This window comes from Shinella sp. (assembly GCF_035998705.1).
Taxonomy (GTDB): domain Bacteria; phylum Pseudomonadota; class Alphaproteobacteria; order Rhizobiales; family Rhizobiaceae; genus Shinella.
This window is the reverse complement of the sequence record NZ_DASYHH010000025.1, coordinates 1-114101: the sequence shown is the minus strand read 5'-3', so window position 1 is coordinate 114101 and position 114101 is coordinate 1. Positions and strand designations below refer to the sequence as shown.

Here is a 114101-nt window from a genome sequence, read left to right as displayed (position 1 = left end):
CGAAGAATTTCAGGTTTGCCAGATCCTTTTCGTCGAAAGCGGCCCGCACGGCGGCCTTCTTGTCGTCCGGAAGCAGGTCGATGCCGTTGCTGACGGCGGCAATCGCACCGGTCGAATCCGACATCAGCTTGACGATATCCGGGTTCATGACGAAGTTGATCCACTTGTAGGCGGCATCGTCAGCCTCGCCCTTGCGCGGGATGACGAAGGTATCGATCCAGGCGAGCGCACCGGTTTCCGGCGGCACGTAGACCAGGTTCTTGTTCTGGCCGTAGAGCTTGAAGGCCGTCGAATCCCAGGCTTCCGAGACGACGACTTCGCCGGAGAGCAAGAGCGTCGACAGGTCGTCGCCGCCGTTCCAGTAGGTCTTGACGTTGTCCTTGCAGGAAATCAGCTTTTCCGTCACCTCGTCGAGCATCGTCTGGTAGGCCGCCTTGTCGCCATAGAGCGCAAACGGATCCTTGCCGAGTGCGAAGGCCGTGCCGAGCAGGATGGTACGGCGCAGGCGCATGGAGGTGCGGCCCTTGTATTCCGGATTGCAGAGGTCGCCCCAGCCCTTGACGTCCGGCGCCTTGGATACGTCTGCGACGATGCCCGAGGTGCCCCACTGGTGCGGCACGGCATAGAGCGCGCCGTCGATGGTGGCATTGGCCTTCACGCCTTCGAGAAGGTTCGGCGCGAGCGCGGCCGTGTCGATCTTCGACAGGTCGAGCGGCTTGTAGATGTTGTATTCCTGCTGGGCCGCGAAGATGCGGTCGTGGCTCGGCTGGGCGAGGTCATAGCCGGCGCCGCCGGTGGCGCGCAGCTTCGCGACCATTTCCTCGTTGTTGGAGAGCGTCACTTCGACGGTGATGTCGGGGTTCGCGTCCTCGAAGAGCTTGATGACGTTGTCGGGTGCGTAACCGCCCCAGGTGAGCAGGCGCAGGGTTTCGGCCTGGGCTGCGGTGCTTGCGACGAGCAGGGCAAGCGCCGTCGTCGCGGCGAGCGCGAATTTGGTTTTCATGCTGTTCTCCTCTTCCATTTGGCTGTTGAAAGCCGCCGTTTTTCCGGCGTTCTTTTTTCGCTGAGGACCATCTCACTCCCGACGATGGCACTCGATTCCCGATTTTTAGCCATTGCCATCAAAGGGTGAGATTGGCTTCCCCGAAAGGTCCATTATCTGCTTGCCGTAAGACCATTATGACGTTCAGCTGATCTTCGCCGCCAGGCTCTTGGTCCGCGTGTAGCTCTTGAGCGCCGCAAAGCCCTTTTCGCGGCCGAAACCCGACAGCTTGGTGCCGCCGAAAGGCACCTCGATGCCGCCGGCAAAATATTCGTTGATGAAGATCTGGCCAGCGTCGATATCGCGCGCCATGCGGTGGGCGCGACCGAAATCGCTTGTGTAGATGCCGGCGACGAGGCCGAAATCGGTGCCGTTGGCGATGGCGACCGCTTCCTCTTCGCCGTCCACGACCTGCACGGAGAGCACCGGCCCGAAAATCTCCTCCTGGATGACCGGATCCTCCGCCTTGACGGCATCGAGAATGGTTGGCTCGAAGAACCAGCCCGTGCCGCTCTCCTGATCCACCGCGGGACGGCCACCGGCGGCGACCGTTATGCCGCGCTCGCGCGCGCCGTCGACATAACCGGCGACCTTCTCGAGATGGGCGGCGGAACTCAGCGCGCCGACCTGCGGTCGGCGCAGGCCGTGGCCGATTTTCAGGGCGCCGGCGCGCGCCGCGATGCGCTCCACCAGGTCCGCATGCACCCCGCGCTCGACGACGAGGCGGGAGCCGGCCGAGCAAATCTGCCCGGCATTCTCGTAGATCGCGCCGAGCACGCCTTCGACGGCGGCATCGAGGTCTGCATCGGCCATGACGATGACCGGCGACTTGCCGCCGAGTTCGAGCACGACGCTGGTGACGTTGACGGCCGCCGATTGCATGACCCGGATGCCCGTCGGCACGGAACCGGTGAAGGTAACGTGCCGGACATCCGGGTGCGACACCAGCGGTCCGCCAGCTTCAGCGCCGGTGCCGGTAACGACGTTGCACACGCCGGCGGGAAGGCCGGCGCGGTGGAGGATGTCTGCCAGCATCAGTGCCGTCAGCGGCGTCTGTTCCGCCGGCTTGGCGACCACGGTGCAGCCTGCTGCCAGCGCCGGCGCGATGCTGCGCGCGGCGGTCGAGAGCGGATAGTTCCACGGGATGATATGGCCGGTGACGCCGACCGGTTCCTCGATCGAATAGCCGATATAGTCCGCGCCGAGCGGGAAGGTGTCGCCCTGGATCTTGTCGGCGGCACCGGCATAATATTCGAAGCAGCGGACCGCACCCGCGACGTCGCCTTCCGCTTCCTGCAAGGCCTTGCCGCTGTCGAGGCTTTCCACCACGGCAAGCCGCGCCGCTTCCGCCCGGATGATCTGCGCGGCGCGGAACAGGATTGCGCCGCGGTCGCCCGCCTTGGTGCGTCCCCAGTCGCGTTGGGCCCTGCGGGCGGCAGCGACGGCGCGGTCCACGTCGCTTTCGTCACCGGCGGCGAAAGCATGGAAGGCGCGGGCGGAGCCGGGGTCGAAGGTTTCCATCGTGCGGTTGCCCGCGGCAGCCGTGAAGGTGCCGTCGATGAAATGGCCGGCGGGCAGGCCGGTGAGCGTGCCGGTCGAGAAATACGCGCTGACGAGGGCTTCGGTGCTCATGTCAGTTCGCCTCGCTGGCCTGGTAGCTCGACTTGGCGAGCCATTCCGGGTCGATTTCCACGCCCCAGCCGGGTTCGTCCGTCACGGTCGCCTTGCCGTCGACGATGTCATAGGGCGACTTGCGGAACAGGCCGTCCTGCCAGGGGTAATAGTCCTCGCCCTCGATCGAGAATTCGAGATATTTGCCGGCATTCGGAATGGCGCGCAGCAGGTGCATGGTGAAGAGCGTCACCATGGAGAGGTTGGCGGCATGCGGCGTCACCGGAATTCCGGCTGCTTCCGCCATGCGGGCCACGCGCAAGGTGCGGCTGATGCCGCCGAGATAGCAGATGTCGGGCTGCACGATATCGACAGCCTTCATTTCGATCATGCGGCGCCAGGTCGGCAGATCGCAATCCTGCTCGCCGCCCGTCACGTCCATGTCGAGCGCGTCGGCCACTTCCCTGGTCTGTTCGAGCTCCCAATAGGGGCAGGGCTCCTCGTAATGCACGAGGCCGTTGTCCTGCATGATCTTCCCGACCTCGATGGCACGGGCCGGCGAGTAGCAGGAATTGGCATCGGCCAGCAGGTCGGCACCGTCGCCGACGGCCCTGGCGATCGTCGGGATGATCTCTTCCGTGCGGCCCGGCCATTCGTCCTGGTTGCGCCCGCATTCCGCGCCGACGCGGAACTTGAAGGCATCAAACCCGAATTCGCCGCGCAGCCGCCTGAAGCGCTCGGCCTCGTCTGCCGGCGTGATGTCGCGCTTCATCGAGGAGGCATAGGCGCGCAGCGGGCCGGCGGAACCGCCGAGCAGCGCGGCCACCGGCTTGCCGGCCTGTTTGCCGCGCAGGTCCCAGATCGCGGTGTCGAGGCCGCACATGGCGCGGTAGAGATAGGAGCCCGGAAACTTGTGCTCGCGCTCGAAGATGCGGTCGAGATGGTCGTCCAGGTCGACGATCTCGGCGCCGATCGTATAGGGCGCGACCTGGCGGTGCAGCACTTCGGAGGTGATGTCGGAATTGTAGGTCGAAACCTGGCCCCAGCCGGTCGCACCGGTCTCGTCGGTCATCCGGACGAAGCCGACATACCGGTTGCAGAAGGTCTCGATGCGCTTGATCTTCATGACGCTCTAACGTGTCCTTGGGCCAATCTGGCTGGCGGATGGCGTAATGTGGAATGGCCACTTGACGCCGCGAATTGGTATGACAATCATCGCAAAGTCTTTGAGTGGTAAGGTCCACTTTGCTTTATGTAGCGGACCATTATTGCGGGCGGACGACAGGGCGGGAGTGGGACATGGTGAAGTATCCGGGCGGGGCGCTGCTGCCGTCGTTGCATTTCGACCGCACGTCCCGCACGCCGATCAGCACGCAGCTCTGCTCGGCGCTCCGGGAAATGATCCTGTCGGGCGAACTGCCGCCCGGCGAGCGCCTGCCTTCCAGCCGGACGCTCGCGAAGGATCACGCGGTGTCGCGCACCACGGCGATCAGCGTTTACGAGCAGCTCGCCGCCGAGGGGCTGATCCGCTCCAGCATCGGCGCCGGGGCCTATGTCGCCGATACGCTTCGCGACGGCCGACCCGTCGCCCCGCCGAAGAGCAGCCTGGACGAGATCCGCAGCCCGCCGCGCCTCGCGCAACTCAGCGCCGATGCGTCGGAACACTACTTTCCCCGCCTGGCGCATCCGGAAAACCCACGGCCCTTCATCACCGGCATTCCGGCTTTCGACGAATTCCCGATGGCGCTGTGGGCCAGCATGGTGACGCGCTATTGGCGCCAGCCGCGCAACCTGCTGCTCGGCTATCCCGCGCCCGAAGGGCTGATGGAGCTGCGCCGGGCGGTGGCGATGCATCTGCGCGCCAACCGCGGCATCACCTGCGAGCCCGAGCAGGTTTTCATCTTCAACGGCGCGCAGGATGCCTTCAACCGCATCGGCAACACGCTGCTCGACCCCGGCGATACGGTGTGGATCGAGAATCCCGGCGCGATCGGTGCACGCAACAGCCTCATCTCCTCGGGCGCCAAACTCGTGCCGCTCGGCATCGACGAGGAGGGCATCAATGTTGCCGAGGGGCTGGAGGTCGCGCCGGATTTCCGCCTCGCCTTCGTCACCCCCGCCCACCAGCACCCGCTCGGCGTGACGATGAGCCTCCAGCGCCGCTTCGAGCTGTTGCGCGCGGCGGAGCGGGCGGGGGCCTGGATCATCGAGGACGATTATGTCGGCGAGTTCCACTATGCCGGCCATCCGCCGCCGACGCTGAAAAGCGTCGATGCGTCGGGCCGCGTCATCTATGTCGGCAGTTTTTCCAAAACCCTGTTCGCCGCCCTTCGCCTCGGCTACGTGGTGGCGCCGCCCGAGCTGGTCGATATCTTCTACCGGATCGCCGGGGCGACGTTGCAGGGCTCCGCCGCCAGCCTGCAATCGGTCGTCGCGAATTTCATCGAGTGCGGGCACTTTTCCAGCCACATCCGCCGCATGCGCCGGGTCTATGCCGAACGACTCCAGGCGCTGCTCGACGTTGCTGAAAAACACCTCGGCGGCATGCTGGAAGTGGCCCCGACGGAAACGGGGTTTCATACGGTCGGACGCCTCGCCCCGGATTTCGACGAGCTCGCCGTCGCCCGCCGTGCCGCTGAGCGCAACGTGCTCGTCTCGCCGATCAGCCGGTTTGCAATCACCCCGGTCAGCCAGCGCGGTCTGATTCTCGGCTTCAGCTCCGCCCCGCCACGCATGATCGCGAACGCTGCGGAGACGCTCGCGCTGACCCTGAAAGAGATGCGCAAGGAACAGGCGAAGGGCCGTCTGACCGCTTAGCGGGCGTCGGCCAGGATGAGGTCGGCGCCCTTTTCGCCCACCATGATCGTCGGTGCGTTGATATTGCCGGCGGTGATGCGCGGAAAGATCGAGGCGTCGACGACGCGCAGCCCATCTATGCCATGCACCCGCAGGCGCGGATCGACCACCGACGTCGCCGGCTCCGGCCCCATGGCGCAGGTGCCGCAGGGGTGGAACACCGAGCCGGAGCGCTGGCGGATATCCGCGACCAGGTCCTCGTCGCGGGTGATGTCGGCGCCGGGCTTGATCTCGTGCTTGATGATCTCGCGCATCGGTCCGGTTCCGGCCAGCCGCCGCAGGAAATGCGCGGCTTCCAAGAGTTCCTGCACATCCTCCTCCGTCGAGAGATAATTCGGCCGGATTTCCGGTGCGGCGAAAGGATCGGCGGAGCGGATGCCCAATTCTCCGCGGCTGGTCGGGTGGCAATTGGAGACGCCGACGAGGAAGCCGGAGAACGGGTCCGGGCTCATCAGCGCACGCCGGCCGGGGATCGCCCGCGTATAGCTGACGGGCGAGAAATAGAGCTGCATGTTCGGCCGCGTGCGCTCCGGGCCGGTGCGGAAGAAACCGCCGCCCTGATTGACGCTGAGCGATAGGGGGCCGCTCCTCGTCAGCACGTAACGCAGGCCGACGGCCAACCGGCCCCACCACGGGCGCAGGACGTCGTTCAGCGTCGGCCGCTGGCTCGCGTAGAGATGGTCGAAGCCGATATGGTCCTGCAGGTTGCGGCCAACCTGATCGGCCGCGTGCACGACCTCGAGGCCGTGGCGCTTGAGAAGGGCAGGGTCACCGATGCCGGAAAGTTGCAGGATCTGCGGCGTGTTCACCGCACCGGCGGAGAGGATCACCTCGCGGCGCGCGCGGATCTGGCGGATTTCGTTGCCCCGCCGGTATTCGACGCCCTTCGCGCGGCGCCCCTCGAACAGCACGTTCGTAACATGTGCAGCCTTGATCACATGCAGGTTCGCCCGCTTGCGGGCATGCGCCAGATAGGCCGTCGCAGTCGAACAACGAAAACCGTTGCGCGTGGTAATCTGGTAGATGCCGATGCCTTCCTGCATCGCGCCGTTGAAATCTCCGTTGCGCGTCAGCCCGGCCTCGATGCCGCCGGCGAGGTAGTTTTCGCAAAGCGGATGCACGACCTTCTCGATGTTGGTGACCGTCACCGGCCCGCCCGCACCGCGCCAGGGATCGGCGCCCGCGACATTGTCTTCCATGCGCTTGAAGACGGGCAGCACGTCGTCATAGCCCCAGCCAGGATTGCCGAGCGCGCGCCATCCATCGAAATCCTGCGCCTGGCCGCGGATGAAGACCATGGCGTTGATCGAGCTCGACCCGCCGAGCACTTTTCCGCGCGGCCAGTAGCTTTGGCGGTCGGCGAAGCCGGGGACCGGTTCGGTCAGGTACTTCCAGTTCAATGTGTCGTGGTAGAAGGCCTTGCCGTAGCCGATCGGCATGCGCACCCAGAAATTCAGATCGCCACCGCCGGCCTCCAGCAGCGCCACGCGGTATGTGCTGTTTTCCGAAAGCCGGTTCGCCAGCACGCAGCCCGCCGAGCCCGCGCCGACGATCACGTAGTCGAAGTCTTCCATATCCCTGCCAGGTCTCCCGCCATGCGATGTCCAGGCCTATTGCTATATCGCAATTGGCCTTCGCGTCAGCGTCCATTGCGAAAGGTTCAGGATACCAGTCCGTCGTGGCAGCAAGGTCTGGAGGTCGTCTTCACCGGCACGGACAGCCGGCTCACGGCACGAGCGGGGCGGCGTGCAGGTAGCGGGCGACCTTGCGTTTCGCGGCGATATCCGCCCAGACCAGCTCGACTTCGCCTTCCTTGAGGCCCGTCGCCGCCGCGATCGTTGACGGCGGCAGGGCGTGCTCCAGCCCGTAGAGGCAGATGTCCATCTTGTCGTAGGGCAGGGCGAAGTAGAATTCCTCCTGCGTTTGCGGCAGCGAATAGGTGTCGGTTGTCGGCGGGCGGGCGAGGATTTCGGCCGGTACGCCGAGATGGGCGGCGAGCTGGTAGACCTGTGACTTGTAGAGGTGGGCGATCGGCTTGATATCGGCGGCACCGTCGCCATTCTTGACGAAGAAACCCTGGTCGTATTCCAGCCGGTTCGGCGTGCCGAGCACGGCGAAGTTCAGCCGGTCGGCATGGTAATATTCGAGCTGCTTGCGGGTGCGCTGCTTCATGTTGGTTGCCGCCACGATGCCGAGATAGGCGCTCGCCGGGAGCCGTACCTTGCGCATCTCGCCCTCCGGCGAGCGCACGACGAGCGAGGAGATGTTGTAGCCGCCCGTCGTCATCGGATTGTCGAAGACGATCTTGGAGGCCCAGCCGTCCCGGTATTCCGGCACCGCCTCGCGGATGAAGGCGTCGCGGCGCGTATAGCAGCCCATGGCGGCAAGCGACGGCCCGATATCCTCCAGAATGCTGTCGATGCCGAATGTCTCGGCCACGCTGCGCCCGAGCCGCAGGCTTTCCGGGTCGGAGTCATTTTCCGGCATGAAGAGGGCAAAGACGTTTTTCGCGCCGAGCGCGCGCACGGCAAGCGCCGCGCAGAGGCTGGAATCGATGCCGCCGGAAAGGCCGAGCACCAGCCCGCGCTTGCGCAGGTCGAGCCGCAGCCGCTCGCGCATCCAGCCGGTGATGCGCTCAATCTCGGCGGCGGGGTCGAGCACGAGCGGGGCGAAGGAGGGGGTGTTCATGTGGTCGATCCTGTCGTGGTGGCGGCAAGCCGGCGGCTTGCCTTTCCGGAATCGGTTCGGGGCAGTGAGGTGCGGAACTCGACGCTCTTCGGAACCATGTGGTCTTCGAGATTCTGCGCGCAGAAGCGCAGGATGTCCCGCTCGGTCAGCGCCGGGTCGGAGGCGACAATGATCGCCTTCACGGCCTGTCCAAGCACCTCGTGCGGAACGCCGACAACCAATGCTTCAGCGATGCCGGGCATGCGGCACAGCACCTCCTCCACCGCCTGCGGTGCGACCTTCTCGCCGCGCGACTTGATGATGTCGTCCGTACGCGCGACGAAGGTGAGGTAGCCGTCCGCATCGGCGGTGAAGAGATCACCGGTGTGCAGGCGCAGCGCACCGGTCTTCGGATCGGGCCGCAGCGCACGGCGGGTCGCGGCCGCGTTCCGCCAGTAGCCGCGCATGACATGCGGCCCGCCGACCACCAGTTCGCCGACCGTCCCGGGAGGCACCGGCGCGCCTGCCTCGTCCACCACCTCGGCGCGCGTGCCCGGTATGGCGATGCCGACCGATCCGCGCCGGGCATCGATCTCGTCCGGCGGCAGAAAGGTGGCGCGGGTGCATTCGGTCTGGCCGTACATGCAATAGAAGCGGACATGCGGCAGGCGCGCGCGCAGCCCGTCGAGATGGGCGAGCGGCAGGGGGGCCGCGGCACTCGTCACGTAGCGCAGGCTGGCGAAGAGCGCAGGATCGAGGTCGCGGGCCTGCATCATCATCGCGGCCATTGCCGGCACGAGCGGAAAGCCGGTGACACCTTCCTCGCGGATCCGTTCGAAGATCGCTTGCGGAAACGCGAAGGATTTTTCGATGACCAGCGTCGCGCCGGTGAGCATCGCGGTAACGAGCTGGTTGAGCCCGTAGCCGAAGGACATCGGCAGCACGACGAGGATGGTGTCGGCGGCCCGGTTTTCGAGATAGGTGGTGATCGAGCGGGCCGCGGCGTCGATATTGTCGTGGGCGAGCATCACGCCTTTCGGTTCGCCGGTCGAGCCGGACGTATAAATCAGCGCCGCGAGATCCGTATCCGGCAATGGCTCGGAAACCAACGGCAAGGATCCGAGCCCGGCATCGAAACTCCCCCCGTCACCGATCACCAGGCGGGGCAAGGAGACGACGTCCTCGACGCGTTTTTCGAGCCGGCCTTCCACGATCGCCATTGCGGGGGTGCAATCCCGCACGATCTGCGACAGCCGAGCACTCCTGGTCGCCGGATTGACCGGGCAGATCACCGCACCGGCGATCCAGGTGGCAAAAACCGCGACGGCGGCCTGCCAGCCATTGTCGAGCAGAATGAGAACGCGGTCGCCCCGTCCGACGCCGTGGCTGCGCAGCGTCGTCGCCAGGCGGGCGGCGCGGTCGAGGAACTGGTCGTAGCTCAGGCGCACATCGCCCGAGACGATCGCCGTCCTGGCGCCGTCGCGGCTGGCACTGTCCTGAAGATACCGCTCGATCCGCATGGCCGGCTCTGCCGTCAGGCTGCCTGCTTGCGGGCGATGAAACCGGCTATCCTCTCGATCGTGTCGAGATTGGCCGGCACGATATCGGCGTCGGCGACCGTGATGGCGAAATGCTCCTCGAGGAAACCGACGAGTTCGAGAATGCCGGTCGAATCGACGAGGTCGTTGTCGATCAGCGACAGGTCGGCGGGCAGCGGGTGGCCGGTGTCGCCGAACAGGAAATTATCCACGATGAAGGTGCGGATGGCGGCTCTGGTGTCGTCGGACATTTTTAGTGTTTCCCGATCTCTGATGAAGCGAGGTGTGGTCGCGCGGCGCTGGGGCCGCGCAGAAGTTCCGTCGACAGGATGCCGATGAAGGCCGCATTGTCGCGGAACCCGGTGACTTGGCCTTTGAGGACTTTTTCCTTGAGCTTGCCCACCGCCTGGACGTTGAACAGCCCGCTTTCCTCAAGCCGTTCCGGCGACAGGACGGCGTCGAGATAGGTGGGTGTCGCAGGCCCGGCGAAGACTTCGCTGTCCGGCGCCCGGTAGGGCTGTTTCGGGCGGTCGATGATGGCGGCGGGCACGAGGCCGCGCGCGACTTGCTTGAGGATGTGTTTTTCCCGAAGGCCGTTGAGCTTGGCATCCGGCGAAAGACTTGTCGCGAAGGCGACGACGCGGTGGTCGAGGTAGGGAAAGCGGCCTTCCACCGCATTCGCCATCATCACCCTGTCGCCCTGGCTGGAGAGGATATAGCCGGGCAAAAGGAAGGCCGTTTCGAGATATTGCGCCTGGTGCAGCGGATGCCAGCGGCGGAAATCGGCCGGCAGTTGTGCAGCGAGGTCGGCCGCGGCGTCGTAGTCGCCGATGACCTGCCGGAGATCGGCGGAGAAGAACAGCTTTGCCGCGGCCGTGGAGCGGAAGCGCGGGCGGTGGGAGTAAAGCGGATCGTCGAGCGCCTCGGCGCCGAAGGCGAAGAAGCGTGCGAGATATTCGGGCGATTGCTGCTTGAGGCCCGGCAGGTAGGGGTATAGCCGCTGGAAGAGCCGGGGTCGCCGAGGCGATTCCGGTTGCCGGCCGCAGAAACGCCGGATCCGGGCCTCGCGAAAAAGATCGTAGCCGGCGAAAATCTCGTCCGCACCCTCGCCGGTGAGCACCACCTTCATGCCCTGTTCGCGCACCCGCGCCGAGAGAAGAGCGAGCGGCACGGGGGCGGTGCGCAGGATCGGACATTCGATGTGGCGCATGACGTCCGGCAGATGCTCGGCGATTGCCGTTGTGGTGCATTCGACGCTGTCGGATAGCACGCCGAGCGAGGCTGCCATCTGGCGCTGCCAGGCGCTTTCGTCGTGCTCCGCGCTGCGGAAGGTCAGCGAGAAGGTTTTGAGGCCGTGCGTCACCGTTTTCGCAGCAAGCGCCGCGATCAGCGAGGAATCGAGGCCGCCGGAGAGATAGGCGCCGACCGGCACGTCGGCGCGTAGGCGGATGCGGGTCGCGTCGTCGAGCAGCGCGCGCAACGCCTCGGTCTGGTCGTCCATCGAACCTGCCGGCGGCGCGTCGTTGCGGTCGGGATAGGAGAGTTGCCACCATGGCCGGATCGTGCGCCCGCCATCCGCGACGATCATCACATGGCCGGGCGGCAGCGCGTGGATGTTGCGATAGGCGGTGCGCGGCGGGATCGGGCACCAGAGCGTAAAGATCTGGTCGAGCGCCAGCGGATCGATCTCGGCCGTCATGCCGGGAAGCGCCAGCAGCGCCTTGATCTCGGAAGCGAAGAACAGGGCGCCGTCATGCTGCGTGTAGAAAAGCGGGCGCACGCCCATGCGGTCGCGGGCGAGAACAAGCGTGCGGGTCCGCTCGTCATGGAGGGCGAATGCGAAGTCGCCGTTGAAATCGGCGAGGCAATCGAGACCCTTCTCGGCATAGGCGGCGAGCAGCACCTCGGTGTCGGAGGTCGTGCGGAAGCGATGGCCGCGGGCCTTCAGGTCGTCGCGCAGCTCGACATAGTTGAAGATCTCACCGTTGAAGGAGACGGCGAGCGTTTCGTCCTCGCTCGCCATCGGCTGGGCGCCATCGGCAAGCCCGACGATGGAAAGCCGGCTATGGGCAAGGCCGGTGTCACCGCGGATCACGATGCCTTCCGCGTCCGGCCCGCGGTGCCGCAGTGCTGCGACCATGCGGCGGAGGTAGTCCGCCGCCCGCTCGGGCGCGATGTTTCCTCCATGATATCCGGCGATCCCGCACATGGCCGTTATCCGAAACGATCGCCGATGAGGCGCGTCCAGCCTTCCCCGGCAAGGCCGTTGAGGAAGACCTGGCCGCTCGTCATGGCAGCGAGGAGATCGGGGTGGCGGCTATGCACGATGGTCGAGGACGTGTGCAGGAAGGCGCATTTCTTGCCGATCATCGCCTGCAGCAGCATAGGCTGCGTGCGGCCGCGGATGGCGGAAAGGCCGCGCGCATGGGCGTTGCGCATCAGGCAGTCGATGACGATCGATTCCTGCCCCGGCTCGGCCAGAACCTGCACCGTGCGGCCGATGCCGCCGGCATTGCCGTAATAGAGATAGAGGCCGATCGCCTTGCCGGACCTGGTTTTCACGACATGCTGGACCCGCTCGCCGTGCAGCGCCTTGCGTGCGGCGTGGCCAAGCATGGCTTCCACGATCGGCCGGTCCCAGACGGGGCGAAGCGCATACTGGCGCACGAACTCCTGGCACAGGCCGGCAAATTCCGCGTCCGTCGCCGGCGTGTCGACAAGCGCATCCGCCTTGCCGGCGAGCGGAATGTAGTGGGACCAGGCCTGTTTCTCGCCGCGCCGGAAGAGCGTGGCATCGATGCCCCTCGCCACCGGGCCGAACAGTTTCAGGGCGGACAGGCGCCCGGCGGCGGCTTCCAGCGCGAAGGCGGCGGGGCGCAGGATGCGCAGCCATTCGAGGCTGTAGGGGGCGAGAACGGTGGCGCGCATGCTGCGCCACATGTCGGTGGAAACGTCGTTCGAGGTTTCGGTGAAGGAGAGGTCCTGCGGGCCGGAGAGCACGTCGCGCAGCAGGCGGGCGCCGGCGAAGGGGTCGTTGTCGCGGTCGTCGCAGGCGAAGGTGCCGCAATTGGCGGCGCGAAGCCGGCGGCCCTCGAATTCCATCTCGACCGGCAGCACGCCGATGAAACCGGAGACGCTGCCGTCGGCGCGCAGATGGACGCGCGAGCGGATATCCGGCTCGCCTGCGGCGAAATCGAGGAAGAGTTTGCTAAGATAGGCCTTCAGGTCGTCGCTTGCCGGCTCGCCGCTCTTGCGCAGCAGGCGCTGGAACAGATCCGCGACTGCACCGACATCCCCGACCTCAAATGAACGTACGCTCGACATCGCGACCCACGCAGAACCTGTTCCCATAGCGGTGTCGGCGGAAAAAGCCGCCTCGATCTGTTTACGCGAGGAGCGTGAACAAAGGGTCAAGGCGCAAACCTGCGGCTGCGGCATAACGTCAGGGCGGATCGGTTGCTTGATTGCACATCTAAAATTTGTAACGATACTTGACGGTAAATTCACATCTATATACGTTACAAATAGCGCTGGACGAAGAGAGCGCATTCGGAGAAGAATTATGAAAGACAGGACGTTGCCGACAGCTCTGTCAGCGATGACGCCTGCCCTTTCGCTGTCGACTGCGGCTATCGCCAAGGACAATCCAGGCATCAAGATCGAAACCCATGAAGCGGGCTGCGACGGCTCGGCAGAAAATCATGAGCGTTCTGTGGGCAGCCGCGCCGCTCGGCTGCATGGTGCTCGGCCTGTTCCTGGTGCTGCTCATCGCCATCTATCTTGCCAGCCTGCAGGACCGTTTCGCCCTGCGTGCAAACCGGACCTGACGGAGAAACGAACATGGCGCTGCTTCTGGGCATCGATAACGGCCTGACGGTCACCAAGGCCGTCCTTTTCGAAGAGGACGGCACGCCGATCGCGGTGGCGCGCCGGCGCGTCCCGCAATCCTTCCCGGCACCGCGCCATGTCGAGCGCGACATGGCCGGCCTGTGGACGGCAACCGCCGAGGCGATCCGCGAGGCGATCGAAAAAAGTGGTCGCCCGGCCGCCGACATCAAGGCGATCGCGGCAACCGCCCATGGCGACGGCCTCTACCTGCTCGATCGTGAAAAACGGCCGCTCGGCCCGGGCATTCTCTCGCTCGACAGCCGCGCCGGCGCGATCATCGAAGGATGGGAGAAGGACGGCGTTGCCCGCAAGGCGCTGGAATTGACCGGCCAGACCGCGCATGCCTCGGCACCTTCGGCGCTGCTTGCGCATATCAAACAGCACGAGCCGGAGCGTTACCGCGCCATCGGCCACGTCTTCACCTGCAAGGACTGGCTGCGCTTCTGCTTGACGGGCGTCGTCGGCACGGACCTGACCGAGGCGAGCACGAGTTTTACCGATGTGCGCACGCAGGCCTATGACCCGGCGGCGCTGGAGGTTTTCGGGCTCGGCGATCTCTGGCCGGCCTTGGCGCCCGTCTCGCGGCCGGACGAGATTGTCGGCACGGTGACGCGGGCGGCGGCGGAGGCGACAGGCCTTGTCGAGGGCACGTCGGTCGCCGCCGGCCTGCATGACGTGACGGCCTCGGCGCTTGGCATCGGCGGCCATGCGCCGGGTGCGCTTGCGGTGGTTGCCGGCACCTATTCCATCAACGAACTGGTCACCGAAACGCCGATGGTCGATCCGCGCTGGTTCTGCCGCAACGGCATTCGCAAGGGCTGGTGGAATTCCATGGCGATCTCGCCGGCCTCCACCGCCAACTACGACTGGTTCCTCGACAATTTCTGCCGCGACCTTCTGGAAAAGGCCGAGCGTGAAGGCACCGACATCCACACCCTGCTGCGGCCGGAACTCGACCGCGCCCTGGAAAAGCCGTCGGACATCCTCTTTCACCCCTTCCTCTTCGGCTCGCCCTTCGGCAGTGGGGCGAGCGCCGGCTTCTTCGGCGTGCACGGCTGGCACGAGCGCGGCGACCTCTTGAAGGCCGTGCTGGAAGGCATCGTCTTCAACCACAAGCTCCATATCGACGACCTGCTCTCCGCGGTTCCGGTGAAGCGTCTGCGCATCAGCGGTGGCGGTGCCCGCAGCGCTGTTCTGGCGCAGATGTTTGCCGATGCGACAGGGCTTGTTGTGGATGTTTCCTCCGCGGATGAAGCGGCCGCCTGGGGTGCGGCGCTTGTCGCGGGTGCCGCGGTCGGCCTCTATCCGAGCGCGGAGGAGGGGGCGGCCACCACCACCCGCATCCTGCGTTCGCACGAGCCCGATCCGGTGCGCGGCGCTGAACTTGCCGAGCGCTACAATCTCTATAGACAGCTTGCGGATGCGATGTCGCCCCAGTGGCGGGCCATCGAGGACCTCGCAAAACGGTCAGGGGAGGCCCGGGGATGAAGGCGGAAGCACGGCGCGAGGAGATTGCCGATTATATCATGCGGGCCGGCCAGGCCCGTATGGAGGACCTCGTCGAGCATTTTGGCGTGTCGCGCATGACCATCCACCGCCATATCGATGCGCTCGCCCAGCAGGGCGTGCTGCGCAAGCTGCATGGCATGGTCACGGTCCAGCCCTCCGGCCTCTACGAAAGCACGTTCCGCTACCGCGAGACGATCGGCAAGGCCGAGAAGGAAGCGCTCGCACGCGCCGCCATGGCCTATGTCGAGGCGGGGCAGGCAGTGATGCTCGACGATTCGTCGACGGCCTGCGCGCTCGCCGACCTGCTGCCGGAGGCCCATCCGCTCACCGTCATCACCAACAGCTATGTCTCGGCCGGCAAGCTGATCGATGCCGACGAGGTGGAACTGATCAGCCTCGGCGGCAAATATCACCGCAATTACAATGCCTATATCGGTATCACCTGTGAAAAGGCCGTGGCGAGCCTGCGGGCCAACGTCCTCTTCTGTTCGGCCTCCGCCATCGACGGCGTGACGGCCTTCATCCAGGACGCGCAGGTCACCAAGGTCAAGCAGGCGATGATGGCGTCGTCCAGCCGCACGATCCTGCTCGTCGATTCCTCGAAATTCGGCAAGGTCGCGCTCAATGTGCTGGGTGATCTCACGGCCTTCGACGTCGTGCTGACGACGGACCGCGTCCCCGAAGCCGACCGGGCGCGGCTGAAACAGGCCGGGGTCAAACTTGAAATCGTGAAAGTGGGCAAGAGTACATGAATGCGATTGCAACAACCGCCTTTCCCGGCGGCATGGACGAACGAATGGCGGCGATGGAAGCGCGCGGCGAGATCGATGTGCTGATCGTCGGCGCGGGCGTGAACGGGGCCGGTCTCTTCCGCGACCTGACGGCCCAGGGGCTCGATTGCCTGCTCGTCGAGAAGAACGACTATGCCGCCGGCACGAGTGCGGCGCCCTCGCGTCTCATCCATGGCGGGCTCAAATATCTCGAAACCGGCGAGTTCCGCCTCGTCGCGCAGTCCACGCTGGAGCGCAACCTGCTGCTCGCCAATGCGCCGCACTACGTCAAGCCGCTGCCGACGCTGATCCCGATCTTCTCCTGGACGAGGGGCATCGGTGCCGCCTTGCGCACCCTTTTCGGCTCGAAGAGCGCGCCGCGCAGCCGTGGCGCCCTGCTGATCAAGATCGGCCTGATGCTGTACGATTTTTACGGCGCCCGCCATCGCGTCATGCCCAAACACTCGACCGCCGGCCGGGCAGCGTCGCTACGCGACCTGCCGGCGCTGACGCCCGATATCGTGGCGACCGGCACCTATTACGACGCCACCGTCACCCATCCCGAGCGCCTGATCCTCGAACTCGTGCGCGACGGCCTTGCCGATAGCCCACGCTCCGCGGCGCTCAACCATGTCCGGCTGGAGCGCGCGGCAGATGGCGCGCTGACCGTGCACAGCCTCACCGGCGAGGCGGCCGCGACCGTGCGGCCGAAAATCGTCGTCAACGCGGCAGGCCCCTGGATCGACGAGGTCAACGCCATCCTCGGCGAGCCATCGCGCATGATCGGCGGCACCAAGGGCTCGCATATCCTGCTCGACCACCCCGATCTCCTGAAGGAACTGAAGGGGCGGATGATCTATTTCGAGGCGGATGACGGGCGTATTTGTCTGGTGTTCGAATATCTCGGCCGCGCGCTGGCTGGCTCGACCGACATCAAGGCCGCCAATCCGGATACGGTGCGCTGCGAGGCCGACGAGGTGGACTATCTGCTCGAAAGCCTGCGCAAGCTGCTGCCGAAGCTGCGTTTTAGCCGCGACCAACTCGTCTATGTCTATAGCGGCATCCGCCCGCTGCCGGCGTCGGACGCCAAGGACCCCGGCCTCATCACGCGCGACCACGCGACGCCGATCCTCGAACCCGTCGCGGGGCGTCCCTATCCGGTCTATTCGCTGGTCGGCGGCAAATGGACGACCTTTCGCGGCTATGCGGAGGAGGTTGCCGACATGCTGCTCACGCGCCTCTCCAAAACGCGCAAGGTTTCCACCCGAGACCTCGCCATCGGCGGCGGACGGGCTTATCCGAAGACCGATGGAGATCGCAAAGCCTGGATTGCGAAGCTCGCGCGTGAAAGCGGCCTGCCCGAAGCCCGCATCGGCGAGTTGCTCGCGCACTACGGCACGGGTGCAAGCGCGGTCGCCGCCCATATCGCCGCCTTCCCGGGCGATGCATCGCTTCCCGACGCGGCGGACTACAGCACGGGCGAGGTGGACTACGTGCTGCGCAACGAACAGGTCGGCTCGCTTTCCGACCTCGTTTTCCGCCGCACCACACTCGCCGTGACCGGGCGGCTGACGGCCCGGCTGGTTGCGGCCTTGGCCCAACAGACAGCGGAGACGTTCGGCTGGGACGCCACCCGTCAAAACGATGAAATTGCGGCCGTTCGCGAGCGGCTGAAGACGTTCCATGGCGTTGATTTGAAATGACGCCCGAGAGTTAAGACGAGAAGATGGCGCGCGCCAGCGCCTGGGGTCTCCGGCCGGACCGCGAACTCGGTGTCGACAATACGATCACCGATGCGGCCCTGCGGGAAGACGGAAACGTTTAAGCGGAGGCTGTCGGCGTTCCGGCCGCTTTGCCGGCCGTCGTTATCGGCGGCGGGGCTATGCCGGCTGCCTGTTCGCAGACGTCGACATGCCGCGCGAGCGCCTGGTTGGATAGCACTGCGCTGATGGTGGTGATATCGCGCCCCTGATATTTGGGCATCTGCTGGACTGCTTTCAGTCTCTCCAGAAGTGCGAAACGGCTCATGATATCTCCTGCTCTGAATGGTGTGTGGTGGTCGGTGGAAGCCCTTTGAAGTGCTGGATCGGTCAGGATGGCCAGAAGAATGAGGCGGCCGTCAGGCCGCCTTCTTGCCCGCGTCGAACGGGATTTCGATGTCGACGGCCAGCGTCGAGACCTGGGCGCCGCGTTCCATCTTGACGGTGACCTTCTCGTCGTCGACCTGCATGTGCTTCGAAATCGCCTTCAGGATTTCGTCGCGCAGCTTGTTGATGAGGTCCACGTCGCCGGTCGAGGCGCGCTCGTGGGCGAGCAGCACCTGCAGCCGCTCGCGCGCGGCGGGCGCCGATTGGGGGCGGGAAAAGAAACGGAACAGGTTCATGCCGCTTTCCTTCCGAAGATCTTGCCGAGGAAGCTGCGCTTGTCGCCCGGAATGGTGACCGGCAGGTCTTCGCCCTTCAGCCGGCGAACCGCCTCGAAATAGGCAAGTGAGGGTGCGCAGCGGTTGTCTGCGAGCGTGACCGGCGCGCCGACATTGGAGGCGCGCAGCACGTCCGTGCTTTCCGGAATGATGCCGAGCAGCGGGATCGACAGGATTTCCAGCACGTCGTCCACCTTCAGCATGTCGCCGCGCTCGGCGCGGGCGGCATCGTAGCGGGTGAGGAGCAGGTGCTTTTCCATGCGTTCGCCGTTTTCGGCCTTCAGCGTCTTGGAATCGAGCAAGCCGATGATGCGGTCGGAGTCGCGTACCGACGAGACTTCCGGATTGGTGACGACGATGGCGACATCCGCATGGCGCATGGCGAGCGTGGCGCCGCGTTCGATGCCGGCGGGGCTGTCGCAGATGACCCAGTCGAAGGCGTTCCTCAGGGCGGCGATGACCTTCTCGACACCTTCCGGCGTCAGGTTATCCTTGTCGCGGGTCTGTGAGGCGGGCAGCAGGTAGAGCGTCTCGACGCGCTTGTCGCGGATCAGCGCCTGGGTCAGCTTGGCTTCGCCCTGGATGACGTTGACGAGGTCGTAGACGACGCGGCGTTCGGCACCCATGACGAGGTCGAGATTGCGCAGGCCGACGTCGAAATCCACGACCACGACCTTGTCGCCGCCTTGCGCCAGCGCGGCGCCGAGGGCCGCGGTCGACGTCGTCTTGCCGACGCCGCCTTTGCCCGATGTAACCACGATTACCTTGCCCATTGACCTCTCCAGTTATGTGAACACGCTTCGGTTCAGCCGAGTATTGCAGCCTTGATCGTTTCGCCTTCCAGCCAGATCTGCACCGCCTTGCCGCGCAGTTCCGGTTCCATGTCGTCCGCCGTCTTGTAGAAGCCGTCGATGGCGATCAGTTCCGCTTCGAGCTTGCGGCAGAAGATGCGTGCCGAGCTGTTGCCCGTGGTGCCGGCCATCACCCGGCCGCGCAGCGGGCCGTAGATGTGGACCGAGCCGCCGGCGACGACTTCCGCGCCGGACGCGACCGAGCCGATGATGGTGACGTCGCCTTCGGGGAAGAAGACGGACTGCCCCGAGCGCACGGGCCGGGTCACGACAATCGACGGCGTCGCCATCGGGACGGTCTGGACCGGCGGCGCACTGATCGGCGCCACCGCGACGCTGGATGCGGGTTCCTGCGTTTCCGTCTCGCCTGCTGCCGGGGCCTCGATGTCGGCCGTCGGGCGACCATCGGTCATCGCGGGCGGCATGTCGGCGCCGAGCTGCGAAGAGCGCGCGCCTTCGATGCCCATGACCCGCACGTTGCGGGCGTTGAGCTGGCTGACGAGTTCGCGAAGCTCGGAACGGTCGACGTCCAGCCCCTCGACATCGAGCACCACCGGGCGGCGCAGGAAGAAGCCGGCGGAACGGGCAGCCAGGTCGTCGAGCCGCACCAGCCAGTCCTCGAAGGGAAGCTCCGGGGTCAAGGCGAGTGCGAGGAAGGAGCGCCCCTTGAGGCGGATCGGCCGTGGTTGAGTTAACACGTCAGTCATCTTGGTTAATTTTCGGTTGCTTCGGTGTAACGGTGAAATGGTTAACAAACCATTAATTCGCAGGTCTAACTGGCGCGAGGCATGACGATGCGACGATCCGCGCGGGATGGGCGTCGCGGAAGATGGTGATGTCAGCTAATGTTTTGAAAATGAAATATTTTTTACTTCGGATTTTTCGTCCGTGGCGTGCTCGAAATTTGCCATCCGGCAGGGCGCCATGTCGCAATTCGAGCGGCGGCACAGATGGCGGCATTGGGCTCCGCCATCCTTGTGATTCTCTCGTCGCCGACGGGCCGTAGCCCTGTCGGCGGAGCGGTCAGATGAGGCCGTATTGCTGTGCCTTGTTGCGCAGGAACGGCAGGCCGTTGTCCATGACCTCCTCCATGTCGCGCGCGACCGGGCGCCAGACGGCGAGGCCATAGGCGACTTCCGCTGGCATGTTGATGAAGCTTTCCATGGCGAGCCCGCCCTTGAAGCCGATGGCGGCGAGCGCCGCGTAGATCTCGTCCCAGGGGACGTTGCCATAACCGGGCGTGCCGCGGTCGCTTTCGGAAAGGTGGATGTATTTCAGGTGGTCGCGGGCGATGATGATGCCGTTTGCGGCACCCTTTTCCTCGATGTTCATGTGGTAGGTGTCGAGATGGACGAAGACATTGTCCGCGCCGACGCGCTCCACCATGTCGACGGCCTGCTGCGCCGAGTTGATCAGGTGGTTCTCGTAGCGGTTCACCGCCTCGACGCCGAGCTCGATGCCATATTGCTTGGCATGTTTCGCCGCCGCCTGGAGCACCCGTGCGATATTGTCGTATTCGCCTTGGGTGGGCGGCACGCCGGTGCGCTCGCCGATGCCGCCGAAGATGACGCCGGAGAGTGCCTCGGCGCTCATTTCCGCGGTCTTCTCGATGGCGACCTTGAGGTGCTCGATCGCTGCATCCGGCCGGACGGAGGCCCAGGCGCGCTCCGGCAGGCCAAGCGAGCAGACGGCGCGCAGCTTGTTCTTCTGCAGGAGATCGCGGGTGTGTTTGGTATCGACCGCGGGCGGGTTGAGGAGCGCGATCTCGATGAAATCCATCTTGTAGTGCACCGCGCCGGCAATCGCCTTTTCGGCGCCTGCCTGATCCCAGTTCATGGTCCACATGCTGGTATGAACGCCGAAGCCTTCCATGGTCGTCTCTCCTATTTTGTAAGCTTGATGAACTTGGCCGAGGCCCAGCGCAGCACCATCACCACGATGAGCAGGATGCCCCAGACGGCGGTTGCCAGATGCTGGTTGGCGCCGAGCAGGTTGAGCCCCGAGGACAGGAGCTGCAGCACGACAAGCGCCACGAAGACGGGAAGCACGCGGCCAAAGCCGCCGAACGGATTGATGCCGCCGAGGAAGCAGGCGAGCACGGTGATCAGCAGGTAGGATTCGCCGTGGCCGATGCGCACCGAATTGAACCGCGCCAGCATGATGATGCCGGCAACCGCCGCAATCGCGCCCGAGAGCATGTAGACTAGCACCAGCACCTTGCGGGTGTTGATGCCGGAATAGCGGGCGGATTCGATGTTGGAGCCGATCATATAGGTGGAGAAGCCGAGCTTGCTGCGCGAGAGCAGGACGTGGCACGCCAGCACGCAGGCGATCAGGATGAGCAGCGGCACGGGAATGCCGAGAAGGCTGCCGTGGCCGATCGGCGCGATGAAGCCGGGAAAGCCGGAAATATCGCCGCCGCGTGTGAGAAATTCTCCAAGGCCGCGGAGAAAGATCATCATCGAGAGCGAGACGAGAATGGGGTGGGCGCGGGTGAACGCGATGACGAGGCCCATGACGAGGCCGCTTGCCGCCCCCACGCCGAGCGCCAGCAGCGAGCCGAGCAGGAAGGCACCCGGGCCGGCATCGGCGCCGCCATTGGCCTGCAACACCCAGGCGAGCGTCAGGCCCGCGATGTTGGCGGTGAAGGTGATCGCCAGGTTGAGGCCGCCGGTCAGGATCGGCAGCAGCATGGCGAGCGTCAGGATGCCGAGCTCGGGAAGCTGGAAGGCGACCGAGCCAAAGGTCGCGGCGGTGAGGAACTGCGGCGAGGCGAGGCCGAAGACGATGAGCACGGCGGCAAGCGCTGCGAAGGGGCCCGCCATGTCGGCGCCGAAGATCGCGTTGAAGCGGGTGGCAAGCGCGTTCATCGATCGTCTCCCTTTCTGGTGCGCATCGGCAGCAGGGTTTCCAAGCGGGCGCTCGACAGCGTAATGGCGGCGAGGATGATGGCACCGACGATCATCTTGAAGGCGAAGGGCGAGACGCCCATCAGGTTGAGGCCGTTCTGGGTGATGGAGACGAGCAGCACGCCGAGCACGCAGCCGAGCACCGTGCCCTTGCCGCCGCCGAGCCGCGCGCCGCCGAGCACGACGGCGGCGAGAACGTCGAGCTCGCGGCCATAGAGCGCGTTGGGCACGACCTCCTGCGCGTAATGCGCCTGCATGAGCCCGGCAATGCCCGCCATCATGCCGAGCCAGCCGAAGGCGATGAACTGCATGGCGCCGATATTGATGCCGAATCGGCGCGCACCCTCCGGATTGTCGCCGAAGGCATAGAGCTGGCGGCCGGTCGTCGTGCGGGTGATGAAGAGCCAGGTGACGGCGACGCAGACCGCCATGACGACGACCGGCAGCGTGATCTCCGCCCAGCTGCCGTCCGCCATCTCGCGCTCGTAGACGATGACGCGCGTCGTCAGCCAGTCCGGCAGGTTGTAGATCGACACGCCGCGCGTGAAAAACATCAGCAGGCCGAAATAGACGTTGAAGGTGGCGATCGTCGCGACGATCGAGATGATGCGGAAGCGGTGGATGAGGAAGGCGTTGACGAGGCCGAGCCCGATGCCGGCGGTTCCCGCGATGAGCAGGCCGGAGACCCAGCCGCCCCCGCCGATGCGTTCCAGGAGGAGCGCCGCGACATATTGCACGACGGATGCGGCGACGGCGAAGGAGATGTCGATGCCGCCGGCAATCAACACCACGAGCAGGCCGACGGCGAAGATGATGTTGACGGCGCTGATATTGAGCAGGTCGAAGGCATTGCCGAGGGTGAAGAAGCGCTCGGTCGTGAAGGAGAGCACGATGCTGATCGCGATGATGACGGCGAAAAGCACGGCCTCGGTGGTGTGGGCGGCAACGAGCTTACGCATAGACGGCCGCCTCGATGTCCTTGAGCGTCGTCGCGCGCGGATCGTGCCAGCCGGCCATGCGGCCCTTTTCCATGTGAAGGACCCGGTCGGCGTTGAAATAGACCTCCGGCACCTCGTCCGAGATCAGGATGATCGCAAGCCCGGCTTCTGCGAGCCGCGCGACGATCTCGAAAATGCCGGCGCGCGCGCCGACATCGACGCCGACCGTCGGCGAATCGAGGATCAGCACCTTGGGATCGGTGGCGAGCCACTTGGCGATCGCCACGCGCTGCTGATTGCCGCCCGATAGCGTCGAGATCGCATCCTCCTGCTGGCCGATCTTGACGCCGAGATCGGCGATCCAGCGCGAAACGAGCGAGCGCTTCTTCGCTGGCGAGATCAGCCGGCCGCTGAGAATGCGGTTGAGCGAGGCCATGACGAGGTTGTCGGCGATCGACTGCGGCTGGTTGAGGCCGAGCGCGAGACGATCTTCCGAGAGATAGGCGACACCGGCGGCGATCGCCTGCCGGTTGGAGGCAAAACGCACCGGCTTGCCCTCCAGCGTGATCGTGCCGGCGGCGGGCTGGCGCATGCCGAAGAGCGTCAGCGCCAGCTCGGTGCGGCCCGAGCCGAGCAGGCCGGTAATGCCGAGCGTTTCGCCGCGGCGCAGGTCGAAGGCGATGTCGCTGAATTCGCCCGGCCGGGAGAGGCCCTGCACGGAGAGCACGACGGGGTTTTGGGAAATGTCATGGGCACGCACGGACTGGTCGAAGGTGCGGCCGGTCATCAGCTCGGTGATCCGCGACTGCGTCATGCCTTCGACCGGATAGACGCCGACCAGCGCGCCGTCGCGCAGCACGGTGAGGCGCGAGGAGATTTCGAGCACTTCCGCAAGCCGGTGGCTGACGAAGACGACGGCGACCCCGGAGCCGGAAAGCGTGTGCACGATCGCCAGCAGGTGATCGGTCTCCGACTGGGTCAGCGACGCCGTCGGCTCGTCCATGAAGACGATGCGCGCCTCGCCGACCAGCGCGCGGGCGATCGCCACGATCTGGCGCTGGGCGATGGCATAGTCCTTGAGCGGCCGGTCGACGTCGAGCGTCACGCCGAGCCGGGCGAGCGCATCCTCGGCTATCTTGCGGATCGCCGGATAGCGGACGAAGCGCGGGCGCGCGCCGGACAATGTCTGGAAGGCAATGTTTTCCGCGACGGTCATTTCGGGAAAGAGCGCGAGATCCTGCCAGATCACCTGGATGCCGAACGATTGCGCGATCCCGGGCGTCATGGACGAAACGGCCGCGCCGTCGAAGACGATCTCGGCGCCGCCGGCCGGCCGGTAGACGCCGGTGATGACCTTGATCAGCGTGCTCTTGCCGGAGCCGTTCTCGCCGGCCAGGCAATGCACTTCGCCGGGCATGACCTCGAAGGAGACGTTCTTCAGGGCTTTAACCCCGCCGAAGGTCATGTTGATGTTGCGAAGCGAAAGGATCGGTCGGGCGTCTTCGCCTGGGGCCGTTGTCGTGTCCATGCCTGCTGCCTGTTCCGTCGAGCACCGTCAGGGGCGCAAACCGCGCTTTTGCCGAGTGTCGGGCCGGCAGGAATGACCGGCCCGACGCCCCGGGAGGGAGCCTCTTGTCAGAGGCCCATGGCGGCCAGGTCGTCGACCGTGTCCTTGTTGATGGGCAGCAGCTGGTCGACGATGATGTCGTTGCCGACCGGCTTGATCACGCCGAGACCCGGAATGTCGTCGCCTTCCTTGACGCTCTCGCCCTTGATCAGGCGGTCGGCCAGCGTGACGAAGACCTCACCGGCCTGTTTCGGGTTCCACATGAAGCCGCCGGAAATGGCGTCCGACTTGATGAGCTTCTGGCCCTGGCCGGGCGAGAACGGGCCGAGCACGAAGATTTCGCCGGTCTTGCGGCGTTCTTCGACGGCGCGGCCGGCGCCGATCGGACCCTGGCTGCCGAAGGCGAGGAAGCCCTTGAGGTTCGGGTGCGCCGCGATCAGGTCGAGTGCTGTGGAACGGCTCTTGTCGACGTCTTCGGCCACGCCGTAGCGCTCGCCGACCAGCGTCATCTCCGGATAGTTGGCCTTGATATAGGCGATGGCCGCATCCGCCCAGGCATTGTGCAGCGGCACGGTCAGCGAGCCGACGAAGACGGCATATTCGCCCTTGCCGCCCGTCTTTTCGGCGAGCAGCTTGCCATGCGCCTCACCGAAGCCGGTGGACGAGGCAAGCTCGAAGTTCCAGTCCGCGCCCTTCTGCGAGGGCGATTCATGGGTGATGACCTTGATGCCGGCGGCCTGCGCCTTGGTGAGCACGGGTTCCAGCACCTTGGCGTCGTTCGGCACCACGCCGATGACCTTGACGCCCTGGGCGATCAGGTCCTCGATGGCACGCACCTGGAGCGCCGGGTCGGCGCTGGTCGGGCCGACCATGAAGGCATCGACGCCGAGTTTCTGGCCCTGTTCCTTGATGCCGGCCTCCATCGCGTTGAACCACGGAATGCCGCCGATCTTGACGACGACGCCGATCTTCGGCGTGTCCTGCGCGAGCGCGGCAACGGCGCCGGCAAGCGAGAGCGATGCGGCAAAAGCCGCTACGATAAGCTTCCTCATGTCCACTCCTCCTCAAATGGTCGCGTCTGCGAACGAATACGACCGGCCGGCTTTGCGGCAGGTTGTTTCTGGTTTCTCCACGGCGAGGGAACTCCCTTGCCTCCCGTCCCGCCTCCTCCGGCGAACCATCCTGCACAATCGATCTTTCTTTTTTGCACAATCGATGGTGCAATGAATATCCGCCAGGCCCGTACTTTCGTCAAGGGGGATTTCTTCCTAAGGGAACGGGGATAGAAGAGGCAGACATGACAGACACCGGCAAGAAGAAGGCGACGATCTACGATCTCTCGGTCCTCTCGGGCAGTTCACCGTCCACCGTCAGCGCGGTTCTCAACGGCAGCTGGCGCAAGCGGCGCATCAAGGAGGCGACGGCCGCGCTCATCCGGGGGCTTGCCGACGAACACGGTTATACCGCGAACCTCCAGGCCCGCGGCCTCCGCTCCTCCCGCTCCGGCCTCGTCGGCCTGCTGCTGCCGGTCTACGACAACCGCTATTTCTCCTCGATGGCGCAGTCCTTCGAGGCGGAGGTGAGGAGCCGCGGCCAGTGCCCGATCGTGGTCAGCGCCTGCCGTGATCCGGAAGAAGAGCGCCAGGTGGTCGAGACGCTGATCTCCTATTCGATCGACGAACTGTTCATTGCCGGTGCTACCGACCCGGACGGCGTGCACGACGTTTGCGAGAAGGCGGGGCTGCGCTATGTCAACATCGACCTGCCCGGCACCAAGGCGTCGTCCGTCATCAGCGACAATTACGGTGGCGCGCGCATGCTGACGCAGGCGATCATCGAGCGGGCGCTGGAAGACGGCCCGGTGCCGCCGGAGGAGATCTACCTGTTCGGCGGCCGTAACGACCATGCCAGCCGCGAGCGCATCCGCGGTTTTCGCGACGTGAAGCGCGCGATGCTGGGCGGCGATCCCGACGCCTGCATCCGGCCGACCGGCTATTCACCGGGCATGACGGCGCGCGCCTTCGAGGCGTTCTATGCCGATCACGGCAAGCTGCCGCGCGGCTTCTTCGTCAATTCCTCGATCAACCTGGAAGGCCTGATGCGGTTTCTTGCGCAGCATCCGCACGAGACCTTCGCCGATATCGTCGTCGGTTGTTACGACTACGATCCGTTCGGGTCCTTCCTGCCGTTCCCGGTTTTCATGATCCGGCAGGACAGCGAGGCGATGATCACCAAGGGGTTCGAGATCCTCGGCACCAGCCGCGCGCCGGCGGTCACCCATCTGGTGGCGCCGATGCTGGTGCCGCCGCGCACCGCGCTTACCGGCCCGCTCGATGCCCTGAAGGACATCGAGTAGGCGAGCCGGCCTCAGATCTCGAGATAGGACGAGATGATCTGGGCGATCTCGGATTGCGGGTCGCTCGCCGGCGGCTGCTCTTCCGAGACGGTTTCCTCGGCCGACGGTTCCGGCGCATCGTTGCTCATGGCGTTGAAGGCGAAGTTCTGCACCCCGCCACCCTGCGGCAGCGCGGCGATCTGCGCCGAGGTCATCGAGGCAAGCTGGCCCGGCGTAAACGCGCTCGCCTGTTCGGTCGTCAGCCCCGCAAGCGTCGCCGTGCCGAGGCCCGAAATGGCGTTCGAACTCAGCGCGAGGATATGCTCGGGGGTGAACGCGCCGAGGTCGTCGGCGCCGAGGGCCGCCGCCTGTGTCGCCGTCAGCGCGCCGACCTGCTCGGTCGAGAGCGCCCCGATCTGCTGGGCGCTCAGCGCCGACATCTGGCCAAAGGTGAGGGCGGCGACCTGCCCGGTCGAAAGGGCCGAGACCGCTTCGCTGGAGAGCGAGCCGATGGCCGCCGTCGACAGGCCCTTGATCGCGGCGGCGCTGATGGCGGCCAGTTCGTCGGTCGAGATGGTCTGCATCTGCGCGGTGGTAAGGCCGCCGATGCCCGGCACGGCGAGCGCGCCGATCTGGGCGAGCGAGAAGGCCTCCACCTGATCGGTGCTGAGTGCCGCGATCTGGGCGCTGCTGAGCCCGCCGACCTGGCCCGTCGTCAGCGCGGCGATCTCGGCCTCGGAGAGTGTTGCGAGATAGCTCGGCGGCAGGCCCTTGATGGCGCTGGCGCCGATTGCGGCGAGCTTTTCGGGCGTGAACGTATCGAGCGCCTGGGTCGAAAGGCCGGCCAGCGCGGCAGAGCTGAGCCAGCCGATCTGGCCGGCGGAGAGCGCTTCGACCTGCTCCAGCGTCATGCCGGCGGCCTGCGCCCCGGTGAGGCCGGCCACGCCGCTGGCGGAGAGCGCGGCGACCTGGCTCGGCGTCAGCGCCGCCACGTCTTCCACGTCGAGTGCCGCCACCTGCTTGGAGCCGAGGGCCGCGAGCTGCTGGGTCGACAGCGCGCCCACCTGGGTTGACCTGAGCGCTGCGACCTGCGCGGTGGTGAGCCCGCCGATGCCGACCGCACTCAGCGCCGCGATCTGGCTGGCGGAGAAGCCGGCAAGCACGGCCGGCGTCAGGCCGCTGATGGCGGAGGCGCTGATCGCCGCCATGTCGGCGGTCGAAAACAGCGCGATGTAGGCCGCATCGAGCGCCGCGATCTGGCGCGAGGTGAGCGCGCCGACCTGGGCGCTGGTCAGCGCCTCGACCTGGTCGGCGGTCAGCGCCGCAATCTGGTCGCTCGTCAGGCCCGATATGCCGGTGGGGCTGAAGGCGGCGATCTGGCTCGTGGTGAGCGAGGCGAGCATGCCCGTCGTCAGGCCGGTAATGGCGCGCGAATTGATCGCGGCGAGGTCGCCCGGTGAGAACAGCTCCAGGTCGTCCGCGCCGAAGGCGGCGATCTGCGTCGAGCTGAGTGCTGCGATCTGCGTGCTGGTCAGGGCCTCGGCCTGGAGGGTCGAGAGCGCCACGATCTGGGCGGTGCTGAGGGCCGCGATGCCGGCGGTGCTCAGCGCCGCGATCTGTGCCGTCGAAAGAACCGCGAGGTCGTTCGTGTCGAGCGCGCCGATCTGGATGGAGCCGAAGGCGGCGAGCTGGGCCGTCGTCAACGCCTCCAGCTGGTAGGTGTTGAGCGTATCGATCTGCACGCTTGTGAGACCTGCGGCATTCAGCGCGGCGATCTGGCCGGTGGCGAGGGCGGCGATCGTCGCCGTCGACAGGCCGGCGACAGCGCTGGAGGAGATGGCGGCGATCTCGCCGGCCGTGAAGGTCTCCATCCGGTCGGGCGCGAAGGCGGCGATCTGTGTCGAGCTCAGCGCGGCAACCTGGGTGCTGGTCAGCGCCTCGGCCTGGAGGGTCGAAAGCGTGGCGATCTGGGTCGAGGTCAGGCCGGCGACGCCGGCCGGGCTCAGCGCCGCGATCTGCGTCGGCGACAGGGCGGCGATGTCTTCCGTGCCGAGGGCCGCGATCTGCCTGGAGCCGAGGGCGGCAAGCTGCGCCGTGGTGAGGGCGCCGACCTGCTCGCTGGTGAGCGCCATGATCTGGCTGCTGGTCATGCCGGAAAGACCGGCCGGGCCAAGCGCCGCGATCTGGCTCGTCGTCAGGGAGGCGAGCATCGCCGTCGACAGGCCCGCCATGGCGCTCGAGCTGATGGCAGCCATGTCGGCGACGGAGAACGTGTCCAGGTCGTCCAAGCCGAGCGCTGCGATCTGGCGCGAGGTGAGTGCTGCGACCTGGATGCTGGTCAGGGCTTCGGCCTGGGCGGTGCTGAGTGCCTCGATCTGCTCGGTCGACAGGCCGGCGATGGCGGCGGTGCTCAGCGCCGCAATCTGGGCGGTGGAAAGGGCTGCGATATAGTCCGTGCCGAGCGATGCGATCTGCCGGGCGTCGAGCGCCTTGACCTGCGCGGGTGTCAGCGCATCGAGCTGCTGGCTGGTGAAGGCCGCGATCTGGCGCGGTGCCATGCCGCCGATGGCCGCCGTGCTGAGCGCCGCGACCTGGGCCGTGGAGAGGCTGGCGATCGTTTCGCTCGAAAGGCCCGTGATGGCGCCCGCGCCGATGGCGGCGATCTCGCGGGTGGTGAAGGTGGCGATCTCGTCCGTCGCGAAGGTCGCAAGCTGCACCGCGCTCATCGCGCCGATCTGCGTGCTGGTCAGCGCCTCGGCCTGGGCGACGTTGAAGGCTGCGACCTGCCTTGCGGTCATGCCGCTGATGCCGGCCGCACTCAGCGCGGCAACCTGGGCTAGCGAAAGCGAGGCGATCGTTTCGGTAGAGAGGCCCGAAATCGCGGCCGAGCCGATGGCGGCGATGTCCTGCGTGGAGAAGGTGGCGATGTCATCCGGCCCGAAGGCGGCGAGCTGCGTGGCGCTCAGTGCCGCCACTTGGCTGCTGGTCAGCGCCTGTGCCTGCGCGGTGTTCAGCGCTTCGATCTGCTGCACGCTCATCGCGCCGATGGCGGCGGTGCTCAGCGCCGCGATCTGCGCCGTCGTCAGCGAGGCGATCATCGCCGCCGACAGGCCCTTGATAGCGTTGGAGCTGATTGCCGCGATCTCCTTCGTCGTGAAGGTCGCGATGTTGTCGGTGCCGAGTTCCTTGATCTGCTCGGAGGTCAGCGTGCCGATCTGCGCGCTGTTGAGCGCTTCGGCCTGGGCGGTGGTGAGCACGGCAAGCTGCTGGGAGTTGAAGCCGGCAATGCTGCCGGCATTGAGCGCGGCGATCTGCGCGGTCGACAGCACCGCCACCTTGTCCGTTCCAAGCGCTGCGATCTGCGCCGAGTTGAGGGCCGCCATCTGCCTGGTGGTGAGATTGGCGATCTGTGCCGTGTTGAGCGCGGCGATCTGGCTGGACGTCAGGCCGGAAACGCCAAGTGCACCCAGCGCCCCGAGCTGTGCCGACGAGAGCGCGGCGAGGTCTGCGCTGCTCAGCGCCGCGACCTGTCCGCTGTTGAGGGCGGCGATATGCGCGGTCGTCAGCGCCGCGATCTGGCCGGAGGATAGCGCTGCCATCTGGTCGGAGGCGAGGCCGCTGATGGCGCCGGCATTCAGGAATGCGATCTGCGCGGGCGAAAGCGCAGTGATGTCCTCCGAAAGCGCCTTCACCTGGGCCGCGGTCAACGCCTTGACCTGGGCGGTGGAAAGCTGGCTGACCTGCTGCGAGGTGAGGGCCTCGACCTGGCCGGTTGTCAGGCCAGCGACTGCATTCGTGCTCAGGGCGGCGAGCTGGCTTGCGGAAAGGGCAGCGACGGTCAGCGTGCTGAGGCCGGAGATGGCACGGTAGCTCAGCGCCGCGATCTGGGCGGTGGACAGCGCCTGGATGTCTTCCGCTTCGAGGGCCGCGACCTGCGCGGAGCCGAGGCCGGCGATCTGCACGGTCGAGAACGCCGCGATCTGCGACGACGACAGGGCTTCGATCTGCGACGCCGTCATGCCGGACAGCGCGTTGCGGTCGAGCGCCGCGATCTGCGCGGTCGACAGTCCGGCGAGCACGCCAGCTTCCAGGCCGGCAATGGCCTTGGTGGTGATCGCCGCGATATCGGCGGTGGAGAAGGTCGCGATGTCGGCGGAATCGAACGCGGCGAGCTGCGCGGAGCTGAGCGCCTTGATCTGAAGTGCGGTCAGCGCCTCGACCTGTGCGGTGCTCAGCGCATCGAGCTGGGCCGTGGTGAGGCCGGTGATGACGGCGGTGCTGAGCGAGGCGATCTGCAACGTGCTGAGTGCCGCGAAGAAGTCGTCGCCCATGCTCTTGATCTGGGCCGGCGAGAGGCCGGCGATCTGGGCCGGCGACAGCGCGGCGATCTGCTCGCTGGACAGTTCCCCGAAGGCGGCCGAAGTGATGCCGGGCATGGCTTTGGTGTTGATCGCTGCCATGTCGGCGGTAGAGAAGGTCGCGATTCCGTCCGCGCCGAGTGCCGTGATCTGCTTGGCGCTCAGCACGCGCACCTGCGTCGGCGTGAAGGCCTCGATCTGCTCGGGCGACAGGGCGGTGAGCTGCGCGGTCGTCAGGCTTGCGATGACGGCGGTGCCCAGCGCAGCGATCTGTTCCGTCGTCAGCCCGGCGATGGCGTCGCTCTTGAGGCCGCCGATGGCCTTGCTGTTGACCGCGGCGAACTGGGCCGGCGTCAGCGCGGCAAGCGCGTCGCTGTCGAGGGCGGCGAGCTGCGATGCATTGAGCGCGCTGATCTGGCCCGGCGACAGCGCCTGGACCTGCTCGGTGGTGAGTGCGCGCGACTGCGCCACCGTGAGGCCGGTCAGCGCGCCGCTGTTCATCGCGGCGATCTGGTCGGTCGAAAGCGCCGCGAGCGCATCCGTGCTGATGCCCGAGATCCCGCGATTGGTAAGCGCCGCCATGTCGGCGGTCGAGAAGGTGGCAAGCGCCTCCGGCGTGAGCGCCGCGAGCTGGAGGGCGTTGAGCGCGCGGACCTGGGTCGGCGACAGCGCCTCGACCTGGTCGGTATCGAGGGCTGCAAGCTGTGCCGGCTTGAGGGCAGCGATCTGCGCGGTGGTTAGGGCTGCGATCTGGGCGGTGGTGAGGTTGGCGAGCGCGTCGCTGCCGAGGCCGCTCAGCGCGTTGTTCTGGATCGCGGCGATGTCGGCTGCCGAAAACTCTTTGAGCGCATCGAGCGTGAAGGCGCCGAGCTGGAGCGCGCTCAGCGCCTTGACCTGCGAGGGCGTCAGGGCTTCGGCCTGGGAGAAGTTGAGTTCCGCGATCTGCTGGGCGGTGAGGCCGGGAATGGCCTTGGCGCTGATGGCGGCGATATGGGCGGGCGACAGGCCGGCAATGGTGGCGGTGCTGAGGCCCGCGATGGCGCTTGCCGAAAGGGCGGCGATATTTGCCGTCGAGAAGGTCGCGATGTCGACGTCGTCGAGCGCGGAGAGCTGCGCGGCGGTGAGCGCCTTCACCTGGAGCGCCGAGAGGGCTCCGACCTGCTCGGTTGCGAGTGCATCGATCTGGTCGGTCGTCAGGCCGGGAATGGCTTTGCTGTTGATGGCGGCGATCTGTGCGGTGGTGAACGAGGTCATGCCCTCCGCGCCGAACGCCGCGATCTGCTTTCCGTCGAGCGTATTGATCTGGACGCTGGTCAGCGCCGCGATCTGGTCCGGCGTGAGGACGGCGATCGCGGCGGAGCCGAGACCCTTGATCGCCTTGTCGTTGATGGCGGCGATGGCGCCGCTCGACAGCGCCGCGACGTCGTCGGAGGAGAGGGCGGCGATCTGCGTGGCATTCATCGCGCGCACCTGCGCCGGCGACAGGACCTCGACCTGGTCGGGGCTCAACGCCGCGATCTGTGCAGCCGTCAGACCCTGAATGACTGCCGGAGTCAGCGCTGCAACCTGCTCCGTTGAAAGGGCGGCCATAGCGGCGGTGCTGATGCCGGAGACCGCGCGGCTGGAGATGGCGGCAATGTCTTGCGCCGAGAACGTGGCCAGGCCTGCGGCCCCCATGGCGCCGATCTGCAAGGCGTTGAATGAACGGACCTGCGCGGGCGAGAACGCCTCGATCTGGTCGACGTCCAGGGCGTTGATCTGCGCCGAGGTGAGGCCGGTGACCGCGCTGGTGCTCAGCGCCGGAATCTGGGTATCGGAGAAGGCGGCGACGGCCGCCGTGCTGAGCGCGGCGATCTGCGCGGGCTTGAGCAGGGCCACCTGCGCGGTGGTGAGTTCGCGGATCTGGTCGGGCGTCAGCGCGCTTGCCTGCGCCGTCGTCAGGCCGGCAAGTGCCAGCGGACTCAGCGCTCCGATCTGCGCGTCGGAAAGGGCGGCGATGGTGGCGGCGCTCAGGCCCTGCACGGCCTTGTAGCTGATCGCGGCCATGTCCTCGGTCGAGAAGGTCTTGATATCGTCCGGGCCGAGCGCCTGGAGCTGGGCGGCGCTCAGCATGCGGACCTGCGCGGCCGTCAGCGCCTCGGCCTGGTCCTCCGTCAGCGCGCCGATCTGCTGTGTGGTGAGCGCGCCGACCTGCGACGGCGTCAGGCTTTCCACGTCGGCTTTACTCAGCATGCCGAGCTGGTCGAGCGTCAGGCCGATGATCGCGCTCTGCGAAATGGCGCTGAGCTGCCGGGAGCTCAGGGTATCGATGTCCTCGGTTTCCAGCGCGGCGATCTGCGCGGAGGAAAAGGCGCCGAGCTGGCCGGTCGAAAGCGATGCCACATCCTCCGTCGACCAGCCCTTGATCGTCGTTACCGAAAGCTGCTTGATCTGGGCGATGCTGTAGGAGGAAACGGTCGACGTCATGAGCAAATTCCTGGAAAAATGAAGACGAAAGAACTGTAAATCCGCGTTCTGGCAGATTGCCTGATACAGGGAGGAGCTTGCCTGAGCCTGAAGTTCGGAATCGCCGCCGCAGGCGCCCCGCGGCACCGCGTTCAAGCCCCGCAAAGGGCGGTCCGCCGAGGGCTGGCGGATCAAGCAAAATCAGGAGTGTGAGCGCGGTCGTTCAGCGAGCCGGACTGGTCCCGGCCCGCGGCCTGATCAGGCCTCGGTGGTGCGCAGGAGCGTGCGCAGGATGGCGACCATGCCGTTCAGCGGCCGGTCGTCGCGATAGACCGGAACGGCATCGCGAACCCTGCCGTAGAGGGCGGCGGTGCCGGCGGCCTTGCCGCTGGTATTCGGCTGCATGTCATAGGCCTGGGCGGCGCTCATGACTTCGATCGCCAGCACGGTTTCGAGATTGGCGACGATCGCCAGCGCCTTGTCGGCAGCCGGCGTCGCGTGGGTGAGGATGTCCTCCTGCAAGGCCGAGGTGATGCCGCCGTCGAGGCTGGCGGGGGCCGCAAGCCGCCGGTTTTCCGCGACGAGGCTTGCTGCCGTATACTGGATGATCATGAAGCCGGACGCGACCCCGCTGCCTTCCGCGAGGAAGGCGGGCAAGCCGCTCACCAGCGGATTGACCAGCCGGTCGATGCGACGCTCGGAAATGGCTGCAAGCTCCGCCGTGGCAACAGCGAGGCCGTCCATGGCGAGCCCAAGCGCCGCGCCGATCGCATGGGCCTGCGAATGCACCTCCGGCGCCTCCGGCGAACCGGTGACGACCGGGTTGTCCGTGACGCTGCCCAGTTCACGATTCACCACCTCGGCGACCTGCGCGATGCTGTCGCGCACCGCGCCATGCACCTGCGGCACGCCGCGAAGGCTGAGCGGATCCTGCGTGCGCGAGCCGGCCGATTGCGCCAGCAGCGGGCTGCCGGCGAGCAGGCGGCGAAGATTGTCGCCGACGATCTGGAGCCCCGGCGAGGTGCGCAGCGCCAGCGGTGCTGCGGCAAACGGGTCCGCCTGCGCGCCGAGATTTTCGTAGCTCATCGCCGCTGCCGCATCGGCCCAATCGAGCAGGTGCGTCGTGCGGGCGACGGCAAGGCTGGCGAGGCCGGTGGCGCAGGGCGTGCCGTTGACGAGGCTGAGGCCTTCCTTCGCCCCAAGCACCAAAGCCGCGCGACCTAGCTTTTCCAGCGCCTGCCGGCCGGAAATCGTCTCGCCCTTGTGGCGCGCCTCGCCTTCGCCGATCAGCACGAGGCCGATGGCGGCGGCGTGGGTGAGGTAGCCGACCGAACCCTTCGACGGGACGACCGGCAGGATATCGGCATTGAGCAGGGCCAGAAGCGTCTCGACGGTCTCGACGCGCACGCCGGAATAGCCATGCGCAAAATTGGCGATCTGCGCGGCCATCACGGCGCGGGTCTCTTCCCGGCCGAGCGGTTCGCCGACGCCGCAGGCATGGCTGAACAGGATGTTGCGCGACAGCGCCTGCTGCTGCGGAATGTCCACGATCACGTCGCAGAGCGCGCCGACGCCGGTGTTGATACCGTAGCCGCGCACGCGCTTTTCGACGAGCGCATCGACCACGGCGCGTGCGGAGGCGATGCGTTGCCATGTGTTGTCCGACAGGGAGAGCGCCGCGCCCTTGGCGATGGCGGCGATCTCCTGCCAGGTCAACGGACGATCGAGCACGATCGTATCAGGCATGCTGGACTTCTCCTGCGCCGGCGCGGCGCTGCACGAAGCGGGCGACATAGTCGTTCGCCGGGCTGTTCAAGATTTCACTCGGCGTGCCGACCTGCACCAGCTTGCCGTCCTTCAGGATCGCGATCTGCGCGCCGATGCGCAAGGCCTCGTCGAGATCGTGCGTGATGAAGACGATGGTCTTGTGCAGGTTCTTTTCCAGCTGGAGAAGCTGGTCCTGCATGTCGGCGCGGATCAGCGGATCGAGCGCGGAAAAGGCCTCGTCCATCAGGATGACGTCGGTATCGGCGGCAAGCGCGCGGGCAAGCCCGACGCGCTGTTTCATGCCGCCGGAAAGCTGGTTCGGAAACTTGTTCTCGTAGCCGGACAGGCCGACCGTCTCGATCCATTTCATGCCGATCGGCGCCGCATCCGCCTTCGTCAGCCCGCGCACCCGCTGGCCGTAGACGACGTTCTGCAAGACGGTGCGGTGCGGCATCAGCCCAAAGTTCTGGAACACCATGCTGACGCGGCGGTTGCGGAAGTCGCGCAGGTCCTTGGCCTTGAGGTCCAGCACATTGCTGCCGTCGACGAGGATCTCGCCGCTGGTCGGCTCGATCAGCCGGTTGATGTGGCGCACCAGCGTCGATTTGCCGGAGCCGGAAAGCCCCATGATGACGAAGATGCGGCCGTCCGGAATATCGAGCCTGACATTGTCGAGGCCGACGCTGCACCCGGTCTTGGCGAGGATCGCCGTCTTGTCGGCGCCGTCCTTCGTCATGGCGAGCGCGGTCTTCCAGTTGCCGCCAAAAATCTTGGAAACATTGCGGATCTTGATATCAGTCATTGCCGCGTTCCTTGCCGCTCGATTGGCCAAAACCCTGCGTGATGCGATCGAGCACGATCGCCAGAATGACGATGCCGAGGCCGGCTTCCAGCCCTTTGCCGACGTCGAGCGTCTGGATGCCGTTGAGCACCTGTTCGCCAAGCCCGCGCGCGCCGATCATCGAGGCGACGACGACCATGGAGAGCGCCATCATGATCGTCTGGTTGAGGCCGGCCATGATGGTGGGGGTGGCGAGTGGCAGTTCGACCCCGAAGAGGATCTGCGGCGGGCTGCCGCCGAAGGCGGTCGCGGCCTCCACCACTTCGCTGTCGACCTGGCGGATGCCGAGATCGGTCAGGCGAATGAGCGGCGGCACGGCATAGATGATGGTCGCGAGCACCGCCGGCACCTTGCCGAGGCCGAAGAGCATGATTGCCGGGATAAGGTAGACGAAGCTCGGCATGGTCTGCATGACGTCGAGCACCGGCAGCGTGATACGCCGCATCAGCTCGCTCTTCGCAAGCCAGATGCCCATCGGCACGCCGATGGCGACGGAGATGAGGCTGGCGATCAGCATCAGCGCCAGCGTCTGCATTGTCAGGTCCCAAAGGCCGAGTGCACCGACCGCAAACAGCATGACGGCGACCATGACGACGAGCGAAATTTTCTTTGCGGCGAACCAGGCGAGCGCCAGGAAGACGAGGAAGACGGCCCACCAGGGCAGGCCCCGCAGGATCCATTCGACGAAGAGGATCGCCTGGAGGAGCGTGTGCGAGATCGCCTTGAAGACGAACCCGTAATTCACCACCAGCGACTGCACGAAGTCGTTGATCGGGCCTCGAATGGAAATATTGAAAGCTTCAGGAAACATCGATGACATCCTCGCGCGCGCCGACCGTCGTCCCGGTGGTCAGCCCCTGTCCTGACGGGAAAAGGCTGCGCGTCAAACTTTTGACGCGCAGCCCTGCGATTACTTGACGGCAGCTTCGATGCGCGCCTTGGCATCCGCAGACACCCAGCCGCCCCAGATGTCGGCCTTGGTCTGGAGGAAGTTCTTGGCAGCCGCGACCGCATCGACCTTCTGGTCGGTCATGTAGGCGAGGCTGGCATTGACTTCTTCCAGCGGGAAGGTCGCCTTTTCGAGGATTTCCATGATGTCCGGCGCTTCGCCCGCAAAGGTGCTGTTGACGCCGTAGGCCACCTCGACCGAGGGGAAGGCGCAGCCGGCGTCGCGCTTGCCATCGGCGCTGGTCAGTTCCTTCCAGCAGGCATCATTGTATGCGGGCTCTTCGAGCTGGATCAGCTTGTATTTGCCCATGATCGCCGTCGGGCTCCAGTAGTAGAACAGCATCGGTTCGCCCTGGAGATAGGCGGAGGCAATCGCGGCGTCGAGCGCGGTGCCCGTGCCCGGGCGGAAGTTCACGTAGTTTTCGCCAAGCTTGTAGGCGGCAAGCTTTGCGGTGTTGACGCCTTCGCAGGTCCAGCCCGACGGGCAATTCAGGAAGCGACCCTTGGTGGGCTCTTCCGGATCGAGGAACAGTTCGACGATCTTCGGGTCGGTGAGCTGCTCGACGCTCTTCAGGTCGGGCGCCTTGGCCTCGATGCCCTTTTCGGCATCGCCCTTCACCAGATATTCCGGCACGAACCAGCCTTCCGCAGCGCCGACGAAAGTCTTGCCGACCGACTTCACCTGGCCGGCGGCAGACGCCTTGTTCCAGACGTCGGAACGGCCGATCCACTCTTCGGCGAAGATCTGCACGTCGTTGTTGGCGGTCGCCTGCTCCAGCGTCACGGAATTGCCGGGAATGGAATCGACCTTGCAGTCGTAACCCTTGGCGAGGATTTCCTTCATGACTTCGGTGATGAAGGCGCCGCTTTCCCAGTCGATGCCGGCGAAGGTAACGGTCTTGCCGTCGCTGCAATAGGAGGCCTGTGCCGTGCCGGCGGAGCCGGCGATGAGGGCTACGGCGGCCAGAAGCGAATATTTCAGTTTGGAATTCAGCATTTCAGTTCCCCTTTTTGATGATGGTAACGATGAAAACCAGATTTTCAGGCGGCCACCGGTGTGGCCTCAGGTCATGCGCAGCCTCCGCGACCCCAGGTCGCCTGTTCATTAAGTTCACTATACAACTTGTCTTGCAATGAATGTCATATCGCCTTGCCGTGCGCATCTTCGTCCGCGACATTAAATGTCGCATTAAGCGCTGGTGGTAGATTGGAGTGTTCATGCCTGGACCGGGAGGCGAGGCCTGTTTTTCGGGCAGTCCGGCTTATTTTTCAGGCTTTTTGGAGCGTCGCGGCCCGAAGAAAACTCTGCGAGGAAAGCCCATTGGAATCCATCGATAAAAGGCCAAAGTTGTATATGTAACTTAATGGAGGATGGTAGACAAGTGGATGGCGCTGAATGAAAACTGTGCTTACTTTATCCGGCATATTTTGTAAGCAGGTACTGAGGTTTGAACGCGGGGAGCCACGGCAATGCTGAATGACGACGCCGGACTGCTGGCGAAGGATGCGGGCGAGCGCGGCGCGCCGATCTACGAGCGCATGAAGACGCAGATCCGGGCGAAGATCGAAACCGGCGAATGGCCGGTCAATCACCGCATCCCCTCGGAGAACGAGTTGGTGGACATGCTGGGCGTCAGCCGCATGACGGCGAACCGGGCGCTGCGCGAACTCGCCAATGAGGGCGTCATCACCCGCGTGCAGGGTAAGGGCTCGTTCGTGGCGCCGAAGAAGCGCAGCGCGCTGGCGCTCGGCGTGCGCAACATCGCCGACGAGATTCTGGAGCGCGGCGCGGTCCACCGCACCGAGCTCATCCTCGCCCAGAGCGAGACCTGCGGGCATGAACTGGCGGCGGCGCTGGAACTCGATGTCGGCGCGCAGTCCTTCCATTCCGTCATCGTGCACAATGAAGACGACGTGCCGATCCAGCTCGAGGACCGCTTCGTCAATCCGGCCATCGCGCCGGACTATCTGGAGCAGGATTTTTCCCGCACCACGCCGAACGCCTTTCTCACGAGCATCGCGCCGATCGCCAAGACCGAGCAGTTCATCGAGGCGGTGCTGCCGCAGCCCTGGGAATGCAAGCTTCTCGCGATCGCCCGTTCGGAACCCTGCATCCTCATCCGCCGCCGCACCTGGTCGAAGGACCGCGTCGTGACCACCGTGCGCCTGCTCTATCCGGGCTCGCGCTACCGCCTCCAGAGCAGTTTCTGACCTTCACGAAGAGAGCGCCGGCAGGAGGCCGGCGGATCGTCACGCCCGCTTCCGTCATGCGGGCATCCAGCGCCGGATCGGGTTCAATCAAACGAGCACTGGAGGGGGGCATCGCCAGGAGCCTAGCTGCAAAAAGATTGCGCCGGGCAGCCCTTATGGCGCCAACAATATCTCCACCGGGCGCGTCGGTTGGAAAATGATATCTATAAAATCCATGTAATATCTAGATTATTATCCTCGTTGGCTTGCCAGGAGGATACCATGCCCAAGACCGAATCCAACCCCATTACGCTCGGAACCCGTGCGCCGGACTTCATCCTGCCGGATGCGGACGGCAATCTGTTCACGCTTGCCGAATTCAAGGACAGCCCGGCGCTGCTCGTCGCCTTCATCTCGAACCGCTGCCCCTTCGTCGTGCTGATCCGCGAAGCGCTCGCTCAATTTGCCCGCGACCATGCCGGGCAGGGGCTCGCCGTCGTCGCGATCAACAGCAATGACGCTGCGGCGCATCCCGAAGAAACGCTGGAACGCGTCGGCGCGGAGGTGAAGACCTATGGCTACGATTTCCCCTATCTCAAGGATGCCTCGCAGGGCGTCGCCAAGGCCTATGGCGCGGCCTGCACGCCGGATTTCTTCCTCTATGACCGCGATCGCAAGCTCGCCTATCACGGCCAGTTCGACGATGCGCGCCCGGGCAACGGCAAAGTCGTGACGGGTGCCGACCTGCGCGCGGCCGTCGCTGCCGTGCTGAAGGGCGAGGCCGCCGGTTCGGCCCAGACGCCGTCGATCGGCTGCAACATCAAGTGGACCGCCGGCAACGAACCGTCCTGGTTCCCCGTCGCCGCCTGATCTTGCCGGCCCGCGAGGGCCGGCACCGTCTTCTCACTCCAAAAACCGGAACACCATGGCATCGCGTCGCAAGGAACAGCCCACGCAGGACGGGCGTCTTATCGAAACGGACGTGCTCGTCGTCGGCGGCGGCCCGTCCGCCGCCTGGGCAGCGATCTCGGCGGCCGAGGCCGGTGCCCGCGTCGTGCTGGCCGACAAGGGCTATCACGGCACGAGCGGTGCGACGGCACCATCGAACACAGGCACCTGGTGCGTTCCGCCGGGCGAGGGTCGCGCGGCTTCCGTCGAGCAGCGCTTCAAGCGCACCGCGGGCCTCGCCGATCGCCGCTGGATGCTGCGCTCGGCCGACCGGGCCTACGAGAACCTGCAAAAACTCGTCGAATGGGGCTATCCCTTTCCGAGCGAGGAGGACGGCAGTCTCTATATCGCCAATCTGCGCGGGCCGGATTACATGCGCTTCATGCGCCAGCGCGTGCAGAAGGCCGGCGTCACCATTCTCGACCATCATCCGATCCTCGAACTGCTCTGCGACGAAAACCATGTCGGCGGTGCCGCGGGGCTGGTGCGCCGCAACGGGACGAGCTTCCAGGTGTCCGCGGGTGCCGTCGTGCTCGCGACGGGCGGCTGCGCCTTCTTCGAGCGCATCCTCGGCGGCACAGGGCTGACCGGCGACGGCTATCTCTTCGCCGCGGAGGCAGGCGCTTCGCTGTCCGGCATGGAATTCACCGGCAAATACACGCTCGCCCCGCACGGCTCGTCACTCAACAAGGGCCTGCCCTTCCGCTGGGCAACGTTCTACCGCGCCGACGGCGAGGTCCTGCGCGATGCGCGCGGCGAAGCCGTGACGAACGGTATCGGCGGCGGCGAGCGACAGGTGGCGGAAGCCCTGCTTTCCGGCCCGGTCTACGCCCGGCTCGATCTCGCCGAACCCGCCATGCAGGACTGGCTGAAGCGCGGCCAGCCGAACTGTTTCCAGCCCTACGAGCGCATGGGCATAAACCCGTTCGAGGAGCTCTTTCGCGTCGACCTCAAATATGAGGGCACGGTGCGCGGCACCGGCGGCATCCGCATCGTCACGTCCGATTGCGGCACCGGCATTTCCGGCCTCTATGCCGCGGGCGACGCGGCAAGCCGCGAAAACGTGACCGGCGGCATTTCCGGCGGCGGCGCCATCAATGCCTCCTGGGCGATCTCCAGCGGCTGGTGGGCCGGCCACGGCGCAGCACACCACGCCCGTCGCCGGCAGGCCCGCGACAGTGCAAGGCTGCAACCGCTCGGCACGACGGGCCTGCGCGGCAGCGCCGAGCGCGACGATATCGATCTCGCCGCCGCGGCCCGCATCGCGCACGACCAGATCGCACCGCTCGACAAGAGCTATTGGCGCACGGCGGAGACGCTGGAGGCGAGCCGCGGGACACTGGACGATCTGTGGTCGAGCCTGAACCAGGCGCCGCCCGCGACCGGCATCGAACGCCTGCGTTCGCGCGAAGTCGCCTCGGTCACCGCCAGCGCCCGCTGGACCGTCGCCGCGGCATCGCTGCGCACCGAAAGCCGCGGCGTGCATCGCCGGCGTGATTTTCCGGCCGAGAGCGACGCGCAGGCAAACCGCATCATCGTCTCCGGCCTCGACCGGGTGACGGCGTTGCGCGAGGACCTCGTTCTCGATACGGCGCAGGAGGGCTGAGCGATGATCGAAGTCGTTTCCGCCGAGCGCTGCATCAACTGCGACATCTGCGAGCGGATCTGTCCGGCCTTCGTCTTTGACCGCGACGAAACGGGGTTTCCCGTCATCGCCCGCCAGGACGACTGCCAGACCTGCTTCCTCTGCGAAATCTACTGCCCGACCGATGCCCTCTATGTCGCTGAAAATGCGGATGGCCCGGTCGGCATCACCGAATCCGAAGTCCTCGAACGCAACCTCTTCGGCGTCTATGCCCGTTCGCTCGGCTGGAGCCGCGGGCGCGCCGGAGGGACAAAGAATGATCCGACCCGCCACATTCGCGTGGCGCAGGTTTGAGCGAAAGAGAGATCACCATGGAACGCATCGCCGTCAGCGCCATCCGAAAATCCTTCAACCTGAAGCCCGGCCAGACCGTGACCGTCGATGGCGTCACGTCGAACCGCATCGCCGTGCTGGATGGCGTCGACCTCACCATCGACAGCGGCGAGTTCGTGACGCTGGTCGGCCCTTCCGGCAGCGGCAAATCGGTGCTGCTCGACGTCATCGCCGGGCTGACCGAGGCGACCTCCGGCATCGCCCGCATCGATGGCATCGAGGTCTCGAAGCCGCATGCCCGTACCGCCTACGTCTTCCAGCAATACGCGCTCTTCCCCTGGCGCACGGCCTTGCAGAATGTCGAATATGCGCTGGAGGTGCGCGGTGTCGGCGCCACGGAGCGACGCGAGAAGGCGCTGCATTTCCTGCACCTCTTCGGGCTCCAGGGTTTCGAAGACCGGTTCCCATCGCAGCTTTCCGGCGGCATGCAGCAGCGCGTGGCGATTGCCCGCGCGCTCTCCACCGATCCGCAGGTGCTCTTGATGGACGAGCCCTTCGCCGCGCTCGATGCCCAGACGCGCGACATCCTGCAAAGCGAACTCCTGCGCATCTGGGAGCAGATCAAGACGACGGTCGTCTTCGTCACCCATTCGATCGACGAGGCGATCTATCTCGCCGACCGCGTCGTGGTGATGACGGCGCGGCCGGCGAGCGTCAAGGAGATCGTCGAGATCGACCTGCCGCGCCCGCGCGATCTCGATATCCGCAACAGCCCGGACTTCAACGCCTATCGCGGCCGCGTCTGGGAAAGCCTGCGCGACGAAGTCGGCAAGGCCCAGCGCGACTGGGCCGTTGCTTCCACCTACGCCAACTGAGGGAGGATCGGATGAGCCTGATCGTCGACCGCAACCCGCCGCTTCGCAACGTCCTTTCCTTGCGCCGTAGGCGTCTTCCGCTCAAGGCGCCGACCGCGCTTGGCGAAACCTTTTCCACCATCACGCTCGGCCTGCCGGCACTGATCGCCTTTGCGCTGCTCTGGGAGATCGCGCCGCGTGCCGGCTGGATCAACTCGCTGTTCTTCCCGCCGCTGAGCCAGGTGCTTTCGGTCCTGTGGGAGATGGCCGTCTCGGGCCAGCTTGCCGACCATATCGGCATCAGCCTGCAACGCGCCGCGATCGGCTTTGCGCTCGCCGTCGTCGTCGCCGTGCCGCTCGGCTTCCTGATGGGGCGTTATACGCTGTTCGAGAAGGCGTCGGATTTCCTCGTCCAGACGCTGCGCAACACCTCGCAATTCGCGCTGCTGCCGGTCTTCATCCTGCTGCTCGGCATCGGCGAGGCCTCGAAGATCGCCATCACCTTCTACGCCGCCGTGTTCTTCCTGCTGATCAACACCATCGTCGGCGTCAAATCGGTCGATCCGCTGCTCGTCAAGGCGGCGCGCTCCATGGGTACGTCGGACTGGGATCTGTTCAAGAAGGTGATCTTCCCCTCCGCCATTCCCTCGATCGTCGCGGGCGCGCGGCTCGGCGTAAAAACCTCGCTCTTCTCGGTCATCGCCGCCGAGATGCTCGCGGCCCAGTCCGGCATCGGCTACCTCATCCAGCACTCCTCGCTGATGCTCGAAACCGACCGCATGTATGCCGGCATCCTGACGCTGACGATCATCGGCCTCCTGCTCAACTACCTGCTCGTTGCCGGCGAACGGCGCGCCACGCATTGGCGCGGCAGCGGCGAAAGCGGCCCGAACTGAGCCTTTTGAAACGCAAACATCCTTGAACCATCGATCTCGAAAGGATCACCCCATGACGCTCCGTCGAACACTTCTGAAACTGGCGCTCGCGCTTTCCATTCTGCCGGCCGCGGGCTTCGCTCCGGCCTTTGCCGATGAGGCAAAACTCGACGTCATCCGCATCGGCTCCACCGCGCCGGGCCACCTGAAATTCATCCTCTATCGCAACAAGAAGCTGCTCGAGGACGAGTTCGCCAAGGACGGCATCAAGATCGAGCTGACCACGTTCGACGGCGGTTCAGCCGCGACCGTGGCGCTCGGCTCGGGTGCCATCGACTTCACCTATATCGGCAACAACCCGTCGCTGCGCCTCGCCGCGACCGGCGCCGACGTGAAGCTCATTGGCCTCTCCAGCTGGAACCGCTCGAACGAGACGCAGATCGTCGTGGCGCCGGGCTCGTCGATCCAGAAGATCGAGGATCTGAAGGGCAAGAAGGTCGCCTATCTCTCCGGCACCGTGCGCCATTCGACCTTCGCCAAGGCGCTGAAGGCGGCGGGCCTTTCCCTCACCGACGTCGAGAGCCTGAACCTCGGCATCGAAAGCTCCGGCCCGGCGCTGGTGCGCGGCGATGTCGATGCGATCGTCGAAAGCACCGGCCCGGTCCAGGCGCTCGTCGAAAAGGGTGCGGCGCGTGTGATCTTCGATGCCGGCGTGTCGGGAAGCCCGGAATGGGCGGTGCCGCACCTCCTCAGCGTCAACGGCGACTTTGCCCGCAAGTACCCGGATATCGTGGCGCGCCTGCTGGCCGTCGACATTGCGACCGCGCGCTGGGCCGACGCCAACCCGGACGAAACGATCGCGATCTTCGTCAAGGAGACCGGCAACAGCGACAGCGCCGTGCGCGCGACCTATCCGGACGGCAAGTTCTTCCAGGATCCGCAGATCACCGAAGAGGCAGTTCGCTCCCTCCAGGGCGAAGAAACCTTCATGGCCGATTCCGAGCTTCTGAAGGGCAAAGTGAACTACGATACCTGGATCGACCGCTCCTTCTACGATGCGGCGCTCAAAAGGGTTGATGCGAGCAACTGATCTTGTAGGCTTGGGTGCCGGCGCCTGTGCGTCGGCGCCCCTTTTTCGAATTTTGTGATGTCTTCCATTCCGTCTCCGCCCATACCGCTGCATCGCACCCGCATGGTCCCGGCGGTCGTCGCCGTGGCCTTCTTCATGCAGATGCTCGACAGCACGATCATCGCGACGTCGCTGCCGGCGATGGCGCATGCCTTTTCCACGGATGTGGTGACGCTGAACATCGGCTTCACCGCCTACCTGCTCGCCATGGCGGTGTTCATTCCGCCGGCAGGCTGGCTCGCCGACCGGTTTGGCGCCCGCGAAGTGTTTCTCTCCGCCATCGTGCTGTTCACGCTCTCCTCCGTCGCCTGCGGCTTTTCCGGCTCGCTTGCGGAATTCACCGCGGCGCGGCTGTTCCAGGGCGCCTCCGCCGCGCTGATGACGCCGGTCGGGCGCCAGCTCGTGCTGCGCGGTGCGCCGAAGGCCGAGCTGGTGCGTGCGATCGCCACCATCACCTGGCCGGCCCTGATCGCCCCCGTTATCGGCCCGCTGATCGGCGCCTGGATCACCACCCATGCCGGCTGGGAATGGAACTTCTTCATCAACCTGCCGCTCGGCCTCGTCGGCGTCGTGCTCGTCGTGGTCTTCGTGCCGCATGCGCCGGGCGAGGGCGCGCGCCGCTTCGATCTTGCAGGTTTCCTCCTGACCGGCGGCGCGCTGGCGCTGACGCTGGCGGGCCTCGAGCTGTCCAGCGCCTCGACGGGTGGCGCCGGCGCACTGGCGATCCTCGCCTCGGGCCTCGTGTTCGGGTGGCTCGCGGTCCGCCACCTCAAGCGCGCGCCGCATGCCCTTCTCGACATGGCGGTGCTGAAGGTGCCGACCTTTGCCTTCGCGACGCTTTCGGCCGGCACGGCCGGGCGGCTCGCGGTCAATGCCACGCCCTTCCTGCTGCCGCTGCTGTTCCAGGTTGGCCTCGGTTACGACGCGGTGGAAACGGGCTCGCTCGTGCTCGTCTATTTCCTCGGCAACCTCCTGATGAAGAGCGTCACGACCCCGGCGCTCCGCCTCTTCGGCTTCCGCTCGCTGCTCGTCGTCAACGGCTTGGTCGCGGCGCTGACGATCGGTGCCTTCGCCTTCGTCGACGGCGAGACGCCGCGCCTCCTGCTCTTCGGCCTGCTGATCGCCTGTGGCCTGTCGCGCTCGATGCAGTTCACCGCGCTCACAACCATCGCCTTTGCCGATGTCACGCCGGCGCAGCGCAGCGCGGCGGCAACGATCTCCGCCATGTTGCAGCAACTGGCGCAGCTTCTCGGCGTCGCCGTCGCCGCCGTGGTCATCCGCCTCGCCTCCGCCTTTTTCCCCGAGATGAGCGGCGGGGGCATGCTGATGGATATCCGTGCCGCCTTCCTTTGCATCGCCGTGATCGGCTTCGTTTCGGCGCTGCGCTTCCTGGCGCTGCCCCGCGATGCCGGGGCTGAAGTCTCCGGCCACCGCGGCTGAGGGCGCGCGACCCGGATTTTTGACGTGTTGCTAAGCGGCGCCCGGCCGGACCAATATCCTGCCCGTGAGATTCGCAACGGAAAGCACGGCATGACCATGATCGACGACAAACGGCTCGAAGCGGAGATCGACGCGCTTCCGGCCCGGTTCCAAGGCCCGGGTGGCGTTATCGGGGTGGTCAGCGAAGGGCGGGTGGTGGCGCGCCGCGCCTGGGGATTTGCAAACCTCGACGACCGGCGCGCGATGACGCCGGATACGCGGCTGCCGATCTGCTCGATCTCCAAGCAGTTCACTTGCGCGGCCATGTTCGCCCTGTGCGGCGAGCCCGAGGCCCTGGATGCACGGCTTCCCGCGCACCTGCCGAATTTCGAACGCCCGCTTCCGACGGTGCGCGACCTCTGCAACAACCAGTCGGGCCTGCGGGATTACTGGGCACTCACCGTCCTCCACGGCGGCCGGGCGGAGCAGAGCTTTTCCCGCGCCGATGCGGGCCCGGTCCTTGCCCGCATGCGAAGCGGGCATTTTGCACCCGGCACGCGCTATTCCTACAGCAACGGCAATTTCCGCATTCTCTCGGATATGCTGGAGGAGCTTTCCCCCGAACCGCTCGAAGCGCTCTACGCCCGCCACATCTGGCAGCCGGCCGGCATGGCCGGCGCGGTGCTGACCGCCGATACCCGGCAGCCGGCGGATGGCGTGGTCGGCTACGAGGGCAATGACGCCGCCGGCTACCTGCCCGCGGACAACGGCATCTACTGGAGGGGCGATGCCGGCATTTCCGCCTCGCTCGACGACATGATCGCCTATGAGCGCTGGATCGATGCCTCGCGCGACGACCCCGCCAGCCTCTACCAGCGCATCGCCGCGCCGCAGACGTTTCGGGATGGCAAGCCGGCTGCCTATGGTTTCGGCCTGCAACATTCCCGCCTCGGCGATTTCGCCTTCACCAGCCATGGCGGCGCGCTCCGCGGCTTCCGCGCCTACCGGATGTGCTCGACGGAGGCGCGGCTCTCGGTGGTGGTTATGTTCAACCACCACGGCGATGCCCATGGCGCGGCACACAGGCTGGCGCGCGCTGCGCTCGGCCTGCCGCATCCGACGTCACAGCCGCTGCGCGGGAACTGGGCGGGGCAGTGGATCAGCCGGGAAACCGGCCTTCTGGCGCGGCTGGAGTCGGGCCGGGAGACGGTCTCCCTGCGGTTCGGCACCTCGGTCGAGGCGCTGTCGGAAGCGCCGGACGGCAGCCTCGCCTCCGCGACGGTCAAGGTCGCCCGCGCCGGCGAGGACCTGCTGATGGAGCGTCCGCACGAAAATTTCGCCGAGCGGCTGGTGCCGGTCGCCGCCGTTCCGCCGGTAGCGGATACAGGTATCGCCGGGCGCTATCGTTCATCCGAGCTGGAAGCGGATATCGTCATCGAATGCCGCGACGGCGGCACCTATCTCTGGGCGGAGGGGTTTCTCGGCACGGGCCGCCCCGAGATCGTCTACCCCGTCGGCCCCGACCTGTGGATCGTCGTGACCCGCCGCTCGATGGACGCGCCGGCGCCGGGAGACTGGACGCTGCGCGTCACCCGCGATGCCGCAGGAGATGTCACCGGCCTGACGCTTGGCTGCTGGCTGGCGCGCGGCATCGGCTATGTAAAACAGGCATGATTGGGGTTCTGCCAAAAGCGAATTGGCCAAGCCGGCCGCAAAACCTCACGTTGCGTCCGCAGGAGAAGGCGCCGCCCGTTCGGCGCTTGGAGGGAGCATTGCATGGCAGTCCGAATTGAAGCCGATCTCATCCTACACAATGGCCGCATCTGGCGCGGCCGGGAGGAGGGCATCAGCAACGCCGTTGCCGTTTGGCAGGGCAAGGTGCTGGCCATCGGCAGCGACGCCGATATCCTGGCGCTCCGGGGACCCGGCACGGAGGTCATCGATCTCGAAGGCCGTTTTGCCAGCCCCGGCCTCATCGACAACCACCTGCACCTGATTGCGACCGGCATCGCCATGGGCTTTGTCGACGCCACGCCCGCGGCAGCCCCGACGCTCGCCACGCTGATGGCGGCAATCGCCGAGCGCGCGGCGGCGACGCCGAAGGGCGGCTGGGTGCGTGCCCGGGGCTACGACCAGGTCAAGCTCGATACCGGCCGGCATCCGACGCGCGCCGATCTCGACCGCGCCGCCCCCGATCACCCGGTCTATCTGACGCGGGCCTGCGGCCATGTCTCGATCGCCAATTCCCGTGCGCTGGCGCTTGCCGGCGTCGACGAGGCGACACCCGTGCCCGATGGCGGCGTGATCGGCGTCACCGAGGGCCGGTTGAACGGCTTCCTCGCGGAAAACGCCCAGAATCTCATCAAGGCCGCCATGCCGCCGGCGACGACCGAGGACCTCATCGACGGCATCGAGCGGGCAGGGCGCCATCTCCTGTCCTTCGGCATCACGAGCTGCATGGATGCGGCGGTCGGCCATGTTGCCGGCTTCGCCGAAATCCAGGCCTACGAGATGGCGAAACTCTCCGGCCGCCTGCCGGTGCGCGTCTGGCTGACGCTGCTCGGCGATCCCGGCGTCTCCATCGTCGAGGACGCCTGGCGGGCAGGGCTGCTCTCCGGGGCGGGCGACGACATGCTGCGGGTCGGCGGGGTGAAGGTTTTTCTGGATGGTTCGGCCGGCGGGCGCACCGCCTGGATGACGAAACCGTACGAGGGCGAGCCCGACAATATCGGCGTGCAGATGCTGCCGGATGAAACGGTCGAGGCGGTGGTCAGGGATTGCCATGACCGCGGCTACCAGATGGTCTGCCACGCCATCGGCGACGGGGCGATCGAGCAGCTCATCACGGCTTACGAAAAGGCGCTCGCCGCCAATCCCGATCCAGACCGCCGCCACCGCGTCGAGCATTGCGGCTTTTCCACACGTGAGCAGAATGAACGCATGAAGGCGGCCGGCATCCTGCCCGCGCCGCAGATGGCCTTCATCCACGATTTCGGCGACAGCTACATTTCCGTGCTCGGGGAGGCGCGCGGCAAGTCGTCCTACCCGATCGGCAGCTGGATGCGCATGGGCCTTAAACCTTCCACAGGCTCGGATTCGCCGGTCTGCTCGCCCGATCCCTTCCCGAACCTGCACGCGATGATCACGCGCCAGACCGGCAAGGGCACGGTGATGGAGGCTTCCGAACGGCTGAGCGCGGAGGAGGCGCTCCAGGTCTACACGGAATACGGCGCCTGGTCGCAGAAGGCGGAGGCGGTGAAGGGGCGGCTGGTGCCCGGCCAATGGGCCGACATCGCCGTCTTCGACAACGATCTTCTGGCTGCCGCGCCGCAGACCATCCTGTCGGGCACACGCTGCCTGCTGACCCTGCTTGCAGGCCGCGTGGTGCACGACGCGCGCTAAAGGCATGCAAACCTCAATCGAAGGCGACGCGCACCCACACCTATATGCGCGACTGATTAACCCAACCGTGGCACGTCACCCGATCAACCGGGAGAGGAGCGTCAGGAACTGCTCGCGGGCGCCCATGCCGCCGAGCCGTTCGAGACAGTCCGCCTCGAAATCCGCCTCGGCGCGGCGGGCGTCCGCCAGCAGGTGTTCGCCGGCAGGGGTGAGGTACAGCGCGTGGGAGCGCCGATCGTTCGGGGCGCTGCGCCGCTCCGTCAGGCAGCGGCTTTCGAGGTCGTTCATCAGCGCCACGAAATTCGCCCGCTGGATTCCGAGCGCCGTCGCAATCTCCGATTGTTTTCGTCCCGGCCGTTCAGCGATCAGCGCCAGCACGCAGAATTCGGCGGGGCGCAAATCGACCCGGGAGAAATGGTGGAGGAAGCGATGAACGAACTGGCCATGCGCCCGTCGCAGCTGATGGACGACGCTTTGCGCGACAGCGGAGGCTTCAAGGACGTCTGCAATCGTGGGTTCGTAGGTTTGGCTTATCTTTTCCATGCCTGGCCATCTTTCTCCCACCCGGTTGCGTTTCCGGCATACGGCCTGTCCTAGAGCATAGGAGCAAGTTCGCCGTGCGCAAGATGCGGGACCGTTGATTGCAGGAATTTTCTATTCGCAATCAGAGGGTGAGAAATTATTTTGCTGAATTTCGCCTTCTGGTTGGCGCCTCGAATCTCGTCGGGGCATCTTCACTCAACCCAAGGATAGGTTTGCCGGCCTCAGTCGAGTGCGAATCGGTTGAGGCGGTCCCTCAGCAGCGCGATCGTCCCGACGTCGGCATTGGCGAAGGCGAAGCGCAGGTAGCCTTCCTGGCGGGCGCCGAAATAGCTGCCGGGGAGGCAGAGGATGCCGGCTTCCCTGGCGAGCTTCTCCGCCACGCGGGCGGAGGGTGCGGCGCCGAACGGGTGGCCGATGAAGGCGAAATAGGCGCCGACTGCGCCGACGCGCCAGGACGGAACGCCGGCCATCGTCGAAAGAAGCCCCTCGACCCGCCGGGCGATCTCGCGGCGGTTTTCCTCGCGCCAGTCGGCCAAAAGCGGCAGCGCGGTGGCGACGGCGGCCTGGGCGGAGCGGGGCGGGCAGATCTGCAGGTTGTCCATGATCTTCGCCACCTGCGTGACGACATCGGTACCCGCGGTGATCGCGCCCAGGCGATGGCCGGGAATGCAGAAGGATTTGGAGAAGCTGTAGAGGCCGATCAGCGTGTTTTCCCAGCCCGGGCGGCCGAACAGGTCATGCGGCCGGCCGGCACCCGCCGGCAGGAAGTCGCGATAGGTCTCGTCGAGGATGAGCCAGACGCCGCGCGCGGCGCAGAGGTCGTAGATCGCCGCAAGCAGCGCCGGCGGATAGACCGCGCCGGTCGGGTTGTTCGGCGAGACGAGGGCGACGGCGCGCACATCCGGGGTGATGGCTGCGGCGAGGGCATCGATATCGGGCAGGAAACCGTTTGCCGGGTCGCAGGCGGCGAACCGGGTTTTGATGCCCAGCATGGCGAGCGTGGTTTCCTGGTTGAAATAGTAGGGGTCGGTCATCAGCACGGCATCGCCGGCGCCGGCGATCGCCATGGCGGCGCAGATGAAGGCCTGGTTGCAACCGGCCGTCACATGGATGTTGCCGGCCGAAAGCGCGACGCCGTAGGTCCCGGAGACATGGTCGGCATAGGCCCTGCGCAAGCTATCCTCGCCCTCGATCGGCCCGTAGCCGGTATAGGCGCGCGAGGCGGCGTTTTCGCCCAGCAGGCGCAGCATGTCGGGATGCGGCGGATAGCCGGGCACGGCCTGCGACAGGTCGATCATCGGGCCGCTGCGGCCGTCATAGGCACCGCCCCAGGCGAAAACGGAAGGGATCGGCGGCGGGGCGAGGGATTCGACGAGCGGGTTGAAGCGAGGCATGGTCATGTCCGTAAAATCGGGGTCGTGAACATCAGGCGCGGGTCTTGCGCTGGGTGGGGGCGGCCCGGCGCTTGGCCGGAGCCGAAATCGGGCGAAGGTTTTCCGCCGCGCGGCCGCTGCGCCCGCGCAGGATCATGCGGGCGGAGGTCTGCGGTTCGGGCATGCTTTCCTCGAGCGAGGCGAAGAACCAGTCGATGAACACCTTGACGATCGGCGTCTGGCGCACCGCCTGCCGGCAGGCGACGTAGAAGGCGTCGTAAGCCGGCACCGTGAGGTCGAAGGGCACGACCAGTTCGCCGCGGGCGATCAGGTTGCTGGCGGTGATGGTGTCGCCGAGCGCGATGCCCTGGCCGTGCAGGGCGGCCTCGGTGGACAGGCGCGCGTCGCTCATGAAATGCTGGCGGCCGCGCACCACGTCGACGGCATCGGCGGCGGAAAGCCAGGTGTTCCATTCCCGCCCGTCGTCGCCATGGAACAGCGTGTGGTCTGAGAGATCGCGCAGCGACCGCAGCGGCCGGCTGTTCAGCAGCGTCGGGCTGGCGATGGGGAAGAGTTGCAGCTTCGACCAGAGCCGCGTCCAGCAGTCCGGCCAATTACCGTCGCCGTAGAGCAGGCAGACATCCGTGTCGAGCGAGCGCAGGTGGTCCGGATCGTTGGAGGCGATGAGCGTGACGCGCACGCCCGGAAACTGGTCGGTAAAGGCGTTGAGGCGCGGGATCAGCCAGAGCGACAGCAAAGCCGGCACGCAGGTGACGGTCAGGTTGCCGCTGGTCTCCGGCTGTTTCATCAGCGCGGTCGCCGCCGCGATCTCGCCGAAGGCATTGGTGACGGCCGGCAGCAGCAGCGCGCCCTGCGGCGTCAGCTTCAGCCGCTTGCCGCCGCGCTCGAACAGCACGGTGCCGAGCGATTCCTCCAGCGCGCGGATCTGGTGGCTGACGGCGCCATGCGTCACGTTCAACTCTCGCGCTGCGGCCGAAACGGCACCCCGGCGGGCAGTCGCCTCGAAGGCGCGAAGCGGGTTGAGCGGTGGCAGGCGCGAGGCCATGAAGGGATCCTGATCCGTGAGTTTTTCTCACACCAAACGCTATAACAATATCAATTGATTTTCCAGGCGTTTTATAACGATAATGTAAAAAACGAGGGCAAAGCCCCGGGGGAAGAGAGTTTGGACGCTTCTTGCACCGGCCCCCGGTCTGCCCGCATTCCAGATAGGTGAGGCACAGACGATGGCGAACAGCAAGCTCGACGAACTCAAGGCGAAATACGGCGCGAGCCATGGCGGCGAAATGTTCGACCCCGCCTTCCGCAAGGTCGCCGACAAGATCTTCTCCAAGAACGGCACGCGTCTTGCGCCCTATGCCGGCGTGCCGACCTTCCTCTCCGCCCCCCATATGCCGGTCGATGCCAACGAGCCGGATTTCGGCAATCTTCAGGTCGCCATCACCGGCGTGCCGATGGACCTCGGCGTGACCAACCGTCCGGGCTCGCGCTTCGGACCGCGCGCCATGCGCACCATCGAGCGCATCGGCCCCTACAACCATGTGCTCGATTGCGCGCCGGTGCAGGACCTGCGCGTGGCCGATATCGGCGACGTGCCGTTCCAGAGCCGCTACCGCCTTGAACTCAGCCATGACGACATCGAGAAGCGCTTCAACCAGATCGTCGATGCCGGCGTGATCCCGCTTGCCGTCGGCGGCGACCATTCGATCACGCACCCGATCATGAAGGCCGTCGGCAAGAAGCAGCCGGTCGGCATGATCCATATCGATGCTCATTGCGACACCGGCGGCTCCTTCGACGGCACCAAGTTCCACCACGGCGGTCCGTTCCGCAACGCCGTGCTCGACGGCGTGCTCGACCCGACCCGCACCATCCAGATCGGCATTCGTGGCTCGTCGGAATATCTCTGGGAGTTCTCCTACGAATCCGGCATGACCGTCATCCATGCCGAAGAAGTGAACGGCCTCGGCATCCCCGCGATCATCGAGAAGGCCAAGGCCATCGTCGGCGACGGCCCGACCTATCTTTCGTTCGACGTCGACAGCCTCGACCCGAGCTTTGCGCCGGGCACCGGCACGCCGGAAATCGGCGGGCTGACGACGCGCGAGGTGCTGGAACTGATCCGCGGCCTCAAGGGCGTCAACCTCGTCGGCGGCGACGTGGTGGAGGTGGCCCCGCAATATGACGCGACCACGAATACCGCCCAGGCGGGTGCGCAGGTGCTCTTCGAAATTCTGAGCCTGATGGTATTCAGCCCTTCCGTGGCGCGGACCGCCTGACATACAATAGCAACAACGGGAACGCTCCGGCCAAATCAAGCGGCCGGCCTAACAGGAGAAAGACCACTATGCGTGACATCCTCAAGACCAATGTGAGCCGCCGCGCCGTATTGGGCGCCGGCGTCGCCGGCGCTTCGCTGCTCGCCATGCCGGCGGTGCTGCGTGCGCAGGACAAGTCGCTGAAGGTCGGCGTCTACGGCGGTTACTTCAAGGATTCGTTCGACAAGAACATCTTTGCCGATTTCACCAAGGAAACCGGCATCGCCGTCGAATCCGTCGCCGAGCCGACCGGTGAAGCCTGGCTCGTGCAGCTGGAGCAGGCCGCCAAGGCCGGCCAGGCGCCCGCCGACGTCTCCATGATGTCGCAGGTCGCCATGCTGAAGGGCCAGACCACCGAACTCTGGGCGCCGCTCGACACGGCGAAGATCCCGAACGCCGCCAACCTCATCGACCATTTCGTCAACAAATATCCGGATGGCCGCATCGCCGGCATCGGTGCCGTCGCCTGGTACATCACGCTCGTCACCAACACGGATGTCTTCAAGGAAGCGCCGACCTCCTGGAACGCGCTGTGGGATCCGGCCAATGCCGACAAGCTCGGCCTGCTGGCGCTCGTCTCCAACTCCTTCCTGCTGGAAGTGACGGCAAAGACCCATTTCGGCGGCACCAACGCGCTCGACACCGAGGAAGGCCTCCTCAAGGCTTTCGAAAAGCTCGCCGAAGTGAAGCCGAACGTCCGGCTCTGGTATCGCGACGAGGCGCAGTTCGAACAGTCTCTGAAGTCTGGCGAAATCCCGATGGGCCAGTATTACCATGACGTGACGGGTCTTGCCGCCGCTGACGGCCAGCCGGTCCGCTCCACCTTCCCGAAGGAAGGCGGCATCATGGATTCCGGTTGCTGGGCGCTGTCGCGCGCCTCGGAAAAGGTCGAGGAAGCCCACACCTTCATCAACTACATGAGCCAGCCGAAGATCCAGGCGATCCTGTCGCGCAAGGTCGGCACCGCGCCGACGGTCAAGCGCGACCTCATCGACCTGACGGCCGAGGAATTCGCCGCCGTTTCGTCCGATATCGAGCCGATCATCCCGCGCTACGACCTCTACACCACCAAGGCCGACTGGCTGAACCAGAAGTGGACGGAAATGATCGCAGGCTGAAGCCCGTTCATCCCAAATGTAACCGGCCGGCTGAAAAGCCGGCCGGTCAAGAAACCATAAAACGCCGCGCGGGGAACCCATGTCCGGACTGACTCTCCAGAATATCGTCAAGCAGTTCGGCACGTTCACGGCCGTCAAGAATGTCGAACTGACCGTGCCGCACGGCACCTTCGTCTGCCTGCTCGGCCCCTCCGGCTGCGGCAAGACCACGCTGATGCGCATGGTGGCCGGCCTCGACCTGCCGACCAGCGGAGCGATCCAGCTCGACGGCAAGGACATAACCAATGTGCCGACGCACAAGCGCGATCTCGGCATGGTCTTCCAGTCGCTGGCGCTCTTCCCGCACCTGACGGTCGGGGAGAACATCGCCTATTCGCTGCGCATTCGCGGCATCGGCAAGGAGGAGCAGAAGAAGCGCGTCGACGAGCTTCTTTCGATGATCCACCTTACCGGCTATGCCGACCGCCCGGTCGCCAAGCTTTCCGGCGGCCAGCGCCAGCGCGTCGCCATCGCCCGCGCGCTCGCCATCTCGCCGAAACTCTTCCTGCTCGACGAACCGCTCTCGGCCCTTGACGCCAAGCTGCGCGAAGCAATGCAGGTCGAGCTTCGCCAGCTCCAGCAGCGCCTCGGCATCACCACCATCGTCGTCACCCACGACCAGCGCGAGGCGATGACCATGGCCGATACGGTCGTGGTGATGAACAGCGGCGAAATCCGCCAGGCCGCCGCCCCCGTCGAGATCTACCGCCGCCCGGCCGATACCTTCGTCGCCGACTTCATCGGCATGACCAACCTCATCGATTTTTCCGCCGACAGCACCGGCGCCAACGTGCTCGGCACGCCGGTCACGGGCCTTGCCATTCCCGCCGGCCTCACGTCCGGCGTGCTCTCGGTGCGCCCGGAAGACGTGCACCTGACGGCGCCCGGCAACGGCGCGATCTCCGGCACGGTCACCTTCGTGCGCGATCTCGGCGGCACGATCGAGACCTTCGTGGAGGCCGGCGGCAAGCAGGTCGTCGCCGTCTCCATGCCGAATGCGCGGCCGGATGTTTCCATCGGCCAGGCGGTCGGCATCCAGCTCAACCCGGCCGACTGCGTGGTGCTCAAGTCATGAGACGAGAGCCCCCGCAAAAACTCACCGACTATGGCCCGCTGTTCTTTCCCGCGGGCATGCTGATCGTCTTCTTCGTCGTGCCCTTTGCGACGATGATCGCGGTCTCCTTCTTCCGGCGCGATCCGTCCGGCTTCTACACGCCGGATTTCGTCTTCGACAATTATGCCCGCTTCCTCAGCCTGTTCTTCGGCAAGGTGCTCGGCTTCTCGCTGTTCCTCGCGGTCATGGTCGCGATCTGCTGCGTCGTGCTCGCCGTGCCCTTCACCTATCTTCTGTCGCGCGCCAAGCGCCGGACGCAGGTGCTCTGGCTGGTGGCGCTGCTCTCCATCCTGTCGCTCTCCGAGGTCATCATCGGCTTTGCCTGGTCGACGCTCTTCTCGCGCACCGCCGGCATCACCAATCTCCTCGTGATGCTCGGCGTCATGGAGCAGGCGGTGGCGCTCAACCCGAGCTTCGGCGCGGTGCTGACCGCCATGGTCTACCAGGCGCTGCCCTATACCGTGCTCGTGCTCTACCCCGCCCTCGTTCGGCTCGACCCGACGCTCACAGAAGCCGCGCGAACGCTTGGCGCCTCGCCGGTCAAGTCCTTCTTCACTGTCGTCGTGCCGGCGCTGCGCAACACGATCGTGGCGACGCTGATCATGGTCTTCATCTTCGCGCTCGGCTCCTACCTGCTGCCGCAGATCCTCGGCCGGCCGCAGCACTGGACGCTCTCGGTGCTGATCACCGACCAGGCGATCTACCAGTCCAACATGCCGTTCGCTGCCGCCATGGCCGTGTTCCTCGTGCTCGTCACGCTCGGCCTCGTCGCGCTCACGGTCTATGCCGGCCGCAAGGGAGAAGCCGCATGAACGCGTTTCTGCAGAAGGCCTATTTCGGCCTGATCGGTCTCTTCCTGTCGCTGCCGCTCATCGTGGTGGCCGGCGTCTCGGTCAACGAAAAGCAGGACCTCGCCTTCCCGCCGAAGGGCTTTTCGCTCGGCTGGTATGCCGAGATCTTCACCAATGTCGAATGGCGCAACGCGCTCTTCGCCTCGATCACGCTGGCGGCGCTGTCGGCCGCCGTGGCGCTGCTCATCGCGCTGCCGCTCGCCTGGTTCCTCTGGCGGCGCCATGCGCCCTGGGCGAACATCTTCCAGCTGCTCGGCGTCGCGCCCTTCACGCTGCCGCCGGTCATCACGGCGCTGGGTCTCCTCACCTTCTGGGCGGCGACCGGCTTCTACGGCCAGCCGGCGACCGCCGTCATCAGCCATGCGATCTTCTTCGTGACGCTGCCGCTGGTGACGCTGTCGCTCGGCTTCTCCTCGATCGACCGTTCGCTGGTGGAAGCGGCCGCGACCATGGGCGCCGACGACCGCACGATCTTTCGCACCGTTGTCCTGCCGCTGATCCTGCCCTACCTCATCTCCGGATATGCGTTCGCCTTCGTGCTGTCGCTCAACGAATACATCGTCGCCTACATGACGATCGGCTTCACCATGGAGACGCTGCCGATCAAGATCTTCAACGCGTTGCGCTATGGCTACACGCCGACGATGGCCTCGGTCACGATCCTCTTCGTCGCGATCGCCGCCACCATCTTCGGCCTCGTCGCGCGCTTCGGGGACCTGCCGAAACTGCTCGGCGCGATGTCGACAAAGGACTAGGAGCAACCATGCGCATTGCCGCCCTCCAGATGCATGCGATCGCCGGCGACGGCGACGGCAATCTCCAGCGCATCGCGGCTGCTGCCGCCGATGCGGCGGCGGGCGGTGCCAAGCTGCTGATCGTGCCGGAACTCGCCGTCACCGGGTATGGCGCGGGGGAGGCGGCCTTCGCCGGCCTTGCCTCGCCGGCTACCGGCGAGGTGGCGCAACGGCTCGGCACGATTGCGCGCGAGAGCGGGCTTGCCATCGTCGCAGGCTTTGCCGAGCAGGAAGGCCGCGATACCTTCAACAGCGCGCTCTTCACCGACGGCATCGGCACCAATGCCGTCTACCGCAAATCCCACCTCTACGGCGATTATGAGCGCAATGCCTTCCGGCCCGGCGTTCCCGCCTCCGTCATGGTGGAACTGGGCGGCATCAGGCTCGGCATGCTGATCTGCTACGACGTGGAGTTTCCGGAAAACGTGCGTCGGCTGGCGCTCGCCGGCGCGGATCTGGTCGTGGTGCCGACGGCGCTGCCGAAGGGGTCTTCCGGCACCTTCATCGCCAACCACATGATCCAGGTGCGCGCCTTCGAAAACCAGGTCTTCGTCGCCTATATCAATCATTGCGGCGCCGACGATCATTTCACCTATGCCGGCCTGTCGCGCATCGCCGCACCCGACGGCAAGCTCCTCGCCGAAGCACCGGCCGAGGGCGAAACGTTGCTCTTTGCCGAAATCCGCCCGGAGGACTATGCGAAGTCGCGGGCGGAAAACACCTATCTCGTGGATATTGGCCGCCCGGCCTAGAGGCTGATCAGGGCCGTTCCGACGACGGCCAATGCCGCGCCAACCCAGGCGCGCGGTGCCGGCACGAGGCCGGTGCGCGTCCAGATCATCGGCAGGATGACGACCGGCGTCATCGACGAGAGCGTCGAGACGATGCCGATCGTGCCATGCGCCAGCGCCGCCATCAGCAGCGACATGCCCAGCCCGACGCCGAAGAAAGCGGAGCCGACTGCAAAACCCAGAGAGCGCTTTTCGATGCGGGCCGCGGGCTTCAGCGCGGGCAGAGGCACGAGCATCAAAAGCAGGAAGAACAGCGCCGCGATGCCGGAGCGCACGGCCATCGCGGTGAACGGTTCGACTCCGCTTGCCATGGCCGGGCGTGCGGCAAGGCTTCCCAGCGCCTGGCCGAGCGCGGTGATGACGCCAAGCGCGATGCCGAGCCACGGCGTCTTCTCGCCGCTCGTCTTGCTGGAGCCGCTGCGGGCGCTGATCGCCAGCACGATGCCTGAAAGCACGCAGGCGATGCCGATGCCCTGCTGGAGATCGAGCGTTTCGCCAAGGAAGACATAACCGAGGCCGACGGCGAAGGGCGCGGTGAGCGAGACAGCAGCGCGGTGGTGCGCGGGCCGGCCGCATAGATCGCCGCGAAATAGGTGGTGCTGGCGATGATGATGCCGAACAGGCTGGAGACGGCGAGGAAGCCGAGCTGCCTGGTGTCCACCGTGCGCCAGCCGCCCACGACGAGCGATGCCGCTGCCGTCATCAGGAAGGCCGCGCCCATTTGCAGGCGGGCGAGGTCGAGGAGGGCCAGGCGGCCGCGCAACTCGCCGACGAGCATGCCGCTGAGCGCAATGCAGACGGCGGCCGACAGGGCAAGGACTTCAGCGATGTACATGGAAAGCCAGACGATTGATCGTCCGGCCTATCGCATAGATTCTTGTGCGTGGATAGGGTTTTTCAGAGCCGGCCGTCCAGCGTCCTTGGGCCCCCAGCCCCGCGTCTCGATGGCGTAGAGGACGAAGGTCGTTCACGCCTGATACGTGATGCGGCCATCGCAAATCGTCGTGACCGGGCGGATCGCCGCGAGTTTCGCATGCTCGGCGGCTTCCACATTGCCGGAGAGCACGACGATATCGGCGAGATAGCCGGGCTTCAGCACGCCCTTGCGGTCTTCCATGAACTCCACCCAGGCACCGTTCTTGGTATAGGCGGCGAGCGTCTCGTTGAGCGAAAGCCGCTCGTCCTTCATGCCGTCCTTCCAGACGTCGCGCGACATGGCGCACTGGATGCAGTTCATCGGATCGAGCGGCGAAACCGGCCAGTCCGTGGCAAAGACGATCTCCGCCCCGGCATCGACCAGCGTGCGCCAGGCGAAGGCGTAGGGCCAGCGGTCTTCACCGATGTAGGAAAGGTAGGGTTCGAGCGGCAAGCCGGCGCTGCCCGGCGGGTGGGTCGGCTGCATGGAGGCGACGGTGCCGAGTTCCTTGAAGCGCGGAATGTCGTCCGGATGCACGACCTCGATATGCTCGATACGGTTGCGGCTGTCGCGCTTGCCGTTCGCGTTAATCGCGGCTTCATAGCCGTTCAGCACCATGCGCACCGCGCCGTCGCCGATGGCGTGCACGGCGACCGGCAGGCCGAGCTTGTCGGAGGCGATCGCGACATCGTTGAAATGGTCCTGCGAGAACAGCGGATCGCCCTTCAGGCCCGGCTGGTGGGCATAGTCCTCGACGAAGACCGCCGTGCCCGACTCCGTCACGCCATCCATGAAGAGTTTTACGAAGTCGCAGCGCAGCCGATCGGAATTGAAGCGCTCGCGCCAGGCGGCGGCCTTGGTTTCGAGGTCCGACAGCGGCATGAAGTTCTTCATGTGGAAGGGCATGCGCACGCGCACCGGAAGACCGACCGTACGCTCGATCTCGTCGAGCATTTCGAGCTGGTAGAGGCTGCCGTCCATGTTCTGCAAGGATGTGATGCCGAGCGAGGCGACATAGGCGAGGCCCTGCTTGATGATCGCGATGTCACCGGCGCGTTCTTCCGCCGTCACATGCTCCGGATCGCCGCCGGTGCCGACGCCGAGCATTTCGCGCCCGCCGGTCTCGCCGAGGGCCGAGACCGGGCGGATGGCGTTGCTTTCGCGCAGTTCGCCGTTGGCAAGCCCGTCGTCCCCCATGACGATCTCGTTGCCGACGCCCACATCGCGGCCTTCGAGGATGCCGCCCATCTTGAGGGCGAGCGTGTTCGCCCAGGCGGTGTGGTGGTCGGGTGCGAAGATGAGCAGCGCGCGGTCCGAGAGGATGCGGTCGAGATGATGGCGCGTCACGCGCTCGTCGTCGGAGAGGATCGTATAATCGGCCTGTTGGGCGACCAGCAGCTGGCGCTCGGGATATTCGGCCGCATAGGCCTTTACCGCGGCTTCCAGCGCCTCAAAACCCTTGACGCCGGAGAGCGACAGCTCGCTGAGTTCGGCGGAGCCGCCGAAAATGTGCATATGCGCTTCGTTGAAGCCCGGCAGAACCGTACCGCCCTTGGCGTCGATCACATGGGTGTCAGGGCCGGAAAAGGCGTCGATCTCGGCTTCGGAACCGACGGCCAGGATGCGGTTGCCGGAAACGGCGACGGCGGCTGCGTGCGGGTTCGCCTCGTCCATCGTGAGCACCCGCGCGTTGCGGATGATAAAGCTCGCTTCGGTCTGCATGGCGTATTTCCTCGATGTTTTTTAGATTGCCCGGCGACTGAGTGCCCGGAGGAACGTGAACAGGTCCTGGTTCTCCTCGTCGCCCAGCGGTTCCGGGTGGGAGGAGAGCTTGACGATGACCGTCTCCGTGCTGGGATCGACATAGAGCCATTGGCCGTGGATGCCGATGGCGCAAAAGGCCTGGTCGGCCTCGCCGGATTGATACCACTGGCTGCGGTAGCGCCCGTTCGGCAGGTCGACATTGCGGCCCTGCTGCCAGGCCTCCTTGTCGCCGTTCTCCTGCATGTCGCGGATCCAGGCTTCCGGCACGATCTGCTTGCCGTTGCGCGCGCCGCCGTTGCGCAGCAATTCGCCGAGGCGGGCGAGGTCACGTGCCGTCATGGAGACGCCGCCGGCGGTGCGCGGCGTGCCGATCGCATCCACGCTGATATCGGCGTTGCCCTTGGCGCCCATCGGCTTCCACAGCAGCTCGGAGGTGAGATCGGCGAAGCGGGCGCCCGTGACGCGCTCGATGACGACGCCGAGCAGGTCGGCGTTGGGTGAGGCATAGTAGAACGGCCCGCCATGCGGACGCTCGGCTTTCGGCAAGGCTACGAGGAAGGAGGCGAGCGTCTCGGGCTCTATATTCGGCTCCGGCGGGTTCCAGAGCATGGCGCGGCGATAACGCGCGAAGGCGCCGTGCGGGTCGAGATAGGCTTCCTCGAAATCGAGGCTGACGCGCATGTCCAGCACGTCGCGATAGGTGCAGTCGCCATAGACGCCGCCCTTGGCCTCGGGAAGGTAGTCCGTCACCGGCCGGTCGGGATCGATGAGGCCTTGGGCCTCCAGAATGCCGGAGACGACGGCCGTCAGCGACTTCGAGATGGAGAAGACGAGATGCGGCGCATTGGGGTCGGCATGCGGCGCGTAATATTCCGCGACCACCTCGCCCCGGCGCATCATGACGAAGGCGTCGGTATGGGCGAAATCGAGGAAGGCGCGCGCGCTTGCGGCACCGGCAAGGCCGGTTTCCATCGCCGCGTCGAGGAAGGCATCGCTTTGAAGCGGCACTTCCACTGCTGCGGCCTCCGCGGCGATCACCGCCGTCGGCACGAAATCGCGGACATTCTGAAAGGTCCAGCGGCTATAGGGGGCGGTACGCCAATTGGCGAGGGTGACATCGGCGCGGGAAAAGCCGTGCTGGTCCGTAAACGTCTTGATCATGACATATCCAGCCGAAGCGCGGGAAGGCGATGTGCCTTCCCGCGTAGGGCAGTCCTCATTTGTCGCGGCCGGGGCCGCTTACTTCTGCAGTTCGGTCCAGAGCTTGGTGTAAAGCTGCTGCGTTTCCGGCTCGCAAGTGGTGAGGAATTCGCCCGCCGCCTGGAATTCGGCGGGAACGACCAGCTCCGGCGCCGTCTTCATATCGGCCGGAAGGAACTCCTGCGAGCCCTTGATGCCGTTCGCATATTTGGCGAAGGAGGAGATGAGCGCCGCGTTTTCCGGGTCCATGATAAAGTTCATGAACAGCTTGGCGTTCTCGGTGTTCTTCGCATCCTTCAGGATAGCGACGCTATCCATGAAATACGGGAAACCTTCTTTCGGATAGCCGAACTTGATGTCTGCGTTCTTGACGCGTGAACGCATGATGGCGCCGTTCCAATAGTACACGGCGGCATAGTCGCCAGCGGGCAGCTTTTCCGTCACGCTGTAGTCCATGGCGAGCCATTTCGACTTCGCTTCGACGAGCTTGTCCCGGACCTTGCGCAGGACGTCTTTGTCCATGGTGCACCAGTCGCCGCCGAAATATTTGATCGTGGCGAAGAGAACGTCGTTCATTTCCGGTGCGACATTGATCTTTCCGGCAAGTTCTTCCGGCGGATCCAGGAAAATCGCCGATGTGTTGATGTCGCCTTTGTAGACCGAACTGTTGACGCCGATGCCGGTCAGGCCCCAGAGCCACGGAACGGTGTAGTGACGGCCCGGATCCCAGGCCACATCGACCCAGCGTTCGTCGACATTCTTGAAATTCTCCATCTGGTCCGGTCGGGCTTCCTGCAGGAGACCTTCCTTGACCCATATCTGAACATAGTTCGCAGAGGGCACCACGATATCGAAGCCATGACCGCCGGCGCGGACCTTGGCGAGCGCTGTATCGTTCGAATCGTAGTCGGTGATCGTCACCTTCACGTCGAACTGCTTCTCGAACTTCTTGATCAGTTCCGGGTTGGTGTAGTCACCCCAGTTGTAGATATTGAGTTCGCCCGCCGCCGATGCCGCGTTGGCGGCAAACAGCGTCGCAATCGCAATGGTTGCAGTCGTCGTCATCCATTTCATTGTCATTCTCTGTTCCTCTCTGTCGTTTGTTTTCGAGATAATCACTGTTTTCGTCGGTTGATGAAGAAGAAGATCACGACGAGTGCCGTAGAAAGCGCGAGGAAAACCGTGGCGATGGCGTTGATCTCCGGCGTAGTCTCGCGCCGCAACTGCCCCAGCATATAGGTGGGCAACGTGTCCTGCCCGCCGGACTTCACGAACTCCGTAATCACGACGTCGTCGAGTGAAATGACGAATGCCAGCATGAAACCTGCAATAATCGCCGGGCGAAGCAAGGGCAAAGTCACATGCCGAAAGGTCATCCAGCTCGTGGCATAGAGGTCGGCCGCCGCCCGCTCGAGCGTCAGATCCATGCTTTCGAGCCGGGCACGAATTGGCAGATAGGCGAAGGGGATGCAGAAGGCAGTGTGCGCAAGGATCAGGTAGCCGAGGCCCGAGTAGCCGGTCCAGACCTTGATCCGCGAGAAGACGATGAGCAGGGCGACGGCCGTGACGATTTCCGGCACCATGAGGGGCTGGTTGATGATGGCGTACTTGAAGGTCAAGCCGCGATAGGGTTGCGTTCGTGTCGTCGCCAGCGCCGCCATGGTGGCTGCGACCGTCGCGAGAAGGGCCGCCCAGACCGCGATGGTGATAGAACGCATTGCAGCATCCTGTACGGCCGTGTTCTGCCAGGCAGCAACGAACCAGCGCGACGAGAACCCGCCCCACTGAGACAGGGATTCCGCACCATTGAAGGAGTAGGCGACCAGCGCGGCGATCGGAAGATAGAGTGCGAAGAACGTGAACAGAGTGATAAGCCCGAAGCCGGGCTGGGCACGGATGTCGAAGCGCGATTTAAACATGATTCGCTCCTCCGCGTGAGGCGTTGCGGACATAGAAGATCAGCGCAACCATCACCAGAGCCATCAGGGTGATCGACATCGCAGCGCCAAGCGGCCAGTTGCGGCCCGACCCGAACTGCATTTCGATCAGGTTGCCGAGCATCATGTTCTTCCCCCCACCCAGGACGCGCGGAATGACGTAGGCGCCGAGCGACGGAATAAAGACGAGGATCGACCCGGCGATGATCCCGGGTTTTACCAGCGGGATCACGATACGGCGCAAGACTTGAAAGCGGGTAGCATAAAGATCGTATCCTGCCTCCACCAGCCTGAAGTCGAGCTTCTCGATCGAGGCGTAGAGCGGCAGCACCATGAGCGGCAGGTAGACATAGGTCATGCCGAGGAGGTTGGCCGTGTCGGTGTACATGATCTGTAGCGGGGTTTTAATCACGCCCAGCCAAATGAGGGCGTTGTTCAAAAGCCCCTCATTGCGAATGACCTGCTGCATCGCGAAGGTCCGGATGAGAAGGTTGGTCCAGAACGGTATCGTGACCAGGAAGACCCAAATCTCACGGGTATGCGGTGGGCGGGTCGCAATGAAATAGGCCGTTGGAAAACCGAGGATCACAGTGAGGACCGTCGTGAAGAACGACAACTGAAGCGAGCGCCAGATGATCGACAAATGCGCTTGCGCAAGTCCTAGCGTGTCGTCGAATATATCGCGCTGAAAGAAGACCGACACCCAGCCATCGAGCGAGAATTCGCCGAGCCTGACGTCGCCATAATCGCCCTTCGTCATGAAGGAATAAAGCAGCATGACGAACAGCGGCCCGACAGCTGCAAAGAAGATGATGACGAGCGCGGGTGCGCTAAGCAGCCAGCGGGAGCGAATATCCTTTTTCTGAGCCGCGATAGCGGCCTCCTGAGCGCCGCTCATCGTCAGTCCCTCAGAATCTGGGCGACGTCGTCGCTGAGGTTGATACCGACCATTTCGTTCTTGGAAAAACCACAAGGACCGCTGCGGGCATTTTGCTGACGGACCATGAAGGCGACACCGTCTTCAAGATGGATGTGAAAATGCGTATCGGTGCCGAGATAGACGATCTCATGGACGGTGCCGCGCAAGGCCGAAGCGGGTGACGGGGCATTGACCTGGGCATGTTCCGGACGAACGACCACGGTGACCTTGCCGCTCGGAACAATGTCCGCCGGAAAGGTCGCCAAGATTTCGGTTCCCGAGGAGAGCCGCACGCGAGCCTTGTCTCCGGAAACCGAAACGACGTCGGCCTCCAGGAAATTCGTCTCGCCGATGAAGTCGGCGACGAAGCGTTCGGAGGGGCGGTCGTAGATGTCCCAGGGCGAGCCGATCTGGCGCACCGTGCCCGTCGACATGACGGCGATGCGGTCGGACATGGTGAGCGCTTCTTCCTGGTCATGGGTGACGAAGACGAAGGTGATGCCGGTTTCGGTCTGGAGCCGCTTCAGTTCCACCTGCATGGATTTACGCAGTTTGAGATCGAGGGCGGAGAGCGGCTCGTCGAGCAGCAGCACCTTCGGCCGCGGTGCAAGGGCGCGCGCGAGCGCCACGCGCTGCTGCTGGCCGCCGGAAAGCTGGGTGACCGGGTTGTTGCCGCGCCCGTCGAGATGCACGAGCTTCAGCATGTCGCCCACGACCGAGTCGATTTCCGACTTCGGCTTGCCCAGCATCTTCAGGCCGAAACCGATGTTTTCGGCCACCGTCAGGTGCGGGAAGAGGGCGTAGTTCTGGAAGACCGTGTTGACCGGCCGCTGGTTCGGCGGCAGGCGGGAAATGTCCGTCCCGTCGAGCAGGACCTTCCCCTCGGTGGGCAGTTCGAAACCGGCGATCATGCGAAGGAGGGTGGTCTTTCCGCAGCCGGACGGGCCGAGAAGGGTGAAGAATTCATTCGAGCGGATTTCCAGCGAAACGTCGTCGACGGCCTGGAAGTTGCCGAACCATTTCTTGATGCCATGCATACCAATGGCGCCGCCATGGGCGCCGGTCGTTCGGGTCTCAGTCATCGGTTCCCCGTTTTTCGGCGGCGTGTCCGAGCTTTGCCCGATCCGCCGACTGTCCTCTCGTCCGGCCGTCGATCGCGGCTCTTATGTGATAGGCTTGTCTTGCTTATGATCACAACAAACCATAATTTGATCAAATCTGTAAAGGGCCATTTTGTGCTTTGGGAATTTATCCGCCCAGCGTGCAAAGACCACGGAATTCAGCCCTGAGACGATAGCCGGCGTAGACCGGGTCTACAGACGGGAGGATTTGAGCATGTTGGTTGCAGCCAGTCGAGAGACGTCCGAATCCGCCAAGCAGTGGGTCTACCGCGTGCTCAGGCGGGGCATCATGACGGGGCAGTTCGAGCCGGGCGACCCGGTCACCATCAATGGCCTTGCCGAGACGCTCGGCGTCAGCGCCATGCCGGTGCGCGAGGCCCTGCACCGCCTCGTCGCCGATGGCGCGCTGGAGCTGCTCGACAATCGCCGCGTGCGCGTGCCGGACCTCGATCCGCAGCGTTTCGAGGAGGTGATGGAGGCGCGCGTTGCGCTCGAAACCCGCGCCGCCGAGCGGGCCATGCCGTTCATCGACGAGACGCGGCTCGCCCGCATGCGGGCCTTCGACCAGCAGGCCGACCAGGCGCTGGCCATCGGGAATTTCGGGCGGCTGGTGGAGGCGAACTTCGACTTTCACCGCTGCCTCTACGAGGCGCGGCCGGGCACCGTGCTGCTGCCGCTGATCGAATCCCTCTGGCTGCGCCTCGGCCCCTTCATGCGCCGGGCGGGCGAGACGCTGTCGGAGACCTACCAGGTCGACCGGCACGCCGAGGCGCTTTGCGCCATCGTCAAGCAGGATGCGGAAGCCCTGAAGGTCGCCATCGCCGCCGATATCCGTGACGGCGCCGGCCATCTCGGGCGCAGCCATTTCGAACGGATCGCTGCCCTGGAAGAACGTGCCGATGGGTCTCGCGACCGAAAGACGGGAACATTTACGCTCTAACGCTTGCCGCTCGGGGCCAATCGCCGGTAAATCTCTGCGCGATTTGTTATGCCCGTGCGTCGGAGGCCGCCTTGAACGACAACAATGTCCTGAAATTCGAACGCCGGAAGCCGGAGCCGGAGAACAAGCCCAAGGCGCCGAAGCCGAAAAAGGGCCTGATCTGGCTCGCCGTCATCGCCGTGATCGCGCTCGTCTGGGCCTATTACCAGTTCCTCGCGCCGCAGGCTCTCTGAGTAGCCGTAGGAGGAAAACGATGTCCGGGGATGCCGACAAGGGGAAGGGAAAGACGGAGGAGGCGCCGGATCTGGTTCGGCACTATCGCCCCGTCGCGATCCGCTCCGTGCTCGCCGCCCATGCCATGATCCCGCGAACACCGGCGCCCGCTGCCCCGGAGCCGCCATCGGGTACGGGCTTTGCCCTGCCGTCGGGCTTTCATTCCGTTCCGGAGGATTGAGCCGTTCCGCTTGATTTCGTCGCCCGCATGGCGCATCTGGCATGCGACCTCAATGCGGTGGCGGCATGAAAGCAAGCGGACTGAACGTACTGGTCATCGACGAGAACCGGATTCGCGCCGCCATCATCGAGGAGGGCCTGCGGGATTCGGGTTATGACCAGGTCACCGTCATCGACGTGATGCACGGGCTGGCGCGGCGCATCGCCGATCTCAATCCGGACGTCATCGTCATCGATCTCGAAAACCCCAACCGCGACATGCTGGAGAGCATCTTCCAGCTTTCCCGCGCGGTGAAGCGTCCCATCGCCATGTTCGTCGACAAGTCGGACGAGGCCTCCATCGAGGCGGCGGTGGAGGCGGGCGTCTCCGCCTATATTGTCGATGGACTGAAGCAGGAGCGCGTGCGGCCGATCCTGAAAATGGCGATCAGCCGCTTCAATGCCTTTTCCCGCCTCAGCCGGGAACTGGAGGAGACGCGCGGCGAGCTGGAGAACCGCAAGGCGATCGATCGCGCCAAGGGGTTGTTGATGCGCTCGCGCGGGCTTTCGGAAGAAGAAGCCTATGCGCTGCTGCGCCGCACGGCGATGAACCAGAACCGCAAGATCGTCGAGATCGCCCAAAGCCTCATCACGGCGGCCAGCCTGCTCGATCCGGGAGCCAAGGAATGACGATGCGCCACGCCATCACCGCCGGCTTCGTGCCGCTGCTCGACAGCGCGCTGCTCGTCGTCGCCCGGGAAAAGGGTTTTGCCGATGCGCAGTCGATCGACCTTACTCTGGTTCGCGAACGCTCCTGGGCGAGCATTCGCGACCGCCTTGCCGTTCGCCAGTTCGACGTTGCGCATATCCTCGGCCCCATGCCGATCGCCTGCAATCTCGGCCTCAGCGCGCCGGCGCCCGAGATGATCGTGCCGATGGCGCTGGGGCTTGGCGGCAATGCCGTCACCGTCTCGGCCGCGCTGTGGCAGGCGATGGCGGGGGAAGGGGCGCGCGCCGATCTCGACGCGCGCGCCAACGGCACTGCGCTGCGCAAGGTCATCGACGATCGGAAAGGCGAGCCGCTGCGCTTCGGCGTCGTGCATCCCTATTCGGGGCATAATTACGAGCTGCGCTACTGGCTGGCGGCCAGCGGCATCGATCCGGACCGCGACATCGAGATCGTCGTGCTGCCGCCGCCGGACATGGGCGATGCGCTCGCCCAAGGCGCCATCGACGGCTATTGCGCCGGCGAGCCTTGGAACACATTTGGGGTCATGAAACGCGGCGGGCATCTCGCCACCGTCAAGGCCGCGATCTGGCGCTCGAGCCCGGAAAAAGTGCTGGGCGTCAATGCCCGCTGGGGCGAAAGCCATCCCGACGCGATGGCCGCCCTGCTCGTGGCGCTCTACGAAGCGTCCCTGTGGTGCGCCAGGCCGGAAAACCGCGAGGATCTGGCGCAGCTGCTGGCAAAACCCGCCTATGTCGGGCGGGACGCCGCGCTGCTGCTGCCGGCGCTGAGCGGCGAGCTTCCGGTCGGCGGTGGTGCGGTGCAGAGCGTCAGGGACTTTTTCGTTCCGAATGCCAAGGCCGCGACCTTCCCGTGGAAAAGCCATGCCCTGTGGTTCTACACCCAGATGGTCCGGTGGGATCAGGTCAAGCACACGGCCGAACGCCAGAAAATCGCCGCGGAAACCTATCGGCCCGATCTATATCGGGCTGCGCTGAACGGGCTCGGCATTGCGATGCCGTCGGCCAGTTCCAAGGTGGAAGGAGCATTGACGGTGGAAACGCCGGTCGGCTCGTCCGGTGCGCTGACGCTCGGGCCGGACGGCTTCTTCGATGGCGGGCGTTTCGATCCGGATGCCGTGGACGACTATATCGCGGCGCAATCCCGATAGCGCTTATTTTATGCGCACTGCACAAAAAGTGGCTTCCTGTTTGCACGGAGTGGACACGTTGCGCGGTGTGTTGCGCTTCGGATTTTCAGGATTCCTTTGAAAATCAATAGGTTAAGAAAACTGGCACGCTGCTTGCTTTTCTTCTCATAGGCCCTCGGGCCACGATATCGGCGTCCAACGACGGGCGCCACCAGCAAAGCCGCTGATCAGGTTTCTCCGCGCACACGCTTGTCCGTGCGACGCGAGGAAATCTGGCCAGCGGCTTTTTTGTTTTTCAACCCCAAGATTGGAGCGGCACGACCTTGTCGGGCCACGGAGAAGCCATGTCCGAGACCAAGCAGCCTCTTTCCGCCGGCGAACCGGCAGTTGCCCTGTGGATGTCCACCTTCGCCTTCACCATCTGTTTCGCCGTCTGGACGATCTTCGCGATCATCGGCATCCGCATCAAGGATGACCTCGGGCTCTCCGAGGCCCAGTTCGGCCTTCTCGTCGGCACGCCCATCCTCACCGGCTCGCTGGTGCGCATCGTGCTCGGCGTCTGGACGCCGCGTTATGGCGGCCGCCTGGTCTATACGCTGACCATGCTGGCGGCGGCCCTGTCCACGCTGATGCTCTCCCACGCCACCACCTTCCCGCAGATGCTGCTCGCCGGCCTCGGCGTGGGCCTTGCCGGCGGCTCCTTTGCCGTGGGCGTCGCCTATGTCTCGCCCTTCTTCCCGGCGGAAAAGCAGGGCACGGTGCTCGGCATTTTCGGCGCGGGCAATGTCGGTGCGGCGCTGACCAAATTCCTCGCCCCCCTGGTGCTCGTCGCCGCCGGCTGGCAGATGGTCGCCGAACTCTGGGCCGCGGCGCTGATCCTCACGGCCTGCCTCTTCTGGTTCACCACCAGCGACGACCCGGCCTTCCAGAGCCGCCGCGACGGCAAGGCGCCGAAGCGCAGCCTCGCGCAGGAATTCGCGCCGTTGAAGAATGCCCGTGTCTGGCGCTTCTCGCTCTACTATTTCTTCGCCTTCGGCGGCTTCGTCGCGCTGTCGCTCTGGCTGCCGCGCTACCTCGTCGGCGTCTATGGCTTCGACATCGCCACGGCCGGCATGGTCGCCGCCGCCTATTCCATTCCCGGTAGCATTTTTCGTGCCCTCGGCGGCATGCTGTCCGATCGCAAGGGTGCGCGCAGCGTCATGTACTGGATGTTCGGCGTCTCGGCGGTCGCGACGCTCGTTCTATCGCTGCCGGCCGGCGTTTCCCCCGCGGTCTTCATCGTCACCGTCTTCGTGCTCGGCTTCGTCATGAGCCTCGGCAAGGCTGCCGTCTACAAGCATATCCCGGCCTATTACCCCGATGGCGTCGGCGCGGTCGGCGGCGTCGTCGGCATGGTCGGCGGGCTCGGCGGCTTCGTGCTGCCCATCGCCTTCGGCCTGCTCAAGGACGCGACGGGCCTGTGGTCGAGCTGTTTCCTGCTGCTCTTCGCCGTCGTCGCCGTCTCGCTGATCTGGATGCACCTCTCCATCCGCCAGATGGAGCGCCCCTCCGCCTCCGCCATCGCTGCGTAATTGTTAGGAAACACCATGACCGAGAAACTCGTCATCGTCGGCAATGGCATGGCGCCGGGCCGCATGCTGGAGCACCTGCTGGAAAAGGTGCCCGGCCAGTACCAGGTGACCATCTTCAACGCCGAGCCGCGCGTCAATTACGACCGCATCATGCTCTCGCCGGTGCTCTCCGGCGAGAAGGACTACGAACAGATCATCATCCACGGCGACGGCTGGTACATCAAACACGGCATCACGCTCTACAAGGGCCACCGCATCGTCGCGATCGACCGTGATGCCAAGACGGTCACCTCGGATCACGGCGTGACGGAAAGCTACGACAAGCTGGTGATCGCCACCGGCTCGGTGCCCTTCATCATCCCCGTGCCCGGCAACAACCTGCCCGGCGTCATCACCTATCGCGACCTCGACGACGTGCAGGCCATGCTGCTCGCCGCCCAGTCGCGCGAGAAGGCGGTGGTCATCGGTGGCGGCCTGCTCGGCCTGGAAGCGGCCGCCGGCCTTGCCGGGCGCGGCATGGACGTCACCGTGCTGCACGTCATGCCGACCCTTATGGACCGCCAGCTCGACCCCGCCGCCGGTTATCTCCTGCAAAGGGAGCTCGAAGGGCGCGGCATCAAGGTCGTCTGCAAGGCGAACACCAAGGCCATCGTCGGAAACGGCAGGGTCGAGGGCATCGAGCTGGAGGACGGCCGCATCATTCCCGCGACGCTGGTCGTCATGGCCGTCGGCATCCGCCCGAGCGTCGGGCTTGCCAAGGAGGCCGGCCTTGCCGTCAATCGCGGCATCGTCGTCGATCACGGCATGCAGACCTCGGACGGCAGCATTCTGGCGCTCGGCGAATGCGCGGAAGTGGCGGGCCAGGTCTATGGCCTCGTCGCGCCGCTTTATGAAATGGCGCGCGTCGCCGCCTCGCATCTTGCCGGCGAGCGTTCCGCCGCCTTCGTGCATTCCGATACGCCGACCAAGCTCAAGGTCACCGGCATCGAACTCTTCTCGCTCGGCGATTTCGCCGATGGCGACGACCGGGAGGAGATCGTGCTGCGTGACGCTTCCGCCGGCGTCTACAAGCGGCTCGTGCTGAAGGACAACCGCATCATCGGCACGGTGCTCTACGGCGAGACGGCGGACGGCGCCTGGTTCAACGATCTCAAGAAGAAGGCGACCGACATCTCCGAGATGCGCGAGACGCTGATCTTCGGCCAGGCCTACCAGGGGGGCGCTCCGCTGGACCCTATGGCGGCCGTTGCAGCCTTGCCGGATGATGCGGAAATCTGCGGCTGCAACGGCGTCTGCAAGGGCCGGATCGTCTCGACCATCACCGACAAGGGCCTGACCTCGCTCGACGACGTGCGCGCCCACACCAAGGCGTCCGCCTCCTGCGGCTCCTGCACCGGCCTCGTCGAACAGCTGATGACGCTGACGCTCGGCGACAGCTACAACCCCGCCGCGGTTCAGCCGATGTGCGGCTGCACCGATCTCGGCCATGACGACGTGCGCCGCCTGATCAAGGCGAAGGGGCTGAAGACCATTCCCGCCGTCATGCAGGAACTGGAATGGAAGACTTCCTGCGGCTGCGCCAAGTGCCGTCCGGCGCTCAACTACTATCTCGTCTGCGACTGGCCGGGCGACTATGCCGACGACTACCAGTCGCGCTTCATCAACGAACGCGTGCACGCCAATATCCAGAAGGATGGCACCTATTCCGTCGTGCCGCGCATGTGGGGCGGCGTTACCAATGCGGGCGAATTGCGCGCCATCGCCGATGTGGTCGACAAGTTCGAAATCCCGCTGGTCAAGGTGACGGGCGGCCAGCGCATCGACCTGCTCGGCATCGAGAAGGAGGATCTGCCCGCCGTCTGGGCCGATCTCGGCAAGGCCGGCTTCATCTCAGGGCAAGCTTACGCGAAAGGGTTGCGCACCGTAAAAACCTGCGTCGGCTCCGACTGGTGCCGCTTCGGCACGCAGGATTCCACCGGGCTCGGCATCCGCATCGAAAAGTTCATGTGGGGCTCCTGGACACCGGCCAAGCTGAAGCTCGCCGTCTCCGGCTGTCCGCGCAACTGCGCGGAGGCGACCTGCAAGGACATCGGCGTGATCTGTGTCGATAGCGGCTTCGAGATCCATTTCGCCGGTGCTGCCGGCCTCGACATCAAGGGCACGGAGGTTCTCGGCCTCGTCAAGACCGAGGACGAGGCGCTGGAGCATATCGTGGCGCTGACGCAGATGTATCGCGAGCAGGCGCGCTATCTCGAGCGCATCTACAAATGGGCCAAGCGCGTCGGCCTGGACGAAATCCGCCGTCAGATCATGGGCGATGCGGTGAAGCGCCGGGCCTATTACGAGCGCTTCGTCTTCAGCCAAAAGTTCGCTCAGATCGATCCGTGGTCGGAGCGCGTCTCCGGCAAGGACAAACACGAATTCAGGCCGATGGCGACCATCGGCTACGGCGAGGCCGCGGAATGAGGGGCGTGGACATGACCTGGTTTTCCATCGGGACTATAGCCGACATTCCCCTGCGCGGCGCACGCTGCGTGAAGACGCCGCAAGGCAAGATCGCCGTCTTCCGCACCGCGGAAAACGAGGTTTTCGCCATCGAGGACCATTGCCCGCACAAGGGTGGACCGCTGTCGCAGGGCATCGTGCATGCCAAATCGGTGACCTGCCCGCTGCACAACTGGGTGATCTCGCTGGAGACCGGCAAGGCGCTCGGTGCGGACGAGGGGGCGGTGAAGACCCTTCAACTGCGCAACGAGGACGGTGCTCTGTTCGTCGCGCTCGAAAGCCTGATGATGGCGGCGGAGTAGGCTTGTGATGCAGACAAGAGTACCCCCCTCTGTCCTGCCGGACATCTCCCCCTCAAGGGGGGAGATTGGATGGAGCGCGGGCGCGCTTCCCCAATGGGCGTCGAGGAATTCGACCTGCGAAAGTGATGTGAAGCAAGGCGCCCGCTCCGGGGTGATCTGCCCCCTTGAGGGGGAGATGTCCGGCAGGACAGAGGGGGGTGCCAAGGCATGCCGTCGCCCCGTCGTGACGGGAGCCGCCCATGCCGGTTGAAACGAAAACGACCTGCCCCTATTGCGGCGTCGGCTGCGGGGTCGTCGCCCGTGTCGACGAGGACGGCGCCGTTTCCGTCAAGGGGGATCCCGATCACCCGTCGAACTATGGCCGGCTCTGCTCGAAGGGCTCGGCGCTCGCCGAGACGATCGATCTCGACGGCCGCATTCTGCATCCCGAGATCGGCGGCCGGCGATCCACCTGGGACGCGGCGCTCGACCGCGTCGCCGAGAAGTTCGCGAAGACGATCGCCGAACACGGCCCGGACTCCGTCGCCTTCTACGTCTCCGGCCAGCTCCTGACCGAGGACTATTACGTCGCCAACAAGCTGATGAAGGGGTTTATCGGCTCCGCCAATATCGACACCAATTCGCGACTCTGCATGTCCTCCTCCGTCGCCGGCCACCGCCGCGCCTTCGGCTCCGATACGGTGCCGGGAAACTACGAGGACCTGGAGCTCGCCGACCTGGTGATCCTCACCGGCTCGAACCTCGCCTGGTGCCACCCGGTCCTCTACCAGCGGCTTGCCGCGGCCAAGGTCCGCCGGCCGGGCATGCGGGTGGTGGTCATCGATCCGCGCCGTACCATGACGGCCGATATTGCCGACCTGCATCTGGCGATCCGGCCCGATACGGATGTCGCGCTGTTCGTCGGTCTCTTCTCCCACCTCGTTTCGAACAATGCGATCGACCAGAATTATGTCGCGGCGCATACGAACGGCTTTGCTGAAGCCTTTCTGGCGGCTTCCGCCGTCTCCTTCGCCGACGTGCTGGAGCAGACCGGCCTGCCGGCCATGCAGTTGCGCGAATTCTACCGCCTGTTCACGACGACCGAAAAGGTGGTGACCTGCTACAGCCAGGGCGTCAACCAGTCGTCGTCCGGCACCGACAAGGTCAATGCCATCCTCAACTGCCATCTCGCCACCGGCCGCATCGGCCGGCCGGGCATGGGGCCGTTCTCGCTGACCGGCCAGCCGAATGCCATGGGCGGTCGCGAGGTCGGCGGGCTTGCCAATATGCTCGCCGCCCATATGGCGCTCGAAAGCGCGGAGGACCGCGACCGGGTGCAGCACTTCTGGCAATCGCCGGTGATCGCCGGAAAGCCGGGATTGAAGGCCGTGGACCTGTTTCAGGCGGTGGGCGACGGCCGCGTCAAGGCGCTGTGGATCATGGCGACGAACCCGGTCGTCTCGATGCCGGATGCCGACGCGGTCGAAGCCGCGCTAAAGGTCTGTCCGTTCGTCGTGGTCTCCGACATTCAGAAAGACACGGACACCGCGCGTCACGCCCATGTGCTTTTGCCCTCGCTCGGCTGGGGGGAGAAGAGCGGTACGGTCACCAGCTCCGAGCGCCGCATTTCCCGCCAGCGGGCTTTTCTCGATGTACCCGGTGCCGCGCGGGCCGACTGGTGGCAGCTTGCCGAAGTCGCCCGGCGCATGGGTTTCGCCGATGCCTTCGCCTTCGAAACGCCTGCGCAGATTTTCGCGGAGCACGCAGCACTTTCGGCTTTCGAGAACGATGGCCGCCGCGATTTCGATATCGGCGCCCATGCCGGCATCGACCGGCAAGCCTATCACGCGCTTTCCCCCTTCCAATGGCCGCAGCCGGCCGGCCGCGAGCGGGCGGAGAGCCGTTTCTTTGCCAAGGGCGGGTTCTATCATCCGGATCGCAAGGCCCGTTTCGTGCCGGTCGAGCCGGTCGCCTGCGATCGCACCAGTGCCGCCTATCCCTTCACGCTGAACACCGGCCGCATCCGCGACCAGTGGCACACCATGACGCGCACCGGGAAAAGTGCGCGCCTTTCCGCCCATATCGCCGAGCCCTTCGCGGAACTTCATCCGCGTGACGCGCTGGAGCTCGGCGTCGTCCCGGCCGGTCTCGTTGAGATCGAAAGCCCCGGAGGCAGGGCCGTCGTGCGTGCACTCGTCACCGATCGCCAGGCCCGCGGCAGCGTTTTCGTGCCGATGCACTGGAACGACAAGTTTGCGGCCAAGGCCCGCATCGATACCCTCGTGCCGCCGCTGACGGACCGGATCTCTGGCCAGCCGGCCTCCAAAAACGTCGCCGTCGCCGCGCGCGCCCTCAAGGTTGCCTGTTATGGTTTTGCGGTGTCGCTGGCAAAGCCGGAAAACCTCGACGCCGGCTACTGGGCGCTCGCCAAGGCCGATGGCGGCTGGCGGCTCGAGCTTGCCTTCATGGATGCTGTGGAAGACTGGAGCGCCTGGTGCCGCCGCACCTTCGACATCCCCGATGCCATCGACCCGCTCGGTTATGCCGACCAGCGAACCGGCGAGACGAGGCTCGCCTTCTTCGACGGCCCGCGCCTTCTCGCCGCCGTCTTCCTGGCGCGCGAGCCGGTCGCGGTTGCGCGCACCTGGGCGGTCGCGCAGCTGACTGCCGAACACGCCGACCTGCGCAAACGCTTCGCCCTCGTCGCCGGCCGGCCGGGCGCCGACAAGCCGGATCCCGGCGCCACCGTCTGCTCCTGCTTCGGCGTCGGCGTCAACCAGATCGTCGGCGCGGTGCGTGGCGGCTGCCGCAGCGTCGAGGCGGTGGGCAAGGCGCTCAAAGCCGGAACCAATTGCGGCTCCTGCCGCGGCGAAATCCGCGGCATCGTCGAGGGATGTCTTGCTGCCGCCGCGGAATGAAGGCGCAGGCGCTTCAGCCGAACTCGACAGTCACGAAGACGAGTTCCGTCGTGCCCGTGTTGGTGAGGTCGTGCACGAAGGCGGTTTGCGGCGTCAGGTCGGCAAAGTGGCGGGTGTCGCCCGCGACATAGCTCACATCGACGACGCGCCCGTCGCCATAGCGCGAGCGTCCCGTACCGTCCGTCAGCACCGTCCAGACATATGGCCGGTCATGCCGGTGGGCGGCAAGGCTTTCGCCCGGCTGGAGCCGCAGGTGCCAGATGCGCATGCCGGGCTGATCGAGCACCAGCACCGTGCCGATCCTGTCGTTTGCCCGCGCCGCCGCCTGCTCCTTCGCGGAGAGCGGCGTCATGCGGCGGCGCTCCAGGCCGGGTAGGTCGCGTAACCGTCATTGTTGCCGCCAAACAGCGTCGCCGGATCGAAGGCGGCCAGCGGCAGGTCTTCGCGGTAGCGGCGCGGCAGGTCGGGATTGGCGATGAACGGACGACCGAAGGCGACGACATCCGCGAGCCCTTCGGACAGGATCGCCTCCGCCCGCTGCGGATCGTATTTGCCGGCGACGATGATCTTGCCGGAAAACGCCTCCCGAAGGTCACGGCGGAAGGAGACGGGAGTGACTGGGGCATCGTCCCAGTCGGCTTCTGCGAGATGGATATAGGCGAGGCCCAGACGGTCGAGTTCGCGCGCCGCCTTCAGCGTCGTCGGCACGATCTCGTCATCGACCATGCCGCGCTGGGTGATGAACGGCGACAGGCGAATACCGGTGCGCGCCGCACCTGCCTCGGCGGCGACGGCTTGCGCGACTTCGACGAGGAAGCGGATGCGGTTCTCCTGGCTACCGCCGTAATCGTCCGTGCGCTGGTTTGCCGAGCGGCGCAGGAACTGGTCGACCAGATAGCCGTTCGCGCCATGGATCTCGACCCCGTCGAAGCCGGCCTTCATCGCATTGGCGGCGGCCTTGCGGAAGTCGCCGACGACCGCGCCGATTTCCCCCACCGTCAGCGCCCGCGGCACCGGGCTATCGGCAAGACCGCCTTCACCCGTCGCGGGATCGACGATCCAGACCTTGGCCTCCGGCGAAAGCGCCGACGGGGCGACCGGCAGGCCATCCGCATGGAAACGCGCATGGCTCATGCGGCCGACATGCCAGAGCTGGAGCACCATGCGCCCGCCGGCCGCGTGCACCGCATCCGTGACGAGCCGCCAGCCCGCGACCTGGTCTTCCGAATGGATGCCGGGCGTAAAGGAATAACCCTGGCCCTGCGGCGAAATCTGCGTCGCCTCGCTGATGATGACGGCGGCGGAGGCGCGCTGCGCATAGTAGCGCGCCATCATCTCGTTCGGCACATTGCCCGGCTGCGTGCTGCGCGCACGGGTCATCGGCGCCATGGCGATGCGGTGCGGCAGGGCGATTGCGCCAAGCGATACGGGTTGGAAAAGCGAAGCGGTCATGGTCGTCCTCGATGTTCGGGCGGCGGATAGTCCCGGCCGCTATGGTTCGAAGGAGACAGTACCGCTTGCGGAAACTCCCGATAATTGCTTTGATCCGGAAATCATAATTCGGAAAAGCCGATCAATGCTGCTTGAAAACCTCTCCCTCTTCCTGCGCATCGTCGAGAAAGGCGGCCTTGCCGTCGCCGGTCGCGAGGTCGGGCTGTCACCCGCGACCGTTTCGGAGCGTCTCGCCGCGCTGGAGGCCTATTACGGGGCGACGCTGCTCACCCGCACGACGCGCGCCATCAGCCTGACGGAGGAGGGGCGGGCGCTCGTCGAGGGCGCCCGGCGGCTGCTGGCTGAGGCGGAGGAGCTGGAAAGCCGGGTGCGGCGCGGCGCGGACGTGATTTCCGGCCCCATCCGGCTGAGCGCCCCGGAAGATCTCGGCCGCCGCCTGCTGGTGCCCGTCATCGATGCCTTCCTGGCCGAGCACCCCGCGGTCACGATCGATCTCAACCTGACGGATGGTTATGTCGATCTCGTCGGGCAGGGCATGGATTTCGCCATCCGTCATGGTGTTTTGGCCGACAGCAGCCTCAGGGCGAAACCGCTCGGCGACAACCGCCGCATCGTCTGCGCCTCGCCCGCCTATCTGGAAAGGCACGGCACGCCGCAGCATCCGGACGAGCTCGAAAACCATGAATGCATCGTCATGCGCTTCGGCCAGAACATCGACCGCGAATGGTCCTTCGTCATCGATGGGATCGTGCGCAAGGTCACCGTGCATGGGCGGCGCGTGGTGAATGACGGCGGGTTGGTGCGCCAATGGTGCAAGGCGGGGCTGGGCGTCGCGCTCAAATCGATCCGCGACGTCGATGCCGATCTCGCTTCGGGTGCGCTGGTGGAGCTGCTTGGGGACTTTTCCGCCGGCAGCACGGCGTTGCAGATCGTCTATCCGCCGAGCGCCGTCCAGCCGCGGCGCGTGCGCCTGCTGATCGAGCGCATCGCCGCGGCCCTTTCACCGGGCCGCGGCGGGTAGTCGTCAGGCGGAGACCTGGTCGAGGAAGATCAGGCGCAGCGGCTCGGCAAGCAGGTCGTCGATCGTCGCGGCGAAGGCCTGGAAATAGTCCGCGGCGATATGCTCATCCAGCGCCGCCTGGCTTGCGAAGGCCTCGCGCATATAGAAGGTGCCGGGCTCTTCACGCAGTTCGAAGAGCACGTAGTCGAGATTTCCGGGTTCCGCACGGGTCGGCTCGATGAGCGCGAGCAGGCCCTCGCGCAGCGCCTCCCGCTTGCCGGGTTTTGCCTTCAGGACGGCGATGGCGATGAGTTTTTCGGCTGGTGTCGTCATGATGATGTCCTTGCTCAGAAGCCTTCGAGCACGATCTTGCCCTTGGCCTTGCCGGACTCGATCAGTGCATGGGCGCGCTTGAGGTTCTCCGCATTGATGACGCCGAAATGGTCGGCGAGCGTCGACTTGATCTTGCCGGCATCGACCAGTTCGCTGATGCGGTTGAGAAGGTCGTGCTGCTTTTCGATATCGGCCGTGTTGAACAGCGAGCGGGTGAACATCAGCTCCCAATGCAGCGAGATCGACTTGCGCTTCAGCGGCATCGCGTTCAGCGCCTTCGGGTCGTCGATGAGGCCGAACCGGCCCTGCGGCGCGATCAGCTCGACGATGTCGGCAAGATGGTCGTCCGTATTGGTTGCGGAGAAGACGAAGGCGGGCTGGCCGATGCCGAGCGCCGCGACCTGAGCGGCCAGCGGCTGGCGATGGTCGACGACATGGTGGGCGCCGAGCGACTTCACCCAGTCCTGGGTTTCCGGCCGGGAGGCGGTGGCGATCACCGTCAGGTCCGTCAGCGCGCGGGCGATCTGGATGGCGATCGAACCGACGCCGCCGGCGCCGCCGATGATGAGGATGGCGTTAGCCGCGCCCGCAACCGGGCGGGTCACCTCCAGCCGGTCGAACAGCATTTCCCAGGCGGTGATCGAGGTCAGCGGCAGGGCGGCGGCGGCGGCGAAATCGGTCGAGGCCGGCTTCTTGCCGACGATGCGCTCATCGACGAGATGGAATTCCGCGTTGGTGCCGGACCGGTTGATCGCGCCGGCGTAGAAGACCGCGTCGCCCGGCTTGAACAGGCTGGCCTCCGGGCCGACGGCGGTGACGACGCCGGCGGCATCCCAGCCGAGCACCTTCCACTCGCCCGGCTCCGGCTTGGCGGAAGCGCGGATCTTGGTGTCGACCGGATTGACCGAGACGGCCTTCACCTCGACGAGGATATCGCGGCCCTGCGGCTCGGGCCGCGGCAGGTCGAAATCGACGAGGGCGGTCGTGGCGTCGATCGGTTGCGGGGTCTGGTAGCCAATGGCACGCATTTCAATCTCCTGAATGTGCGAAAGTCGGTTCGTATGGGGTGAAGATAGGACCATACGGCATGCCCTGATAATTTGCCGAAATCCAAAATGATAATTCGAATTTTTCGAAGTTGTCTTCCCGCCATCCTGCGCGGGGCCTTCGGCGTTGACAAGCGGGCGCGAAATTCTCATATATGAAGTAGTAATTCAAATAAGAATTCTTCGGGGCCTTGCGGGGCTTCGCAGGGAGGAGCCTTCATGCAGGACGAAACCGGATTGCTCGCCGGTCTGACCGTGATCGATATGAGCCAGTTTCTCTCCGGCCCCTATTGTTCGCTGCGGCTGCTGGATCTCGGCGCCCGCGTCATCAAGATCGAGCGGCCGGACGGCGGCGACCTGTCGCGCCGGCTCTATCTCAGCGACACCGAGGTCGGCGGCGATTCGACGCTGTTCCACGCCATCAACCGCGGCAAGGAGAGCCTCGGCATCGACCTCAAGAACCCGGACGATCTCGCTTTCCTGCGCAAGCTGATCGGCAAGGCCGACGTGCTCATCCAGAATTTCCGGCCGGGTGTCATCGAGCGCCTCGGTCTGGATTACGCGGCGGTGAAGGCGATCAACCCGGCCATCGTCTATGCCTCGATCAGCGGCTACGGCGAGGACGGCCCCTGGGTGATGCGGCCGGGGCAGGATCTGTTGGCGCAGGCGCGCTCGGGCCTGATGTGGCTGAACGGCGACGAGGAACAGGGGCCGGTGCCCTTCGGCCTGGCGGTCGCCGACATGCTCGCCGGCGCCAATGCCTGCCAGGGCATTCTCGCCGGCCTTGTGCGGCGCGGCATTTCCGGCAATGGTACCCATATCCAGACCAGCCTGCTCGAAAGCCTGGTCGATTTCCAGTTCGAGGTGCTGACCACCCACCTTAACGACGGCGGCCGCAAGCCGAAACGCTCGGGCTTTCGCAGCGCGCATGCCTATCTTTCTGCGCCCTACGGCGTCTATCCGGCCAGGGACGGTTACCTGGCGATCGCCATGACGCCGGTCGGCCGGTTGCAGGATCTCTTGCAGATCGAGGCGCTTGCGGCCTATCGCGACGACAGCAAGGCCTGGTTCACGGCGCGCGACGCGATCAAGCGCATCATCGCCGAGAAGATCGCGACCGACACCGTCGATCATTGGCTGTCCATCCTCGAACCCGCCGACATCTGGTGCTCCAAGGTGCTGGAATGGCCGGAACTGCTGGCGAGCGACGGCTTCCGCATGCTCGATATGTTGCAGACGGTCACCCGCGAGGACGACGTCTCGATCGGCACGACCCGCTGCCCCGTGCGTGTCGATGGCCGCCGGCCGCTCGGCGGGCAAGCGGCGCCGCGGGTCGGCGAGCATACCGGCCGCATCCGGGCGGAGTTCGCCTGATGGGCGGCGTTACCCTGAAGGGCATGACCTGGAGCCATCCGCGCGGCTATGATCCGATGGTGGCCTGCTCGGAAGATTGGTTGCAGAAGACCGGCGTGGCGATCGAATGGGACAAGCGATCGCTGCAGGATTTCGAGAGCTTTCCCGTCGAGGAGCTGGCGCGCCGCTACGATCTCATCGTCATCGACCACCCGCATGTCGGCCAGATTACCGCGGAAAACTGCCTTGCGCCGCTGGACGGACCGGGCCGGGAGGCCGCCTTCACGGCGCTTGCCAAGGGTTCCGTCGGCAGATCCTTTCCGAGCTACAACTGGCAGGGCCGCCAATGGGCCTTCCCGATCGACGCGGCGACGCAGGTGCTGGCCTTCCGGCCGGACCGGCTCGACACGCCGCCGACGACCTGGGCGGACGTCCTCGACCTTACGAAAGCCGGCGAGGTGCTGTTGCCGCTGCGTCCGCCGCATTCGCTGATGTGCCTGTTCACGCTGTGCGGCAATCTCGGCCGGCCGTGCTCGGTAGAGCGGGACCGGCCGTTCGTCGATGCCGAGACCGGCATCCAGGCGATCGAGATGATCCGCGAACTGGCCGCACGCGTCGATCCCGCCTGCACGGGCATGGACCCGATCGCCGTGCTGGATCTGATGGGCGAGGACGGCGCGCGCTACAGCCTCTCGCCGCTGATTTACGGTTATGTCAGCTATTCCCTCGAAGGGTTTCGCGCAAACCGCATCGCCTTTGCCGACATGCCGGTTGCCGGCGCAAATGGGCCGGTCGGGTCGGCGCTCGGAGGCACGGGCATTGCCGTCTCGGCATTCTCGGAGAACCGCGAGGCGGCTATCGATTTCGCCTACTGGATTGCGGCCGGGGCGGTGCAGGCCGATCGCTACTGGCGCTCCGGCGGCCAACCCGGCCATGCCGCGGGCTGGGAGGACGAGGCGGCCAATGCCGCAACGCTCGGCTTCTACAAAAACACCCGCAGGACGCTGGAAGGCGCCTGGCTGCGACCGCGCCATGACGGCTACATGCCGTTCCAGGAGGCGGCCTCGCAGCGCATCAACCAGGCTGTGACGGGCGCGGAGCCGGCAGCAAAAGCCATTGCCGATCTCAACGATCTCTTCGTAAGGAGTTTCCGGTAGAAGGGGCTGTATCTCGACTCGAAATACCGCCCAAGCCGCCATCGAATTTATATATGAATTGGCTCAATCGCCCGGCTTGAAGTCCGCACCGGTCATTTCGGAGAGCTTCGTCGTCGTCTCGCTGATGAGCTGGATGGTGGTGGAAATGTCGGGCGCCGGTGCGTTGATCAGCGTGATATAGGGCACGGTGAGGGCCGCGATCGCGGTGCCGTCCGCGCCGAGCACGGGGGCCGAGAGGTTCATGACGCCGGCCGTCTGGGCGCTCGGCATCATCTCGTAGCCGCGGGTGCGGATGAGATCGAGCCGCGCCAGGAATTCGGGCGTCACGCGCCCGTCCGTGCCGCCATCGCCGACATGTTCGGCGATCATGCGCTCGCGTTCCACGCCGGGACGGAAGGCGAGCAGTATATGGCCGGAACCCGTATCGAACAGGCCGATGCGCGAGCCGACGCGGATGGAAATGCCCCAGTAACCCGGCGCTTCCTGCTGGGCGATGACGACCGGATTGCCGCGGTCGAAAACGACGAGCTGGTTGGCCTGGCGCGAGGCCTCCGCAAGCTCGCGCATCAGCGGCACGGCGAAGGACACGAGGCGGCGCACCGGGGCGTGGAGCTGCGCGAGGCCGAAGAGTTTCAGCGTCAGCGAGAAGCGGTCGCCATCGATGCGCGTGACGTAGCCGCGTTTCACGAGGCGGTCGAGCATGCGGTAGAATTCGTTCGGGCTGCGGTCGAGCCGCTTGGCGATTTCCGCCTGGGTCAGGCCGCCATCGACGCCGGCGAGCAGTTCCAGGATATCGAGGCCCTTGTCGAGCGCCGGCGCCCGGTAGCGATCGTTTTCCTCTTCCGACACCTGAAATCCCCTAGTGAATGAATAAATTCATATACGCAGAAACACTTCATGGCAATGCCGAAAACCGGTTTTCCGCTTGACGATGAATGAATAATTGGTTTGTATATGAATGAAGCTCTTATTGGTGAGGGCTGGCGAAAGCCACATGGGAGGAGAACATGTCGAGATTTCTAGCCGGCGTCGCGGTCGGCGCGTTGATGTGCGCGGGGTCTGCGCTCGCCGCCGATCTGCCGGGAAAATTCGAAGGCGTCACCGTCGATGCGAAGCTCATCGGCGGGCAGCAGTATGAGGCGCTCTATGCGCGCATCGCCGAATGGGAAAAGGCGACGGGCGCCAAGGTGAACGTGCTTTCGAAGAAGAACCATTTCGAGCTGGACAAGGAGATCAAGTCGGACATCGCGACCGGCAACATCACCTGGTGCGTCGGCTCGAACCATTCGTCCTTCGCCCCGCAATATCCGGATATCTATACCGATCTTTCGGCCCTGCTGCCGAAGGAGGAGATCGACGCCTTCGTGCCGGCCAACATTTCCTCCTCGACGCTCGGCGGCAAGCTGGTGATGCTGCCGCGCGCGCAGTTCGACGTCTCGGCGCTCTACTACCAGAAGAGCCTCTACCAGGACGACGCCAAGAAGGCGGCGTTCAAGGAGAAATACGGCTACGACCTGACCCCGCCGGACACCTGGCAGCAGGTCACCGACCAGGCGACCTTCTTCTCCAATCCGCCGGATTTCTACGGCACGCAATATGCCGGCAAGGAAGAGGCGATCAACGGCCGCTTCTATGAAATGCTGGTGGCCGAAGGCGGCGAATATCTCGATGCCGACGGCAAGCCTGCCTTCAACTCGGAAGCCGGCGTGCGTGCGCTCGACTGGTTCGTGAACCTCTACAAGGCGAAGGCCGTGCCGGCCGGCACGACCAACTATCTCTGGGACGACCTCGGCCAGGGCTTTGCCTCGGGCACCATCGCCGTCAACCTCGACTGGCCTGGCTGGGCGAGCTTCTTCAACGACCCGAAGTCGTCCAAGGTCGCCGGCAATGTCGGCGTGAAGGTGCAGCCGGCGGGTTCCTCCGGCAAGCGCACCGGCTGGTCCGGCCACCACGGCTTCTCGGTCACGGAAAGCTGCGCCAACAAGGAAGCCGCCGCCTCGCTCGTCTGGTTCCTCACCAACGAGGACAGCCAGAAGCTGGAATCCTCCGCCGGTCCGCTGCCGACGCGCACGGCCGTCTGGGATTTCAACATCAAGCAGGCCGAAAGCGACCCGTACCGCAAGGAAGTGCTGACCGCCTTCCAGGAGGCCGCGAAGAACGCCTTCGCGGTGCCGCAGACGGCATCGTGGATCGAAATCTCCAACGCCGTCTATCCGGAGCTTCAGGCCGCCATTCTCGGCGACAAGACCTCCAAGGAAGCGCTGGACGCCGCCGCCGAAAAGGCGACGCAGATCCTCGAAGACGCCGGCGCGCTCTGAGCTCATCCAGTGGCGCCGCCTTGCGGCGCCACTTGCCACCCCTAATGACATTTCGGAAAACGAGAGAACGCCGCCAGTTCCGGCAGGCGGGTTTTCCCTGCATTCGTGAAGACTGGAGAAGCCGATATGAAAGGCTGGAGGCCACCGGCACCGTTTCTGCTTCTGCTGCCCGCCATTCTGGTGCTGGCAGCCGTCGTCATCGTCCCGCTGATCCTGTCGCTCTATTCGAGCTTCACGCCGTTTAGGCTGACGCAGCCGGCCTCGCTCTATACCTTCGTCGGCTTCCGCAACTATGCGCGTATCCTGACGGACCTGGAGTTCTGGACGGCATTCGGCCGCACCGTACTGCTTTTGACCGTCGCGCTCAATGTCGAGATGCTGCTCGGCCTCGGCCTTGCGATGCTGGTGGAGAAGGCGACGCGCGGCCAGCGCGTGCTGCGCACCATCATGATGTTCCCGATGATGTTCTCGCCGATCCTCGTCGGCTTCCAGTTCAAGTTCATGTTCAATGACAATATCGGCCTGGTGAACAACGCCCTGCAATCGCTCGGGCTGACGGATCAGGCGATCCCGTGGCTGATCGACGGCACGCTCGCCTTCACGGCGATCCTGATTGCCGAAGTCTGGTCGTCGACCTCCGTCTTCGCCATCCTCATCCTCGCCGGCCTGCTCGCCATGCCGAAGGAGCCGATCGAGGCCGCGCGCGTCGATGGCTGCACGCCCTGGCAGACATTCCGCTACGTCACCTGGCCCTTCATCATGCCCTTTGCCTATATCGCCATGACGATCCGCTCGCTCGACGTCGCGCGCGCCTATGACATCGTGAAGATCATGACGGACGGGGGACCTGCCAAGCGCACGGAACTGCTCTGGACGCTGATCTCGCGCACCGCCTATGCAGACGCGCGCATGGGTCTTGCCAATGCCATGTCCTATGTCGCGATACTGCTGTCCATCCTCTTCACCGTCTACTTCTTCCGGAAGCTTGCGGCGGCGCGGACCCAGATCGGTGCGGAGTGGTAAGATGAACGAGAATGCAAAAGCCCGTATCAACGGCATCCTTCTGTCCATCACGCACAAGATCGGGCTCTTCCTGGCCATGACCGTCATCTGCCTGCCGGGTCTCTGGATCGTGCTCGCCTCGTTCCGGCCGACGGTCGAGATCATGGCGAAACCGCCGGTCTGGATCCCGCAGGATCTGTCGCTCGATGCCTATGTCGCGATGTTCTCCGGCGTGGGGCAGGGCGGCATTCCGGTCATCGAATATTTCCGCAATTCGCTGATCATCTCCGTTACTTCGACGGCGATCGCGCTCGCCATCGGCATGGCCGGCGGCTACGCCTTCGCGCGCTTCCGCTTCAAGGCGAAGTCGTCGATCTTCCTCGGCCTGATGCTGACGCGCACCGTGCCCGGTATCGCGCTCTCGCTGCCGCTGTTCTTCGTCTATTCGAAGCTCGGCATCATCGATACGCATTTCGGGCTGATCATGGCCTATGTGGCGCTCAATGTACCCTTCACCATCTGGCTGATCGACGGCTTCTTCCGGCAGGTGCCGAAGGATCTGGCGGAGGCCGCGCAGATCGACGGCTGCACGCGCTGGCAGGCCTTCTGGCAGGTGGAGTTTCCGCTCGCCGGCCCCGGCATCGCGTCCGCCGGCATCTTCGCCTTCCTAACCTCTTGGAACGAGTTCGCGCTGGCCTCGCAGCTCACCCGTTCCGTCAACTCCAAGACCCTGCCAGTCGGCCTGCTCGACTATACGGCGGAGTTCACCATCGACTGGCGCGGCATGTGCGCGCTGGCGGTGATCATGATCATCCCCGCCCTCGTGCTGACCTTCATCGTGCAGAAGCATCTGGTTTCCGGCCTCACCTCCGGCGCAGTCAAAGGATAATCCATGGCAACCGTTTCCCTCGAAAAGCTGGTCAAGCGCTACGGCGCGGTCGAAGTGGTCCATGGCATCGATCTGGAAGTGGCGGACCGCGAGTTCATCGCGCTGGTCGGCCCGTCCGGATGCGGCAAGTCCACTACGCTGCGCATGATCGCGGGCCTGGAGCCGATCTCCGGCGGCAACCTCAGGATCGGCGGCAAGATCGTCAACGACCTGCCGCCGCGCGCGCGCAACCTCGCCATGGTCTTCCAGTCCTACGCGCTTTATCCGCACATGACGGTGCGCGAGAACATGGGTTTCTCGCTGAAGATCGCCGGGCAGAAGCCGGAGGAGATCGCGCCGCAGGTGGAAGAGGCGGCCAAGACGCTCGACCTCACACACCTGCTCGACCGCCGCCCGTCGCAGCTCTCCGGCGGCCAGCGCCAGCGCGTCGCCATGGGCCGCGCCATCGTGCGCAATCCGGAAGTCTTTCTCTTCGACGAGCCGCTGTCGAACCTCGATGCGAAGCTGCGCACGCAGATGCGCGTCGAGATCAAGAAGCTGCATGCCAAGGTCCAGTCGACGGTCATCTACGTCACGCACGACCAGGTGGAGGCGATGACGCTTGCCGACCGCATCGTCATCATGCGCGACGGCTATATCGAGCAGGTCGGTACGCCGGAGGATGTTTTCCAGCGTCCGCAATCGAAATTCGTCGCCGGATTCATCGGCTCGCCGCCGATGAACCTCAAGGATGCCGAGGTGGCGGACGGCCAGCTCGTCTTCGAAAACGGCGACCGCCTGCCGCTGCCGGCGCGCTTCAGGGAGCGTGTGACGGCCGGCCAGAAGGTGACCTTCGGCCTGCGCCCGGACGATCTCTACCCCGCCGGCCATGGCCTTCATTCCGGGGAAGATGCCGATGTGCATGACCAGGATCTGCGCGTCATCCTCACCGAGCCGCTCGGCAACGAGACGCTGGTCTTCGCGGATTTCGGCGGCGCCGAATGGGTCGGCCGCATGCTGAACCCGCGACGGCTGACGCCGGGCGAAACGCTGCCGTTCTGCTTCGACCTGTCGCAAGCCCATCTCTTTGACCGCGACAGCGGCCACACATTGCGAGGCTGACATGGCGAAGATCGAACGCGTTGAGCTGAAAATGGTGGACCTTCGCCCGAAGGTCGAGCGCACGGACGCCATCCAGAGCTTCGTGAGCCAGGAAACGCCGCTCGTCACGATTACCGACAGCGATGGCGCGGTGGGCACGGGCTACAGCTACACGATCGGCACCGGCGGCTCCTCCGTCATGCGGCTTCTCGCCGATCACCTGGCGCCCCGCCTGATCGGCCGCGACGCCGACCAGATCGAGGCGATCTGGCACGAGCTGGAATTCGCCACCCACGCCACGACGATCGGCGCGATCACGTCGATCGCGCTTGCCGCGATCGACACCGCGCTGTGGGACCTTCGCGCGCGAAAGCAGAACCTGCCGCTGTGGAAGCTCGCCGGCGGGGCGAAGGACCGCTGCCCGCTCTACACGACGGAAGGCGGGTGGCTGCATATTCCGGTGGAAGCGCTCGTCGAGGATGCCCTTGACGCGAAGGCGAAGGGCTTCACCGGCTCCAAGGTGAAGATCGGCAAGCCGCACGGTTCCGAGGATTTTGCGCGGCTTTCGGCCGTGCGCAAGGCGGTCGGCGATGGCTACGAGATCATGACCGACGCCAACCAGGGCTTTTCCGTCGACGAGGCGATCCGCCGGGCCGATCGCTTGCGCGAGCTCGATCTCGGCTGGATCGAGGAGCCGTTGCCGGCCGACGATATCGACGGCCATGTGCGTCTCAACCGGTCGACGTCAACGCCGATCGCTATCGGGGAATCGCTCTATTCCATCCGCCATTTCCGCGAATATATGCAGAAGGGTGCCTGCTCCATCGTGCAGGTCGATGCCGGCCGTATCGGCGGCATTACGCCCTGGCTGAAGGTGGCGCATGCGGCGGAAGCCTTCGACATGCCGGTCTGCCCGCATTTCCTGATGGAACTGCATGTCAGCCTGACCTGTGCGGTGCAGAACGGCAAATATGTCGAATACATCCCGCAGCTCGACGATATTACCACCTCGCGCCTGAGAATAGAGAACGGCATGGCGCTGGCACCCATGACTCCGGGCCTCGGCATCGACTGGGACTGGGATGCCATCCGCAGCCAGTCGATCTCTGAGTTCGAGCACGAAATCCGCAAGGGAGCCTGAGACATGCAGCGCATCGGCATGGTGATCGGCGTCAAGCCGGAGAAGATCGAACAGTACAAGCGCCTGCACGCCGCCGTCTGGCCGGACGTGCTGGCGATGATTTCCGCCTGCAACATCCAGAACTATTCGATCTTCCTGAAGGAGCCGGAGAACCTGCTGTTCTCCTTCTTCGAATATCACGGTGACGACTATGCCGGTGACATGGCGAAGATGGCGGCGGACCCGAAGACCCAGGAATGGTGGGCTGTGTGCATGCCCTGTCAGGCGCCGCTTGAGACGCGGAAAGAGGGGGAATGGTGGGCGAGCATGGAAGAGGTGTTCTTTCATGCGTAATGTCGTGGTTCACCCCCCTCTGCCCTGCCGGGCATCTCCCCCTCAAGGGGGGAGATGGGATGGAGCATCGTCTCGCCCATCTTTGGCGTTGCAGTTCGAGCAATACCCATGCGTCTTGCCGATCTCCCCCCATGAGGGGGAGATGCCCGGCAGGGCAGAGGGGGGTAAGGCGAAGCCTGACCTTCAAGAGGCCCGCCATGCCCTTTGACCCCCGCACGCTCTCCCAATCCTGGCCGCTGCCCTCGAACCCGCGCCCGATCGTCACCTTCGGCGCCGGCTCGATCGTTGGCGACGCGCATTACCCGGCCTACCGCAAGGGCGGCTTCCCGATCGCCGGTGTCTACGATCCCGACCACGACAAGGCGAAGGCGCTGGCGGAAAAATGGGGCGTCACCGCTTACCGCACCGTCGAGGAAGCAGCCTCCGTCGAGAACGCGATCTTCGACCTCGCCACTCCGCCGGCCGCCCATGCCAAGGTGCTCGCGGCGCTTCCCGAAGGTGCTGCGGCGCTGATCCAGAAGCCGATGGGGGCCGATCTTGCGGCGGCGACTGAAATCCTGGCCATCTGCCGCGACAGGAAGCTCAAGGCCGCCGTCAATTTCCAGCTGCGGTTTGCCCCGATGATGCTGGCGCTGAAGGATGCGATCGCCAAGGGCCTGCTCGGCGAGGTCGTCGATTTCGACGTCTATCTGGCGCTCGACACGCCCTGGCAGTTCTGGTCCTTCCTCGAAGGCCTGCCGCGCATCGAGATCGCCATGCATTCGATCCACTATCTCGACGTCATCCGTCAGGTGCTGGGCGATCCGAAGGGCGTGCACGCCAAATCGATCGGCCACCCGAACCACACGATGGCCCAGACGCGGACAACCGCGATCCTCGACTACGGGGACCGGGTACGCTGCGCTGTTTCGATCAACCACGATCACAAATTCGGCCGCAGGCACCAGGCCTGCGAATTCCGGGTCTCCGGCACGGAGGGTGCGGCCTATCTCCAGCTCGGCGTCAATCTCGATTATCCGCGCGGCGAACCGGATATCCTGGAAATCCATCCGAAGGGCGGCGATGGCTGGGTCGCCGCGCCGCTTGAAGGGACGTGGTTTCCGGATGCCTTCGTCGGCCGCATGGCGAACCTCCAGCGCTTCGTTTCGGGCGAGGATGCCGAGCTCGTTTCCTCGGTGGAGGATGCCTGGATGACCATGGCGCTTGTCGAGGCGGCCTATGCCTCCAGCGCCGCGCCCGCCACGCCCCTCGCCGCCCGGCCCCAAAGCAATTCCAGCAAAAGCGCGTAGCGGTTTTGCGTCAGGAATTGCGTAAAAACAGAAAGTTAGAGCATTTTCGCGAAGCGGAAACGCTCTAGACAGGAACAGGACATGGAACAGGTCAGATATTTCGAGGACTACGCCATCGGCGATGGCCGCAAGACGATGGGGCGCACGATCACCGAGACGGATTTCGTCGTGCATGCCGGCCATACGGGTGATTTCTTCCCGCATCACATGGATGCGGAATTCATGAAGACGCAGCCGTTCGGCCAGCGCATCGCGCATGGCACTATGGTCTTTTCGATCGGCGTCGGGCTGACGGCGAGCGTCATCAATCCGGTTGCCTTTTCCTACGGTTATGATCGCATGCGCTTTATCAAGCCCGTCTTCATCGGTGATACGATCCACACCCGTGTGACGATAACGGCCAAGGAAGACGATGCGAAGCGCGCGGGCTTCGGCCGTGTTATTGAACGCACGGAAGTCATCAACCAGAAGGGCGAGGTCGTGCTCGCCGCTGACCATATCTACGTCGTCGAGCGCCGGCCGAACGCCGCCTGACGCTTTATCCAAGGAGCCATCATGTCTTTCTCCCTCGAAAACAAGCGCGTCCTCCTCACCGCCGCGGGCCAGGGCATCGGCCGGGCGAGCGCGATCGCCTTTGCCCGCGCAGGCGCCACGGTCGTGGCGACCGACATCAATGCCGATGCGCTGAAGAGCCTGGCGGGCGAGGCCAATATCGAGACCTATGTTCTTGACGTGCTGGACGACGAGGCGGTCACGCGCGTCGTCTCCGCCACCGGCCCGTTCGACGTTCTGTTCAATTGCGCCGGCTTCGTGCATGCCGGCTCGATCCTCGACATGCCGGACAAGGATCTCGACTTCGCCTTCGATCTCAACGTGCGGGCCATGGTGCGCACCATTCGCGCGGTGCTGCCGTCGATGCTGGAGCGCAAGGACGGCGCCATCATCAACATGGCCTCCGTCGCCTCCAGCATGAAGGGCGTGCCGAACCGCGCCGCCTACACCATCACCAAGGCCGCCGTCGTCGGGCTGACGAAGTCGGTTGCAGCCGATTATGTCGGTGAGGGCATCCGCTGCAACTGCATCTGCCCCGGCACCGTCGAAAGCCCGTCGCTGCAGGATCGCCTGAAGGCGCAGGGCGACTACGAGGCGGCGCGGGCGGCCTTCATCGCCCGCCAGCCGATCGGCCGCATCGGCACGCCGGAGGAGATCGCCGATCTCGCCGTCTATCTCGCCGGCGCCACCTACACGACGGGTCAGGCCTACGCCATCGACGGCGGCTGGACCATCTGAAATATTTAAAACCGACCATTGCAAGGGCCGCTTCCATGACCAAGATCACCAGCCTGCGTTCGATCGACCTGCGCTTCCCCACCTCGCAGAGCCTGGACGGCTCGGATGCCATGAACCCCGATCCCGACTATTCGGCCGCCTATGTCGTGCTTGGCACGGATACCGCCGGTCTGGAGGGGCACGGTCTGACTTTCACTATCGGCCGCGGCAACGAGATCTGCTGCGCGGCAATCGATGCGATGAAACATCTGGTGGTCGGTCTCGATCTCGACTGGGTGCGCGAAAACCCCGGCCGCTTCTGGCGCCATGTCACGAGCGACAGCCAGTTGCGCTGGATCGGCCCGGACAAGGGCGCCATGCATCTGGCGACCGGAGCGGTGGTGAATGCCGTCTGGGATCTGCTGGCCAAGCAGGCCGGCAAGCCGGTCTGGCGCCTCGTCGCCGAGATGAGCCCGGAGGAGATCCTCTCCATCGTCGACTTCCGCTACCTCACCGACGCGCTGACGCCGGAGGAGGCGCTCGCTATCCTCAGGAAGGCCGAAGCGGGCAAGGCGGAGCGGATCGCGACATTGGAGGCGGAGGGTTACCCCTGCTATACGACGTCGGCCGGCTGGCTTGGCTACGATGACGAAAAGCTGCGCCGGCTCTGCCAGGAAGCCGTCGACCAGGGCTTTACCCATATCAAGATGAAGGTCGGCCGCGATCTGGAGGACGACAAGCGGCGGCTGCGCATCGCCCGCGAGGTGATCGGCGACGATCGGTTCATGATGATCGACGCCAACCAGGTCTGGGAGGTCGGGCAGGCGATCGACTGGGTGAAGGAGCTCCAGCCCTACAAGCCCTATTTCATCGAGGAGCCGACGAGCCCGGACGATGTCTTCGGCCACAAGACGATCCGCGAGGCGATCGCGCCGGTGAAGGTCGCGACCGGCGAGATGTGCCAGAACCGCATCATGTTCAAGCAGTTCATCGCCGAGGGCGCGATCGATATCGTGCAGATCGATTCTTGCCGCATGGGCGGCCTCAACGAGGTTCTCGCCGTGCTGCTGATGGCGGCGAAGTACGACCTGCCGGTCTGGCCGCATGCCGGCGGCGTGGGGCTGTGCGAATATGTCCAGCACCTCTCGATGATCGACTACATCGCCATCTCGGGCACCAAGGAGGGCCGGGTGATCGAGTTCGTCGACCATCTGCACGAACACTTCATCGACCCCTGCCGCATCGAGAACGCCGCCTATATGCCGCCGTCGCTGCCGGGATTTTCGATCGAGATGAAGCCGGAGTCGATCGCGACCTATACGTTCGGCGGTTGAGGCCCGAGGCCTGCGGTCTGGACAGTCCTTGATTGAAGGATTTATGATCGTGGCCCCGAACAATGCGATACGCACATCATGAATATGGTCAAGCCGCCTTTGCCGTCTGAAAGCCGGGAGGATAGAATCCAGTCGAATCCGGTGCGGCTCGGTGCGCGGCTGCGGCTGACGCGCCAGACGCGCGGGCTGACGCTGAAGGCGCTGGCGCTGGCGGCGGATTGTTCGGAAAGCCTGCTCTCCAAGATCGAGAACGGCAAGGCCTCGCCGTCGCTGCCCATGCTGCATCGGCTGGTGCGCGCGCTCGATTCCAACATCGGCTGGATGTTCGAGGAAACCGATGGCGAGGAGGGCGTGGTGTTTCGTGCCGGCACGCGGCCGCTCATCACGCTCGATCCGCTGCGCCGCGGAGAGGGCATCTCGCTCGAGCGCATCATTCCCTATTCGGCCGGCCATCTGCTCCAGTGCAACATCCACCATATCGAGGCGGGCGGCCAGAGCGCAGGGCCGATCCAGCATGTGGGCGAGGAGGTCGGCTATCTGCTGGTCGGCGAAATCGAGCTGATGATCGGCGACAGGACCTTTCGGCTTTCCGCCGGCGACAGTTTCGTGTTCAATTCCGAGCTTGCCCACTGGTATCGCAATGTCGGGGAGGAGCGGGCCTCGATCTTCTGGGTCAATACGCCGCCAACCTTCTGATATCGTTTTCTAAAATATTCCCTGACCGATTTTGCGAACCGGAAATTCAAGTAACTTGACATGCATTCAAGTTACTTGAATAATGCCTCTCGTAAATTCCTGTGGCCGCCAACGGCTTCAAACAAGGGGAACATCAAAATGGGTAGGACCAAATATCTTCTCGGCTGCGCTGCGGCCGCCACGCTGACGCTGATGAGCGCGGCCAATGCCTTCGCCGATACATTCGCACTCGTCACCATCAACCAGCAGGCACTGTTCTTCAACCAGATCAATGACGGCGCCAATGCCGCGGCCAAGGCTGCCGGCATCGACCTCGTCATCTTCAACGCCAACAACGTGCCGTCGGCGCAGAACGACGCGATCGAGACCTACATCACGCAGAAGGTCGACGGCATCATTCTCGTCGCCATCGACGTCAATGGTGTGAAGCCGGCGATCACCGCCGCCAAGAATGCCGGCATTCCGGTCATCGCCATCGACGCGCAGATTCCGGAAGGCGACAACATCGCCTTCGTCGGCGTCGATAATACCGCTGCGGGCGGCGATATCGGCAAGTTCTTCTCCGACTACGTGAAGAGCGACATGAGCGGTGCCGCCAAGGTCGGCGTTGTCGGCGCGCTCAACTCCTTCATCCAGAACCAGCGCCTCGATGGCTTCAAGGCGGCGGTGACCGAAGGCGGCCAGAAGGTCGAGTTCCTCGACACGGTCGACGGCCAGAACGTGCAGGACGTGGCGCTCTCGGCCGCCGAAAACCTGATGACCGCCAATCCCGACATGAATGCGCTCTATGCCACCGGCGAGCCGGCGCTGTTGGGTGCCGTTTCCGCCGTCGCCAGCCAGGGCCGCGGCGACAGCATCAAGGTGTTCGGCTGGGACCTGACCAAGTCGGCAATCGACGGCATCGACCAGGGCTTTGTCACGGCCGTCATCCAGCAGGATCCGGCAGGTGAAGGCAAGGCTGCGGTTGAAGCGCTCGTCAAGGTCAAGAAGGGCGAAACGATCGAGCCGATCATCAACGTGCCGGTGACCATCGTCACCAAGGAGAATGTCGACCAATATCGCGACATGTTCAAGTAAGCCGACCGTCGCTGCCCGGCCGAAATCCGGGCAGCGGTGTCTTTTGGGAAGGGCCGTTGAACATGACCGAAACGCAAGTCAGCCGCGTCCGGATGACCGGCATATCCAAGCGCTATGGCGCGCTGCAATCGCTCGACAATGCCTCGCTGAACCTCATGCCGGGCGAAGTGCTCGGACTGGTGGGCGACAATGGCGCGGGCAAATCCACCATCAGCAAGGTGCTTTCGGGCGCCGTGATCCCGGATTCGGGCACGATCGAGATCGACGGCCGGCCGGTCTCCTTCACGTCGCCTGCGGAGGCGCGCGCCGCGCGTATCGAGATGGTCTACCAGGACCTCGCGCTCTGCGACACGATCGACGTCGCCGGCAACCTCTTCCTCGGCCGCGAGCCGAAACGGCATATTGCCGGCGTGCCGATGCTCGACAAGAAGCTGATGCACGAGCGGGCACGCGATATGCTCTCCAATCTCGGCATCGTCATTCCCGATACGTGGATGAAGGTCGAAAACCTCTCTGGCGGCCAGCGCCAGTCGATCGCGATCGGCCGCGCCGCGTCCTTCGATCCCTCCGTGCTCATCATGGACGAACCGACGGCGGCGCTTGCTGTCGCCGAAGTGGAGGCGGTGCTTGAACTGATCCGCACCGTGTCCCGCCGTGGCGTTTCCGTCATCCTCATCACGCATCGGCTGCAGGATCTCTTCCTCGTCTGCGACCGCATCCAGGTGATGTATGAGGGCCGCAATGTCGCCGAGCGGCGCATCGAGGACACCAATATCGAGGATGTCGTCAATCTCATCGTCGGGCGGAAATTCGCTGCCCGTTCCGCAGGCCACAATCGGGCCGGCCACAATCAGGAACGAGGCGCTTCCGCATGAGCTCCGAGCCCAACGCCTATTCCAGCCATCCGCCGCGCATGCGCGAGACGACCATGCTCGACAAGATCATCGCCAATGGCGGCGTCATGTCGATCGCGCTGTTCTTCGTCGTCTGCTGTTTCTTCTTCGCGGTGACGACGGATGCCTTCCTGACCGCGCCGAACCTGCTCAACATCATCCGCCAGTCCGCGCCGCTCCTGATCGTCGCGGCCGCCATGACCTTCGTCATCACCACGGGCGGCATCGACCTTTCGGTCGGCTCCGTGCTGGCGCTCACCGCCACCCTTTCGGCCGCCGCCTTGCAGGCCGGCATTTCCTGGCCGCTTGCCATCGTCTTGATGTTGGCGCTCGGCGGCGTGGTCGGGCTGATCCAGGGCTATTTCATCGCCTATGAAAAGATCCCCGCCTTCATCGTCACGCTGGCCGGCCTTTCGGTGATCCGCGGCTTCGCGCTGCTCATCACCGGCGGCTATTCGATCCCCATCGAGCCGACGAGCCCCTTCGTCACGATCGGCCGGGCCTGGGTGCTGGGCATTCCGGCGCCGGCGCTCATCGCCATCGTCGTGCTTCTCGCCGCCTATCTCGTCTTCAACGAAACCCATTTCGGCCGCTACGTCACCGGCGTCGGCGCCAATGCGGAGGCGACGCGGCGCGCCGGCGTCAACACCCGCCGCGTCATCCTCTGGGTCTACATCCTGTCCGGCACGGCGGCGGCGGCGGCCGGCATCATCCTCTCCGCGCGCCTTGGCTCCGGCTCCTCGAATGCCGGGCAGGGGTTCGAACTCGACGTCATCGCGGCCGTGGTGCTGGGCGGCACCAGCCTTTTTGGCGGGCGCGGCTCGCTGGTCGGCACGATCCTCGGGGCGCTCACCGTCGCGGTTCTGGCGAACGGCCTCATCCTGTCGCACCTGTCGCCGTTCTTCACGCCCATCGTCACCGGCTTCATCATCCTGGTCGCGATCTGGCTCAACTTCCGCCTGTTCAAGGGCGGGGCGAAGGGGCGCTGACATGCTCGACCATCTCTTTGCCGAGGAACCGAAGAAGCGCCATGCGATCGGCGTGAATTCCGGCACCGCCATGACCGTCACGGGCCCGGTCCCGGTGGACAATCTCGGCGTCACGCTGATGCACGAGCACATTTTTCTCGACGGAGCGACCAGCTGGATCTGCCCGTGCCACCCGGACGAGAAGGCGATCGCCGAGCAGAAGGTTTCGATCGATATCATCGGCGAGTTGCGCATGAACCCCTATATGAACCGGGACAATGTCTCGCTCGACGACGGGGATCTCGCGCTGAGCGAACTGAAACGCTTCCAGGCGCTTGGCGGCTGTACCGTGGTTGAGACGACGAATTTCGGCATCGGGCGCGACGCGGCAGGCCTTGCCCGCATCGCCCGCATGTCGGGGCTGCGCATCATCATGGGCACCGGTTTCTACCTCGAACACACCCATCCCGAATGGCTGAAGGCCATGAGTGTCGAGGAGGTGACGCAGTTCATCGTCGACGATGTCGGCGGCGGCGAGAGCCAGCCGGAGATCATGGCGGGCATTATCGGTGAGGTCGGCGTCAGCCGGAATTTCACCGCCGAGGAGGAGAAGTCGTTGCGCGCCTCGGCGCGCGCGGCGCGCATCACCGGCCTGCCGCTTTCCATCCACCTGCCGGGCTGGGAGCGGCTTGCGCACCGCGTGCTCGACGTGGTGGAGGAGGAGGGGGCCGATCCGGCGCACACCGTGCTCTGCCACATGAACCCGAGCCACAGCGATCTCGATTACCAGATGGCACTCGCGAGGCGCGGCGCCTTTCTGGAGTATGACATGATCGGCATGGACTATTATTACGCCGACCAGGACGCCCAGTCGCCCTCCGACGAGGAGAACGCCCGCGCCATCGCCGCCCTTGTCGACAAGGGGTTTGGCGACCGGCTGCTGCTGTCGCAGGATGTCTTTCTCAAGATCATGCTGACCCGCTACGGCGGCTTCGGCTACGGCTATATCCTCAAGCACTTCCTGCCGCGTCTGAAGCGGCATGGCGTGGATCAGGCGGCGATCGACCGCATGCTGATCGACAATCCAAAATCCGTTTTTTCTGCCGCGCGGTGACCGCGGGCAATCGTTCAAGGAGTTCCAATGACCAAGAAAAAAGTCCTGCTCGCCGGCGAATCCTGGATTTCGACCGCGACCCACATCAAGGGGTTCGACCAGTTTCCGACGGTCACCTACCACACCGGCGCCGACGAGTTGCTGAAGGCCCTGAAGGATAGCGCCTTCGACATCACCTTCATGCCGGCGCACGAAGCGCAGAAGGATTTTCCGAGCACGCTGGAAGGCTTGCAGGCCTATGACGCCATCGTGCTTTCCGATATCGGCGCCAACACGCTGCTGCTGCATCCCGACACCTGGACCCACTCCCGCCGCACGCCGAACCGCCTGAAATTGTTGCGCGACTATGTCTCCAAGGGCGGCGCGCTGCTGATGTTCGGCGGCTACTATTCCTTCCAGGGCATCAATGGCGGCGCGCGCTACCGGAACACCGCGGTGGAAGAGGTCCTGCCGGTCTCCTGCCTCTCCGTCGATGACCGCGTGGAAGTGCCGGAAGGCTTTACGCCGGTCATTTCCGGCGATGCATCGCACCCCATCCTTGCCAGCCTTTCGGGCGAACTTCCCTATCTGCTCGGCTTCAACGAGGTGGTGCTGAAGGACGGCGCCAACCAGCTGATGACCGTTTCGTCGGAATACGGCTCGATGCCGTTGCTCGTCACCGGCACCTATGGCGAAGGCCGTTCCCTGGTCTGGACCTCCGATGTCGGCCCGCACTGGCTGCCGCCGGAATTCATCGCCTGGCCGGGCTACAAGACGCTGTTCGAGCAGATGCTTGCCTGGGCGACCGACTAACGCAATGCCGCGGGGCCGCCCATGACCATCCACGTCGTCGGCAATGTCTGCGTCGATACGAGCTTTCGCCTGGAGCGGCTGCCGCAGCCGGGCGAGACGCTGAATGCCCTTGCGGCCAGCGAAGGCCCTGGCGGCAAGGGTGCCAACCAGGCGGCCGCCGCCAGCCGCACCGGCGCGGATGTCATGCTGTGGGCGCCGGTGGGCAAGGATGCGGCGAGCGTCTGGATCGAAGGCGTCATCGCTGCCGAAATCCCGGCGCTCTGGCTGACGCGGCTTGATCTTCCCTGCGACCGCTCGGTCATCATGGTCGACCGGTGCGGCGAAAACGTCATCGTCACGGCCGCCGCCTGTGCCGATGCCTTCGACCCGCTTGCGATGACCGCGCTTCGGCAAACGTGGGCGGCGGGCGACATGCTGCTGATGCAGGGCAACCTGCGGCCGGCGGTAACGACCGCCTGCCTCCACGCGGCGCGGGAGGCGGGGCTGTTCACGGTCCTCAATCCGAGCCCGCTTCCGACGGAACCGCTCGACTTGACGGCCGTCTCGCTGATCGTCGTCAACCGGCCGGAGGCGGAAGCTCTGACCGGGAAGGCCGATCCGGAGCAGGCGGTCCGCGCGCTGGTGGCGGCGGGTGTCGGCAGCGCCATCGTAACGCTCGGCGCCGAGGGCGCGCTTCTTCTCGATGCGGCGTCGGCATTGCGCCTTCCCGCGCGCGAGGTCGCAGCCATTGACGCCAGCGGTGCCGGCGATTGTTTCGCGGGCACGCTCGCGGGGCTGCTCGCGCAAGGCGCGTTGCTTTCCACTGCCGCGACAATCGCGACGCAAGCGGCGGGGATTGCCGTCGGGCGCTCCGGCACGCTCGCCTCCTTCCCGACACGGGCGGAAATTTCCGCCCTCACCAAGACAACGAAACCGGAAAACGAGTGATCGACATGAGCAACCCTATCGGACGGCAGGACAACGATACGCTGAAGACGCTTTTCGGGCGCGACAAGCCGGTGATCGGCGTGGTGCATCTGCTCCCGCTGCCCGGCTCGCCGCGCTATGACGACGAGGGCGTGGAGGTGATCTACGAGCGCGGCCTGTCGGATGCCCGCGCCTATCTCGCGGGCGGCTGCGATGCGCTGATCGTCGAGAACCACGGCGACGTGCCCTTCGCCAAGCCCGACCAGATCGGTCACGAGACCTCCGCCCACATGGCGGTTATTTCCGATCGCATCCGCCGCGAACTCGGCCGGCCGATCGGCATCAACGTGCTCGCCAATGCGTCGATCCCGGCGCTCGCCATCGCCTCGGCCGCTTCGGCCTCCTTCATCCGCGTCAACCAATGGGCCAACGCCTATGTCGCCAATGAAGGTTTCGTCGAAGGCGAGGCCGCGCGCGCCATGCGCTACCGCGCGCAGCTGCGCGCCAAGGGCATCCGCATCTTTGCCGATGCGCACGTCAAGCACGGCGCCCATGCCATCGTCGCCGACCGGCCGGTGGAAGAACAGGTCAAGGACCTCGTCTTCTTCGACGCCGACGTGGTCATCGCGACCGGCCAGCGCACCGGCCACGCCGCAGACCTCGGCTATATAAGCATGATCAAGGAGGCGGCTTCGCTACCCACACTGGTCGGCAGCGGCGTGACCCACGACAACGCAAACGACATCCTCTCCGTCGCCGACGGCGTGATCATCGCCAGTGCGCTCAAATATGACGGTGTGTGGTGGAATGCCGTCGATCCCGATCGGGTCAAGCGCTTCATCGCGGGTCTCGGGCGATGAGCAAAGCGCCTGCGGTCAATCCCGGCCGCCTGCTGCAATCCGTTTCCGACTTTGCGGCGATCGGCGCCACGCCCGCCGGCGGCGTGAACCGGCAGGCGCTGACGGCGGAGGACCGCGCCGCCCGCCGGCTGCTCGCCGAGCAAGCTTTGGCACGCGGTTTCACCGTGTTCCAGGACCAGGCCGCCAATCTCTTCATCCGGCGCGAAGGCCGGGATGCCTCGTTGCCGCCCCTCCTTATCGGCAGCCATCTCGACAGCCAGCCGACCGGCGGCCGCTTCGATGGCGCACTCGGCACGCTCAGCGCCTTCGAGGTGCTGGAAGCGCTCGCGGATGCCGGCGTGGAGACCGAGCGGGCCATCGAAGTCGTCGCCTTCACCAACGAGGAGGGAAGCCGCTTTTCGCCGGGCTGCATGGGCTCCATGGCCTTTTCCGGTGCTGCAAACGTGGCGGACTGGCAGGCGGCGCGTGGCACGGACGATGCGCTCTTCACCGACGAACTGCGTGCCACGCTCGACGCGCTGCCGGAAGCCGGACTCCGGCCCGCCGGCCATCCCGTCTCCGCCTTCGTCGAGTTGCATATCGAACAAGGCCCCGTGCTTGAGCGCGAAAACGTGCCGATCGGCATCGTCACCGGCGTGCAGGGCACGAAATGGCTGGAGGTCGCTTTCTCCGGCGAGGCGGCGCATGCCGGCACCACGCCGCTCGAATTCCGCAAGGATCCGATGGCGGCAGCCGCCGCCGCCATCGCGCGCATCCAAGACGGCATCATGCCCGCCGATCCCGAGGCGCGGCTGACGGTCGGCCGCATTTCGGCGGAGCCCGGTTCCGTCAATGTCATCCCGGGCAGGGTGTCCTTCACCGTCGACATGCGCCACCCCGATGCCGAAGCCCTTGCCGCCATCGAGCGGCGCGTCAACGAGGAATGCCTTGCCGCCGCAAAACGCCGGGGCTGCGAAACGGCGATCGCCCTGCGGGTCGACATGCCGCCCGGCCGCTTTGCCCCCGCCGTGACGGCGGCGATCGCGGCGAGTTGTTCGGCGCTCGGCATCCCCAGCCGCCCGATGGTCTCCGGCGCCTTTCACGATGCGCTCTTCGTCAGCCGCGTCGCTCCGTCTGCGATGATCTTCGTGCCGTGCCGCAACGGCATCAGCCACAACGAGGCGGAATTCGTCTCCGACGAGCATATCGTCACCGGCGCGCGCGTCCTGCTGGGGGTCGCGTTGCGGTTGGCGTCCTAAACCTCCACCGGCCGCGCCTTCTGGCCGCCCACCCCGAAGACGCGGCGGTAGCGCTCGATCTCGGCCGGGTCTCCGGTCGCCTTGGCGGGATTGTCGGAGAGTTTGACGGCGGGGCGGCCGTTGGCGCTCGTCACCTTGCAGACGAGCGAGATCGGGTCGAGGCCGGTGCCGCCGTCCGGGTCGCAGCCGCGAAAATCGTTGGTGAGGTTTGTGCCCCAGCCAAAACTCATGCGCACCCGGCCGTGGAAATGCCGGTAGGCCTCCTCGATCGAGTCGATGTCCATGCCGTCGGAGAAGATCAGCAGCTTTTCGCGCGGGTCGCGGCCCTTCTCCTGCCACCAGCGGATGATCTCCTCGCCGCCGGCAATCGGCGGCGCGCTGTCCGGGCGAAAGCCGGTCCAGTCGGCCAGCCAATCCGGCGCATTGGCGAGGAAGGCCGGCGTGCCGAAGGCGTCGGGCAGGGCGATCAGCAGGTTGCCGTTGTAGAGCTGGCGCCATTCCTCCAGCACCTGGTAGGGCGCCTGCGCCAGTGCCGCGTCGTCCTCGGCAAGCGCTGCGGCCACCATCGGCAGCTCGTGCGCATTCGTGCCGATGGCTTCGAGATCGGCATCCATGGCGAGCAGCACGTTGGAGGTGCCGATAAAACGATCGCCGAGCCCCTCCTTCAGCGCTTCCACGCACCAGCGCTGCCACAGGAACCCATGCCGCCGCCGCGTGCCGAAATCGGAGATGACGAGATCGGGCAATTGCCGCAGCCGCTCCACCTTCTCCCACAGTCGCGCCTTGGCGCGGGCATAGAGGATATCGAGCGCGAAGCGGCCGCGCTCGCGCATCGCAGCGCGCGATTTCAGCTCGTTGATGATCGCGAGTGCCGGGATTTCCCACATGGTCGTGTGCGTCCAGGGACCGTCGAAATGCAGCTCGTACTGGCCGTCGGCCTTGCGCAGCTCGTAGTCCGGCAGGCGGAAGGCGGCGAGCCAGGCGATGAAATCCGGCCCGAACATGCGCGCCCGGCCGTAAAAACTGTTGCCGGCGAGCCAGATCAGCTCCTTCTTGCTGAACCGCACGCTTCGGGCGTGATCGAGCTGGGCGCGCAGTTCCCCCTCGTCGATGACGTCGGCAAGCCGCACGCTCGTCGTGCGGTTGATCAGCGAGAAGGTCGCGTCGACGTCCGGATGCCGGTGCCGGATCATCTGGAGCATCAGGAGCTTGTAGAAATCCGTGTCGAGCAGGCTGCGCACGATCGGGTCGAGCCGGAAGTTATGGTCGTAGGTGCGGGTCGCGATGTCGGTAACGGCCATGCCGGCTACTCCGTTCAGAATCTCCGACGTCACTCATACCCGAATGCGGCGTTTATGAAACCAGTGGCCGTGACGGCGGCTCCTTCTGAAGCCCGGTGGCGAGGAGGCGGGCAAGCGCCGCGACTTCCCGCTCCAGCAGCGCCGGCGTGATGCCGACGAAACGGCCTTCGAGGCTGATGGCGATGACGCCGTGCACGGCGGAAAACACGGTTCGCGCGCGGATCGCGATATCGTCGGCGGAGGCGTCGGGCATCTGGCGCGCAAGGGGGGGCGCGATCAGGCCGATCAGGAAGGCGTGTTCCGCCAGGTGCCATTCCGGCACGGCGACGCCCTCCGGCATGCGATGTTCGAACAGCGCAGACCACAGGTTCCGCTCGGCAAGCGCAAAACGCAGATAGGCCAGCGACAGGCTCAGGAAGGTCTCCTCAATGTCGCCCGAAGGCGGTAGCGCGGCGTTGAGCGCCGTCTCCAGCCGCTTGAGCGTGCCGGAATTGATGTGGAGAACAAGCCCGTCCAGATCGTCGAAGACGGTGTAGAGCCCGCCGAGCGCCGAGCCCGCACGCTCCGCGATGTCGCGCGCGCGCAAACCCTTCAGGCCCTGCTCGGCAACAAGCGCCGTCCCGGCGGTGATCAACCGAGCCTTGAGGTCCGCCTTCTTCTCCCGCCGCTTTTCCGTCATCGACGCCTCCCGTTTGAACGGCGTTCATTTTACATCTTGAACATCGTTCATTTTTATGCGAAAAAGATCATGAACGATGTTCATACAGGCGGATGAAAAAATGTTCAAATATAGTCTGTGCGAAAAGGGGAATGTGCCATGCAGCGGAATCTGATGACCTCCCGGCGCTTCGCGCCGCTCTTCTGGACGCAGTTCCTGTCGGCCTTCAACGATAACTTTCTGAAGAACACCCTGGTCTTCCTCATCCTCGCCACCATGGCAGCGGACGCGGCGGGCTCGCTCGTCACGCTGGCGGGTGCCGTCTTCATGGCGCCGTTCCTGCTGTTTTCCGCGCTCGGCGGCGAGCTCGCCGACAAGTTCGACAAGGCGGTCATGGCCGAGCGGCTGAAGCGGGTGGAGCTTGGCGCGGCGGCCGTCGCCGTCGTCGGCCTCGCCTTCCACTCCGTCACGGTGCTGATGATCGCACTTTTCCTGTTCGGCGTGATCTCGGCGCTGTTCGGTCCGGTCAAATACGGTATCCTGCCCGACCATCTGGAGCGCAAGGAACTGCCGCGCGCCAATGCCTGGATCGAGGGCGCGACCTTCATCGCCATCCTCGGCGGCACGCTGGTCGCCGGCCTCGCCGCCGCCGATGGCGTCAATCCCTGGCTCTTCGGGCCGATGATGCTGGGCCTCGCGCTCGCCTGCTGGCTGTCGAGCCGCTACATTCCCCGCGTCGGCGCCAAGGCGCCGGAGCTCGTCGTTGAGCGCAACGTTCTTCGTTCCACCGGTCGCCTCGTCAATGCGCTGCGCGGCGACCAGCGCCTCTGGCGCTCCGCACTGATGGCCGCCTGGTTCTGGCTCGTCGGCGCGATCGTGCTCTCGCTGCTGCCGCCCATGGTGAAGGGCAGCCTCGGCGGCGAGGAAACCGCGATCACCGCCTATCTCGCCGTCTTCGCCGTCGCCGTCGGCATCGGTTCGGCCATTGCCGCCTGGATGTCGGCCGGCCGCATCGTGCTGCTGCCGGCCCCCGTCGGCACGCTGATCATGGCGCTCTTCGGCCTCGATCTCGCCTGGAGCGTCGGCCATGCCGGCGTCACCACCCCGGCGGAAACGCTCTCCGCCTTCTTCGCCGGCCCCTATACGGCCCGCATCGCCATCGACCTCGCCGGCATGGCGATCGCCGGTGCGTTCCTCGTCGTGCCCACCTTCGCCGCCCTCCAGGCCTATGCCGAGGAAGAGCAGCGCTCGCGCGTTATCGGCGCGGCCAACGTGCTGTCGGCGGGTTTCATGACGGTCGGCGGCGGTCTCGTCGCTGCCTTGCAGGCGGCAGGCCTCTCCACGCCAGTGCTGCTTGCCGGCCTCGCGCTCGCCAATCTGGTCGCGGCCTTCGTGATGCTGCGCACGCTGCCCACCAATGCCTTCCGCGATTTCGTCTCCATCCTCTTCCGCGCCTTCCTGCGGCTGGAAGTGGACGGCCTCGAAAACCTGAAAAAGGCCGGCAAGGCGCCGATCATCGCGCTCAACCACGTCTCCTTCCTCGATGGCGCGCTGGCGCTGGCGCTGACCGACGAGGAGCCGACCTTCGCCGTCGACTACACGATCGCCAAGGCCTGGTGGGTAAAACCCTTCCTGAAGATGTGCAACTTCCTGCCGCTCGATCCGTCCAAGCCCATGGCGACGCGCACGCTGATCAAGACCGTCAATGCCGGCAATCCGCTCGTCATCTTCCCGGAAGGCCGCATCACCGTCACCGGCGCGCTGATGAAGGTCTATGACGGTGCCGCCATGGTGGCCGACAAGACCGGCGCCATGGTCGTGCCGGTGCGCATCGACGGGCTGGAGAAGAGCTATTTCTCGCGCCTCTCGTCGCTCCACGTCCGCCGCCGCTTGTTCCCGAAGGTGAAGGTCACCATTCTGGAGCCGGTGCGCCTCTCCGTGCCGGACGAGCTGAAGGGCCGCAAGCGCCGCATGGCTGCCGGTGCCGCGCTCTACCAGGTCATGTCCATGCTGATGTTCCGCACCACGAATACGGACACGACCGTGCTCGAAAAGGTGATCGAGACGGCGAAGGAACGCGGCCTGCGCAAGCTCGCCGTGCAGGACCCGGTGACCGGCTCGCTCTCCTACGGCAAGCTTCTGACCGGTGCCGCCGTGCTCGGCGCGAAGTTCAAGACGCTGTACCCGGCGGAGGAGACGCTCGGCCTGTTGCTGCCCAATGCCAACGGCGCGGTGGCGACGATCCTCGGCGTGATGTCGGCGGGCAAGGTGCCGGCCATGCTGAACTTCACCGCAGGCGCCGCCAATATCCTCTCGGCCTGCCGGGCCGCCGAGGTGCGCCATGTGCTGACCTCCCGCGCCTTCGTCACTCAGGCGAAGCTCGGCCCGGTGGTCGAGGCGCTGTCGAAAGAGGTGGAGATCGTCTGGCTCGACGACCTGCGTCAGACCGTCGGCTTCCTCGACAAGGTGCGCGGCTTCCTGCACAAGTCCCGGCCGCTGGCAAAACGCAAGGCGGACGACCCGGCGGTGATCCTCTTCACCTCCGGATCGGAAGGCGCGCCGAAGGGCGTGGTGCTGACACACCGCAACATCCTCTCCAACGCCGCGCAGGCCGCCTCGCGCATCGATTTCCACTCGGGCGACAAGGTGTTCAACATCCTGCCGGTGTTCCATTCCTTCGGGCTGACGGCCGGCACCATCCTGCCGCTCATCTCCGGCGTGCCGGTCTATTTCTACCCGTCGCCGCTGCACTACCGGATCATCCCGGAGCTGATCTACTCCTCCAATGCCACGATCATCTTCGGCACGGATACGTTCCTCAACGGCTATGCCCGCACGGCGCATCCCTATGATTTCCGCTCGATCCGCTACTGCTTTGCCGGTGCCGAGCCGGTGCGCGCCACCACCCGCGCGCTCTACATGGAAAAGTTCGGTGTGCGCATCCTCGAAGGCTATGGCGTCACCGAGGCGGCGCCGGTCATCGCGCTCAACACGCCGATGTTCAACAAGGCCGGCAGCGTCGGCAAGATCATGCCGGGCATGGAATACAGGCTCGATACGGTGCCGGGCGTCACGGAGGGCGGTCGCCTCTTCGTGCGCGGCGCCAATGTCATGGCCGGTTATCTCAGGGCGGAAAACCCCGGCGTGCTGGAGCCGACGCCGGACGGCTGGCACGACACCGGCGATATCGTGACGGTCGACGAGGACGGCTTCATCGTCATCCGCGGCCGCGCCAAGCGGTTCGCCAAGATCGGCGGCGAGATGGTCTCGCTTGCCGCCGTCGAGGCGCTGGCCGGCGAATTGTGGCCGGGCAACCTCTCGGTCGTCGTCTCCCTGCCCGATGCGCGAAAGGGCGAGCGCCTGGTCATGCTGACCGACGCGCCCACCGCCACCCGCGCCGCCTTCCTGGCCTTCGCCCGGGAAAAGGCCGCCATGGACATGATGGTGCCCTCGGAGGTGAAGGTGGGCACGGTGCCCGTGCTCGGCTCCGGCAAGGTGGATTTCGTCAGCGCGCAACGGTTGCTGGCCGAGGCGGCGCGGGCGGAGCAGGCGGCGTGACGCTGCCTAGCCGAGCACGAGGTCGTGGGGCGGCAGGCGGTATTTGGCAAGGGCGTGCGGCGCCGGCCCGACGCGCAGCACGTTGATCAGGCGATGATCCGGCGGCAGCGGAAAACGCTGCCGCAAGGCCTGCGAAGCCGAGGGTATGTCGGCCAGCACCGCCATCGGCCAGCCGGCGAAGCCGAAGCGGGTGAAGCCGAGCCAGAAGCGATAGAAGGCCCGGCCGGAAACGACCGGGCTTTCGCCTTCCGGCCGATGGAACAGCAGGCAGGCCGCCGCCGTCCGCGTCTTGCCGGCCTCCGCGACGAGGCTTTTGCCGAGGCCCAGCCGGTCGGCAAGGTCGAAGAGCGGCGAGGCGAGCACGCGCCCGGCCACGGCGCCCTCCAGCCGTCCCATGCACAGGGCATCGAGGTTGAGGCCATCGAAAGCGTAAGCGGGGTGCGCGGGCGAAAGGCGCATCCACGCGACGAGTTCGTCACGGAAGGCGCGGTCGCGCATGACGGACAGGCTGGCGTCGTCATTGAGCGCGGCGATGACGGCGAGGGCATCCGGGCCGCCGGCGAAGGTGACGTCTTCCGCCTCTGCCGCCCATCGTTCGACACCCGCAATCACGTCCGGTGCCGCGACGGAGAAGGCGCCGCGCCAGGTGAAGCGTTTCTCCGTCCACTCCGCGAGCGGCGACGGCATCGCCTCCCCCGTGGCCGTCAGCCGCGCCGCCAGCCGGTAACCGGGACGCCAGGAGCGGATGTCGGCCTCCCAGAGGTCATCCACGACAACGCCGATCCCACGCGCGGCGAGCGCCATCACCATGCCCTCCAGCGCCGCGCCGCAGGAAAGGCCCATGTCGCGGCCCGATGGATCGCCGATGCCGAGGTGGCGGGAAAGGTCGGCGGCAAGCAGGATGCGGCCTTCTTCGTCCAGCGCGAAGCGGGCGGGCTGGGTGTTGTGCACGGAGGGCGCGCGATTTGCGAGCGCGGCGAGATCGGCGAGCGTGGCGGCGTCGATCCGGCTCATAGCGTCTTTCCGAAGAGATGCAGGCGATGCAGCGGACGGGCACCGGCCTTTTCGGCCTGGCGCAGGCTTGCGGCATTGGCATCCGCGATCCAGGTGCCGCCGGCGGTTTCATAGCCGGCATTGCGCATTTCGCCGAGCACATGGGCGAGCATCAGCGGATTGAGGCCGCGCCCCTGATGCTCCGGTTTCACGCCCTGGAAGATGACGACGGCGCGCCGCCGCCTGAGGCGATGTTTCAGGAGATGCCAGGGAGCGGAAAGACCGAGCCGCGAGCCCATCGCCTTCAGCATCGGGTTGACGTCCGGAATGGCGATCACCGCGCCGGCCGGCACGCCGTTCCGTTCCGCAACGGCCGAGATGCGCGGATCCATGATCCACTTCATCTCCTTGGCCTGGAATTCGTATTCCGCGCGGCTGACGGGCACGAACATCGGATTGTCGGCGAAACTCTCGTTAAGGGTCAGCCGCGAATCCTCCAGCCGGCGGTCGAGCGTGGTCCGGCGGATCGGCGAGAAACGAAAGCCGTCGTCGAGAAGCGCCCGCATTTCGGCGCTGCCGAGCAGTCGGCCCGTCGCGGCGTTACGGATGTCGATCTCGAAGGTGGTCATCGGGAAGGAGCGGGAATACCCCCGGGCTTCCAGCAGGCGCGGCAGGTGCGGTGGCCCCCAGACCTGGTCCGTATAGGGTGCATTCTCGAAGCCATCGGTCATGATGCCGACCTGCTGCATGGCCGTCAGGTTGAAATTGCCGAGGATTTCGCCAAAACCTTTTGCGCGCGCCCAGTCCTCCGCCCGCTCCAAAAGGGCACCGGCGACGCGCTCGTCGTCGGCGCAGTCGAAATAGCCGAAATAGCCGCGCTTCAGGCCGAAGCGGGCATTTGCGGCGCGGTGCACATGCGCGGTGATGCGCCCGCGCACCGCGCCGTTTTCATGCGCGGTGAAGATGGCGAAATCGGCCGGGGTCTCGAAAAGCGGGTTCTTGTCCGCCGAAAGGAAGCGCTTCAGGTCGCTGAACATCGGCGAGACATAGGGTGTCGCGTCGCCATAGGCCGCGAAGGGGGCTGCGAAGAAGGCACCGAGGTCGCCTTCGCGGGTCTCAATCATCGCGCACGTTCCTCTCCGAAATCAGGAAGGCCATGCGCTGGGCGACCTTCAGCTCCGTCTCGGCGCCGGGCGTGGCGGAAACGGAGGGCATGTTGAGAGCGATCAGCCGGAACGGCCGGCGCGACACCAGCATCACATGGGTCGCCTCGTATTTTTCCAGCAGCCAGGCGAGTTGTTCGGCATCCGATTGCGAAAGCCCCGCTTCCGTGGCGCGCAGCAACGGCCGGGCGGCAAACAGCACCTTGAGGCCGGCAAGATCGAGATCGGCAAGCTCGGCCTCGCCAAGCAGCAGCGCGCCTTCGACCAGCGGATGGTTCTGCAATTCCTTGAGGAAACCGAGTGTATCGTCGATGCGGTCTTCCGCGAGATGCCGGATGAGGCTCTGGCGCCGTTGCTCCATCCTGAGGCTGATGCTGTCCTTCCAGACTACGCCGAGCAAGGCGGCGGAGGTGACGATGGCGGCCGTGCGCGCCAGCGCGCCTGCGTCGAGCCCGTTTTCAAGGCCGATGGCGAGCGCGCCGAGAAGGGCTGCGGCCATCAGGACGACGAAGGAGACGACCGTATCGCGGTGGCTGACGGCGCGCTGGCCGAGGCTGATCAGCAGCCAGCAGAGGAACAGGATGGCGACACCGCCGAGCCGCACCGGCAGGTCGACATAGGCGGAGCGGAAATCCGTGACGAGCAGCGGCAGGATCAACAGCAGCGACAGCGCGATGCGGTCGACCGCCTGGTTTTCCGCCTTCGACAGGCTCGCCCGGTCACGCGTCACCGCCATGTGCCCGGCCAGCGCGAAGGTGACGAGCTGGTAGAAGAAGAGCAGCGCCAGCCGCCACGGATCGGCGATGGACACGGGCAGGAAGGCGAGAACGGTGAAGGCGGCCGCGCCACCGGCCGCGATCCATTTCGTCGCCTTTGGCGCATGCCGGCGCATCAGGCCCTCGGCGAGCAGGACCGTCGCGAGCGGCACGAGCCCGGCGGCGATGATCGTCGCGGCTTCGAAGATGAAGAGGCCCGTCCACCAGGCGAGCACGCGGCTCGCCATCAGCGCGGCGAGCACCCGCAGACCGAAGAGGAAGCGCCGCGTCAGCGGGCTGCCGGCGTCGAAACTGCGGATCGCGCCGATCAGCACCGCGAGCCCGCCGAGCGCGGCGAGCGAAATGAAGGTATCGGCGATCAGCGGCGTGGTCATGGTTTTGCCGGCGCGGCGAGCCGCTTGAGATAGCGCCGCACCAGGGGCCGCAACAGGGCTGCGACGAGCGCATTGCGCGGCCGCTCGACGCGACCCGCATGCGGATTGAAGAACCAGCCGCGGCAGTCGGCACCCTGCGGCTTGCCGAGGACCGTGTGGATCGCCTCATAGGCCATCAGCATGCCGGTGGAGATGACCATGGGCGCAAAGGACATGCGGCTGCGCGTGCCGGCCACCACCTCGCCGGCAAGCGCCAGGTCGACATGGTGGTGGGAGGAGGAATGCACCATCACATATTCCGCCTCGCGCAGGAACGCTTCCGCCCGCAGGTCGGCCGTGAGCGCGTTCCAGGCGGTCCCGACCGTCGGATAGCCGAGCCGCTCTTCCGGCATCGGGTCGCCGGGCCGCGTCACATAGACGGAGGGCAGGGGAGAGGCATAGGCGTCGATCATCGTGCGGCCGTGCTGTCGCGCCGTGCGGTAAAGCAGCAGGCCCGCGCCGAGATCGTCCGTGCCGTTGATCACCACGTCCGCCTTTGCGACGAGGTCTTCTGTGTGGTCCGTCCAGTCCGCTCCGTAGACGGTGATGTCCAGGCCGGGATTGATCTGAAGGCAGAGGTCGCGGGTCGCCTCGGCCTTCGGTTGTCCGATCGTATCGGCGAAGCAGAAGACCTGGCGGTTGAGGTTCGACAGCTCGAAACGGTCGATATCGGCGAGCACCAGTCGACCGATGCCGGCGCGCGCCAGCGCCTGGATCGCCGCGCCGCCCATGCCGCCTGTGCCACAGACGAAGACCGTCGCCTCGGATAGCCGCCGCTGCTCCGCCTCGCTGACGAAGCCGATATTGCGGGTGGTAAAGCGCTCGTAGGAAAAGGCGTCGCTCATCGTTTGGAAGGCCTCAATATGCTCCATTGCCGCCGGCTGTCGGCCCAGTGCAGCAGGGGCAGCACGAGCCGCTGCACGAGGATGACGAAGCTTGCCACCGCAAGCCTCCCGAGCGCATTGCGCGGCACGCTTTCGAGAAGGTAACGCTGGGCGGCGTTGAGATCGAGCTGGCCGATCTGCAGCAGGTCGTCGCCGCGCGCATAGTCGAGCTCGGCGGCGCAGAAATCGTTATATTCGGGTTTGCGGTGTTTTGGCGCGGCGTCGAACGTCTTCTTCAGGTTGTCCGAGCCGCCGGTATAGGCATTGGTGATGACGAAACGGTCCGCATCGAAACCCGCCTCCGGGCCGACGCCGAAGACATGCCGGTGCGCGGCCATGATCTCCGTGGCGATCAGCTGCTGGCGCAGCGAGCGCCGCGCACCGCGTGTCGGCGCCGGGAAGACATCGCTGAACGTCTCCGCCACCATGCCGGCGACGGCCGGCACCTGCGTGACGTTCGAGATCCACAACGGGCGAAGCTGGTTGCGCAGGAAGAGCAGGAAACAGGTGAGGCCGTAAAGTACCCAGGAAAGCCCCTGGCTGCGCACGGCGGGATCGATCATCACCAGCCCGAGATGGAGAACCTCGACGGGCTTGCCGTTGAGCGAGAGAGACATGACCGGCAGCGCATTGAAGGCGACCGGCTGGCCGTCGGACACCCGGTAGACGAGCGTGACGATCGTGCGGGCCAGCACATCCTCCCGCTCGGAAAACACGCCGTAATCCAGGCTGCCGTCCGCCACCGAGCGACGCGCGACGGAGCGCAGATCCTCCCGAAGGCCGGCGATGTCCGGCCCGCTCATCCAGAGGCCGGGAAACTCGACGATGCGCGCGCGAAATTCGGGCGATGTCTTGAACGCGAGGTCGAGGCGCTTCTTCAGGACGACCGAAAGCAGATTGTACAATGGACTGTGCCCGATGATCCAGAACGGCGGAATGCAGATGCAAGCATCGTATATTTGCAGCCGAGGGGAAACATTTGTTTAAGCCCGCCTAGAATTGGTCCTAGTCCTCCGGCATGAGCCCGTCGAACACTTCGAGCAGCGCATCGGTGATCGCCTGGCCCAGCGCATTGGCTCTGTCGGCGATTTGGTCGTCCCCCTGATCGCGGACCGCGAGCGCGAGATTGCCGCCTTCTTCCGCGACGATGGCCTTGGCGCGCTCGATTGCCCATTGCGCGAAGTCACTGCGGTTTTGAATCGTAACGGTTTCCATTGTCGTCGGCCTATTTACTGTTTCATGGGATTTCGCGGCTATCTCTAACACGCACGTCTGGTTTTGCGTATGTTTCGCCTCACAGATTTGTGTTCTGTTACGGGCACTTGGCCGCACCATCCGCGATTGCCAAACGAGGGGGCGCATGCGACTGCATCACCATGACCCCCGCACGCTTTATCGAATGTCTTATCCTGATCCGCTGGACGCCCATCAACCTGGCGTCGGCGCTGCAATGCGATCTCTCGTGGGTCGAGGCG

100 protein-coding genes (1 of these 100 running past the window's edge) are annotated in these 114101 nt (G+C 65.3%); 54 read left to right on the top strand and 46 right to left on the bottom strand.

Annotated elements, in window-relative coordinates; genetic code table 11:
- From VGN93_RS21900 to VGN93_RS21890, 3 genes are all read right to left on the bottom strand, one after another.
- A protein-coding gene (locus tag VGN93_RS21900; protein ID WP_327509132.1) for an extracellular solute-binding protein crosses the window boundary here: on the bottom strand, positions 1-1003 show its 5' portion. Its footprint begins 74 nt before the window's first position; the window shows 1003 of its 1077 coding nt (coding positions 1-1003); its start codon is at positions 1001-1003; its stop codon lies off the left edge, out of view.
- 183 nt (positions 1004-1186) lie between these two features.
- Positions 1187-2674 carry an aldehyde dehydrogenase family protein gene (locus VGN93_RS21895; protein ID WP_327509131.1) on the bottom strand — a complete coding sequence of 496 codons (1488 nt, stop codon included), beginning with the start codon at positions 2672-2674 and terminating at the stop codon, positions 1187-1189.
- Between the two features lies 1 nt (position 2675).
- Complete coding sequence (locus VGN93_RS21890) at positions 2676-3779, bottom strand: mandelate racemase/muconate lactonizing enzyme family protein (protein ID WP_327509130.1); 1104 nt, start codon at positions 3777-3779, stop codon at positions 2676-2678.
- A gap of 173 nt (positions 3780-3952) precedes the next feature.
- Between VGN93_RS21890 and VGN93_RS21885 the strand changes: the two genes are divergently transcribed.
- On the top strand, positions 3953-5470 hold the full coding sequence (locus tag VGN93_RS21885) for a PLP-dependent aminotransferase family protein (protein WP_327509129.1): 1518 nt from the start codon (positions 3953-3955) through the stop codon (positions 5468-5470).
- Here VGN93_RS21885 and VGN93_RS21880 read toward each other — a convergent pair.
- The 6 genes from VGN93_RS21880 to VGN93_RS21855 all read right to left on the bottom strand — a co-directional run bounded on the left by VGN93_RS21880 (position 5467) and on the right by VGN93_RS21855 (position 13038).
- On the bottom strand, positions 5467-7083 hold the full coding sequence (locus tag VGN93_RS21880; RefSeq protein ID WP_327509128.1) for a GMC family oxidoreductase: 1617 nt from the start codon (positions 7081-7083) through the stop codon (positions 5467-5469). The genes VGN93_RS21885 and VGN93_RS21880 overlap by 4 nt on opposite strands.
- Positions 7084-7234: 151 nt before the next feature.
- Positions 7235-8197: an NAD(+) synthase gene (gene nadE, locus VGN93_RS21875; RefSeq protein ID WP_327509127.1), complete on the bottom strand. Its 963-nt coding sequence runs from the start codon at positions 8195-8197 to the stop codon at positions 7235-7237.
- Positions 8194-9696, bottom strand: coding sequence for a class I adenylate-forming enzyme family protein (locus VGN93_RS21870; RefSeq protein ID WP_327509126.1), 1503 nt, complete (start codon positions 9694-9696; stop codon positions 8194-8196). The genes nadE and VGN93_RS21870 overlap by 4 nt, the downstream gene beginning before the upstream one ends.
- 14 nt (positions 9697-9710) lie before the next feature.
- Entirely contained in the window at positions 9711-9965 is a 255-nt protein-coding gene (locus VGN93_RS21865; RefSeq protein ID WP_327509125.1) for an acyl carrier protein, read from the bottom strand.
- Between the two features lie 2 nt (positions 9966-9967).
- Positions 9968-11923 carry an asparagine synthase (glutamine-hydrolyzing) gene (gene asnB, locus VGN93_RS21860; protein WP_327509124.1) on the bottom strand — a complete coding sequence of 652 codons (1956 nt, stop codon included), beginning with the start codon at positions 11921-11923 and terminating at the stop codon, positions 9968-9970.
- A 5-nt stretch (positions 11924-11928) separates the two neighbouring features.
- A complete protein-coding gene (locus tag VGN93_RS21855) occupies positions 11929-13038 on the bottom strand; it encodes a hypothetical protein (RefSeq protein WP_327509123.1) in 1110 nt (369 codons plus the stop codon).
- A gap of 377 nt (positions 13039-13415) precedes the next feature.
- Between VGN93_RS21855 and VGN93_RS21850 the strand changes: the two genes are divergently transcribed.
- Genes VGN93_RS21850 through VGN93_RS21835 form a run of 4 tightly spaced genes read left to right on the top strand, consistent with a single transcriptional unit; the run spans position 13416 to position 17584 of the window.
- Positions 13416-13541 (top strand): hypothetical protein, encoded by a 126-nt coding sequence (locus VGN93_RS21850; protein ID WP_327509122.1) that lies wholly within the window; start codon positions 13416-13418, stop codon positions 13539-13541.
- Positions 13542-13554: 13 nt separating this feature from the next.
- A complete protein-coding gene (locus VGN93_RS21845) occupies positions 13555-15090 on the top strand; it encodes an FGGY-family carbohydrate kinase (protein ID WP_327509121.1) in 1536 nt (511 codons plus the stop codon).
- Positions 15087-15863: a DeoR/GlpR family DNA-binding transcription regulator gene (locus VGN93_RS21840; protein ID WP_327509120.1), complete on the top strand. Its 777-nt coding sequence runs from the start codon at positions 15087-15089 to the stop codon at positions 15861-15863. The genes VGN93_RS21845 and VGN93_RS21840 overlap by 4 nt, the downstream gene beginning before the upstream one ends.
- A gap of 32 nt (positions 15864-15895) precedes the next feature.
- Positions 15896-17584, top strand: coding sequence for a glycerol-3-phosphate dehydrogenase/oxidase (locus tag VGN93_RS21835; protein WP_327509278.1), 1689 nt, complete (start codon positions 15896-15898; stop codon positions 17582-17584).
- Between the two features lie 118 nt (positions 17585-17702).
- On the opposite strand, the gene VGN93_RS21830 is transcribed toward VGN93_RS21835, so the two are convergent.
- From VGN93_RS21830 to VGN93_RS21790, 9 genes are all read right to left on the bottom strand, one after another.
- Positions 17703-17909, bottom strand: coding sequence for a hypothetical protein (locus VGN93_RS21830; RefSeq protein ID WP_319314419.1), 207 nt, complete (start codon positions 17907-17909; stop codon positions 17703-17705).
- A gap of 91 nt (positions 17910-18000) precedes the next feature.
- Complete coding sequence (gene minE, locus VGN93_RS21825) at positions 18001-18264, bottom strand: cell division topological specificity factor MinE (protein ID WP_319314421.1); 264 nt, start codon at positions 18262-18264, stop codon at positions 18001-18003.
- Complete coding sequence (gene minD, locus VGN93_RS21820) at positions 18261-19076, bottom strand: septum site-determining protein MinD (RefSeq protein ID WP_319314423.1); 816 nt, start codon at positions 19074-19076, stop codon at positions 18261-18263. Before minD ends, minE begins: the two co-directional genes overlap by 4 nt.
- Positions 19077-19108: 32 nt before the next feature.
- Entirely contained in the window at positions 19109-19861 is a 753-nt protein-coding gene (minC, locus tag VGN93_RS21815) for a septum site-determining protein MinC (protein WP_319314425.1), read from the bottom strand.
- A gap of 316 nt (positions 19862-20177) precedes the next feature.
- Entirely contained in the window at positions 20178-21026 is an 849-nt protein-coding gene (locus tag VGN93_RS21810) for a sugar phosphate isomerase/epimerase family protein (RefSeq protein WP_327509119.1), read from the bottom strand.
- A gap of 11 nt (positions 21027-21037) precedes the next feature.
- Complete coding sequence (locus VGN93_RS21805; protein WP_327509118.1) at positions 21038-22024, bottom strand: ABC transporter permease; 987 nt, start codon at positions 22022-22024, stop codon at positions 21038-21040.
- Complete coding sequence (locus VGN93_RS21800; RefSeq protein ID WP_327509117.1) at positions 22021-23022, bottom strand: ABC transporter permease; 1002 nt, start codon at positions 23020-23022, stop codon at positions 22021-22023. The genes VGN93_RS21805 and VGN93_RS21800 overlap by 4 nt, the downstream gene beginning before the upstream one ends.
- On the bottom strand, positions 23015-24529 hold the full coding sequence (locus VGN93_RS21795; protein WP_327509116.1) for a sugar ABC transporter ATP-binding protein: 1515 nt from the start codon (positions 24527-24529) through the stop codon (positions 23015-23017). Before VGN93_RS21795 ends, VGN93_RS21800 begins: the two co-directional genes overlap by 8 nt.
- Before the next feature lie 107 nt (positions 24530-24636).
- A complete protein-coding gene (locus VGN93_RS21790; protein WP_256116487.1) occupies positions 24637-25620 on the bottom strand; it encodes a substrate-binding domain-containing protein in 984 nt (327 codons plus the stop codon).
- A gap of 245 nt (positions 25621-25865) precedes the next feature.
- Between VGN93_RS21790 and VGN93_RS21785 the strand changes: the two genes are divergently transcribed.
- On the top strand, positions 25866-26924 hold the full coding sequence (locus VGN93_RS21785) for a LacI family DNA-binding transcriptional regulator (RefSeq protein WP_319314436.1): 1059 nt from the start codon (positions 25866-25868) through the stop codon (positions 26922-26924).
- Between the two features lie 11 nt (positions 26925-26935).
- On the opposite strand, the gene VGN93_RS21780 is transcribed toward VGN93_RS21785, so the two are convergent.
- The 5 genes from VGN93_RS21780 to VGN93_RS21760 form a co-directional block, all read right to left on the bottom strand.
- Positions 26936-33727 carry a hypothetical protein gene (locus VGN93_RS21780; protein ID WP_327509115.1) on the bottom strand — a complete coding sequence of 2264 codons (6792 nt, stop codon included), beginning with the start codon at positions 33725-33727 and terminating at the stop codon, positions 26936-26938.
- Positions 33728-33964: 237 nt separating this feature from the next.
- Positions 33965-35452 (bottom strand): histidine ammonia-lyase, encoded by a 1488-nt coding sequence (locus VGN93_RS21775; RefSeq protein WP_327509114.1) that lies wholly within the window; start codon positions 35450-35452, stop codon positions 33965-33967.
- Positions 35445-36275, bottom strand: coding sequence for a glycine betaine/L-proline ABC transporter ATP-binding protein (locus VGN93_RS21770; RefSeq protein ID WP_327509113.1), 831 nt, complete (start codon positions 36273-36275; stop codon positions 35445-35447). The genes VGN93_RS21775 and VGN93_RS21770 overlap by 8 nt, the downstream gene beginning before the upstream one ends.
- A complete protein-coding gene (locus VGN93_RS21765; protein ID WP_327509112.1) occupies positions 36268-37125 on the bottom strand; it encodes a proline/glycine betaine ABC transporter permease in 858 nt (285 codons plus the stop codon). The genes VGN93_RS21770 and VGN93_RS21765 overlap by 8 nt, the downstream gene beginning before the upstream one ends.
- 99 nt (positions 37126-37224) lie before the next feature.
- Positions 37225-38259, bottom strand: coding sequence for an ABC transporter substrate-binding protein (locus tag VGN93_RS21760; RefSeq protein WP_327509111.1), 1035 nt, complete (start codon positions 38257-38259; stop codon positions 37225-37227).
- 473 nt (positions 38260-38732) lie between these two features.
- Here VGN93_RS21760 and hutC point away from each other — a divergent pair, with 473 nt between their 5' ends.
- From hutC to VGN93_RS21710, 10 genes are all read left to right on the top strand, one after another.
- Positions 38733-39473, top strand: a complete 741-nt coding sequence (gene hutC, locus VGN93_RS21755; protein WP_319314449.1) for a histidine utilization repressor — start codon at positions 38733-38735, stop codon at positions 39471-39473.
- Between the two features lie 261 nt (positions 39474-39734).
- Positions 39735-40322: a thioredoxin family protein gene (locus VGN93_RS21750; RefSeq protein WP_319314451.1), complete on the top strand. Its 588-nt coding sequence runs from the start codon at positions 39735-39737 to the stop codon at positions 40320-40322.
- A gap of 55 nt (positions 40323-40377) precedes the next feature.
- Positions 40378-42006 (top strand): FAD-binding protein, encoded by a 1629-nt coding sequence (locus tag VGN93_RS21745; RefSeq protein ID WP_327509110.1) that lies wholly within the window; start codon positions 40378-40380, stop codon positions 42004-42006.
- Positions 42007-42009: 3 nt separating this feature from the next.
- Positions 42010-42339 (top strand): ferredoxin family protein, encoded by a 330-nt coding sequence (locus VGN93_RS21740; protein ID WP_327509109.1) that lies wholly within the window; start codon positions 42010-42012, stop codon positions 42337-42339.
- Positions 42340-42356: 17 nt separating this feature from the next.
- The gene (locus VGN93_RS21735; protein WP_319314457.1) at positions 42357-43193 is read left to right on the top strand and encodes an ABC transporter ATP-binding protein; all 837 of its coding nucleotides are present in this window, start codon (positions 42357-42359) and stop codon (positions 43191-43193) included.
- Positions 43194-43204: 11 nt separating this feature from the next.
- Positions 43205-44068: an ABC transporter permease gene (locus tag VGN93_RS21730; protein ID WP_319314459.1), complete on the top strand. Its 864-nt coding sequence runs from the start codon at positions 43205-43207 to the stop codon at positions 44066-44068.
- Between the two features lie 52 nt (positions 44069-44120).
- Positions 44121-45137 carry an aliphatic sulfonate ABC transporter substrate-binding protein gene (locus tag VGN93_RS21725; RefSeq protein ID WP_327509108.1) on the top strand — a complete coding sequence of 339 codons (1017 nt, stop codon included), beginning with the start codon at positions 44121-44123 and terminating at the stop codon, positions 45135-45137.
- A gap of 57 nt (positions 45138-45194) precedes the next feature.
- The gene (locus tag VGN93_RS21720) at positions 45195-46616 is read left to right on the top strand and encodes an MFS transporter (protein ID WP_327509107.1); all 1422 of its coding nucleotides are present in this window, start codon (positions 45195-45197) and stop codon (positions 46614-46616) included.
- 90 nt (positions 46617-46706) lie between these two features.
- Positions 46707-48269, top strand: a complete 1563-nt coding sequence (locus VGN93_RS21715; RefSeq protein WP_327509106.1) for a D-aminopeptidase — start codon at positions 46707-46709, stop codon at positions 48267-48269.
- A 102-nt stretch (positions 48270-48371) separates the two neighbouring features.
- Entirely contained in the window at positions 48372-49997 is a 1626-nt protein-coding gene (locus VGN93_RS21710) for an amidohydrolase (protein WP_327509105.1), read from the top strand.
- A gap of 75 nt (positions 49998-50072) precedes the next feature.
- On the opposite strand, the gene VGN93_RS21705 is transcribed toward VGN93_RS21710, so the two are convergent.
- The 3 genes from VGN93_RS21705 to VGN93_RS21695 form a co-directional block, all read right to left on the bottom strand.
- Complete coding sequence (locus VGN93_RS21705) at positions 50073-50540, bottom strand: MarR family winged helix-turn-helix transcriptional regulator (protein WP_327509104.1); 468 nt, start codon at positions 50538-50540, stop codon at positions 50073-50075.
- Between the two features lie 221 nt (positions 50541-50761).
- The gene (locus VGN93_RS21700; RefSeq protein WP_327509103.1) at positions 50762-51934 is read right to left on the bottom strand and encodes an aminotransferase; all 1173 of its coding nucleotides are present in this window, start codon (positions 51932-51934) and stop codon (positions 50762-50764) included.
- A 31-nt stretch (positions 51935-51965) separates the two neighbouring features.
- Entirely contained in the window at positions 51966-52979 is a 1014-nt protein-coding gene (locus tag VGN93_RS21695; RefSeq protein ID WP_327509102.1) for a LysR substrate-binding domain-containing protein, read from the bottom strand.
- Between the two features lie 181 nt (positions 52980-53160).
- Between VGN93_RS21695 and speB the strand changes: the two genes are divergently transcribed.
- From speB to VGN93_RS21665, 6 genes are all read left to right on the top strand, one after another.
- The gene (speB, locus tag VGN93_RS21690; RefSeq protein ID WP_327509101.1) at positions 53161-54213 is read left to right on the top strand and encodes an agmatinase; all 1053 of its coding nucleotides are present in this window, start codon (positions 53161-53163) and stop codon (positions 54211-54213) included.
- A gap of 68 nt (positions 54214-54281) precedes the next feature.
- Complete coding sequence (locus VGN93_RS21685) at positions 54282-55370, top strand: ABC transporter substrate-binding protein (protein ID WP_413818622.1); 1089 nt, start codon at positions 54282-54284, stop codon at positions 55368-55370.
- A gap of 79 nt (positions 55371-55449) precedes the next feature.
- Positions 55450-56484: an ABC transporter ATP-binding protein gene (locus tag VGN93_RS21680; protein WP_327509100.1), complete on the top strand. Its 1035-nt coding sequence runs from the start codon at positions 55450-55452 to the stop codon at positions 56482-56484.
- On the top strand, positions 56481-57335 hold the full coding sequence (locus VGN93_RS21675; RefSeq protein WP_327509099.1) for an ABC transporter permease: 855 nt from the start codon (positions 56481-56483) through the stop codon (positions 57333-57335). The genes VGN93_RS21680 and VGN93_RS21675 overlap by 4 nt, the downstream gene beginning before the upstream one ends.
- The gene (locus VGN93_RS21670; RefSeq protein ID WP_319314483.1) at positions 57332-58129 is read left to right on the top strand and encodes an ABC transporter permease; all 798 of its coding nucleotides are present in this window, start codon (positions 57332-57334) and stop codon (positions 58127-58129) included. The genes VGN93_RS21675 and VGN93_RS21670 overlap by 4 nt, the downstream gene beginning before the upstream one ends.
- Positions 58130-58137: 8 nt before the next feature.
- Positions 58138-58920, top strand: a complete 783-nt coding sequence (locus tag VGN93_RS21665; protein ID WP_327509098.1) for a carbon-nitrogen hydrolase family protein — start codon at positions 58138-58140, stop codon at positions 58918-58920.
- Here VGN93_RS21665 and VGN93_RS21660 read toward each other — a convergent pair.
- The 7 genes from VGN93_RS21660 to VGN93_RS21630 all read right to left on the bottom strand — a co-directional run bounded on the left by VGN93_RS21660 (position 58917) and on the right by VGN93_RS21630 (position 66777).
- Positions 58917-59414, bottom strand: coding sequence for an EamA family transporter (locus tag VGN93_RS21660; protein ID WP_327509097.1), 498 nt, complete (start codon positions 59412-59414; stop codon positions 58917-58919). The genes VGN93_RS21665 and VGN93_RS21660 overlap by 4 nt on opposite strands.
- Before the next feature lie 512 nt (positions 59415-59926).
- The gene (locus tag VGN93_RS21655) at positions 59927-61597 is read right to left on the bottom strand and encodes an amidohydrolase (RefSeq protein WP_327509096.1); all 1671 of its coding nucleotides are present in this window, start codon (positions 61595-61597) and stop codon (positions 59927-59929) included.
- A gap of 21 nt (positions 61598-61618) precedes the next feature.
- Entirely contained in the window at positions 61619-62800 is a 1182-nt protein-coding gene (locus VGN93_RS21650; RefSeq protein ID WP_327509095.1) for a serine hydrolase, read from the bottom strand.
- A gap of 78 nt (positions 62801-62878) precedes the next feature.
- Positions 62879-63913 carry an extracellular solute-binding protein gene (locus tag VGN93_RS21645; RefSeq protein ID WP_319314851.1) on the bottom strand — a complete coding sequence of 345 codons (1035 nt, stop codon included), beginning with the start codon at positions 63911-63913 and terminating at the stop codon, positions 62879-62881.
- A gap of 41 nt (positions 63914-63954) precedes the next feature.
- On the bottom strand, positions 63955-64758 hold the full coding sequence (locus VGN93_RS21640; protein WP_319314492.1) for an ABC transporter permease: 804 nt from the start codon (positions 64756-64758) through the stop codon (positions 63955-63957).
- On the bottom strand, positions 64751-65674 hold the full coding sequence (locus VGN93_RS21635) for an ABC transporter permease (protein ID WP_327509094.1): 924 nt from the start codon (positions 65672-65674) through the stop codon (positions 64751-64753). Before VGN93_RS21635 ends, VGN93_RS21640 begins: the two co-directional genes overlap by 8 nt.
- 2 nt (positions 65675-65676) lie before the next feature.
- Positions 65677-66777: an ABC transporter ATP-binding protein gene (locus tag VGN93_RS21630; protein WP_413818623.1), complete on the bottom strand. Its 1101-nt coding sequence runs from the start codon at positions 66775-66777 to the stop codon at positions 65677-65679.
- A 253-nt stretch (positions 66778-67030) separates the two neighbouring features.
- Here VGN93_RS21630 and VGN93_RS21625 point away from each other — a divergent pair, with 253 nt between their 5' ends.
- From VGN93_RS21625 to VGN93_RS21585, 9 genes are all read left to right on the top strand, one after another.
- Complete coding sequence (locus VGN93_RS21625; RefSeq protein WP_319314496.1) at positions 67031-67756, top strand: GntR family transcriptional regulator; 726 nt, start codon at positions 67031-67033, stop codon at positions 67754-67756.
- A gap of 71 nt (positions 67757-67827) precedes the next feature.
- Positions 67828-67989 carry a hypothetical protein gene (locus VGN93_RS21620; protein ID WP_319314498.1) on the top strand — a complete coding sequence of 54 codons (162 nt, stop codon included), beginning with the start codon at positions 67828-67830 and terminating at the stop codon, positions 67987-67989.
- Positions 67990-68009: 20 nt separating this feature from the next.
- A complete protein-coding gene (locus tag VGN93_RS21615) occupies positions 68010-68210 on the top strand; it encodes a hypothetical protein (protein WP_327509093.1) in 201 nt (66 codons plus the stop codon).
- A 65-nt stretch (positions 68211-68275) separates the two neighbouring features.
- Positions 68276-68878 carry an ANTAR domain-containing response regulator gene (locus VGN93_RS21610; RefSeq protein WP_256116546.1) on the top strand — a complete coding sequence of 201 codons (603 nt, stop codon included), beginning with the start codon at positions 68276-68278 and terminating at the stop codon, positions 68876-68878.
- A complete protein-coding gene (locus tag VGN93_RS21605) occupies positions 68875-70086 on the top strand; it encodes a CmpA/NrtA family ABC transporter substrate-binding protein (RefSeq protein ID WP_327509092.1) in 1212 nt (403 codons plus the stop codon). The genes VGN93_RS21610 and VGN93_RS21605 overlap by 4 nt, the downstream gene beginning before the upstream one ends.
- A 323-nt stretch (positions 70087-70409) precedes the next feature.
- The gene (locus VGN93_RS21600) at positions 70410-71636 is read left to right on the top strand and encodes a nitrate/nitrite transporter (RefSeq protein WP_327509091.1); all 1227 of its coding nucleotides are present in this window, start codon (positions 70410-70412) and stop codon (positions 71634-71636) included.
- Between the two features lie 15 nt (positions 71637-71651).
- Positions 71652-74102, top strand: a complete 2451-nt coding sequence (gene nirB, locus VGN93_RS21595; protein WP_327509090.1) for a nitrite reductase large subunit NirB — start codon at positions 71652-71654, stop codon at positions 74100-74102.
- An 11-nt stretch (positions 74103-74113) separates the two neighbouring features.
- Entirely contained in the window at positions 74114-74443 is a 330-nt protein-coding gene (gene nirD, locus VGN93_RS21590; RefSeq protein WP_327509089.1) for a nitrite reductase small subunit NirD, read from the top strand.
- Positions 74444-74682: 239 nt separating this feature from the next.
- Complete coding sequence (locus VGN93_RS21585; protein ID WP_327509088.1) at positions 74683-77340, top strand: molybdopterin-dependent oxidoreductase; 2658 nt, start codon at positions 74683-74685, stop codon at positions 77338-77340.
- Positions 77341-77353: 13 nt separating this feature from the next.
- Here the strand turns inward: VGN93_RS21585 and VGN93_RS21580 are convergent, their stop codons facing one another.
- A complete protein-coding gene (locus VGN93_RS21580) occupies positions 77354-77692 on the bottom strand; it encodes a hypothetical protein (protein WP_327509087.1) in 339 nt (112 codons plus the stop codon).
- Entirely contained in the window at positions 77689-78792 is a 1104-nt protein-coding gene (locus tag VGN93_RS21575; protein WP_327509086.1) for an alkene reductase, read from the bottom strand. Before VGN93_RS21575 ends, VGN93_RS21580 begins: the two co-directional genes overlap by 4 nt.
- Positions 78793-78916: 124 nt before the next feature.
- Here VGN93_RS21575 and VGN93_RS21570 point away from each other — a divergent pair, with 124 nt between their 5' ends.
- Entirely contained in the window at positions 78917-79813 is an 897-nt protein-coding gene (locus VGN93_RS21570) for a LysR family transcriptional regulator (RefSeq protein WP_327509085.1), read from the top strand.
- 3 nt (positions 79814-79816) lie between these two features.
- Here VGN93_RS21570 and VGN93_RS21565 read toward each other — a convergent pair whose 3' ends face one another.
- Positions 79817-80125, bottom strand: a complete 309-nt coding sequence (locus tag VGN93_RS21565) for a putative quinol monooxygenase (protein WP_327509084.1) — start codon at positions 80123-80125, stop codon at positions 79817-79819.
- A 14-nt stretch (positions 80126-80139) separates the two neighbouring features.
- Positions 80140-81153 (bottom strand): zinc-binding alcohol dehydrogenase family protein, encoded by a 1014-nt coding sequence (locus VGN93_RS21560; protein WP_327509083.1) that lies wholly within the window; start codon positions 81151-81153, stop codon positions 80140-80142.
- A 237-nt stretch (positions 81154-81390) separates the two neighbouring features.
- On the opposite strand from VGN93_RS21560, the gene VGN93_RS21555 reads away from it, so the two are divergent.
- Both VGN93_RS21555 and VGN93_RS21550 read left to right on the top strand, forming a co-directional pair.
- Entirely contained in the window at positions 81391-82545 is a 1155-nt protein-coding gene (locus VGN93_RS21555; protein ID WP_327509082.1) for a CaiB/BaiF CoA-transferase family protein, read from the top strand.
- Positions 82545-83681 carry an extracellular solute-binding protein gene (locus VGN93_RS21550; protein ID WP_327509081.1) on the top strand — a complete coding sequence of 379 codons (1137 nt, stop codon included), beginning with the start codon at positions 82545-82547 and terminating at the stop codon, positions 83679-83681. Before VGN93_RS21555 ends, VGN93_RS21550 begins: the two co-directional genes overlap by 1 nt.
- 63 nt (positions 83682-83744) lie before the next feature.
- On the opposite strand, the gene VGN93_RS21545 is transcribed toward VGN93_RS21550, so the two are convergent.
- Complete coding sequence (locus VGN93_RS21545) at positions 83745-84530, bottom strand: IclR family transcriptional regulator (RefSeq protein ID WP_327509080.1); 786 nt, start codon at positions 84528-84530, stop codon at positions 83745-83747.
- 158 nt (positions 84531-84688) lie between these two features.
- On the opposite strand from VGN93_RS21545, the gene VGN93_RS21540 reads away from it, so the two are divergent.
- From VGN93_RS21540 to VGN93_RS21450, 19 genes are all read left to right on the top strand, one after another.
- Positions 84689-85999, top strand: coding sequence for a sugar ABC transporter substrate-binding protein (locus VGN93_RS21540; protein ID WP_327509078.1), 1311 nt, complete (start codon positions 84689-84691; stop codon positions 85997-85999).
- A gap of 126 nt (positions 86000-86125) precedes the next feature.
- Positions 86126-87022: a sugar ABC transporter permease gene (locus VGN93_RS21535; protein WP_319314533.1), complete on the top strand. Its 897-nt coding sequence runs from the start codon at positions 86126-86128 to the stop codon at positions 87020-87022.
- A gap of 1 nt (position 87023) precedes the next feature.
- Positions 87024-87890, top strand: a complete 867-nt coding sequence (locus VGN93_RS21530; RefSeq protein ID WP_327509077.1) for a carbohydrate ABC transporter permease — start codon at positions 87024-87026, stop codon at positions 87888-87890.
- A gap of 3 nt (positions 87891-87893) precedes the next feature.
- A complete protein-coding gene (locus VGN93_RS21525; RefSeq protein ID WP_327509076.1) occupies positions 87894-88991 on the top strand; it encodes a sn-glycerol-3-phosphate ABC transporter ATP-binding protein UgpC in 1098 nt (365 codons plus the stop codon).
- A 1-nt stretch (position 88992) separates the two neighbouring features.
- Positions 88993-90111 carry a mandelate racemase/muconate lactonizing enzyme family protein gene (locus tag VGN93_RS21520; protein WP_327509075.1) on the top strand — a complete coding sequence of 373 codons (1119 nt, stop codon included), beginning with the start codon at positions 88993-88995 and terminating at the stop codon, positions 90109-90111.
- 3 nt (positions 90112-90114) lie between these two features.
- Positions 90115-90444: an L-rhamnose mutarotase gene (locus VGN93_RS21515; protein WP_327509074.1), complete on the top strand. Its 330-nt coding sequence runs from the start codon at positions 90115-90117 to the stop codon at positions 90442-90444.
- 197 nt (positions 90445-90641) lie between these two features.
- Positions 90642-91733 (top strand): Gfo/Idh/MocA family oxidoreductase, encoded by a 1092-nt coding sequence (locus tag VGN93_RS21510; protein ID WP_327509073.1) that lies wholly within the window; start codon positions 90642-90644, stop codon positions 91731-91733.
- Positions 91734-91814: 81 nt separating this feature from the next.
- Positions 91815-92267: a MaoC/PaaZ C-terminal domain-containing protein gene (locus VGN93_RS21505; RefSeq protein ID WP_327509072.1), complete on the top strand. Its 453-nt coding sequence runs from the start codon at positions 91815-91817 to the stop codon at positions 92265-92267.
- A gap of 21 nt (positions 92268-92288) precedes the next feature.
- On the top strand, positions 92289-93023 hold the full coding sequence (locus VGN93_RS21500; RefSeq protein WP_319314547.1) for an SDR family oxidoreductase: 735 nt from the start codon (positions 92289-92291) through the stop codon (positions 93021-93023).
- 35 nt (positions 93024-93058) lie between these two features.
- A complete protein-coding gene (locus VGN93_RS21495) occupies positions 93059-94336 on the top strand; it encodes an L-fuconate dehydratase (RefSeq protein WP_327509071.1) in 1278 nt (425 codons plus the stop codon).
- Between the two features lie 84 nt (positions 94337-94420).
- Complete coding sequence (locus VGN93_RS21490; protein ID WP_319314856.1) at positions 94421-95032, top strand: cupin domain-containing protein; 612 nt, start codon at positions 94421-94423, stop codon at positions 95030-95032.
- A 138-nt stretch (positions 95033-95170) separates the two neighbouring features.
- Positions 95171-96109, top strand: coding sequence for a substrate-binding domain-containing protein (locus VGN93_RS21485; RefSeq protein WP_327509070.1), 939 nt, complete (start codon positions 95171-95173; stop codon positions 96107-96109).
- Between the two features lie 62 nt (positions 96110-96171).
- Entirely contained in the window at positions 96172-96984 is an 813-nt protein-coding gene (locus VGN93_RS21480) for an ATP-binding cassette domain-containing protein (RefSeq protein ID WP_327509069.1), read from the top strand.
- Between the two features lie 38 nt (positions 96985-97022).
- Positions 97023-97991 carry an ABC transporter permease gene (locus tag VGN93_RS21475; RefSeq protein ID WP_327509277.1) on the top strand — a complete coding sequence of 323 codons (969 nt, stop codon included), beginning with the start codon at positions 97023-97025 and terminating at the stop codon, positions 97989-97991.
- 1 nt (position 97992) lies between these two features.
- Positions 97993-99084: a phosphotriesterase gene (locus VGN93_RS21470; RefSeq protein WP_327509068.1), complete on the top strand. Its 1092-nt coding sequence runs from the start codon at positions 97993-97995 to the stop codon at positions 99082-99084.
- A gap of 27 nt (positions 99085-99111) precedes the next feature.
- Positions 99112-99876, top strand: a complete 765-nt coding sequence (locus tag VGN93_RS21465; protein ID WP_327509067.1) for a glutamine amidotransferase — start codon at positions 99112-99114, stop codon at positions 99874-99876.
- A 21-nt stretch (positions 99877-99897) separates the two neighbouring features.
- Complete coding sequence (locus tag VGN93_RS21460) at positions 99898-100803, top strand: PfkB family carbohydrate kinase (protein WP_327509066.1); 906 nt, start codon at positions 99898-99900, stop codon at positions 100801-100803.
- A 5-nt stretch (positions 100804-100808) separates the two neighbouring features.
- On the top strand, positions 100809-101642 hold the full coding sequence (locus tag VGN93_RS21455; RefSeq protein WP_327509065.1) for a BtpA/SgcQ family protein: 834 nt from the start codon (positions 100809-100811) through the stop codon (positions 101640-101642).
- A complete protein-coding gene (locus VGN93_RS21450) occupies positions 101639-102880 on the top strand; it encodes a Zn-dependent hydrolase (protein ID WP_327509064.1) in 1242 nt (413 codons plus the stop codon). Before VGN93_RS21455 ends, VGN93_RS21450 begins: the two co-directional genes overlap by 4 nt.
- Here VGN93_RS21450 and pncB read toward each other — a convergent pair.
- Both pncB and VGN93_RS21440 read right to left on the bottom strand, forming a co-directional pair.
- A complete protein-coding gene (pncB, locus tag VGN93_RS21445; RefSeq protein WP_327509063.1) occupies positions 102877-104181 on the bottom strand; it encodes a nicotinate phosphoribosyltransferase in 1305 nt (434 codons plus the stop codon). The two genes, VGN93_RS21450 and pncB, sit on opposite strands and share 4 nt — an antisense overlap.
- A 52-nt stretch (positions 104182-104233) precedes the next feature.
- A complete protein-coding gene (locus VGN93_RS21440; RefSeq protein ID WP_327509062.1) occupies positions 104234-104860 on the bottom strand; it encodes a TetR/AcrR family transcriptional regulator in 627 nt (208 codons plus the stop codon).
- Between the two features lie 138 nt (positions 104861-104998).
- Between VGN93_RS21440 and VGN93_RS21435 the strand changes: the two genes are divergently transcribed.
- Positions 104999-108397 carry an acyl-[ACP]--phospholipid O-acyltransferase gene (locus VGN93_RS21435; protein ID WP_327509061.1) on the top strand — a complete coding sequence of 1133 codons (3399 nt, stop codon included), beginning with the start codon at positions 104999-105001 and terminating at the stop codon, positions 108395-108397.
- Positions 108398-108403: 6 nt separating this feature from the next.
- Here VGN93_RS21435 and VGN93_RS21430 read toward each other — a convergent pair whose 3' ends face one another.
- The 6 genes from VGN93_RS21430 to VGN93_RS21405 form a co-directional block, all read right to left on the bottom strand.
- On the bottom strand, positions 108404-109411 hold the full coding sequence (locus tag VGN93_RS21430) for a hypothetical protein (RefSeq protein WP_327509060.1): 1008 nt from the start codon (positions 109409-109411) through the stop codon (positions 108404-108406).
- On the bottom strand, positions 109408-110514 hold the full coding sequence (locus VGN93_RS21425; RefSeq protein ID WP_327509059.1) for a GNAT family N-acetyltransferase: 1107 nt from the start codon (positions 110512-110514) through the stop codon (positions 109408-109410). Before VGN93_RS21425 ends, VGN93_RS21430 begins: the two co-directional genes overlap by 4 nt.
- Positions 110507-111703, bottom strand: coding sequence for a hypothetical protein (locus VGN93_RS21420; RefSeq protein WP_327509058.1), 1197 nt, complete (start codon positions 111701-111703; stop codon positions 110507-110509). The genes VGN93_RS21425 and VGN93_RS21420 overlap by 8 nt, the downstream gene beginning before the upstream one ends.
- The gene (locus VGN93_RS21415) at positions 111700-112587 is read right to left on the bottom strand and encodes a HesA/MoeB/ThiF family protein (protein ID WP_327509057.1); all 888 of its coding nucleotides are present in this window, start codon (positions 112585-112587) and stop codon (positions 111700-111702) included. The genes VGN93_RS21420 and VGN93_RS21415 overlap by 4 nt, the downstream gene beginning before the upstream one ends.
- Entirely contained in the window at positions 112584-113531 is a 948-nt protein-coding gene (locus VGN93_RS21410; protein WP_327509056.1) for a hypothetical protein, read from the bottom strand. Before VGN93_RS21410 ends, VGN93_RS21415 begins: the two co-directional genes overlap by 4 nt.
- A 100-nt stretch (positions 113532-113631) precedes the next feature.
- Positions 113632-113841, bottom strand: a complete 210-nt coding sequence (locus VGN93_RS21405; RefSeq protein ID WP_327509055.1) for a hypothetical protein — start codon at positions 113839-113841, stop codon at positions 113632-113634.
- Positions 113842-114101: the final 260 nt, after the last annotated feature.

Excerpts from the sequence above, each read along its gene's own strand:
- VGN93_RS21895 (WP_327509131.1), bottom strand. The coding sequence starts at position 2,674 with ATGAGCACCGAAGCCCTCGTCAGCGCGTATTTCTCGACCGGCACGCTC.
- VGN93_RS21890 (WP_327509130.1), bottom strand. The coding sequence starts at position 3,779 with ATGAAGATCAAGCGCATCGAGACCTTCTGCAACCGGTATGTCGGCTTC.
- VGN93_RS21885 (WP_327509129.1), top strand. The coding sequence starts at position 3,953 with ATGGTGAAGTATCCGGGCGGGGCGCTGCTGCCGTCGTTGCATTTCGAC.
- VGN93_RS21880 (WP_327509128.1), bottom strand. The coding sequence starts at position 7,083 with ATGGAAGACTTCGACTACGTGATCGTCGGCGCGGGCTCGGCGGGCTGC.
- nadE (WP_327509127.1), bottom strand. The coding sequence starts at position 8,197 with ATGAACACCCCCTCCTTCGCCCCGCTCGTGCTCGACCCCGCCGCCGAG.
- VGN93_RS21870 (WP_327509126.1), bottom strand. The coding sequence starts at position 9,696 with ATGCGGATCGAGCGGTATCTTCAGGACAGTGCCAGCCGCGACGGCGCC.
- VGN93_RS21865 (WP_327509125.1), bottom strand. The coding sequence starts at position 9,965 with ATGTCCGACGACACCAGAGCCGCCATCCGCACCTTCATCGTGGATAAT.
- asnB (WP_327509124.1), bottom strand. The coding sequence starts at position 11,923 with ATGTGCGGGATCGCCGGATATCATGGAGGAAACATCGCGCCCGAGCGG.
- VGN93_RS21855 (WP_327509123.1), bottom strand. The coding sequence starts at position 13,038 with ATGTCGAGCGTACGTTCATTTGAGGTCGGGGATGTCGGTGCAGTCGCG.
- VGN93_RS21850 (WP_327509122.1), top strand. The coding sequence starts at position 13,416 with ATGAGCGTTCTGTGGGCAGCCGCGCCGCTCGGCTGCATGGTGCTCGGC.
- VGN93_RS21845 (WP_327509121.1), top strand. The coding sequence starts at position 13,555 with ATGGCGCTGCTTCTGGGCATCGATAACGGCCTGACGGTCACCAAGGCC.
- VGN93_RS21840 (WP_327509120.1), top strand. The coding sequence starts at position 15,087 with ATGAAGGCGGAAGCACGGCGCGAGGAGATTGCCGATTATATCATGCGG.
- VGN93_RS21835 (WP_327509278.1), top strand. The coding sequence starts at position 15,896 with ATGGACGAACGAATGGCGGCGATGGAAGCGCGCGGCGAGATCGATGTG.
- VGN93_RS21830 (WP_319314419.1), bottom strand. The coding sequence starts at position 17,909 with ATGAGCCGTTTCGCACTTCTGGAGAGACTGAAAGCAGTCCAGCAGATG.
- minE (WP_319314421.1), bottom strand. The coding sequence starts at position 18,264 with ATGAACCTGTTCCGTTTCTTTTCCCGCCCCCAATCGGCGCCCGCCGCG.
- minD (WP_319314423.1), bottom strand. The coding sequence starts at position 19,076 with ATGGGCAAGGTAATCGTGGTTACATCGGGCAAAGGCGGCGTCGGCAAG.
- minC (WP_319314425.1), bottom strand. The coding sequence starts at position 19,861 with ATGACTGACGTGTTAACTCAACCACGGCCGATCCGCCTCAAGGGGCGC.
- VGN93_RS21810 (WP_327509119.1), bottom strand. The coding sequence starts at position 21,026 with ATGGAAGGCTTCGGCGTTCATACCAGCATGTGGACCATGAACTGGGAT.
- VGN93_RS21805 (WP_327509118.1), bottom strand. The coding sequence starts at position 22,024 with ATGAACGCGCTTGCCACCCGCTTCAACGCGATCTTCGGCGCCGACATG.
- VGN93_RS21800 (WP_327509117.1), bottom strand. The coding sequence starts at position 23,022 with ATGCGTAAGCTCGTTGCCGCCCACACCACCGAGGCCGTGCTTTTCGCC.
- VGN93_RS21795 (WP_327509116.1), bottom strand. The coding sequence starts at position 24,529 with ATGGACACGACAACGGCCCCAGGCGAAGACGCCCGACCGATCCTTTCG.
- VGN93_RS21790 (WP_256116487.1), bottom strand. The coding sequence starts at position 25,620 with ATGAGGAAGCTTATCGTAGCGGCTTTTGCCGCATCGCTCTCGCTTGCC.
- VGN93_RS21785 (WP_319314436.1), top strand. The coding sequence starts at position 25,866 with ATGACAGACACCGGCAAGAAGAAGGCGACGATCTACGATCTCTCGGTC.
- VGN93_RS21780 (WP_327509115.1), bottom strand. The coding sequence starts at position 33,727 with ATGACGTCGACCGTTTCCTCCTACAGCATCGCCCAGATCAAGCAGCTT.
- VGN93_RS21775 (WP_327509114.1), bottom strand. The coding sequence starts at position 35,452 with ATGCCTGATACGATCGTGCTCGATCGTCCGTTGACCTGGCAGGAGATC.
- VGN93_RS21770 (WP_327509113.1), bottom strand. The coding sequence starts at position 36,275 with ATGACTGATATCAAGATCCGCAATGTTTCCAAGATTTTTGGCGGCAAC.
- VGN93_RS21765 (WP_327509112.1), bottom strand. The coding sequence starts at position 37,125 with ATGTTTCCTGAAGCTTTCAATATTTCCATTCGAGGCCCGATCAACGAC.
- VGN93_RS21760 (WP_327509111.1), bottom strand. The coding sequence starts at position 38,259 with ATGCTGAATTCCAAACTGAAATATTCGCTTCTGGCCGCCGTAGCCCTC.
- hutC (WP_319314449.1), top strand. The coding sequence starts at position 38,733 with ATGCTGAATGACGACGCCGGACTGCTGGCGAAGGATGCGGGCGAGCGC.
- VGN93_RS21750 (WP_319314451.1), top strand. The coding sequence starts at position 39,735 with ATGCCCAAGACCGAATCCAACCCCATTACGCTCGGAACCCGTGCGCCG.
- VGN93_RS21745 (WP_327509110.1), top strand. The coding sequence starts at position 40,378 with ATGGCATCGCGTCGCAAGGAACAGCCCACGCAGGACGGGCGTCTTATC.
- VGN93_RS21740 (WP_327509109.1), top strand. The coding sequence starts at position 42,010 with ATGATCGAAGTCGTTTCCGCCGAGCGCTGCATCAACTGCGACATCTGC.
- VGN93_RS21735 (WP_319314457.1), top strand. The coding sequence starts at position 42,357 with ATGGAACGCATCGCCGTCAGCGCCATCCGAAAATCCTTCAACCTGAAG.
- VGN93_RS21730 (WP_319314459.1), top strand. The coding sequence starts at position 43,205 with ATGAGCCTGATCGTCGACCGCAACCCGCCGCTTCGCAACGTCCTTTCC.
- VGN93_RS21725 (WP_327509108.1), top strand. The coding sequence starts at position 44,121 with ATGACGCTCCGTCGAACACTTCTGAAACTGGCGCTCGCGCTTTCCATT.
- VGN93_RS21720 (WP_327509107.1), top strand. The coding sequence starts at position 45,195 with ATGTCTTCCATTCCGTCTCCGCCCATACCGCTGCATCGCACCCGCATG.
- VGN93_RS21715 (WP_327509106.1), top strand. The coding sequence starts at position 46,707 with ATGACCATGATCGACGACAAACGGCTCGAAGCGGAGATCGACGCGCTT.
- VGN93_RS21710 (WP_327509105.1), top strand. The coding sequence starts at position 48,372 with ATGGCAGTCCGAATTGAAGCCGATCTCATCCTACACAATGGCCGCATC.
- VGN93_RS21705 (WP_327509104.1), bottom strand. The coding sequence starts at position 50,540 with ATGGAAAAGATAAGCCAAACCTACGAACCCACGATTGCAGACGTCCTT.
- VGN93_RS21700 (WP_327509103.1), bottom strand. The coding sequence starts at position 51,934 with ATGCCTCGCTTCAACCCGCTCGTCGAATCCCTCGCCCCGCCGCCGATC.
- VGN93_RS21695 (WP_327509102.1), bottom strand. The coding sequence starts at position 52,979 with ATGGCCTCGCGCCTGCCACCGCTCAACCCGCTTCGCGCCTTCGAGGCG.
- speB (WP_327509101.1), top strand. The coding sequence starts at position 53,161 with ATGGCGAACAGCAAGCTCGACGAACTCAAGGCGAAATACGGCGCGAGC.
- VGN93_RS21685 (WP_413818622.1), top strand. The coding sequence starts at position 54,282 with ATGCGTGACATCCTCAAGACCAATGTGAGCCGCCGCGCCGTATTGGGC.
- VGN93_RS21680 (WP_327509100.1), top strand. The coding sequence starts at position 55,450 with ATGTCCGGACTGACTCTCCAGAATATCGTCAAGCAGTTCGGCACGTTC.
- VGN93_RS21675 (WP_327509099.1), top strand. The coding sequence starts at position 56,481 with ATGAGACGAGAGCCCCCGCAAAAACTCACCGACTATGGCCCGCTGTTC.
- VGN93_RS21670 (WP_319314483.1), top strand. The coding sequence starts at position 57,332 with ATGAACGCGTTTCTGCAGAAGGCCTATTTCGGCCTGATCGGTCTCTTC.
- VGN93_RS21665 (WP_327509098.1), top strand. The coding sequence starts at position 58,138 with ATGCGCATTGCCGCCCTCCAGATGCATGCGATCGCCGGCGACGGCGAC.
- VGN93_RS21655 (WP_327509096.1), bottom strand. The coding sequence starts at position 61,597 with ATGCAGACCGAAGCGAGCTTTATCATCCGCAACGCGCGGGTGCTCACG.
- VGN93_RS21650 (WP_327509095.1), bottom strand. The coding sequence starts at position 62,800 with ATGATCAAGACGTTTACGGACCAGCACGGCTTTTCCCGCGCCGATGTC.
- VGN93_RS21645 (WP_319314851.1), bottom strand. The coding sequence starts at position 63,913 with ATGAAATGGATGACGACGACTGCAACCATTGCGATTGCGACGCTGTTT.
- VGN93_RS21640 (WP_319314492.1), bottom strand. The coding sequence starts at position 64,758 with ATGTTTAAATCGCGCTTCGACATCCGTGCCCAGCCCGGCTTCGGGCTT.
- VGN93_RS21635 (WP_327509094.1), bottom strand. The coding sequence starts at position 65,674 with ATGAGCGGCGCTCAGGAGGCCGCTATCGCGGCTCAGAAAAAGGATATT.
- VGN93_RS21630 (WP_413818623.1), bottom strand. The coding sequence starts at position 66,777 with ATGACTGAGACCCGAACGACCGGCGCCCATGGCGGCGCCATTGGTATG.
- VGN93_RS21625 (WP_319314496.1), top strand. The coding sequence starts at position 67,031 with ATGTTGGTTGCAGCCAGTCGAGAGACGTCCGAATCCGCCAAGCAGTGG.
- VGN93_RS21615 (WP_327509093.1), top strand. The coding sequence starts at position 68,010 with ATGTCCGGGGATGCCGACAAGGGGAAGGGAAAGACGGAGGAGGCGCCG.
- VGN93_RS21610 (WP_256116546.1), top strand. The coding sequence starts at position 68,276 with ATGAAAGCAAGCGGACTGAACGTACTGGTCATCGACGAGAACCGGATT.
- VGN93_RS21605 (WP_327509092.1), top strand. The coding sequence starts at position 68,875 with ATGACGATGCGCCACGCCATCACCGCCGGCTTCGTGCCGCTGCTCGAC.
- VGN93_RS21600 (WP_327509091.1), top strand. The coding sequence starts at position 70,410 with ATGTCCGAGACCAAGCAGCCTCTTTCCGCCGGCGAACCGGCAGTTGCC.
- nirB (WP_327509090.1), top strand. The coding sequence starts at position 71,652 with ATGACCGAGAAACTCGTCATCGTCGGCAATGGCATGGCGCCGGGCCGC.
- nirD (WP_327509089.1), top strand. The coding sequence starts at position 74,114 with ATGACCTGGTTTTCCATCGGGACTATAGCCGACATTCCCCTGCGCGGC.
- VGN93_RS21585 (WP_327509088.1), top strand. The coding sequence starts at position 74,683 with ATGCCGGTTGAAACGAAAACGACCTGCCCCTATTGCGGCGTCGGCTGC.
- VGN93_RS21580 (WP_327509087.1), bottom strand. The coding sequence starts at position 77,692 with ATGACGCCGCTCTCCGCGAAGGAGCAGGCGGCGGCGCGGGCAAACGAC.
- VGN93_RS21575 (WP_327509086.1), bottom strand. The coding sequence starts at position 78,792 with ATGACCGCTTCGCTTTTCCAACCCGTATCGCTTGGCGCAATCGCCCTG.
- VGN93_RS21570 (WP_327509085.1), top strand. The coding sequence starts at position 78,917 with ATGCTGCTTGAAAACCTCTCCCTCTTCCTGCGCATCGTCGAGAAAGGC.
- VGN93_RS21565 (WP_327509084.1), bottom strand. The coding sequence starts at position 80,125 with ATGACGACACCAGCCGAAAAACTCATCGCCATCGCCGTCCTGAAGGCA.
- VGN93_RS21560 (WP_327509083.1), bottom strand. The coding sequence starts at position 81,153 with ATGCGTGCCATTGGCTACCAGACCCCGCAACCGATCGACGCCACGACC.
- VGN93_RS21555 (WP_327509082.1), top strand. The coding sequence starts at position 81,391 with ATGCAGGACGAAACCGGATTGCTCGCCGGTCTGACCGTGATCGATATG.
- VGN93_RS21550 (WP_327509081.1), top strand. The coding sequence starts at position 82,545 with ATGGGCGGCGTTACCCTGAAGGGCATGACCTGGAGCCATCCGCGCGGC.
- VGN93_RS21540 (WP_327509078.1), top strand. The coding sequence starts at position 84,689 with ATGTCGAGATTTCTAGCCGGCGTCGCGGTCGGCGCGTTGATGTGCGCG.
- VGN93_RS21535 (WP_319314533.1), top strand. The coding sequence starts at position 86,126 with ATGAAAGGCTGGAGGCCACCGGCACCGTTTCTGCTTCTGCTGCCCGCC.
- VGN93_RS21530 (WP_327509077.1), top strand. The coding sequence starts at position 87,024 with ATGAACGAGAATGCAAAAGCCCGTATCAACGGCATCCTTCTGTCCATC.
- VGN93_RS21525 (WP_327509076.1), top strand. The coding sequence starts at position 87,894 with ATGGCAACCGTTTCCCTCGAAAAGCTGGTCAAGCGCTACGGCGCGGTC.
- VGN93_RS21520 (WP_327509075.1), top strand. The coding sequence starts at position 88,993 with ATGGCGAAGATCGAACGCGTTGAGCTGAAAATGGTGGACCTTCGCCCG.
- VGN93_RS21515 (WP_327509074.1), top strand. The coding sequence starts at position 90,115 with ATGCAGCGCATCGGCATGGTGATCGGCGTCAAGCCGGAGAAGATCGAA.
- VGN93_RS21510 (WP_327509073.1), top strand. The coding sequence starts at position 90,642 with ATGCCCTTTGACCCCCGCACGCTCTCCCAATCCTGGCCGCTGCCCTCG.
- VGN93_RS21505 (WP_327509072.1), top strand. The coding sequence starts at position 91,815 with ATGGAACAGGTCAGATATTTCGAGGACTACGCCATCGGCGATGGCCGC.
- VGN93_RS21500 (WP_319314547.1), top strand. The coding sequence starts at position 92,289 with ATGTCTTTCTCCCTCGAAAACAAGCGCGTCCTCCTCACCGCCGCGGGC.
- VGN93_RS21495 (WP_327509071.1), top strand. The coding sequence starts at position 93,059 with ATGACCAAGATCACCAGCCTGCGTTCGATCGACCTGCGCTTCCCCACC.
- VGN93_RS21490 (WP_319314856.1), top strand. The coding sequence starts at position 94,421 with ATGGTCAAGCCGCCTTTGCCGTCTGAAAGCCGGGAGGATAGAATCCAG.
- VGN93_RS21485 (WP_327509070.1), top strand. The coding sequence starts at position 95,171 with ATGGGTAGGACCAAATATCTTCTCGGCTGCGCTGCGGCCGCCACGCTG.
- VGN93_RS21480 (WP_327509069.1), top strand. The coding sequence starts at position 96,172 with ATGACCGAAACGCAAGTCAGCCGCGTCCGGATGACCGGCATATCCAAG.
- VGN93_RS21475 (WP_327509277.1), top strand. The coding sequence starts at position 97,023 with ATGCGCGAGACGACCATGCTCGACAAGATCATCGCCAATGGCGGCGTC.
- VGN93_RS21470 (WP_327509068.1), top strand. The coding sequence starts at position 97,993 with ATGCTCGACCATCTCTTTGCCGAGGAACCGAAGAAGCGCCATGCGATC.
- VGN93_RS21465 (WP_327509067.1), top strand. The coding sequence starts at position 99,112 with ATGACCAAGAAAAAAGTCCTGCTCGCCGGCGAATCCTGGATTTCGACC.
- VGN93_RS21460 (WP_327509066.1), top strand. The coding sequence starts at position 99,898 with ATGACCATCCACGTCGTCGGCAATGTCTGCGTCGATACGAGCTTTCGC.
- VGN93_RS21455 (WP_327509065.1), top strand. The coding sequence starts at position 100,809 with ATGAGCAACCCTATCGGACGGCAGGACAACGATACGCTGAAGACGCTT.
- VGN93_RS21450 (WP_327509064.1), top strand. The coding sequence starts at position 101,639 with ATGAGCAAAGCGCCTGCGGTCAATCCCGGCCGCCTGCTGCAATCCGTT.
- pncB (WP_327509063.1), bottom strand. The coding sequence starts at position 104,181 with ATGGCCGTTACCGACATCGCGACCCGCACCTACGACCATAACTTCCGG.
- VGN93_RS21440 (WP_327509062.1), bottom strand. The coding sequence starts at position 104,860 with ATGACGGAAAAGCGGCGGGAGAAGAAGGCGGACCTCAAGGCTCGGTTG.
- VGN93_RS21435 (WP_327509061.1), top strand. The coding sequence starts at position 104,999 with ATGCAGCGGAATCTGATGACCTCCCGGCGCTTCGCGCCGCTCTTCTGG.
- VGN93_RS21430 (WP_327509060.1), bottom strand. The coding sequence starts at position 109,411 with ATGAGCCGGATCGACGCCGCCACGCTCGCCGATCTCGCCGCGCTCGCA.
- VGN93_RS21425 (WP_327509059.1), bottom strand. The coding sequence starts at position 110,514 with ATGATTGAGACCCGCGAAGGCGACCTCGGTGCCTTCTTCGCAGCCCCC.
- VGN93_RS21420 (WP_327509058.1), bottom strand. The coding sequence starts at position 111,703 with ATGACCACGCCGCTGATCGCCGATACCTTCATTTCGCTCGCCGCGCTC.
- VGN93_RS21415 (WP_327509057.1), bottom strand. The coding sequence starts at position 112,587 with ATGAGCGACGCCTTTTCCTACGAGCGCTTTACCACCCGCAATATCGGC.
- VGN93_RS21405 (WP_327509055.1), bottom strand. The coding sequence starts at position 113,841 with ATGGAAACCGTTACGATTCAAAACCGCAGTGACTTCGCGCAATGGGCA.